The sequence below is a fragment of the Pseudomonas sp. MPC6 genome, assembly GCF_006094435.1.
Taxonomy (GTDB): domain Bacteria; phylum Pseudomonadota; class Gammaproteobacteria; order Pseudomonadales; family Pseudomonadaceae; genus Aquipseudomonas.
Window position 1 is genome coordinate 1701768 of sequence record NZ_CP034783.1, and the last position, 113997, is coordinate 1815764.

Consider the following 113997-nt stretch of genomic DNA (forward strand, 5'->3'; position numbering starts at 1 on the left):
GTTTGCGCTCTGTCCAAGGGCGACATCGAGACACCCAACGACATCAGTGGGGTGGTCTACGTCGACTTTGATGCCTCAGGGGCATGGAAGCGGGAGGTCGTCAAAGAGCTTAGGGAGTGCGGTTACGTAGTGAACTGGTAGCGTCCAGCGAAACAAAGGCCACTCTCGCGGGTGGCCTTGTCGTCTGTGCCGCACATCGTCAATTGTCATGCGGTTGCTTCGGTGCCTTCTTCTGACTGGGCTGCACATCCTTCCCCGGCAGTTCCTGCTTCACCCTAGGGAAGTACGGTTCCTGACTCGGGATCGGCTTCTTGGTTTCGCCTTCGCGCTTGTCGATCATTTCACACCTCACTTTCAGTGCCGGGGTTGGCACACTCTGTCTGTGCTGGAAAACCCAGCTCTTGGCGTAACGCCCGCTCCACGTCTTCCATGGATAGCCTTTCCACCATCGTCTCAAAACCTGCACGGAAGCCACGAAGCATTGCCCGCTGTCGCCGCTTCACGGCCTCACTGGCGCGACGTGACTCGATGTCGCCCTGCACGTCTCGCAGCATCATTCGGATCAACTCACTTCTGCGCAGCATGATCCACCCCCGTCAGAACGCTGGCCCTTGCGAGCCACCGCCCTTCATTTCCTTCCAGAACTTGTCGAACTCGGCATCAGACATTTCACTGATCTGACTAGCGCTGATAGCGCCGCGCTCATCAGGCGCCCGCGCAGATCCGCTGAGGGTGGACAGACTGGTGTTCGGCTGCACACGCGGTGCAGATCGGTGGCCAAGAGCCTGCGCCTTCGCGTAAATCCTTTCGGCTGGGTTGGTCCCGCTCGCCAGACACTGACGAGCGAACTCATTCAGCGCACCGGTGCGGACCATTTGAAGTTGTTCCTCGGTCGCCTGCGGGTAGAGCTGACGTATCTGCGCGTCGGCGTTGCGCTGCACCAGCTCGACCGCTTGTTCGTAGTCCGGCACCGACGCAGCGAACTGCTTCTCCAGACTGTCAACAGCGAGGGCCACCTGCTGGTGCTGCACCGCAGCCTGCTGCTGTTGCGCAGGACCGTTCTGTAACTGCTCGAGCCGCTGCTCAAACTGCTTCTCCTTAGCTTTAAGCCAGCCGACCGGGTCTTCTTCGACATCGGGGATTTCCGCTTCGGCTGCTGCCTGTTGCGCCTGCTGCTGTGCGGCCTGCTGTTGCTGCATAAGCTGCTGGAGTTGAGCCTGTAACTGTGCAGTAGCCTGCTCGGCCTGCTGGCGTTTGGTGCGTTCCTCATGCAGCGCAGCGAGCGGCACCTTGCGCTTGCTTTGCTGGGCTTGCTCCTGCTCGACGTCGCGCTGCTCAGCTGCCTCGCGGGTGTCCTGCACATCGTTGCTTACAGGGATATCACGCTCAGCCAGCATGGTCTCCTGATCATGCAGATCCGCGGCGAGCGAGTCCGACATGTCGCCACTGCCATCGTCGTGCAGGCCGACGCTGTCCGTTAAAACCGCGGCCATACTCTCGCTCAGATCTTCATTAAGGTCGCTCATTTCGATGTTGCTCCTGTACGCGATGGGTTGCGTTCACGTTTGGCGCTGCCTTGTACTGGCACTGCCTTCGTCGGTTTGGTTGGGTTCGTTGCCGGTGCCAGGCCGTATCGAGCCGCAAGGTCAGTCGCACCGGCAGCGGTGGTCGCAGCGACAGCGTTGCTTTCCAGCACAGCGGCCAATTCCTTCTGCAATTTGGCGACCTGTGCCCGATGCGCAACCTCAGCCCGGTACTCATCGACCTCCGCCTCGGTCAGTGGGCGTCTCGAAATCTGGTCGCCACTAAGACCAAAGCACCGACCAATGCGCAGCTTTTGGCGTTCGCCGCGCTGGATCAACAGCAAGCCTGTCAGCAGCTGAAATTCCGCATCGCCCCCGGTGCGCGCATCACGTTCGGTTGGCACATCGTCCGAGGCAAGCAACGGCGCACAGTCGAACAACGGCTTGTCAAAGGTCACGGTGTAGCCGCCATCCCTGGCTTCGCGGATATGACCACGGGTGAAGTCTATGGAATTCAGCTTGGCTTCCAGGCGAAGCTGCTCCAAGTGTTGGGCGTCATACATTTCGGGCCACCTCAAGTTTCTGTTTCAGAATGTCGAGTTCGTGTTTGCGGACAGCACTGCGGGTTGGCCGGGTGACGGCACGTAACTTCTTGTTAGCGGCATGGAACGCAGCCCACGCAGCCGGCAGTTCGGTTTCGAGCATCCGCTCGATCTCCAGCAACTTATCGAGCGCTCCACGCGCTGTCGTGACAGCAGCGGCGGCGTCTACCGCCTGTTGGTTGTGAGTCATTTCTTCACTCCAGGGTGCCCCGTTGCCCGGAGCAGGTTGTCGATAGCGCGCCGGTTGCCGTTAGCCACAAGTGGGATGAGCGCAAGACGCACAGCGGTGCGAGCCTTCTTCAATTCGGCATCGAGAAAGTCGCGCTTTTCATCGTCACCCAACGCAGCCCAGCCCTTGGATTGCATGGCGCGCTGCACAGACTTGTGCATCAGCTTCCCGGTCAGCTCGTTGAACTCGCCCATCTGCTCGTCGGTGAGGTCGTAACGCTTACCTTTGACGGTGAAGTGGGGTTGTGGCTTACCTGGCGCCCAACCAATGCGAGCTGCTTCAATACGGACTGGGTCGGTCGTCTCTTTCGACTGTGCGATCGGCGACGCAATGGAAAGCGGACCGCCTGGGTAAGTGCGGTTTGGGACGGGCTCGCCGAAGTGGTCAAGCTTGGCCGGCAGATCCTGGCGCAGACCTGGCGTCCGGTAACGGATCTGGTCCAGCACAGAGTTGGTTTCCCGGGCGTACGGGTCGTTTTCGCTGGCGATGTTGCTGGCCAGGGTGACGGGCTGCGCGAGTGTCCCGGCCATTTGCCGCACATACCAGCCGGCGTTTCGCTGAGGGTCTTGCAGGAATTCGACCAGATTAGAAACGCCCTGCATGTAGGTCTTGTTGACCGTGTTGTTTACCAGCGAGGACAGCGCGGTAGTCGCAAGGTCGCCGGCATCCTTGTGCTGGTAGTCCATCGTGGCTAAGTCGCTCGCCAGACCCAGCCACTGGCTGAACGGATCGAGGCGTGAATATTCGTGGTAGGTGTCGCCAACCTTGATGCTGTACGGGCGCCAGCCGGTCGCCATGAGCGCGGCTTTTTCTTCCTTGTCTTCTGGTCCGGCACCGGTGATGTAACCCGCTTGGGCTAGCGCACCGGCGCCGATCATGACACTGGTGCCCCACAGCATTCGGGCGATGGCACGTTCCTGCTTGGCGCCACCGGCCATGATGTCGGCGCGCACCGAGGGCATGAGGCCCGCAAGCGGTGTGCGTTTGAAGCCGTACTTGACGATGTTCACGGGCGTGCGAATGAACGGGACGATCAGGTTTAACCAAGGCATCTTGGTCTTGGCACGCATGATCGCCTGAGTGAAGTCACCCGCCTGAGTGTTGAACGTCGCTGTCCGTGCGTGTTCGCCGGCAGCTTCGATCATCTTAGACGTGGGGTTCTGCACAATGGCGTCGATGCGTTGGCTGAGCTTCATGCCTGGCGGCAGTGTGCCAAGTTTCTTTTCAGCGACGGCCTGTTGTCGGGCAATCGTGCGCATTTCCGCGGCATAGTTGAGGCTGGCGAACCAAGCATCTTCGGCGCCGAGTGCGCGATACGGAAGGGAAGCGATTCGATCTGCGGCCCATGCTGCCGTGGGCAGTGCGCCAGGCGGACGCGGGTTGTTCATGTCGGGGGTGCCAGTCTCCTGCTTGCCGCCGCCCAGCATAGGAGAGTCACCCGTCACGAAAGCATCGGTGGCAGCACGACCCGCCTGCATGGTGTTCTTCGCCATACCCACCAGCATGTCCACTGGCTCCGCGAACACCGTCTGGCCAGAGCCTGGCTTGAAGATGTTCTTCACACCTGAAACGCCAGCGGCAACGCCGCGCTCGATGATCTCGTTGCCAAGGGTCATGCTATTTGATAGCACATTGACAGCATGGGTCCGAACGCCACTGAGCAGCGCAGCGCGGTAGTAGTAACCCAGCAGCCGGGACATTTTGCCTTCAGGCTGGCGGATAAGTTTCGCCGCGTTCGACAGGCCACCACTCTGCATGGCCTTGCCCAGCGCTTTGGCGGCATTATCTGCACCACCGGCACCGTTGACCGCTTCAAGCACAGCCTGAGCCTGGGCGTAGTCCATCGCCTGGCGCTTGTAGGCCGACAATGCGCGGCCCGCTTCGGCCCTGGCGCCAGCGAGGTCGGCAAAGGTACTGCGCAACTGGCCCAACGACTGGATAAAACTGGCCCGGTCGATGTCACTGGCTTGGCCGGTGGCAATGCGTTGCTGTAAGGACAGCACGTCTTTCAGGTGGTCTTGTACATTCGTGACGGCAGCCACCGTCTGTTCAGCGTTCAGCGCTTCGCCGATCTTGCGGTTGAAGACCCGCGCATCAGTACCCTGAAGACCTATCAACTGCGCCAGCCGATCACGTTCGGCATTGGATTGCACCCCGCGTCGGGCATCCTGCACATTGAGTTCGACCGGCTCCAACAACTTGAGCGTGGTGTTGCGCTGCTCGCCCTGTACGCCAAGTCGGTCAAGTAATGGGTTGATGTCCTGGCTACCGGCAAACGGTGTTGCCGCAGGTACGGCAGGCGCCTGCTGCGGTTGCGTAGCGGCCATGACCTGCGCGTGTAAGCCCTGTGGTGCGATTGGAGCGGGGATCGCGGCTGGGCCTGGTGTTGGCATGGCCGCAGGGGTGGGTTGCGGCATGCCTTGCTGCTGTTGCGCTGGCATGGCCATCGGCACGACTGGACGACGCAGCGAAGCGCCAGCACCCATTGCACCGCCGACGACGCCACCAAGGACCATCTGCTTGTCCACGCCTTCCAGTGCTGGTCGGTCGGTGGCCAGGTTGGTCAGGACTTGTTGCTGTCCAGACTGGGAAAGTTCTTCAAGGGACTCGATGCCCGTGCCTACCAGTGCGCGGTTAACCATTCCCTTGGCCACGTCAGCACCGTTGGCGCCGGCCATCTGTGCATCGATATCCGCCACACCCAACTTGCGGCCGATACGCGCGCCCGCCACGCCAAGCAGGCCGGTCAGACCGCCTGACAGCAGAGCAAGGCCGGTTTGACTTGGCGTCAATGTACCGGTGGCCTGGCGGGTTTGTTCGGCTTGCTGGCCGGCACCGATAAGACCTTCACCAGCGCCCGCGCCCACTAGACCAGCGCGGCCGGCACCGACGCCTGCGGCTTTTAATCCGGTTGCAATACCGCGTCCTGCCAGCCCGCCACCCACCATGGACGGCACACTTTCAACGGCCATGTGACCGACCAGACTGGGGTTGTCGCGCAAGACTTGAAGAGTGCCACCGACACCTTGCGCCTGATCCATCTGCTGGCGAGCGGCTTGTTGCTCAGGCGAATCCTGCGCGTTGATATGCTGGCGGATACCGCTCGAATCGTAGCCCAGCGCCTGTGGAATCCTGCCGCCCGATAACAGGCCAGCGATCCCCATCAAGGAGTCGCCCGTATTCACGCCGCCACGGGCCAGGTCACGGCCAATCGCGCCGACGAAGCTGTTATCAATGGCGTGCTCAATGCGATCCACAACACCCGGCTGGTGGTCTGCACCGTCGTCCAAGTCATCTCCGAATGCCGACAGCGCTTTTGCTGCAGGCGCGGCGGCTGGCACAGGTTGACTCGGCGGTTCGAGCGCATCACCAAAGGCAGACAGCTCGTCACCGAAAGCGGACAAGGCCATGTCACGCACCCCGCTTCACAGCGACTTTGCCGCTGGCAGGATCGATGTACGCAGCGCCGGCAGGTAATGCGTCATAGTCGGCCTTGGTTTTAGGCGTGGCCGGACTCTTGGCACTGGTTTGTGCTGGCGGACGTGCCATCGGATTGCTGCCGGAACCATGCATCAGGAGTTCGGCACCCTGCACCGGTTGCTTGGTGAAGGTAGCTGCGTTCGCCCCTGGAAGTCCTGGCACAGCAGGGCCGGCACCGGCATTGTCGTCGGGCGTGACCTCGTTCAACAGATCCTGCATCGGATCGGCCTTACCTGGCGCGTACTGGCGGTACGGCTTGCCGTAGGGCTTATAGGCGTTGGTGGCCGGATCGAAGATGTGCTTCTGCAACATGCCGTTTTCGAGCGGTTCCTCAAGCACCTGACGCGGGGTCGGTACTTTCGGTCCGGGTGGTTGACCACCACCGCCGCCACCGGCAGCAAGGCGGGCCTGCTGTTGGGCGAACTGGCTGGATTGCTGTTGCAGCTGAGCAGCACGGTGGGCCTGCAGGGCATCGCCGCTGTTCGCTTTGAGGATCATTTCAGGATCGATGCCCATCGCCGCCAGCTGTTTCGCCATCGGGCCTAACTGTGCCTGCAGGTTTGGGTCGGCGAATGCCTGTTGCTGGCGTTGCTGCTGTTCGGCCTTGGCCCTGGCTTGCTGCATCAGGAATGCGCGCTGTTCCTCGGCCTGCTGGATCTGCGCCTGACGGTACTGCTGCAGCAGCTGCTGATTTTGCTGCTGTTGCATACCGGCAAAGGCCTGGCCCATACGAGCACCGCCGTTGGGATTGCCAGCCTGCGGGCCAGAGTTGGCAAGCAGCTGTGTACCAAGCTGGCCGAGCGGCGTATTCAGCCCACCGATACCTTGGTTGAGCATTTCCATGATGGTCGCCATATAACTATCCCCCAATCGGGCAGCGCCCGAGGTCACTAATGCACAGTTGGTTTACCATCGGCCTTTTCAGCCGTAAGCCCGGCCATGACCTCGTCATAGAGCGACATGCGCGAGGCAATGGCGCGTTCACTGGCGCTGAGTACGGGCCGGATGGTTACGGCGCGTTCACTGGCAGCGATCAACGCGGTGAGGGTTGCGTCGCTCAAGGCCGACAGGCCCGCGTTGTCTGCCAAAGGCGATACGCCGTCCGGGTACTGGGCGAACATTTCAGTCAGGGTCATGGCTGCATACCTTCTGGAGTGGTGTTGCGAGGTTGGCGTTTGGCACTGCGACGAGTGCGCAACGCGGCCTGGTCGGCGGCGAGAGCGGCGCGGACTTTGGCGTCCAGCTCTGGCGACAGCTTCCCGTGGTCGCGGGGCAGCACACGCAGTTCACCGTCAATTTCGAAAAGGGTGTGGTCGTCGTAGAAGCGAGACATCTTCGATCCCCTCTTGCGGTAGACGGCAGGCGCAAGGCTCAACCGAAGCCGCGCCTCTATATCGCTGAGGAATCCGGTGCGGTTCAGGATGAATTCTGCGAGCTGGTCCAGCGGGTAGCACAGCTGCGGGCGACCCTGGTTGCCGTTGTGGATCGGCAGCGTCGGGGGGAGTTCTGAACGGTGCTCACTGAAGAACGTCCGGTCGAGTCCGGCCAGATCGGCCAATTGCGACAGGGTGACGACTTCGGTCTGTGATGGCACTTGCGGCATGTCCATTTCACCTACCCCCCCGGTCGGTGATTTTCTGGTATGCGCCATTATAAGAGTTGTTATTCCATTTGGATATTGGACTAACAGCGTTTTTTGCTGTATTGGCGACGAATCCGACAGACGGCATTGGCGGGACTGTAAGAGCTGTGCTAAGCGCTTAGCGTTTAACTTGGCGAACTTAAATAACGACGTAAGCCTCTGATAAATTTATAAATTTTTAACGGGGGGAATTAGGGGGCTTAAGGTTTGGGGTTAAACGGTTATGGGTTTCGGGCTTGGCACAGCGGGCTGCGCTCTCTGAATTTTTTTAAAAAAAATCCTCGAATTTATACTGCCCTATTACGTGTATACGCGTGATGCAAAGCCCTCATACCCCCACCCCCACGGCGCCTTATAAATCAACGGCTTACGTGTTCTCCTGGCAGCCTGGCGCTTCGAGTCGACACCTTACGAATCAATGACTTACGAGTTGACGAGTTGGTCAGCTTTCTGCCTGAATCGACGAACGAATTGTTTGCAGCGATGCTCAATGATTACCGGGGCATGCCCTGTTTTCCTGGGCGCTGCTCGTATTCAGCAGGGTAAAGCCAGATGACCGCACGTCGGATGAATACAGTTACTTGGGGCGCAGCCTTGCCAGATGACCGAATCGGTGCGACCTTGAATACATCTAGGCCCTGATGAATACAAGGTGAGCACCATGAATGTTGGATATATCCGCGTCAGTACCACTGACCAGAACACCGAGCGCCAGCTGGATGGCATCGCGTTGGACAAGGTGTTCACCGATACCTGTAGCGGCAGCACAATGGACCGCCCACAGCTGCGCGTAGCGCTCGAGGTGCTGCGATCTGGGGATACCCTGTGGGTGCATAGCGTCGACCGCCTGAGTCGCAGCCTGGTGGATCTGCTGGGCCTGATGAAAGACCTGAACAGCCGGGGCATCGCTGTTCGGTTCGTGAAGGACGGCGCCCTGTACTGCGACGGCACAGCGGCAAGCGACCTGCAGCTCGGTATCCTGGCTGTAGTTGCACAGTTCGAACGTGCCCGGTTGCTGGAGCGTCAGGCCGAAGGCATCGCCAAGGCGAAGCTGCGCGGCGCGTACAAGGGCGGGGCTAAGGTGGTGGATGATGCGGCAATACGCACAGCGGTAGAGAGTGGCTTGTCGTACCGCAGGGCTGCTGCGCACTTGGACGTGTCACTCAGCACGGTGCAACGGGCGATGCGGCAATGATGGCGCACGCGGGTAAAAGCAATGGGTAAAATCAATAGGTAGCCATTGCGCCAAGAAGCCCGGTCTAGAGGGCTACAACCCTTGGTGCAATCAGTTCAATGGGTTCAGGCTCTATATAATACTGCCTACTCTACATGTAGTAGTGCACACCTTTCACTACTACATTTTCTACTTCTATCCCCTTTTAATTAATATAAATAAGTAATTGAGTAATTGAATCTGTGCGCGCAGTGCTCTATCTAGAGCGTTCCGGGGCAATCACTTCGCATCGAGCAAGCCATTGTTCAATAGCTTCAGCCCATTGAAAACGCCCTAAAATCTGTGCTTTATACCCCTATAGCTTAATAAATAAGTTTTTATAACAATCTAAGCTATGCCTTTCGTATGGGAGTTAGAGTTACCCCCGGCCAAAAGTGCCATCACTCCACGCCCCGAAGATCCGCGACCGAAGCCCATAGTCCCTCGACATAATCCGCCCATTTCTGCATGGCGAGCCGTCGCTGGTCCAGCAACTGCGCCCTGGCATACGTCGCCCCCAGTGCCCCCGGCATCCGATGCCCGAGGCATAGCTCCAAGACGATAGGGTCGATCCCTAGCATCTCATGACCGATGGACCTCCAGCTCGAGCGAAATCCGTGGCTAGTGATGGTCCCGCGTTCGTAGCCTAAGCCTTTACGTATTCTCACCAGTAGCGTGTCGGCGGATATCGGTACGCCAAACTTCCCCGACGAGGGAAATACCCAGATCGATGGCTCGATGGTTTCGCTGGCAGCGGTCTTCCCGAACGGCGAGGGCACACCTGCACCTTTTCCGGCCAGCCATAGACTGTGCTCCTTGAGTCCACGCAGCATGGCGATGGCTTGGTTTGGCAGGGGTACGATGTGCGGCTGCCCGGTTTTGGGTACCGTATAGCGCCATTCGGCTTTGTCGATGTCTACTTCGTCCCACTTCATCGCAGTGAGTTCAGCGGGGCGCACCGGCAGCATCACCAGCAACCATAACGCACTGATCACGGGGTCGTTGTAGGCGACGAAATTGTTCAAGCGGCGCAGGAACTCGGCCAGGTCTTCCGGGGTTTCCAGCGCGGCGTGGTGCTTCGTCTTGTGCTTCCTCAGCAGTCCTTCGCGCCCTATGGCGACGTTCTGGCTGATCAGATCGTGGTTCATGGCATGACTGAGGATCACGCGCAGCAGGGTCAGCGAACGGCGGGCCATGGTGGGGGAGGTGGCCAGTCGTTCCAGAACATCTCTGACGTGGCGAACGGCGATTTCAGTGACCGGCACATTGTCCACGACGGGGTACAGATGGTTTTTCAATGCGCCGCGGTAACCGGACAGGGTCTTGGGTTTTAGATGCGAGTTTAGTTCTAGCCATTGCTCGGCGACCTTCTTGAAGGTCCAGGCTCCCTTAGCCCGTTCTGCCTCCTGTTGTGCTCGTTCGGCTGCTTCCTTGGCTTTCTTCGCATCTAGCGGGCGAATTCCTTTAGCGACATTGTCCCGCGCTTCCTGTGCCAGTTCACGGGCTTTGTCAGCGGAGATATTTGGGTAAGTACCGATGGCGTGCAACCCCGCTTTGCCATCAAGTCGGTATTTGAATCGCCACCACAGTTGCGAACTATTGTTGACCTGCAAATACAGATTTTTGATAGTTCCCTCGGCGTACTTACCGGGTTGGTGCCGTCCCTCGGCAATATCGTTGAGTATGCCCGCGATGTTCTCGTCGCTATTGGCGTTGCGCCGGGGGTAAATGGGGGTGGTGTCCATGGGGTATCCGTGAAGGCTTCGAGGTGGCAGTTACCCCCAAGCTTATCCCCAAAGCTCGATTGCGTACATCGGAAAAAGGGGGTATGTTAAATACAGGTTGTGAGGAAAACCCAGCAGATAAAGGGGTTTCAGGCCGAACGGCTGAAATCTCAGATGATACCGGGACTCCATAATCAAATCCCATACGAGCGCGAATAAAGCACGCACCTTAGCTCAGATAGTTGAGGTGACGCATGAACTGACGGACCTGCTGCAGCAATATAGGAATATTCCTACAGCGGAAAAAGATTAGGACTACGTATCAACTGGATTTTTTGTGAAGACAGTGTCAGCGTCGGTCGTTTAGATGAGGTGTTTGAACTGCTATTTCGCAAGTATCGAATTGTATTTTGCTCGGGGTTTTAGTGTCTGAATTTCAACGTTGTTTATAGTGAGGTCAAGGTCAACAAGTTTAGAAATTCGGATTGTTTCAATGGCTTGGCCAGACAACCCAATAATGGCAACCGATACGCCTTGGCCACTTGCTTTAATTCGTCCAGTTCAGCGGATGTCAGGCTGCTTAGCAGTATGGCTTGCCTGATCATCCCCCGATGACTGGCGTACTCGATCAACTCGAGGCCGGGAAGATCGGGCAGGCATTGGTCGCACAAAAGAATATCGAAGGGGTGCGCCGCCCTGATCATATGTTGCATCGCGCCTTCGGCACTGTCGGCGGGGGTCAATTGAGTGAAGCCGTAACTCTCGAGCAGGCACTGGGTCGCCCTGAGCTGAAAGGGGTGATCTTCTACCAGCAGGATGCGCAGATTGTCTTCGAACATAGGATTACTCACGCTTCATCTGTCGAGTACAACGGAGTGTGATTATTGAGCGAAAATGCCGGACAGACGATCAGTACATTTACCTCAAGCTGTAGGGGGATTCAGCGAGCGTTGAACGTACTTGGATTTTCCAGCGTCGATCGGCCATTCGGGTGTCGAAATGGCCGATCGACCGGTTCCTGTCAATGGTGGGAGCGACCGGTCATTTCCAATGCCATGTCACTGGCATAGCTGTCGGTCATGCCCGCGATGAAATCGATCATGCGCAGAAACGAAGTGTGCAAGGGACCGTAGGGATCGGGCGCATTGTTGCCCAACAAATCGAGGATGCGCCGGCTCTTGAAGGAGGGCGTACGACCGTCATGCTGCTCCAGTGCCGCGCCGCAGAAGGCATTGAGCAGGATTTCCAGGGTGGTATAGGCGCCGATCTCGTGCAGGGTCTTGCGCTTGTCCTGGAAGATCTTTTTGCGCGCCATGTCCTTCGCATTCAACACGCATCGCTTGGCGGGGCCATGCATGTGCTCCACCAGATCGCCGGGCAGCAGTCCCTCCAGCAATGCGTCCTGTTGCTCGACAAAGGCGCGGGCCGCGGCGTTGGTCAGATGTTCGATGGCTTTGCCGCGCAGGATCGCCAGTTTACGCCGGCGCGAGTCCTGCGGACCGAGCTGGCGATAGGTCTCCGGCAAATCGTCACCCACCAGGTCCAGCAGCAGCGATTCGACTTCGGCATATTCCAGCAGCTCCATCTCCAGGCCATCTTCCAGGTCGATGAGCGCGTAGCAGATGTCGTCGGCGGCTTCCATCAGGTACACCAGCGGGTGACGCGCCCAGCGCTGTTCCTCGAGTTGCGGCAGGCCGAGTTTTTGGGCGATCTGCTCCAGCAGCGGCAACTCACTCTGGTAGCAGCCGAACTTGTGCTTCTTGTAGCCCAGTGAGTCCGCGTGTTTTGCCGTCCATGGATACTTCAGATAAGTCCCCAGGGTGGCGTAGGTCAGCCGGGTGCCGCCGTCGAACTGGTGATATTCCAGCTGCGTGAGTACCCGGAAGCCTTGGGCATTGCCTTCGAAATTGAGGAAGTCATCGCGTTCGACTTCGCTCATGGCATCCAGCCAGCCACGGCCCGCGGCTTGCTGGAACCAGTGCCTGATGGCGTCTTCGCCGGAGTGGCCGAAGGGCGGGTTGCCGATGTCGTGGGCCAGGCAGGCCGATTGCACGACCATCCCCAGGTCACTCGGGTCGCACCAGTCGGGCAGGGCATTGCGGATGGTTTCACCGACGCGCATGCCCAGCGAGCGGCCGACGCAACTGACTTCCAGCGAGTGGGTCAGGCGCGTGTGGATGTGATCGTTACTGGAGACTGGATGAACCTGCGTCTTGCGCCCGAGGCGGCGAAACGCTCCCGAAAAAATGATGCGGTCGTGGTCTTTGTGGAAAGGGCTGCGGCCGAGTTCTTCCGGGCTGTGCAATGGCTTTCCGAGGCGTTCGCGAGTAAGCAAAGTTTGCCAATCCAAGGCTGGAGCTCTCCGTCTGATGACTGAGTCCCTAGCTTCCGGGTTCGCGCCATGGCCTGCAAGGGGCAAAACACGCACGCACCTGTAGACGCACGGCGTGCCGGCGACCGGGTAGGCAAGCCGGGATGAACCCCTCGATAAAGAGGTTCGTCCCGGTGACGTTACCAGCATGCAGCCAGAGCGTGGCCTATTGGTTGCGCGAATTGCCTTGCATGACCAGCTTGATCAACGGACCCAATGTGGTCCCCAATCGAACCAGGCGGGTCAGGCTGCTGGTGCCGCCACTCCTGGCGCCTTTGCCGGTGAGAAAACCCAGCAAGGTCACGGCGGCCATGCCCCAGAGCGGGGCGTGTTTGATGCCGAAGCTCCCCTGCAGGTTTTGCGTCATCCCGCGCACACGCTGCAGGGGTTGCAGCAGTTGCGCGGATTCGTGGCGGATTTCCTGGCGATGCATTTCCATGCGCAGGCGGATCAATGCCTTGCGCATTTCCGTGCGCGAGTTGTTATTAGGCAATGCAGGCAGACTCATGGCAGCAGGCGCTCCCGATCATTGGCCAATTCTTCCAGCGTGCCGTGAAAGGGCGAGGACTCATCGAAAATCGCCGCTCTCAACCGCATCCCGCAGAATATGGCCGCGAGGGTATAGAACACGCATAGCCCGATGATGGCCGGCAGGCGATAGGTGTCCCAGAACAGGATCAACACCAGCGTCGACAAGCCCACCAGCAACAGCAAGGCAAACACCAGCGCGAGGCCGGCGAACAGCAACAGGCTGACGGTGCGGGCCTTCTGTTCCTGCAGTTCGATGCCGAACAGTTCGACATGGCTGTGCAGCAGCCCAAGAAAAGCGGCACCCAGGCGCCGCGGTGAGGAGCTTGGGCCCGTCGCGGACGAGCCGGATTCGCCGATCGCCATAATCAGCGCCGAGTGGCCAGCAGGCCAATCAGGAAGCCTACGCCCGCCGCTATCCCGACCGATTGCCATGGGTTGGCCTGAACATAGTCTTCAGTCGCGGTGACGGCGGCCTTGCCGCGTTCGCGCAGGGAATCTTCGGTCAGTTTCAAGGTTTCCCGGGCACGCAGCAGGCTGTCGTGGATTTGCGAGCGCAATTCATCGGCCTGATCGCCGGCCAGCGTCGCCGTGTGTTCCAGCAACCGCTCGGTGTCGCTGACCAGTGTTTGAAAGTCATTCATCAGAATTTCTTGAGCAGTCTTTGCCTTGATGCTGGCCATGGGTGGATCTCCGTAAGTGGCGTCTGTTGCGTTCGAGTATGAGCCTTGCGTGAAGGTTCAGTACAAATGACTGGTACAACTTTTGCTATGTCGTGGTGCGTCCGCCTGCGTTGTTGCGCTGTTGCCGGGCATGATTCGAGCGAAACCTTATCTCAAATAAAGAAAACTCGCGCAAAGGCTCCAACCTTGTGCGCCAAAGTGGCTCAGCGGATCCCTGTACCGGTCCGGGAGCGTTGCAACTTGGTGCATGAATTGTCTGTGCGAACTGCTTTGGTGCTTTTTTAGCCTTCAGGTCTGCCAATCCATGGAAAATCTGCAAAGCGCTGTGGACAGTCTGATCCATAGCTCCAACACGTTGTTCATTCTCGGCGGCGCGGTCATGGTGCTGGCCATGCACGCCGGTTTTGCCTTCCTGGAAGTCGGCACGGTCCGACAGAAGAATCAGGTCAACGCCCTGGCGAAAATCCTCAGCGACTTCGCGATTTCGACCCTGGCCTATTTCTTTATAGGCTATTGGATTTCCTATGGGGTCAGCTTCATGCAACCGGCGGCGGTGATCAATGCCGATCATGGCTACGGATTGGTGAAGTTTTTCTTTCTGCTGACGTTTGCCGCGGCGATCCCGGCGATCATTTCCGGCGGGATCGCCGAGCGAGCCCGGTTTGTCCCGCAGTTGTGCGCGACGGCCTTGATCGTGGCGTTCATTTATCCGTTTTTCGAAGGCATGATCTGGAACGGCAACTTCGGCTTGCAAGCCTGGTTGCTGGCACGCTTCGGCGCCAGCTTCCATGATTTCGCAGGCTCGGTGGTGGTCCACGCCATGGGCGGCTGGCTGGCACTGGCGGCGGTGTTGTTGCTCGGGCCACGCAACGGTCGTTACCGCGATGGAAAACTGGTCGCGTTCGCCCCCTCCAGCATTCCTTTCCTGGCATTGGGTTCGTGGATCCTGATCGTCGGCTGGTTCGGTTTCAACGTGATGAGTGCGCAAACCCTGCAAGGTCTCAGCGGCCTGGTGGCGGTGAATTCGCTGATGGCCATGGTCGGCGGCACCGTGGCGGCGTTGATCGTCGGGCGCAATGACCCGGGCTTTCTGCATAACGGCCCGCTGGCCGGGCTGGTGGCGATCTGCGCCGGCTCCGATCTGATGCACCCGGTGGGTGCGCTGGTGACCGGTGCCGTTGCCGGTGCGCTGTTTGTCGGGTGCTTTACCGCCGCCCAGGGCAAATGGAAGATCGACGATGTCCTGGGGGTGTGGCCGTTGCATGGCCTGTGCGGCGTCTGGGGCGGAATCGCCTGCGGCATTTTCGGCCAGGTCACGTTGGGCGGTCTGGGCGGGGTCAGCCTGATCAGCCAATTGATCGGAACTGCGCTGGGTGTGATGGTGGCGCTGGTCGGTGGTTTTACCGTGTATGGCGTGATCAAGGCCTTCCATGGTCTGCGCCTGAGTCAGGAAGAAGAGTATTACGGCGCGGACCTGTCGGTGCACAAGATCGGCGCTGTCAGCCAGGACTGAATCAATGCACGTCATCGTCTGCGCCGGGATAAATACCGTGCAACAGGCGATAGCGGTCGTGCCGGATCTGGTCGGCCCGCTCCTGCACCTGATGCGCGGGCAACCCCAGCATGATCAGCGCGTGGGAGGCGAGCATCAGGCTCGATTCCAGCAGTTCCGGCACCACTTCGCTGGCGCCGGATGCTTTCAACTCGGCCAGTTGGCTGTCGTCGCGCGTGCGTACCAGGATCGGCACGGTCGCGTTGAGTCGCCGCGCTTCCTTGAGGATCAGTAAAGCGATGTCGGTCTGATCCACGGCGATCACCAACAGCCTGGCGCGCTCCAGCCCTGTCGCGATCAGCAGTTCACCGCGGCGTGAGTCGCCATAATGCACACAGGATTCACCCACGGCGGCTTCCTGGACACGCACCGGATCTATATCCAGTGCGATATAGGGTTGCTGCACATTGCGCAGTGCGCGTCCGATCGACTGGCCGACACGACCATAGCCACAGATCACTGCATGGCCATGCAAGTCGGCGGTGAGCGCGCTGATTTCCTCGAGTTTCGCTTCTTCATTGGGTTTGCGGTGCAGGCGTGTCGCCAGGTGAGGCGCGGCGCGCAATAGCAGCGGCGTGACGAGCATCGAACAGAAAGTTGCCGCCAGCAGCAGGCCGCCAAAATCGGCGGGCATCAGTGTGTTCTGCTGCATCTGCGCCATCAGCGCAAAGCAGAACTCGCCGCCCTGGGCCAATGCCAGGCCGCTGCGCCAGGCCGTTTCGCCATCGCTGCCGCGCCATTTGACCAGGAGCGCAACGACGCTGCCTTTGATCAGCAACAACCCCAGGGTCAGGCCGAGGATCAGCAGGCCGTGGCTGGCGAACAACTGCAAATCGATCAGCATGCCGATACTGACAAAGAACAGGCCGAGCAGAATGTCGCGGAAGGGGCGGATGTCGGCTTCGATCTGGTGCCGGTAGTGGCTTTCTCCCAACAGCATGCCGGCCAGGAATGCACCCAGGGCCGGGGAGAGGCCGAGCAGGTGAGTCAACCATGCCGTCAGCAGCACGATGACCAGCGCCAGCAGCACGAACAGCTCAGCGGAGCGGGCTGCCGCCACTTCATGGAACAGCCGCGGCAGTACCCAGCGACTGGCCAGCAGCAGACCGACGAACAGCACCACGGTCTTGCCCAGCGTCAGTGGCAGCGCCCAGTACCAGGCCTGATCGCTGTTGCCGGCGAACACGGGCACCATCGTCAGCAGCAACACCGCCACCACATCCTGGAACAGCAGCACGGCGATGGCATTCTGGCCGTGGCTGCTGAAAATCTCGCCGAGACTGCCCAGCTCCTTGCTGACGATGGCGGTGGAGGACAACGACAAGCCGGCACCGAGCAACAGCGCAGGCAGGGTCGAGATGCCGAGCACCATCAGCAACCCACCCAGCAGCATTGCGGTGCCCAGCACCTGCAGGCTGCCGAGGCCAAACACCACTCGGCGCAACGCGAGCATTTTCGTCAGGGAAAACTCCAGCCCCAGGGAGAACAGCAGGAAAACCACCCCCAGTTCGGCGAGGTCCGGCAAATCTTCGCCTTCATTGACCCAATTGAATGCGGACGGCCCGATCATCAGCCCCACGCACAGGTAGCCGAGCACCGGCGGCAAGCGCAGGCGCTGGAACAGTGCAATCACCACCAGGGAGGCGGTGAATATGATCAACAGGTTGGCGAACACAAAACTCTCCGGCAATAGGTCTGGCTACTCAAGCGTAGAAGCAAAAAAGCCGCGAGCATCGCGCAAGTGTCATTCTGCACGAATGATTTGAGTCAGCGTTTGCCGACATTTTCTGTAATTCACCGTTGCTCAGGCGCGCGGTTCATTGGCTCGACGGCTTTTGATCGCCGGCCTAGAATGAACGCCTACTTAGTCGGGTCTTGTCGTCATGCCTCCTGAATGTCAGCTGTTCGGCACCGTTGGGTGCCATCTGTGTGAAGTGGCCGAAGCCATGCTGATGGAATTTGTCGAGCGTGGCCTGCTGGTGGAGCTGGTGGATATCGCTGCGGACGAAACCTGGTTCGAAGCCTACAGTTTGCGTATTCCGGTATTGCGGCGGGTCGATACCGGCGCGGAGCTGGGCTGGCCGTTCAGTGCCGATCAGGTGGTGGCGTTCTTGCGTTGACCGGACGCTATCGGTGCCGACCCACCCGTCGCCGTTCTCGTTTCTTCCATTGGCGAAAAGCAGGTTAATCGGATACTGTATGTTCATACAGCTATTCCGGTTGTCTGCCACGCGCCCTTCTGCGAGATTGGGCAGGCGATCCCAGAAGTGAGAGGGATGAACTTGGTCAAAGTCGAACAATTGAAGAACAGCGTGAACCGGATGTCGGCGGACGTGGTGCGCGAGGCCGTCCTCGAATTGCGTCTGGATGGCCTGGTCACCGAAGGAAAAACCCCCTTCAACAAGCTGCATTTCAACACCTGTTTCGCCGAAATCGAAGCCTTGTTCCAGCGCGCGGGTTATCACAGGCAGCTGGATGTCGTGGGTTATCAGGGCTTGTTGTATGCCCTTTATGATCCAGGGCGCTGGGAGGCGGTCGACGTGCTGCGCTGGCTCAAGGAGTTCACCGACGCGGCGGCGCAGACCCGATCCCTACCGGCTTGAGGATTCTCTTCTAGGTTCGATCCGGCTGCTGTTGGATAATGCCGCCCTGTATCGAGGGTCAGAACGTTCGTATGTCCACTTCATCTTTTTCTGCAGCACACGCCCAGGCCAGTACGCTCTACTTGCCGCCGGGTCCGTGGCAGACCGTGCTCGATTGCCTGTGTGAGCACTTCAGCGCCATAGGCCGTGAACAATGGCTGGACAGGATCGCCCGTGGGCGCGTCCTCGACGGGCATGGCGCACCGATTGCCCTTGATCTGCCTTACAAGGAAGGTCTGCGGATTCACTACTTTCGAGAAGTGCCGGACGAAAAGCCGATCCCGGTGGTCGAGTCGATCCTGTACGCGGACGAACACCTGGTGGTGGCGGACAAACCGCATTTCCTGCCAGTGACGCCGGCCGGGGAATACGTGGAGCAGACCCTGCTGCGACGATTGATCCGCCGCCTGGATAACCCGCACCTGGTGCCATTGCACCGCATTGACCGGCACACGGCGGGGCTGGTGCTGTTTTCCGCCAACCCTCGCAGCCGCTCGGCATATCAGTCGTTGTTTCCTGCGCGGCAGATCGAAAAGCGCTACGAGGCGATTGCCAGGGCACTGCCTGATCTCTCTTTTCCCCTGGTGCACAAGAGTCGGCTTATCGATGGCGAGCCGTTCTTCCGCATGCAGGAAGGTCCGGGCGTCAGCAATACCGAGACGGCCGTCGAGGTCCGGGAGAAGAACGGTGATCTGTGGCGGTATGCCCTTTACCCGGTGACGGGCAAGAAGCATCAATTGCGCGTGCACATGACCGCCCTGGGCGCGAGTATCTGCAACGACCCGTTCTATCCTCAGGTGCTCAAGGACGTCGTGGATGACTATGCCAATCCTTTGAAGCTGCTTGCCCAGGGGCTGCGGTTTGTCGATCCGGTGAATGGCCAGGACAGAAACTTCGAAAGCGCGATCACGCTGCAGTGGTGAGCACCGTTTCCCGGGCACGAAAAATGGCCACGAAAAAGCCCGCATAAAGCGGGCTTTTTGTATCCGGTCGTCAGCGCAAGGATTACAACTCCTTGACGGTACGCACCTGGTCCTTGTTGACGCGGTTATGCTTGCCATCCAGTTGTTCGAATTCGTAGAAACCCGATTCGTCATCGTATGTAGGAGCGTCGACGGCCTGTATTTCGCGACCGTCATTCAAGGTGATCACTGTCGGCGAGGCGCAACCGGCAAGGGTCGCGAGGCCCAGTGCGAGCATGAAAGTGGCGAGGGTCCGTTGAGTCATGAGTGTGTCTCCGATTTGAATTCTTTTGGTTACTGAGCTTGAGACGTATACAACGAGTGCAAGTTCCGCGGGTCGTGTCAGTCTGGCACAGTGTTATGGGTACTTAACAGTTCCGGGGTATTGAGGTTGGCCAGGCGAGGGTCATGTTCGGGGCATTGCAGGGCATGGGCCCCCAGCTTGCGCATGAGGCGACCCGGGCTGCGCTCACCCTCGTGCCAGGCACGTTCAAAAGCGTTGGAAAGTGCCACGGGGATGATGCACAGCAAGGGCTCCCAATGTTCGCCCTGGCGCAGCATCAAGGGTTTGTCCGGATGCTGGCTGGCGGTTTCGCGCATGCCCTGCAGCAACGCGGCATCGATACGGGGCACATCGCAGGGCAATATCATCAGTTGCGCATGCCTGGCGGCCTTCAGGCCTGCCCGGATACCGGCCAAAGGCCCTGGAAAATCCCCTTCGTCGTCATGGACCAGCCGGTCGGCGTAGGGCGCGTACTGCTCCGGGTTCCTGTTGCAGGAGATGATCAGGTCATCGCTCAAGGCGCGGGTCTTGCGGTGCAGGTGAGCAATGAGGGGTTCGCCGTGCCATTGCAGCAACCCTTTATCCTGACCGCCCATGCGTTGGCCTCGCCCACCCGCCAGGAGCAGAATGGAGCAGGGCGGCAAATCCATTGGCGAAGTCACGGCAGGTCTCCATGGGGGCGGCGAAAAAATGAGGGGCTGTGATATAACACCGGGCTGTTTCTCCTACAACTGGATGAGCCTATGAAAGCCAAGGCTGATGTACCTTTTGCGCCGCTCAACATCGCGGTGCTGACGGTCAGCGATACCCGTACCCTCGAAACCGATACGTCAGGCCAGGTCTTCGTCGACCGCTTGAGTGCCGCCGGTCACAACCTGGCGGACCGGGTGTTGCTCAAAGATGATCTCTACAAAATTCGCGCGCAAGTCGCCAACTGGATTGCCGACGATGTCGTGCAGGTCGTGCTGATCACCGGGGGCACCGGTTTTACTGGCCGCGACAGCACTCCTGAAGCCGTGAGCTGCCTGCTGGACAAGCAGGTCGACGGCTTTGGTGAACTGTTCCGTCAGATATCGGTGGCCGATATCGGCACCTCGACCGTGCAGTCCCGGGCCCTGGCCGGCCTGGCCAATGGCACGCTGGTCTGCTGCTTGCCCGGTTCGACCAATGCCGTACGCACCGGTTGGGACGGCATTCTCGCCGAGCAGCTGGATTCGCGGCACCGTCCGTGCAATTTCGTGCCTCATTTGAAACAGGCGGCACCCTGTGAATCCCGTGGGTAAGCCAGGCAAGACCGGCAGTCTGATGGCGGTCGAAGTGGCCCTGGCCCGCTTGCTCGAAATGGCTGAAGCCTCGCCGATTATCGAGCGTGAACGCTTGCCGTTGGCGCAGGTCGAGGGCCGCGTACTGGCCGATGACCTGGTGTCGACGCTTGACCTGCCGCCATGGCCCAACAGTGCCATGGACGGTTATGCCTTGCGCGTGGCTGACTGGACGGGCGAGCCGTTGATGGTCAGTCAGAAGATTTTTGCAGGCAAGGCTCCGGATCCCTTGGAACCAGGCACTTGTGCACGAATCTTCACCGGTGCGCCGGTTCCTGCGGGTGCCGATTGCGTCGAGATGCAGGAAAACGCCGAAGTCCAGGCCGATGAGCGAGTGCGTTTCATCGAACCCATGGTCCCGGGGCAAAACATCCGTCCCCAAGGCCAGGAAACCACCGTCGGTGAACTGATCCTGCCTGCCGGCACGCGCCTGGGACCGATCGAGCAGGGGCTGGCGGCATCGCTGGGTTGCGCAGAGCTGGAAGTGATTCGCAAGGTTCGCGTTGCGGTCCTGTCGACCGGGGATGAGTTGCTTGAACCGGGTCAGGCGCTGGGACCGGGGCAGATTTACAACAGCAATCGCGTGTTGCTCTGCAGTTGGTTGCGGCGCCTGGGCTGTGAAGTGATAGACGCCGGTATTCTTGCGGACGATCTGGCGACTACCCGCATCTGCCTGGGTGAATTGAAGGATGTCGACCTGATCCTCTCGACGGGCGGCGTCTCGGTAGGTGAAGCCGATTTTCTCGGGATCGCGTTGCGGGAAGAGGGCGAGCTGACCTTGTGGAAGCTGGCCATCAAGCCAGGCAAACCCTTGACCTTCGGGCATTTTCGCGGCGTCCCGGTGATCGGCTTGCCCGGCAACCCGGCGTCGACCCTGGTGACCTTTGCCTTGTTGGCAAGGCCCTATCTGATGCGTCGCCTGGGGGTGAAGGAGGTCGAGCCCCTGAAGTTTCAGGTTCCGGCAGGATTTGCCTGGCCCAAAGCCGGCAATCGGCGCGAGTATTTGCGCGGACGGCTGGAGAACGGGCGGGCCATCATCTACAGGAATCAGAGTTCCGGGGTGCTGCGCAGCGCCGCCTGGGCGGATGGTCTGGTTGAAGTGCTGGAAGATCGCACGCTGGTCGAGGGCGACTGGGTCAGCTTTATCCCGTTGAGTGAGGTCCTGGGCTAACCCGCCATCCATGTGGGATAGCCCCCTGCCACGTCCGCCGCATTTTTGCGGGCTGACCTCGACCCCGGCGGCTTTTGCGTTCATGGCGACTCCTTATCGACCCACAAGAAGCGTCACGAGCTGGTCGAAACGGCTATTGCCGATCCACACCAGAAGCCCCAGGACCACGGCTGTTCCGCCAGCTGAATAAACCAGCCGGTGCTTGATGGATTTGACGTGGTCACGCATTTCATCCATGTCTCTGCGCATGTATCTGAGGTGCGTCTCCAGTTCAGTGACCCGAGGATCCATGGCGACTGCGCCGGTGGGTGCTGCGCTGTTTTTCAATTCAGCCTGATGACTGGAGCGTTTTTCTGCCAGTGGTGTGACCGGAATGAGCGGTAGCCTGATGTCATGGTTTTGCATGGCACTTCCCTGTTTGTTTCTGCTGATGACTGTTAAATGCAGTCGCCACGTTGGACCAATCTCGGCAGTCTGGTCAATTGAGCCAATTCCTAACGTTTTGTAAGAAAATTCCTTTTTGCAGGGCTCAGGCGGCTCGATTGGAATTAATTCAATTTCCATCGACTTTTCTGAAGGCCGGTGAGGTCCATATTTCCGGTACGGAATTCAATTCATGGGAGTGAGCACAATGAGCGAACGCAGGGCGCTATTGATTCTGCATGGCAAGCAGGCGCTCAACGAGTCGGTGCGCGCCGCCGTCGAGGGCAAGCGCCAACAGGGTTGGGAACTGGCCGTTCGACTGACCTGGGAAGCCGGGGACGCACAACGGCTGGTAGAGGAGGCATTGACCGCGGGCTATGGGCACATCATCGCTGGCGGCGGTGATGGCACCTTGCGCGATATTGCCGAGGCCATGGCCGCACAACCGACGCAGGCCAGCCTGGTATTGATGCCGCTGGGGACGGCCAATGATTTTGCCCGCGCCGCCGGTGTGCCTCTGGAGCCGGATCAGGCACTGGATCTACTGGACGTCGCGCCGAGCGCCATCGATCTGGGCGAAGTGGGCGGACAGGTATTCCTGAATATGGTCACGGGCGGCTTTGGCAGCCAGGTGACGGCCAACACCTCGGAGGATCTGAAAAAAATCCTTGGCGGCGCGGCGTATCTATTCACCGGGTTATCTCGCTTCAGTGAGTTGCATGCGGCCTACGGCGAGTTGCAGGGCCCCGATTTCCAATGGAGTGGCGAGCTGCTGGCACTGGGGATCGGCAATGGCCGACAGGCCGGCGGCGGGCATGTGTTGTGCCCGGACGCACTGGCGGACGATGGCTTGCTGGATATCAGCATCTTGCCTGCGCCGCAGGAACTGGTGGGCACCTTGAAAACACTGTTGGCTGACGGTTTCGGCATCGACAACATGTTTGTGCGCGCCCGTTTGCCATGGGTCGAGATCAAGGTCGCGGAAGGTCTTTATATCAACCTGGATGGCGAACCTATGGAAGGCGACAGTCTGCGGTTCTCTGCGCGGGCGGCGGCACTGCGCGTGCACCTGCCGGAAAACTCGCCGCTGCTGGGCAGCACTCCAACGATTGAGGGTCAACAGGCTTGATCGTTAAAGGCCGCTATGCCTGGGGGTCAAGGTCCGATAAAAGCAGCCGATACCCCCTTTAGTAAATACATCAGAGCAAGCCCAGGAGTCCTTGATGGCCGGCATTCTCGACACGGTAGACCAACGCACGCAACTGGTGGGTGAGAATCGCCTGGAAATTCTCATGTTTCGACTGGCCGGACGGCAACTGTTCGCGATTAACGTGTTCAAGGTTCAGGAAGTGCTGCAGCTGCCGAAACTGACCCTGATGCCCCAGCGCCATCCGTTTGTCTGCGGCGTGGTCAATCTGCGTGGCAAGACCCTGCCGGTGATCGACCTGTCCCAGGCCATCGGCATGCGTGCACTGGTGCCTGGCCCTGCCAGCACTATCATCGTCACCGAGTACAACCGTTCGGTGCAGGCGTTCCTGGTCGGTGGCGTGGACCGCATCGTCAACATGAACTGGGAAGCCATCCTGCCGCCGCCGACCAGCGCCGGTCGCCAGCACTACCTGACAGCCATCAGCAAGGTCGACGATCAGTTGGTGGAAATCATCGACGTCGAAAAAGTCCTCGCCGAAATCGTGCCGTACAACGCCAAGGTGTCCCGCGAAAAACTCGACGATCCAGTACTGGAACACGCCCGCGGGCGTGAAGTGCTGCTGGTGGATGACTCCAGCGTGGCGATCGCGCAGTTGCGCGAAACCCTGGGGCAACTGGGCGTGAAGATGCACGTGGCCAGCGATGGCCTGAAGGCATTGAACCTGCTCAAGGGCTGGGCCGATACGGGCGTGAACATGACCGACAAACTGCTGATGGTCTTCACCGATGCGGAAATGCCGGAAATGGACGGTTACCGCCTGACCACTGAAATCCGTAACGACCCGCGCCTGCGTGGCCTTTATGTGGTGCTGCACACCTCCTTGTCCGGCAGTTTCAACGACTCGATGGTCAAGAAAGTCGGCTGCGACAATTTCCTCTCCAAATTCCAGCCGGACAAACTGGTCGATGTAGTGCGCCAGCGCCTGATGCTCGTGTAGGAGCGAGCTTGCTCGCGATGGACGTGAACGATAACGCATTCATCCGGGATGAACGTGTTGTTCTTAAGTCCATCGCGAGCAAGCTCGCTCCTACAGGGTTTTTGGCCTTTGATTCAGGGCTGGAGGTCGTATAGGGTGGCGTTTTTACTCTCCATGGAGCTGGCCATGCTGCGTCTGAGCGCGCTTTATCGTTATCCGTTGAAATCCGGCAAGGGCGAGATCCTGCAGCAGGCCAGCCTGGACAAGCTCGGGCTGGCAGGGGATCGACGCTGGATGTTGGTTGACGAGGCCAGCGGGCGGTTCCTGAGCCAGCGCGTAGTGGGGCAGATGAGTCAACTGTCGGCATTATGGAATGCCGAAGGCGGCTTGACCCTCAGTGCGCCAGGCCGCGCGCCGATCGATATCGCCTTGCCAGGCAGCGACGCTGAACTGCGGGGCGTGACTATCTTTCGCGACAGTTTGCGGGTCCCGGATGCCGGCGATGAGGCCGGTGCCTGGGTCAGTGAATTCATTGGCAAGCCGACTCGCCTGGTGCAAATACCGCTTGATCGCGCGCGGATCACTGAGGCGGGCTACGGCAAGGATGACGATCGGGTGGCTTTCGCCGATGGCTTCCCGCTGTTGCTGATCGGGCAGGCGTCCCTGGAGGATCTTTCGCAACACGTCGGGCGCCCGTTGGAGATGCTGCGTTTTCGACCGAATCTGGTGATCGAGGGCACGCCAGCGTACGCCGAGGATGGCTGGAAGCGTATCCGGATCGGCGATGTCGAGTTTCGCGTGGTCAAGCCGTGTTCCCGTTGCATCCTGACCACCGTCGACCCGCAAACCGGGCTACGCAGCGCCGATCGTGAGCCTCTGGCCACCTTGCAGAAATACCGTGCCCAGGAAGAGGGGGCGATGTTCGGCCAGAATCTGGTCAACGATGGCAATGGCCAGCTCGAAGTCGGCATGCCGGTGACGATCCTGGAATAAGCGCATCCATGAAAAATGCCCGTGTCCTGGGACACGGGCATTTTTTTGCGCTGTGAAACCTGGGGTTTAGCCGCGGTATTCGCACAGGTAAGCGGTGTCGACAGCCACTTTCAGCTGGAACTTGCTGTTGGCAGGCACGTTGAACTGGCTGCCCGCGGCGAAGGTTTCCCAGTCGCTGCTGTCGGGCAGCTTGACGGTCAGGGCGCCGGTCACCACGTGCATGATTTCACGCTGGCTGGTGCCGAATTCGTACTCGCCCGGCGCCATGACGCCGATGGTCGCCGGACCTTCTGCGGTGCCAAAGGCGATCGACTTGACGGTGCCGTCGAAGTACTCGTTGACTTTAAACATGGGCGATTCCTCAAAAAGGGCTGAAAAGGGCTTAAAAGCGCCGGCCAGTATGCACAAGGCCCACAGCGCCGTCACGCGCTAGAGAGGGAGCACCAGGGGTAACAGGCGTGCCGTGTTGCGCGCGTCTTCCAGTGCCCGGTGTTGCTGCCCGGTGAACTGCATGCCCGCCAGTTGCAGGGCGCCGTTGAGCCCCAGCGGGCGTTCCAGCCGACGGGCCTTGGCAAAGCGTTGCTTGAGGTTCATGTGCGGCACCCGGCTCAGGGCACTGTCGAGCTGCAGGCGTTGCCATTCCTGGAGCAGTTGCTGGCGGTCGTAGTCGCCCCAACTGGCCCAGCCTTCCAGGCGAGCGTGATGTTGGCCGAGCCAGCGTTCGAACGACGCCCAGACTTCGCTCAGCGGCTCGGCACCGTCGACATTGGCCTGGGTGATGTGCGTCAGCTCCCGGCAAAACGGCGTCAGCAAAGGCCGCCGCAAGGGCCGCACGAAGCGCTGGAATGCATCCAGTTCTCGTCCTTTGCGATCCACCAGCGTGGCGCCGATTTCGATGATTTCCATTTCCGTTACTGGCCAGCCACCCTCATCGGTGGTGGCTTCCAGATCAATGACCAGCCAGTGAGGCATCGCAGGGTTCCTGGTATCCGCGTCCTGATAGCGCTTGAGCGTAGCCAAACCCGGCGGATCCGCCTAGCGACTTATTCGACCTCCAACAATATCTGACGATTTTTCACCTGGTCGCCGACCCTGACCTGCAAGCGCTTGAGCACGCCATCGATGCCTGACTTGAGGGGATGCTCCATTTTCATCGCCTCCAGCACCACCAGCAACTGGCCTTTACTGACCGGGCTGCCCTCGGCGACCAGCACGTCGACGATCGCACCGTCCATCGGTGCCTTGAGCGTGCCGCAGCTGACGCTGGCCTGACTGCTGGCCGGGGCTTGAGTGCGATCCACCAGTTGCAGGCTGCCGGGCCGGGTGAACAGCCAGAGCTGCGCGGATTCGAGACGATAGGCATAACGTCGGCGGATGCCATCGATTTCCAGGGTGGCCCAGCGGCCGTCGCACTGCACGACCTTCAATTCAAGGGTGCGGGTGGCGACTTGAATCCGGTAGGGCGCGTCAGGCACTGCGTGCAATTGCACCGGCCAATGCTGATCTTCCAGGCCGATGCGATAGTGCAACGGCACGCTGGCATTGTTGCGCCAACCGGCCAGGGGCGCTGGGTGAGTCTGCGCCGAGGCCCGATAAAACAGGGCCGTTGCGATCGCCAGTTCTTCGGCGGTGGGGACCGGCGGATGCAGGCAGGCAGGGTCGGCAAAATACCTCGGGATGAACCCGGTGTTGAACTCGCCGCTGACGAACTGCGGGTGTTGCAACAGGCTGGCGAGCAGGCGCTGATTGCTCGGTATGCCCAGCAGCACGCTGTCCTGCACGGCGCGCAACAATTTGCGCCGGGCTTCTTCGCGGGTGGCGCCATGGGCAATGAGCTTGCCCAGCAGCGGGTCGTAAAAGGGGCTGATGCCCTGGCCTTCGATCAGGCCGTGGTCGATCCGCACCCCGTTCTGCAAGGCGGGCTCCCAGGTTGCGATGCGCCCGGTCTGGGGCAGAAACCCCCGGGCCGGGTCTTCGGCATACAAGCGCACTTCCATGGCATGGCCGTTGAGTTGCAGCTGCTCCTGACGCAGCGGCAGTGGCAGCCCTGCGGCGACCTGCAGCTGCCAGGCCACCAGGTCGAGGCCGGTGATGAATTCGGTCACCGGGTGTTCCACTTGCAACCGGGTATTCATCTCCAGAAAGTAAAACTGCCCGCTGGCATCCAGCAGGAACTCCACGGTGCCAGCGCCCACGTAATTCACCGCGCGCCCCGCCTTGAGCGCCGCTTCACCCATGGCCTGGCGCAGTTCGGTGGTCATCACCGGGCAGGGCGCTTCCTCGATGACTTTCTGATGGCGACGCTGGATCGAACAGTCGCGCTCACCGAGGTGGATCAGGTTGCCGTGCCGGTCGCCGAATAGCTGAACCTCGACGTGCCGGGGATCGATCAAGGCTTGTTCGAGGATCAGCTCGTCACTGCCGAACCCGTGCAGCGCTTCGGAGCGGGCGCTGCGGATCTGCTCCAGCAAATCAGCGGCGCCCTGGACCAGGCGCATGCCGCGCCCACCCCCGCCGGCACTGGCCTTGATCATCAGCGGGTAGCCGATGCGCCCGGCTTCGCGACACAGGGTCGCGTCGTCCTGTTCGGCGCCCTGATAACCCGTGATACAGGGCACGCCGGCGGCAAGCATGGCGAGTTTCGACAGGCGTTTGCTGCCCATCAGCTCGATGGCGTCGGGGCTGGGGCCGATAAAGGTGATGCCGGCGTGTTGGCAGGCGAGGGCGAAGCCGGGGTTTTCCGAGTGGAAACCGTAACCGGGGTGGATCGCGTCGGCCCCGGTGCGCCGGGCGGCGTCGATGATTGCCGCAATGTTCAGGTAAGACTGCTGCACCGGGGCCGGGCCGATGTTCACGGCTTCGTCGGCCATCTGCACGTGCAGGGCATCGGCGTCGGCATCGCTGAAAACGGCGACGGTGCGATAGCCCAGGGTTTGGGCGGTGCGCTGGATGCGGCAGGCGATTTCACCGCGGTTGGCGATGAGGATTTTGCTGAATCCGGGCATGGTTTGGTCCCTTGGTTTTGCGGTGAATGTGAGGGCCTCTTCGCTGGCAAGCCAGCTCCTACAGGGGGTTTGTGAACGACACAGAACCGTGTAGGAGCTGGCTTGCCAGCGAAGTTCTTAAAGCGCCCACCCCGGCTTACGCTTCTGCACAAAAGCCATTGTCCCCTCGACCCCCTCAGCCCCGGTCACCGCCTCGCTGAACCATTCGGCCGCCTCATCGAGCAACGTATCCGCCGGCTGCCCCGCACTCGCCAGCAACAGCTGTTTAGTCCGCGCATTGGCCTCCGGTGCACAGCACAACACATGGGCCAACACCTCATCGAGACGCTCGGCCAGGGCTTGCGCGTCATGTTCGACAAAATGCACCAGGCCGATCCGCTTGGCCTGGGTGCCATCGAAACGCGCCGCCGTCAGGGCGAGTCGACGGGCCTGGGTCAGGCCGATGCGCTGGACCACGAACGGCGCGATCTGCGCGGGCAGCACACCGAGACTGGTTTCCGGCAGACCGAATTGCGCCTGATGATCGGCCAGGGCGACGTCACTGACGCATGCCAGGCCCAAGCCACCGCCGAGTACGGCGCCTTGCAGCACGGTGATGACCACTTGCGGCGTGTGTTGCACCGCTTGCAGCAGCGTGCCGAACGCTCGGTTCAACTCGCGGCAGGCCGTCGAGCCTTGAGCGCGGGCGTTGGCCATGTCCTTGATGTCGCCACCGGCACAGAAATGCCCGCCGGCGCCACCGATGACCAAGGCACGCACAGTTCGGTCATCATGTACCGCCGCCAGCACCGCGCTCAGTTCGGCGACCATCTGCAGGCTCATGGCGTTACGGCTGTCGGGGCGGTTGAGGGTGATGTGCAGGACGCCGTTGTGCAGTTCCAGCAGCAGGGTCTGGCAAACCGGCAAGATGCTCATTGTTTTTTCCCCGGCAGGATGCCCATGAGTTTGCAGATGATCCCCAGCATGATCTCGTCGGCCCCGCCGCCGATCGACACCAGCCGCACATCGCGGTAGGCCCGGGCCACCGGGTTGTCCCACATGAAGCCCATGCCGCCCCAGTATTGCAGGCAACTGTCGCTGACTTCGCGGCCCAGGCGACCGGCCTTGAGTTTGGCCATCGACGCCAGGCGGGTGACGTCCTGGCCTTTGATGTATTGCTCGGTGGCCTGATAGACCAACGCGCGCAGGCATTCGATTTCGGTCTGCAGTTCGGCCAGGCGGAAGTGAATCACCTGGTTGTCGATCAGCGCATTGCCGAAGGTCTTGCGGTCCTTGCAGTACTCGATGGTGCTGTCGATGCAGTATTCCAGGCCCTTGATCATGTTGGCCGCGCCGAACAGGCGTTCCTCCTGGAACTGCAGCATTTGCATCATGAAGCCCGCGCCCTCGTGGCCGATGCGGTTGCGTTGCGGCACGCGCACGTTGTCGAAAAACACCTGGGCGGTTTCCGAACTGCGCATGCCGAGCTTGTCCAGATGCGAGCTCAGGCTGATGCCTGGCGTGTTCATCGGCACCATGATCAGCGACTTGTTGACGTGGGGTTTGTCGTCCGAGGTGTTGGCCAGCAGGCACATGAAATCGGCGCTCGGCGAGTTGGTGATCCACATCTTGCTGCCGTTGATCACGTAGTCGTCGCCGTCCTTGCGCGCGCTGGTTTTCAATCCCGCCACATCGGAACCGGCGGCGACTTCGGAAACGCCGATGCAGCCGACCTGCTCGCCGGTGATCGCCGGACGCAGGAACTCTTCGCGCAATTCATCGGAACCGAAGCGGGCGAGTGCCGGGGTGCACATGTCGGTCTGCACGCCGATGGACATTGGAATCCCGCCGCAATGAATGGTGCCGAACTCTTCGGCGGCGACGATCGAATAACTGTAGTCCAGGCCCATGCCGCCGAACTTCTCCGGCTTGGAAATCCCCAGTAAACCGAGGTCGCCGGCCTTGCGGAAAAGCTCATGGATCGGAAAGCGTCCGGCCTTTTCCCATTCATCAACGTGCGGGTTGATCTCGTGGTCGACGAATTGGCGGATGGTGCGGCGCAGTGCTTCGTGTTCCTGGGTGAAGATCATTTTTATTGTTCTCCTCTGATCGCCCTTAGAAGCGGGCTACACCAAAACTGTTGGCTTGCAGTGAGCGCACTTCGGCTTCATGACAAATATCCAGCAGGTACCCGAGCAAGGTCCGGGTATCCCGCGGGTCGATCAGCCCGTCGTCCCACAGACTGGCAGTGCCATACAGCGCGGTCGACTGGTTGTCGAGCTTCTGCGCGGTGACCTGCTCCAGCTTATCGAGCATGGTCGGGTCGGGCACCTGCCCGTCCTTGAGCTGTTTGGCCTCGGTGACGATCCGCAGCACCTTGCCGGCCTGGGCGCCGCCCATCACCGCCGTGCGGCTGTTGGGCCAGGCGAAGATGAAGCGCGGGTCGAGGCCGCGGCCGCACATCGCGTAGTTGCCGGCGCCATAGGAGCCGCCGACAACGATGGTCAGTTTCGGCACCCGGGCATTGGCCACCGCCTGGATCATTTTGGCGCCGTGCTTGATCACGCCTTGCTGTTCCGCCTCGGTGCCGACCATGAACCCGGTGGTGTTGTGGAAAAACAGCAGCGGCGTCTGGCTCTGGTCGCAGAGCTGGATGAACTGCGCCGCCTTGCTCGCCCCCTTGGGCGTGATCGGGCCGTTGTTGCCGATAAAGCCGCAGGCGCGACCCTGAATCTGCAGATGGCCGCAGACGGTTTGCTGATCGAACTCGCCCTTGAATTCGAGGAAGTTCGAACCGTCTGCCACTCGCGCGATGATTTCACGGACGTCGTAAGGTTTTTTCGGATCGTCGGGGATCAGCCCCAACAGTTCGTCGATGGGGTAGAGCGGTTCTTCCCACTGTCGCGCAGGGATTGCAGGCAACCGCGCATTCCACGGCAACAACCTGACAATCTCCCGCACCTGTCGCACGCCATCGGCATCGTTCTCGGCCAGGTATTCGGCAGTGCCAGCGATCTGCGCATGCATCTGGGCGCCACCCAGTTCTTCATCTGTGGCCACTTCGCCGGTGGCCGCCTTGAGCAGCGGCGGGCCGGCCAGAAACAGCTTGGCTTTACCGCGCACCACCACCACGTAGTCCGACAACCCCGGTTGATAAGCCCCGCCAGCGGTGGCCGAACCGTGGACCACGGTGATCTGCGGCAGCCCCATGGCCGACATCCGCGCCTGATTGGCAAAGCTGCGCGCGCCTTCGACGAAAATCTCCGCTGCGTAATTGAGGTTGGCGCCGCCGCTTTCGGCGAGCGTGATTACCGGCAGTTTGTTGTCCATGGCGATCTGTTGCAGGCGCAGGGATTTTTTCAGACCGCTGGGGGAGATGGTCCCGCCCTTGATCGCGCTATTGTTTGCCACCACCAGCACCCGCACGCCGGACACGTACCCGATCCCGGCGATCAGGCCGCCGCCGGCCGAGCTGCCGTCCTTGTCGTCGTGCAACTTGTAACCGGCCAGGCTCGCCAGTTCGAGGAAGGGGGCGCCGGGGTCGAGCAGCAGGTTAAGGCGCTCGCGGGGCAGCAGTTGGCCGCGCTTGTCGAACCGGGCCTTGGCTTCGGCGGCCTTGTCCAACAGGTTCTGTTCGAGCTGGCGGACGTGCTCGATGCCCACCAGCATCGCCGCGCGATTGCGCGCGAACGGGTCGCTGAAGGGGTCCATTTGCGACTGGATCACCGGCATGGCTTATTCCTTGTCCTTGAGCTCCTCGGGCCTGCAAACAGATCGGCGTTGCACATCGGATCGTAGGCCACGGCGCTTGTCCTCTAGTTGACCTGGTCGGCGATGCGCTGCGGCACCGGAATCTGGATTTCCAGCAGTTGTTGAGCAAAGGCCTTGCCTTGCGGATCGATGCGCAGGCTGGCCACACCGCCACCTCCCAGGGCGTTTTCCAACAGAAAATTCAGGCTGTGGCTGGCGGGCAGATACCAACGTTCGACTCGACCAAGAACCGGGTCGAGGACATGGCTCATCCAGTCGACGATCACCTCCGGGGTCAAGGCTTCGGCGATCCATGGCAAGTACTCGGGGTCGCGCGCCATGACCCCGATATTGCTGTGATTGCCCTTGTCGCCGGAGCGCGCCACCGCGAGCTTGATCAGGGCGACGCTGGCGTCGGCCAGGCCCGTGGGTTTGGGTGGGTCCAGGGGGATGGGCAAATCCGCGGTGTCGAGACGGTCGACGGCGGGCAGGGCACACGGATGGCGCTGGCCGGCGAGGTCGATCTGCAGGGTGCAGGCGCTTTTGTCGATGAGGAACGAGAACAGCCGGATCAGCGGATACACCGTCGGCCGCCCGCCGACGATCCCGGTCAGCCCCGGCGCCATGCCGGTAGCGGCCTGGGCGATTTCCCTGGAGAACAGGATCAGCGCCTGTTTGCTCGAATGGCGTACGGCGAGCTTGATCACCACTTCGCGGCTGTCCTGCCGCTGGCCATGGGGGCCATAGGTGGCCTCGCTACCCAGCAGTTCGATGTTCACTTCAGTGTAAGGCGCCCAGCCGCGCTGGCTGAACATCTGCGCGGTCTTGGCGATGATCGCCTGGCCGACCCGGCGTGCCTTGTCGACCGCATCGATCCCGGCGATCAGGCAACTGGCGGTGCAACGAAAGCCGTCCGGGTACGTGGCGCTGACCTTGTATTGATCGGTGGGCGGCAAGCCTTTGGCGCCGTGCACCTGAACCGCGTTCCTGCCTTGTTGCACCAGTTTTACCTGAGTGAAATCACAGACCACGTCGGGCAGCAGATAAGCCTGCGGGTCGCCGATTTCATACAACAGTTGTTCACCGACAGTCAGTGGCGTGACCAGGCCGCCGGAGCCTTCGGGTTTGCTGACGATGAACTGGCCGTCGGCGCTGACTTCCACGATGGGAAAGCCGATGTGTTCGTAGTCGGGAACGTCGCGCCAGTCAGTGAAGTTGCCACCGGTGCACTGCGCGCCGCATTCGATGATGTGGCCAGCCAACGCGGCCTGGGCGAGTTTGTCGTAGTCGTGCCAGGACCAGTCGAATTCGTGCACCAGCGCGGCACTGACCACGGCGCTGTCGACCACCCGGCCGGTAATCACGATGTCCGCGCCCAGTCGCAGGGCCTCGACTATGCCCGGCGCGCCCAGGTAGGCGTTGGTCGAGACGCACATCGGCGGCAGCGGCGCGCCGCTGAACATTTCATGCAGGCCAAGGCCGCTTAGTTGTTGGAATTGTGGTTGCAGGTCGTCACCCAGCAGCACGGCGATTTTCAGCGCCACCCCGGCCTGGTCGCAGGCATCCTGCAGTGCAGCGGCACAAGCGTGTGGGTTGACCCCGCCGGCATTGCTGATCACGCGGATGTGCTGTTCGGCGAGCTGAGTGAGCAAGGGGCCGAGGACTTCGATGAAGTCGCTGGCGTAGCCGGCCCGGGGGTCTTTCATGCGTGCGCCGGCCATGATCGACAGGGTGATTTCGGCCAGGTAGTCGAACACCAGATAGTCCAGGCGCCCGCCCGCCACCAGTTGCGCGGCGGCTGTCGAGGTGTCGCCCCAGAAGGCGCTGGCGCAACCGATGCGAATTGTCTTGGACCCCGTCAACGCCATAGCCACCTCCGCAGCAGAATATCGAGACTACCAAGCAAGCGCTTGGTTTGTAAACGACTAAACTATCTTCTTCCCGAGCGCTTGCTTGGTCGCCGCCTCCAGCTTAAATTGCCCGCGCAACCCCACGAAATTGTGGGAGCGAGCTTGCTCGCAAAGGACGTGAACGATAACGCTGGAAGCCTGATACCCCGTAGCGCTCTCAGGTTTTTCGCGAGCAAGCTCGCTCCTGCATGAGCGGTGTATTGGATTGATCGACTGTAGGAGAGAATGGGTGGACGAGCAAAAAGCCCTGAGGGTGATGCGCGAATTGGTCGACAACGGCCAATTGACCGACCCGGACAGCGCCCGCGGCAAACTGCTGCAAGTGGCGGCCCACCTGTTTCGCAACAAAGGCTACGAGCGCACCACCGTGCGCGATCTGGCCAGTGCCGTCGGGATTCAGTCCGGCAGCATTTTTCATCACTTCAAAAGCAAGGACGAAATCCTGCGGGCGGTGATGGAGGAGACCATTCGCTATAACACGGCGTTGATGCGTGCAGCCCTGGCCGAGGCCGGCAGTGTGCGCGAACGGGTGTTGGCGCTGATTCGTTGCGAGTTGCAATCGATCATGGGCGGCAGCGGCGAGGCCATGGCGGTGCTGGTGTACGAATGGCGTTCGCTGTCCGAAGCAGGGCAGGCGCGGGTACTGGCCCTGCGCGACATCTACGAAGAGCTGTGGCTGCAGGTGCTGGGCGAGGCCAAGGATGCCGGGTTCATTCGCGGCGATGTGTTCATTACCCGACGGTTCCTGACCGGTGCACTGTCCTGGACCACCACCTGGTTTCGCGCCGGCGGCAGCCTGAGCCTCGATCAATTGGCCGATGAAGCGTTGATTCTGGTGCTGGCAGAGAATTAACAGGGGGTGTGCGAAACCCGTCTAGACTGGTGAAGTGGCTGAAAGCACCTGGCTTGGATGCATTTAAGCGTTTTTTTTCGGGAGTGGGTTGTTTGATGTCTTCGCCAATTCGGACGGCCTCGGTGTTTTTACTGGTGGCGTTTTCGTCGATAGGGGCAATACCGGCCCAGGCTGCACAACTGGTGCGGATCAGTGCCGCGCATTTCCCGCCCTACACGGTTCGCCCGGAAACCGGTGCCGACACCGGCCTGTTGCCGCAATTGATCGAGGCGCTGAATGCCTTGCAGAGCGACTATCAATTTGTCCTGGTGCCGACTTCGATTCCCCGGCGCTTCGGTGACTTCAAGCAAGGCCGGGTGGACATGGCGATTTTCGAGAACCCGAACTGGGGCTGGAAGGACATCCCCCACACCACCGTCGACATGGGGCTGGAAGACGCCGAGATTTTTGTCGCGCAACGCGAGCCCGATCGTCAGCAAAGCTATTTTGCCAGCCTCACCGGCAAACGCCTGGCGCTGTTCAGCGGCTATCACTACGAATTTTCCAATTTCAATGCCGACCCGAAGTTTCTCGCGCAGAACTACAACGCCACGCTGACCTATTCCCATGACAGCAACCTGTTGATGGTGCTGCGCGGGCGAGCGGACATTGCCCTGGTAACGCGCTCTTACTTGAGCGACTACTTGCTGCGCAACGAGCAGGTCGGCAATCAGCTGCTGGTGTCCGAGCGGGTCGATCAGATCTATCACCACTACGCCATCCTCCGCCCGACAGCGCCCATCAGTGGCGCTGCATTTGGCAAGTTGCTGCAAGACTTGCGCGAGAACGGCCAGATGCTGAAGATTTTTGATCCGTACAAGATTGCCGTGGTGCCGGTGCCCGGTCACTGAGATCGCGCCACAGGTCGCGTATTGACCGACTTCTGTTAAATTTCTCGGCTTGGCTCACGTCACTTCGTTGAACTGTCGACGATTAATGTGAGCCCGCCCCATGTCCAATCCGAATCACCTGACTGCCCTGGCGTTGCCCACAGGCAGCCGTCTTGTAGCTGATGAAACCGAAAGCCGGCTGAGCCTCGACCTGGATGGGCAGCCGCTGATCAAGTTGCGGCTGACCCGCGAACCTGAACTGCTGGTGCAGCTGGAGCAAGGTTTCGACCGTCCCGAAGGCGATGCACTGCGCACGGCCTGTTATTGGCTGTTTGCCCGCGACCCTGGCTGCCAGCGCCTGACCTGGCAGCTGGATGAGGTCCCGGTTGACGCCTTGCGCAACGGCTTGCTGGTCGCCACCGAAACCTCCGGCCAGTATCGCTGCGAGCGCACCCTGTTCTGGCAGTTGCCGCAGCCCTGGCTCGGTCAATCCCTGGCCAGCAGCTATCCGCAGCACATGGTCATCAGTGGCGGCAAACGTCATCCGTTGCGTGCGATGAAACCGCAGGGTGAAGTGTATCGACGTTTCGATGCCCGGTTGGGCGCGTGGATTTCCCTGCGCACGCTGGACATCGACCATGACCTTGCACGGTTCAATCGTTGGCAGAACAGTGCGCGGGTCGCGAGTTTCTGGCAGGAACAGGGCAGTCTCGAACAGCATCGCGAGTACCTGGGCAAGCTCGAGGCCGACCCCCACACCCTGACGCTGATCGGCTGTTTCGATGATCAGCCGTTTGCCTATTTCGAAGCTTATTGGGCCAAGGAAGATCGCATTGCGCCTTTCTATGAGGCGGACGATTACGACCGGGGTATTCACATGCTGGTCGGTGAAGAGCATCACCGCGGCCCGCACAAGGTAGCGAGCTGGTTATCGGCGCTGGTGCATTACCTGTTTCTCGATGATCCACGGACCCGGCGGGTGGTGGCCGAGCCTCGGGCCGACAACGGCAAGATGATCGGGTATATGCAGGGCCAGCGTTTCCATTGCGAGAAAGAGTTTGATTTTCCGCACAAGCGTGCGGCGTTGATGGTGTTGGGGCGGGAGCGGTTTTTTGAGCGGTGTGTGTTGGCTTGATGCGTAAGGCTCGAGATCTCTTCAGGTCTTGAGGCCGCCTTCGCGAGCAAGCCCACACACAGGTTTTGGGTGTTCTCTGATGTTGTACGCGACACAAACCTGTAGGAGCGAACTTGCTCGCGATGGGGGCGAAGCAGGATTCGGGTCCTAGCGGCGGGCAAAGGTATCCGCCCGACTCCCCGACACCTTCCGGCAGTGCACCAAAGCATCGCGAATCATGAAGTTCACCAGGGTCGGCGAGACCCCGAGTTCCTTGGCGATGTCCTTCTGCGGCACGCCATGCAGGCGGTACATCTCGAACGCGTAGCGGGTGCGGCTGGGCAACTCCGTCAGCGCGTCGGCAATGTGTTCCAGGGTCGAGAAATTGATGTGCGAGGTTTCCGGCGAGGCGCCTTGAATCACCACGTTCAGGCCTTCTTCTTCAGGGCCTGAATACTTCTGTTCCAGTGCCTGTTTACGGTAGTGATCGATCGCCAGGTTGCGCACGATCTGGAACAGGTAGCTGAGTTGAGCCTTGAACGAGGACGTGATTTGCGGCGCCGACTGCAGGCGGAAGAACGCATCCTGTACCACGTCTTCAGCCCGCGAGCGGCAGCCGGTAATACGGGCTGCAATCTTGACCAGAATCAGTCGATTGTCGACGAATGCCTGAAGTAGCGGTGAATCGCACCTGCTTGTGGACACTTGTTCCGTCATGGAAATCACCCTGCTGCAAATAGGTTAGTGGGACGGCTGGAAGACCGGTGCCGTCCTACACATCGAGCGACAAATTATGTTGAATGATAATGATTGTCAATTGAGAAAGAGAATTAATGCTCCCCAAAGGTGCGGAGTGAGAACTGCGACACGCTGACGCACTGCAGCGGGGCTGGCGATCCGGCCCGCCGACTAATTATTTGCAGACGTCATCCGTTCCCATTGGTGAATAGCACAGCGCAATCCTCATACCCCTGTAGGAGCGAGCTCGCTCGCGAAGGTCGTTAACGATGACGATGGGCACCTGACCCCCCGCGGCGTTCTCCGGTTTTTCGCGAGCAAGCTCGCTCCTGCAGCCGAATTCAGGCAGGAAACCCCATGACCGACGCGTTCGAACTCCCCAGCACACTGGTCCAAGCCCTTCAGCGCCGCGCGGCCCTGACGCCGGACCGGGTGGCCTTGCGTTTTCTCGCCGAAACCGAGGATCAGGCTGTGGTGCTCAGTTATCGCGAACTGGACCAGCGGGCACGAGTCATTGCCGGCGCGTTGCAGGCCGAGGCCGATGTTGGCGATCGCGCAGTGCTGCTGTTCCCCAGTGGCCCGGATTACGTCGCGGCGTTCTTCGGTTGTCTGTATGCAGGTGTCATCGCGGTGCCGGCCTATCCACCGGAATCGACCCGTCGTCATCACCAGGAGCGCCTGCTGTCGATCATCAGCGATGCCGAACCGCGTCTGTTGCTGACCAGCGCCGGCCTGCGGGATTCGTTGTTGCACATCGAAGGCGCGCCGCCGTTGTTGTGCGTCGATACCCTCGACAGCGCCCTGGCCGAGCGTTGGGTCGAGCCGGACCTGCAAGACGCTCACATCGCCTTCCTGCAATACACCTCCGGCTCCACCGCCTTGCCTAAAGGTGTGCAGGTCAGCCACGGCAACCTGGTGGCGAACGAATTGCTGATTCGCCACGGCTTCGGCATCGACCTGAACCCTGACGATGTGATCGTCAGCTGGTTACCGCTGTACCACGACATGGGTCTGATCGGCGGTCTGCTGCAGCCGATTTTCAGCGGCGTGCCGTGCATCCTGATGTCGCCGGCCTACTTCCTCGGCCGGCCGTTGCGCTGGCTGGAAGCGATCAGCGAATACGGCGGTACCATCAGCGGCGGGCCGGATTTTGCCTATCGGTTGTGCAGCGAGCGGGTCAGCGAATCGGCCCTGGCGCACCTCGACCTGAGCGGTTGGCGCGTGGCGTATTCCGGCTCCGAACCGATTCGCCTCGACACGCTGGAGCGCTTTGCCGAGAAGTTCGACGTTTGCGGGTTCACTCCAGACAGTTTCATGGCGTCCTATGGCCTGGCCGAAGCCACGCTGTTCGTCGCCGGCAGCCCTCGCAGTCAGGGTATCGGCAACCTGCGGGTAGACGATCGGGCCTTGGCGCAAAACCGAGTCGAGCCGGGCGAGGGCGGCGCAATCATGAGCTGCGGCCTCGGCCAACCGGATCACGCCATACTGATCGTCGATCCCTCGGCGCTCAACGAACTGGCTGACAATACCGTCGGCGAAGTCTGGGCCTGCGGTCCGAGCATCGCCCACGGCTACTGGCGCAACCCCGAGGCCAGCGCCAAGACTTTCGTGCCACACAACGGCCGTACCTGGCTGCGTACCGGCGACCTGGGCTTTATGCGTAACGGGGAACTGTTCATCACCGGGCGCCTGAAAGACCTGCTGATCGTGCGCGGGCACAACCTCTATCCGCAGGACATCGAACAGACTATCGAGCGCGAAGTGGAAGTGGTGCGCAAAGGTCGCGTCGCCGCGTTCGCCGTGAACATCGAAGGGCAGGAAGGCATCGGCATCGCGGCGGAAATCAGCCGCAGCGTGCAAAAAATCCTTGCGCCCGAGGCGTTGATCAAAGCCATTCGCCAAGCGGTGGCCGAGGCGTACCAGGAGGCGCCGGGTGTGGTGGTGCTGCTCAATCCGGGCGCGCTGCCCAAGACCTCCAGCGGCAAATTGCAACGCTCGGCGTGCCGCGATCGTCTGGCGGACGGCAGCCTCGACAGCTATGCGCTATTTCCGGCGGAGGCCAGCGAGCGTGAGGCGCAAACCGAATCGGGCTCTGAGCTGCAAGCCCTGATCGGCCAGATCTGGTGCGAGCAACTGCAGATCAAACAGGTCAACGCCGACGATCACTTTTTCCTGTTGGGCGGCAACTCCATCGCCGCCACGCAAGTGGTCGCGCGTCTGCGCGAAGAACTGGGCCTGGAACTGAACCTGCGCCTGTTGTTCGAAGCGCCAACCCTCGGTGCGTTTACCGCTGCAGTGGTGAAGCAGCAACAGGACGCTGGCCCGGCCCAAGGCTCGATCACCCCTCTGTCGCGCAGCGAAGCCATGGTGCAATCCCTGGCGCAAAACCGTCTGTGGATCACCTGGCAACTGGACCCGCAGAGCAGCGCCTACAACATTCCCGGCGCCTTGCGCCTGCGCGGCGAACTGGATCAAGACGCGTTGCGCGCCAGTTTCCAGCACCTGATCGAGCGTCACGAATCCTTGCGCACACGCTTCTTCGAACGTGACGGCGTGGCACTGCAACAGGTCGATTCCGCCGCCGAATTCAATCTGCAATTGATCGACATCAGCGCCCTGCCAGCCGCCGAGCGTGAAGCCCGCGCGCTGCAAATCCGTGAGCACCAGGCCCGCACCCGGTTCGACCTGGAGAAGGGCCCGCTGCTGTGCGTGACGCTGGTGCGCCTCGATGATGAGGATCACCAGTTGCTGGTGACGCTGCACCACATCATCGCCGATGGCTGGTCGCTGAACGTGCTGATCGACGAGTTCTCGCGCCTGTACGCTGGCGCTTCCCAGGGACAACCAGCGACGCTTGCGGCATTGCCCACGCACTATGCCGACTACGGCAGCTGGCAGCGCCAATGGCTGGCGCAAGGGGAGGGCGAGCGGCAACTGGCCTACTGGAAAACACAGTTGGGTGGTGAGCAACCGACTCTGAGCCTGGCCACCGACCACCCGCGCTCGGCGCAATACCGCTACAGTGCCGCCCGTCATTCCATCAAGCTTGGCGCAACGTTGAGCGATGCCATTCGCCAGACCGCCCAGGCTCACCAATCCACTTCATTCATGCTGTTGCTCGCGGCGTTCCAGAGCCTGCTGCACCGCTACAGCGGCCAGCGCGACATCCGCATCGGCGTGCCCAACGCCAACCGTCCGCGCCTGGAAACCCAAGGCTTGATCGGCTTCTTCATCAACACCCAGGTGCTGCGCGCCGAGGTCGATCCGCGACAGCCATTCGTTGCACTGCTGGCGCAGACCCGTCAGGCCGCGCTGGGCGCACAAGCGCATCAGGACCTGCCGTTCGAACAACTGCTCGAAGCCTTCCCGCAAGCTCGCGAACAAGGCTTGTTCCAGGTCATGTTCAACCACCAGCAACGCGACCTCGGCGCATTGAAACGCCTGCCCGGGCTGCTCGCCGAAGAGCTGCCATGGCACAGCCGCGAAGCCAAGTTCGATCTGCAACTGCACAGTGAAGAAGACCGCAACGGTCGCCTGAGCCTGTCCTTCGACTACGCCAGCGAACTGTTTGATGCCGCCACCATCAAGCGTCTGGCCGAGCATTTCAGCAACCTGCTGCGGGCCGTCTGCGCGCAACCGGACACCGCCATCGCCGACCTGCAACTGCTGGCGCCCAGTGAGCTCCACCAGCAAACGGCCTGGAGCGCGGCACCCTGTACGCCGGCCAGCCAATGGTTGCCGCAGCTGCTCCACGAACAGGCGCGCCTGACTCCCGAGCGCATCGCGTTGATGTGGGATGGCGGCCAACTGGACTTCGCCGAACTGCACGGCCAGGCCAATCGCCTGGCCCATTACCTGCGCGACAAAGGTGTCGGGCCGGATGTGTGCGTAGCGATTGCCGTCGAGCGTTCGCCGCAACTGCTGATCGGCCTGCTGGCGATTATCAAGGCCGGTGGCGCCTATGTGCCGCTGGACCCGGATTACCCGGCCGAACGCCTGGCCTACATGCTCAACGACAGCGGCGCCGAATTGCTGCTGACCCAGACCGGATTGCTCGAGCGTTTGCCGGCTGCCGACGGTGTCAGCGCAATTGCCATGGACGCTTTGCATCTGGATGGCTGGCCGAGCCACCCGCCGGGCCTGCATGTGCACGGCGACAACCTGGCGTACGTGATTTACACCTCAGGTTCTACCGGTCAGCCCAAGGGCGTCGGCAACACCCACGCGGCCCTCGCCGAACGCCTGCAATGGATGCAGGACACCTATCGCCTGAACGACACCGACGTGCTGATGCAAAAAGCGCCGGTCAGCTTCGACGTGTCGGTGTGGGAATGCTTCTGGCCGTTGATCACCGGTAGTCGCTTGCTGCTGGCCGGTCCCGGCGAACACCGTGATCCGCAGCGCATTGCGCAACTCGTTCAAACCTATGGCGTGACCACGCTGCACTTCGTGCCACCGTTGCTGGCGTTGTTCATCGACGAGCCGCTGAGCGCCGGATGCACCAGCCTGCGTCGGGTGTTTTCCGGTGGTGAAGCCTTGCCCGCAGAGCTGCGCAACCGGGTGCTGGCACACCTGCCGGCGGTGCAATTGCACAACCGCTATGGCCCGACGGAAACAGCGATCAACGTCACTCATTGGCCGTGCACAGCCGCCGATGGCGAACGCTCGCCGATCGGGCGCCCGCTGGGCAACGTGGTGTGCCGCGTGCTGGACGCTGATCTCAATCCGGTGCCGGCTGGTGTGCCGGGCGAACTGTGCATCAGCGGCATCGGTTTGGCCCGAGGCTATCTGGGCCGTCCGGGCCTGACCGCCGAACGCTTCGTGGTCGATCCGCTGGGCGAGCCGGGTGCGCGTCTGTATCGCACCGGTGACCGTGCGCGCTGGACCGCCGATGGGGTGATCGACTACCTCGGTCGTCTCGACCAGCAGGTCAAACTGCGTGGCTTCCGGGTTGAACCGGAAGAAATCCAGGCGCGTTTGCTGGCACAGGACGGTGTCGCTCAGGCAGTCGTGGTGGTACGCGAAACGGTGGCAGGCGCACAGTTGATCGGTTACTACACCACCACGGATTGCTCAGAAGACATTGATGCTCAAACCGCACGCCTGAAAACCGCGCTGGCCGCCGAGTTACCTGAGTACATGGTCCCGGCGCAGCTGATGCGCCTGGACGAAATGCCCCTGAGTCCAAGCGGCAAACTCGACCGTCGCGCCTTGCCGGAATCCCAGTGGCAAGCCAGCGAACACGTCGCCCCGGTCACCGCGCTGGAACAGCAAATCGCCGGCATCTGGCGCGAAGTCCTGGGCCTTGCGCAGATCGGTCTGCGCGACGATTTCTTCGCCCTCGGCGGCCACTCGCTGTTGGCCACGCAAATCATTTCCCGTACCCGTCAGGCCTGCGACGTCGAGTTGCCGCTGCGGGCGCTGTTCGAGCACAGTGAACTGGGGGCGTTTGCCGAACAGGTGCAGTTGATTCAAGCCAGCGGCAACACGAACAAGCAGCCACCGATCGAGACAGTCGACCGCAGCCAACCGGTACCGTTGTCTTACTCCCAGCAGCGCATGTGGTTCCTCTGGCAGCTGGAACCGGACAGCCCGGCCTATAACGTCGGGGGCATGGCGCGGCTGCGCGGGGTACTCGACGTCGGACGTTTCGAGGCGGCATTGCAAGCGCTGATCATGCGCCACGAAACCCTGCGCACGACCTTCCCGAGCGTCGATGGCGTGGCCCGGCAACAGGTGCATGCCGACACCGGCCTGCGCATGGACTGCAAAGATTTCTCCGCGCTGGATGCCGACAGCCGTGAGCAACGGGTCCAGCAACTGGCCGACAGCGAAGCCCACACGCCATTCGATCTGGAAACCGGGCCGCTGCTGCGCGCCTGCCTGGTCAAGACCGCCGAGCAGGAACATTACCTGGTGCTGACCCTGCACCACATCGTCACCGAAGGCTGGGCGATGGACATCTTCGCCCGGGAGCTGAGCGCGCTGTACGACGCCTTTGTCGAGGACCGCGAATCGCCGCTGGCACCGCTGCCGGTGCAGTACCTCGATTACAGCGTCTGGCAGCGCCAGTGGCTGGAGTCCGGTGAACGCCAGCGCCAGCTCGACTACTGGACCGCACAATTGGGTCGCGAACATCCGCTGCTGGAATTGCCCGCTGACCGTCCGCGGCCGCCGGTGCAAAGTCATCAGGGCGAACTGTATCGTTTCGACCTCAGCGATGAGCTTGCCGCCCGGGTTCGCGCCTTCAACGCACACCACGGCCTGACCCTGTTCATGACCATGACCGCCGCGCTGGCCGTGCTGCTTTACCGCTACAGCGGCCAGAACGACCTGCGTATCGGCGCCCCTGTCGCCAACCGGATCCGTCCGGAAAGCGAAGGGCTGATCGGTGCGTTCCTCAACACCCAGGTGCTGCGTTGCCAGCTCGACGGCCAGATGTCCGTCGGCGAGTTGTTCGAGCAGGTTCGCCACAGGGTGATCGAGGGCCAGTCCCATCAGGACCTGCCGTTTGACCATCTGGTGGAGGCCTTGCAACCACCGCGCAGCGCCGCGTACAACCCGCTGTTCCAGGTGATGTGCAACGTGCAACGCTGGGAGTTCCAGCAGAGCCGTACCCTGGCCGGCATGACCGTCGAGTACCTGGCCAACGATGCCCGGGCGACCAAGTTCGACCTCAACCTGGAAGTCACCGACCTCGATCACCGCCTGGGTTGCTGCCTGACCTACAGCACCGACCTGTTCGACGAACCGCGCATTGCGCGCATGGCCGGGCATTGGCGCAATCTGCTGGAAGCGCTGCTGGCCGATCCGCAACAGCGCCTCAGTGAGTTGCCGTTGCTGGACGCGAGCGAACAGCAACACCTGCTCGACAGCCTCGGCGTCGAACCGGGCGAGCATCGCCTGGATCAGTGCATCCATCATCTGTTCAGCGAGCAGGCGCTGGTGCGCAAGGATGCGCCGGCACTGACCTTTGCCGGTAAAACCCTGAGCTACGCCGAACTCGACAGCCGCGCCAATCGCCTGGCCTGGATGCTCCGTGAACGCGGGGTGGGCCCGCAGGTCCGGGTGGGCCTGGCACTTGAGCGTTCGCTGGAAATGGTCATCGGCTTGCTGGCGATCCTCAAGGCGGGCGGCGCCTACGTGCCGCTGGACCCGGAATACCCGCTGGATCGCCTGCACTACATGATCGAAGACAGCGGCATCGGTTTGTTGCTCAGCGATGCGGCGATGTTCGATGCGCTCGGTGAGTTGCCGTCCACTGTCGCTCGCTGGTGCCTGGAAGAGGACGCCGCCGAGCTGGCCGATTACCCGGCTACCGAGCTGCCGTTTATCAGCCTGCCGCAACATCAGGCCTACTTGATCTATACCTCCGGCTCCACCGGCAAACCCAAAGGGGTGGTGGTGTCCCACGGCGAAATCGCCATGCACTGTCGCGCCGTGATCGAACGTTTCGGCATGCGCCCCGACGATTGCGAGCTGCATTTCTATTCGATCAACTTTGACGCGGCCACCGAGCGTTTGCTGGTGCCGCTGTTGAGCGGTGCTCAGGTCGTCCTGCGTGCTCAAGGCCAGTGGGATGCGGAAGAAATCTGCGGCCTGATCCGCCGTCACCACATCAACATCCTCGGCTTCACCCCAAGCTACGGCAGCCAGTTGGCCCAATGGCTGGCGACCCGGAACGAGACGCTACCGGTGCGCATGTGCATCACCGGCGGCGAAGCCCTGACCGGCGAACACCTGCAGCGAATCCGCGCGGCGTTCAAGCCGAGCCTGTTCTTCAACGCCTACGGCCCGACCGAAACCGTGGTCATGCCGCTGGCCAGCCTGGCGCCGGAACAGTTGGCAGAGGGCCTGGGCAGCGTACCGATCGGCAGTGTGATCGGCGCTCGCGTGGCCTACATCCTCGACGCCGATCTGGCGTTGGTGCCGCAAGGCGCGACGGGCGAGTTGTATGTCGGCGGCGCCGGTCTGGCGCAGGGTTATCACCAGCGTCCGGGCATGACCGCCGAGCGTTTTGTCGCCGATCCGTTCGCCGCCCATGGTGGGCGTCTGTACCGCACCGGCGACCTGGTGCGTCAGCGCGCCGATGGCCTGGTGGAGTACCTGGGGCGGATTGACCATCAAGTGAAAATTCGCGGCTTCCGCATCGAGCTGGGCGAAATCGAAACCCGACTGCTGGAACACGCAGCGGTCCGTGAAGCGGTGGTGTTGGCGTTCGACGCGCCGAGCGGCAAGCAACTGGTCGGCTACGTTGTCACCGAGTTCGCCGAGCAGCACGAAAGGCAACAAGCCGAACTGCGCGAATCCCTCAAGGCGCACCTCAAAGCGCAACTGCCGGATTACATGGTGCCCGCGCACCTGACCTTGCTGGCTCAATGGCCGCTGACCGCCAACGGCAAACTCGACCGCCGCGCACTGCCGGCACCGGATCCGGAACAGAACCGCCAACAGTACGTGGCACCGGGCAACGCGCTTGAACTGACCCTGGCCGACATCTGGTGCGAAGTGCTGAACGTCGGGCAGGTGGGGCTCAACGACAACTTCTTCGAACTGGGCGGCGACTCGATTCTGTCGATCCAGGTGGTCAGCCGCGCGCGGCAACAGGGCATTCACTTCAGCCCGCGTGACTTGTTCCAGCACCAGACCGTGCAGACCCTGGCGGCCGTGGCGACCCATGCCGAACAGCTCAGCGCCGAACAAGGCCTGATCACCGGTGAGTCGCAGCTGACGCCGATCCAGCACTGGTTCTTCGACACTGAAATCCCCCAGCGTCAGCACTGGAACCAGGCGTTGCTGCTGGAACCCGCTGTGGCGCTGGAACCCCATCGCCTCGAAGCGGCGCTGCTGGCAGTGATCGAACAGCACGACGCCTTGCGTTTACGGTTCTCTGAAAAGGCAGGCCAATGGCAGGCCGGGCACCAGGCGATTTCCGACGCGCCGGTGCTGTGGCAAGTGCGCGTTGCGTCCATGGACAAATGCGCGGCACTCTTCGCCGATGCCCAGCGCAGCCTCGACCTTGCGCAAGGGCCGCTGATGCGCGCGCTGCTGGTCGATGGTCCCGAGGCGCAACAGCGGCTGTTCATCGCCATTCACCACTTGGTGGTGGACGGGGTTTCGTGGCGGGTGTTGCTGGACGATCTGCAAACGGTGTATCGCCAACTGGATGCTCGACAGTCCGTCAAACTGCCGGCAAAAACCAGTGCATTCAAGGATTGGGCGGCACGTTTGCAAGCGTATGCCGGCAGTGAATCCCTGCGCGAGGAATTGAGCTGGTGGCAGTCGCAACTGGCCGGAAACCGTGCTGAATTGCCGTGCGACCGACCGGCGGGTGGCCGGCAGAATCGTCATGCGCAAACCGTCAGCGTACGCCTCGATGTCGAGCGCACTCGGCAACTGCTGCAACAGGCACCGAGCGCCTATCGCACCCAGGTCAACGACTTGCTGCTGACTGCATTGGCCCGCGTGCTGTGCCGCTGGAGTGGTCACGAATCGGCGCTGATTCAACTCGAAGGCCACGGCCGCGAGATCCTGTTCGACGAGATCGACCTGACCCGCACCGTTGGCTGGTTCACCAGCGCTTATCCATTGCGCCTGCTGCCAATGGAAGAGCAGGGCGCCTCGATCAAGGCGATCAAGGAACAACTGCGCGCGGTGCCACACAAAGGCCTGGGTTACGGCGTATTGCGCTACCTGGCCGATGAACCCTGCCGCCAGGCCATGGCTGCACTGCCGGTGGCGCCTGTCACCTTCAACTACCTTGGCCAGTTCGACCAGAGTTTCGGCGACGCTGCACTGTTCCGTCCGCTGGATGAACCGCTCGGTGCCGCGCACGACCCGAAAGCGCCGCTGCCCAACGAGCTGAGCATCGACAGTCAGGTGTACGGCGGTGAGCTGCTGCTGCGCTGGACCTTCAGCGGCGAACGTCATGATCCGCAGACCATCGGTGCGCTGGCGGATGCCTACCTCGGTGAATTGCAGAGCCTGATCGAGCATTGCCTGCAGGACGACGCGGGCGGCCTGACGCCGTCGGATTTCCCGCTGGCCAGGCTGACCCAGCCGCAACTCGATGCGCTGCCGGTGCCGGCTGCGGTCATTGAAGACGTCTACCCGCTGACGCCGATGCAGGAAGGCATGTTGCTGCACACCCTGCTGGAGCCGGGCACCGGCCTCTACTACATGCAGGATCGCTACCGCATCAATAGCGAGCTCGACCCGCAGCGTTTTGCCCAGGCCTGGCAAGCGGTGATCGCCCGTCATGAAGCCTTGCGTGCGTCGTTCTGCTGGAACGTCGGCGAAGACATGCTGCAAGTGATCCACAAGCCGGGCAGCACGCCGATCGAGTACCTGGACTGGAGCGCTATCGCCGAGGCCGAGCAAGAGCCGAGGTTGCAGGCGCTGCTCAAAAGCGAGCGCGAGGCCGGTTTCGATCTGCTCAACCAGGCACCGTTCCACCTGCGTCTGATCCGGGTGGGCGCGGCGCGCTACTGGTTCCTGATGAGCAACCACCACATCCTGATCGATGCCTGGTGCCGTTCGCTGCTGATGAACGACTTCTTCGACATCTACAGCGCCCTTGGCGAAGGCCGGCAAGCGCAGCTGGCGGTGCCGCCGCGTTATCGCGATTACATCGGCTGGCTGCAACGCCAGAGCCTGGCCGAGGCTCGGCAGTGGTGGAAGCACAACCTGCAAGGCTTCGAACGCACCACGCCGATCCCGAGTGACCGGCCGTTCCTGCGCGAACATGCCGGTGACAGCGGCGGCATGCTCGTCGGCGACCGCTACACCCGGCTCGATGCCCGTGACGGTGCGCGACTGCGCGAACTGGCCCAGGCGCATCAACTGACCATCAACACCTTTGCCCAGGCGGCGTGGGCCCTGGTATTGCGGCGCTTGAGCGGTGATCGCGACGTGCTGTTCGGCGTCACGGTGGCCGGGCGTCCGGTGGACATGCCCGAGATGCAGCGCACGGTCGGGCTGTTTATCAACAGCATCGCGCTGCGGGTGCCGATGCCGCAAGACGACCAGCGTTGCAGCGTGCGCCAGTGGCTGAGCGGCTTGCTCGACAGCAACATGCAGTTGCGCGAGTACGAGTACCTGCCGCTGGTGAACATTCAGGAACACAGCGAGCTGCCCAAGGGCCAGCCGTTGTTCGACAGCCTGTTCGTGTTCGAAAACGCCCCGGTGGAAGTCTCGGTGCTGGACCGTGCGCAAAGCCTCAATGCCACGTCGGATTCGGGCCGTACCCACACCAATTTCCCGCTGACCGCGGTGTGCTATCCGGGCGACGACCTGGGCTTGCACCTGTCTTACGACCAGCGTTACTTCGACGAGTCGACCATCGAGCGCATGCTCGGCGAGTTCAAGCGTTTGCTGTTGGCGCTGGTCGAAGGCTTCCATGGCGACATGGCTGATCTGCCGCTGTTGGGTGCCGAGGAACAGGACTTCCTGCTCCATGGCTGCAACCAGAGCGAGCACGATTACCCGCTGGAGCAGAGTTACGTCGAGTTGTTCGAAGCGCAGGTGGCCCGGCATCCACAACGGATTGCCGCCAGTTGCCTGGATCGGCAGCACAGTTACCTTGAACTGAACCACCGCAGCAATCGCCTCGGCCATGCGCTGCTTGCCGCCGGTGTCGGGCCGGATCAGCCGGTGGCGTTGCTGGCCGAACGCAACCTCGAGCTGCTGGGCATGATCATCGGCAGCTTCAAGGCAGGCGCCGGTTACCTGCCGCTGGATCCGGGACTGCCAAGCCAGCGTTTGAGCCGGATCATCGACTTGAGCCGTACCCCGTTGCTGGTCTGCACTGAGGCCTGCCGCGAGCAGGCGCTGGCATTGCTGGATGAGTTCGGTTGTGCCGATCGACCTCGATTGCTGGTCTGGGAAGACGTTCAGGCGAGCGCTGCGTCGATTGCCAATCCGGGCGTCTGCAGCGGGCCGGACAACCTTGCCTACGTGATCTACACCTCCGGCTCCACCGGACTGCCGAAGGGGGTGATGGTCGAGCAGCGCGGCATGCTGAATAACCAATTGAGCAAGGTGCCGTATCTGAACCTGAGCGATGCCGATGTGATCGCACAAACCGCTTCGCAAAGCTTCGACATTTCGGTCTGGCAGTTCCTTGCCGCACCGTTGTTCGGGGCGCGGGTGGACATCGTGCCAAACACCATCGCCCATGACCCGCAAGGTTTGCTGGCCCATGTCCAGAGCCAGGGCATCACCGTGCTGGAAAGCGTGCCGTCGCTGATCCAGGGCATGCTCGCCCAGGAACGCATGAGCCTCGACGGTCTGCGCTGGATGCTGCCGACGGGTGAAGCGATGCCACCGGAACTGGCGCACCAATGGCTGCTGCGCTACCCGGACATCGGATTGGTGAATGCCTATGGCCCGGCGGAGTGCTCGGATGACGTGGCCTTCTTCCGTGTGGACCTGGCGTCGACGCGCGGCAGTTACTTGCCGATCGGTACGCCAACCGACAACAACCGTTTGTACCTGCTCGATGGCGCGCTGGAATTGGTGCCCTTGGGTGCGGTGGGCGAATTGTGCGTAGCGGGCACCGGGGTGGGTCGCGGTTATGTCGGCGACCCGTTGCGCACCGCGCAGGTGTTTGTGCCGAACCCGTTTGGTGCGCCGGGCGATCGCCTGTATCGCACCGGTGACCTGGCCCGGCGTCGCAGTGATGGCGTGCTGGAGTACGTCGGGCGCATCGACCATCAAGTGAAGATTCGCGGTTACCGCATCGAACTGGGTGAAATCGAAGCCCGTCTGCATGAGCAACCGCAAGTCCGTGAAGCGGCGGTCGGCGTGCAGGAAGGGGTGAACGGCAAGCATCTGGTGGGCTACCTGGTAGCGGCTGACTCGGCGCTGGATCCGAGCGAAAACCTGGAGCGCATCAAGCAACGCCTGCGCGCCGAGCTGCCGGAATACATGGTGCCGCTGCACTGGTTGTGGCTCGAGCGGATGCCGCTCAACGCCAACGGCAAACTAGACCGCAAGGCCCTGCCGGCGCTGGAGATCGGTCAGTTGCAGAGCCAGGACTACCAGGCACCGCGTAACGAGTTGGAGCAGACGTTGGCGGGTATCTGGGCCGAAGTCCTGAAAGTCGAGAAGGTCGGCATTCGCGACAACTTCTTCGAACTGGGTGGGCATTCGCTGCTGGCGACGCAGATTGCTTCGCGGGTGCAGAAAACTTTGCAACGCGATGTGCCGCTGCGGGCGATGTTCGAGTGCAGCACGGTGGAGGAATTGGCCGAGCACATCGATGGGTTGGCAGCGAGTGACATCACCGAGGAGAAGGTGGATCGCCTCAATGATCTGATGGCGGAACTGGAAGGGTTGTAGTTCTCCCGCGTCTGTAATGCCCCCTTCGCGGGCAAGCCCGCTCCCACAGGTATCGATAGTCTGCGCAATATATGTGTACGCCATCGCCCCTTGTGGGAGCGGGCTTGCTCGCGAAGGGGCCGGCACATTTTGCGAATATTCGCGCGTTGACTGCTGTTTCCGGCCAGCTCACGCTGCCTCGGCTCTTTCAGTGAACCGCACTTCACCAAGGAATCAGTCAATGCCCTTCGTCACAATAGATGGACAACCGCTTCACTACATCGATCAAGGCACTGGCCCGGCAGTGCTGCTGGCCGGCAGCTATCTGTGGGACCAGGCCATGTGGGCGCCGCAGATTGCCGCCCTGTCGCCACACTACCGGGTGATCGCCCCGGACCTGTGGGGCCATGGCCAGTCCGGGCCGATACCGCAAACAACCACTTCACTGGATGACATCGCTCGTCAGGGCCTGGCCCTGCTCGATCATCTGGACATCGAGCGCGTCACGCTGGTGGGGCTTTCGGTGGGTGGCATGTGGGGCGCGCGCCTGGCCTTGTCGGCGCCCGGGCGAATCAACGGCCTGGTGCTGATGGACAGCTATCTCGGTAACGAGCCGGATCCGACCCGTGAATATTATTTCTCATTGTTGAAGCAGATCGAAGAGACCGGCGTGATCACGCCACAGCTGCTGGATATCATTGTGCCGATCTTCTTCCATCCCGATATCGACCGGGAGTCGACGCTTTATCAGGATTTCCGTGCGTCGTTGGCGGCGCTGCCGTCGGAGCGTCTGCGCCAAAGCATCGTGCCGATGGGGCGGATCACGTTTGGCCGGGATGACCTGCTGCCGCGCCTGGGCGAGCTGGACGCTGAGACCACGCTGCTGATGTGTGGGGACCAGGATCAACCGCGGCCGCCGGCGGAAACCCGGGAAATGGCCGAGTTGATCGGATGCCCTTACGTGCTGGTGCCGGAGGCGGGGCATATCTCCAATCTGGAGAATCCGCAGTTCGTCACAGATGAACTGCTGACGTTTTTGGCCCAGAGCAATTCAGCGGAGCATTGAAAAAAAATCGCAGCCCCCTGTAGGAGCGAGCTTGCTCGCGAAAAACGCAAGGACAACGCATGCATCCTGAAAGAACGCGTTATCGTTGACGACCATCGCGAGCAAGCTCGCTCCTACTTGGGCCCGAGAATCTTCACCAATTTGTCCGGCGACGGCGCACCTTGCTGCTGTTGCAGCTCACCCTTGTCATCCATATAGAAAATCGCCGGGGTCGCAGACAACTCCAGCTCTTCCATCATCTGCATGTTCGCTGCAAGTTTCGCCTGAATCGCCGGCGGCACTTCTTTCAAGGCCTTGAGCGAGCTGCCCTTGCCGGCACCTTCATGATCCTGCAAGGCTTTCTGCGGGTCCTTGGCAGCCAGCAGCGCCGCCGATTTGCCCGGGCTGTCTTCACGGATGATGCCGACCATGATGTGGCGCAGCTGCACCTTGCCGGCCTTCACCCACGGCCGGGCCTGTTCCCAGAACATATTGCAGTAAGGGCAGTTCGGGTCGCTGAACATATAGACGACCCGCGGTGCGTCTTTATTGCCGTCAGCGATCCAGTTGCTGGTTTCCAGTTTGGCCCAGACTTCTTTCGCCATCGGTGCATAAACCAGCTTCTGCAATGGCTCGCTGCTCAGGTCATTGCCCTGGGCGTCATACAGATTGCCCAGCAGAACATGCTTGCCATCCGGCGTCAGGTACAGTGCCATGCCCCGGTTCTGGTACTGCGCCGCATAGCCGCGCAAACCGTCGGGAGCATCGAATTGGCCGACGATTTTCGCACCTTTGGCTTCGATCTTCTTGATCGCTTCGGGCAGTTCTTCGGCAGCCTGCACCGACGGCAGGTGCAGCAGGGTGGCACCCAGGGTCAGCATTAACAGGTGGCGGAGGCGGGGCATGGCAGTTTCCTTGAAGAAGTGGCGGGTGTGGCAGGATTAGAGGTGTCGAAGCTTTCCAGGGCGCGGGCCAGGCTGGCATCCGACAGTTCTCCCAGGTGGCTGCCCAGCAAGCGACCTTCGGGGCTATAGAACAGCGTAGTCGGCAATGCCATGGAGCCGACGGCCTGGCCCAATCGGCCGCCGCCATCGAACAGGACGTTGGACAGGCTCAGGCCCTGGGTTTCCAGATAGGTGCTGACGCTTTGCATGCTTTCGGCCTGGTTGACGAACAGGAAGGTCAGGTCCGGGCGTTGTTGCTGGGCGTTTTCCAGCACCGGCATTTCCCGGCGACAGGGCGGGCACCAGGTGGCCCAGAGATTGATGACCAGCGGGCCGCCCTTGTAGTCGGCCAGTTGCACGGTTTCCCCCGCGGCATTGCGCAGGGTGATGTCCGGCAGGCGTGTGCCTTGCTCGTAAATCGTCAGGGAGTACGTCGCCAGCAGCCAGAACGCCAGACCGCCGGCCACGCCAAATCCCAGGGGGCGGCGCAAGCCGGGGCGACGCCAGCCTCGGTACAAGGCAGCGAGCAGCAGCACGATCACCCCCGGCCAGGCCAGGAAACCGCCGTCACGCAGGTCGATCATCTGCCACGGATCGTCCCGATAATGGGTCCAGTAACGGGCGACAAACCCCACCCGCGCCGCCAGCATGCCCAGCAGGAACAGACTGAACAGCGCCGACTCGGGATTCTCGCCCCCGCGCTTGGCCACCCGCCAGCCGACAAAAGTCGCCAGCGCCAAGGCGCTGATCAACAGCAGGTGGTTCAGCGCAATGGCAAAGGTGCCGAGGGTAAAAGTCAGCATTAATGCGCGTCTCGGGTGGTGGTCCAACGTTGCAGGAAGGTGTCGGCATTGACCTCGCCGGTGATGCGCTGGCTGCGGCGTTCGAGGCCGTCGGCGCCGATCCACAGCAGGCTCGGTGGCCCCGGCACTTTATACCGCGTGAGCAATTCGCGGCTGGCGGCATTGTCGGCGGTGACGTCCAGCCGTAGCAAACGCACGTCGCTCAAGGCTTGCAGCACATGGGCTTTGCCGAACACCTGTTTTTCCATGACCTTGCACGACACACACCAGTCGGCGTAGTAGTCCAGCAGCACCCATTGGCCTTGAGCCTGCGCCGCATCGAGCTCCCGTTGCAGGGCGGCGGGGTCCTTGACTGTGGTGAAGGCGTCGTGACCGACAGGGCTCGCGACGCTGCCCGGGTTGGTCGCGCTATAGACCTGCAACGGCTTGTAAATATCATCACTGCCGCCCGCGGCACCGATCATCAACAGACTGCCCCACAAGCCCAGCAACAGCGAACTGGCGCCGAACAGGTGAGCGACGCGCCCGAACCCATCCGACTGTTTCCAGGCGCTGTAGGCGGCGATCAACAACAAAGCACCCCACAGCCCGACCCACAGGGATTCGGCCAGCACCGGACGCAGCATCAGCAGCGCAGTGGCGAGGAACAGGAAACCGAACACGCCTTTGAGCAGGTTCATCCACGCGCCGGGTTTCGGTAGAAAGCGATTGCCGACCGTCACCAGCAACAGCAGCGGGATGCCGATGCCGATGCCCATGGCGAACAGAATCAGCCCGCCATGCAGCGCATTGCCGCTTTGCGCGATGTAGAGCAGGGCGCCGGCCAGCGGAGCGGTCATGCAGGGGCCCACCAGCAAACCGGAGACGGCCCCCAGGACACCCGCGCCGATGAGGCTGCCGCCGCGCTGGTTGCGAGAGACATTTTCCAGGCGATCGCGCACGGCTACCGGCAATTGCAACTCGAAGAAGCCGAACATCGGCAACGCCAGCAGCACAAACACCGCGGCGAAAGTGCCCAGCAACCAGGGGTTCTGCAGCAATGCCTGCAGATTTGCGCCAAGCAGCGCCGCCAGCACACCCATCGCCGCATACACCAGCGCCATGCAGATCACATAGCTGCTGGCCAAGGCGAATCCGCGTCGGGGCGTGGCACCACTGCCGACAATCAAACCGGCGAGGATCGGCAGCATGGGGAGCGTGCAAGGGGTGAAAGCCAACAGCAGTCCCAGACCGAAGAACACCAGCAGGCTCCAGCCCAGTGCCCGCTGTTGCAGGCCGCTGGCCAAGGCTTGATCGGGTGCTTCGTCAACGGCCGATGTGGCAGCGCTTCCACCCAGATCCACCACCTGGGTTTGCGGCGGATAACACAGGCCGGCATCGGCACAGCCCTGGAAACCCACCTTGATCTGGCCCGTGGCCCCCGCTGGAATCTTCAGCTCCAGGCCCTGGCGATAGACCTGCTGCTCGCCGAAAAACTCATCGCTGTGCGACTCGCCCTCGGGCAACGCAGGTTTGAACTCCGGGGATAATCCGTCGAATTTCAGGCGCTGTTGATAGAGGTAGTAATTGTCGGCGATCTGCCAATAAAGCTGGGTTTCACCGCTTTCGAGACGTTCAGAGGTGAAAACGAACGCTTTGCCGACGGGAAGAAAGTCCGGTTTGGTCGCGAACGGATCAGTCCCTGCCTGGGCCAGGCCCGAGATCAAGAGAGCAAAAAATACAAACAGTCGAAGCATGGGTAGGCCTTGTCCCTGTGCAAGTGATGTGCACAGTGGCGAATGGCGATTAACCGATGATTAACCGCGATGGTCTTGTCGCCGTGGCACTTGCGGCATAATGTCCGCTTAATCGGGCGCCGGCCTAATCACCTTTTATCCACAGGGTTGAGCATGCACGTACTGGTTTGCGAAGACGATGAGCTGATCGCCAGCGGCATTGTCGCCGGCCTCACCGCCCAGGGGCTGACGGTAGAGCACGTCGCCACGGCCTCTGCTGCCCGGGCGATGCTCAAGGTCGCCGAGTTCGACGTGATGGTGCTCGATCTTGGCCTGCCCGATGAGGACGGGCTGAAACTGCTGCAGCAGTTGCGCCATCATGGCCTGGAGATTCCGGTGCTGATCCTCACCGCGCGGGACTCGGTCACCGACCGGGTCGACGGTTTGCAGGCCGGTGCCGACGACTACCTGCTCAAGCCGTTCGACTTGCGTGAGCTCGCGGCGCGCCTGCACACCTTGTTGCGCCGGGTGGCCGGGCGCAGCGTCAACCTGATCGAACACGGTGCGCTGACGTACGATCCGAGCAGTCGCGAAACCATGCTCGGCGGCCAGCCGGTGGACCTGTCGCGTCGTGAGCAGGCACTGTTGCAGGCCTTGTTGCATAACCGTGGCCGGGTGCTGTCCACCGAGCAACTGAAGGACAGTGTCTACGGCTTCAACGACGAACTGGAAAGCAACGCCCTCAACGTGCACATCCATCACCTGCGGCGCAAACTCGGTAACGGCATCGTCGAAACGGTGCGCGGCCTGGGTTATCGCCTGGGGCCGGCGGACGGCGGAGATCAATCGAAGTGATGAGCCTGCGTTTGCGCCTGAGCCTCACGCTGGGCGCCGCTTTTGCGCTGATCTGGGCGCTGGCGGCGGCCTGGATGCTCAGCGACCTGCGTAATCAGATGATGTTTTCCCTCGACCAGCGGCTGGTGGCGTCGGCGCGCATGGTCGCCGGCCTGATGGAGCAATTGCCGGCGTTGCCGAGCAAGGGCGAAGGCACCCATTTCAGCGCCGAGCAACTGACTATCCCCGGCGGCATGGCGTGTCAGGTCAGCTCGTTGCGCGGCGAAATCCTCGCCCGCAGTCACACCGACCCGCAACAAACCCTGGAAGCCGAGAAGATGGGCTTTCACGATCAGATGATCGACGGCACGCCGTGGCGCAGTTTCACCCTGGCCCGCGGCGATCTGCGCATCACCACCGCCGACCGGCAAATCGAGCGCGAAGCCCTGAACATGTCGATCCTGCTGGCCGCCTCGGTGCCGGTAGGCGTGGCGTTGCTTGGCTGCCTGTGCCTGCTCTGGCTGGGCATCGGCCAGGGGCTGGCGCCGCTCAATCGCATGCGCGATGCCTTGAAACGGCGCAATGCCGATTCCCTGGAGCCGTTGCAGATCCAGCCGTTGCCCAGTGAACTGCAACCCTTGCTCGACACCCAGAACCAGCTGTTGCAGCGGATCGGCAAGACCATCGAACGCGAGCGCCGCCTGACCGGTGACGCGGCCCACGAGTTGCGCAGCCCGCTGACAGCGATCAAGACGCACCTGCAAGTGGCGCGCATGACCGAAGGCGCCGCCCGGGATCAGTCCCTGGCCCGGGCCGAAGAAGGCGCCGATCGCCTGCACCGGACCCTTGAACAATTGCTGCTGCTGGCGCGGGTCGAGGGCAGTCTGTCGTTCGACGATGGTGCGCAATGCAGCGCCGAGCAAGTGGCTAAACTGGCGATTCAGGACGCCGCCAGCGGTGACCGCCAGCGCATCAGATTCCAGGTCCCGCCGAAGATTTCCCATGCCCCGGTGCAAATGCCGGCCGTATTGTCCATCGCGGCACTGCGCAACCTGCTGGACAACGCCCTGCGTCACACCCCCGGTGACGGGCCGGTGGAGCTGAGTCTGGAAACCACCGGTAATAGCGTGCAGTTTGTGGTGCGCGACCATGGCCCGGGCATTGCCGAAGAGGATCTGCAACACCTGACCCAGCGTTTCTGGCGCAACGGCCAGAGCACCGGCTGTGGCCTGGGACTGGCGATTGTCCAGGCCATCGTCCAGCGCTGCGGTTGTACCCTGCATTTCGACAGCCGGCCGGACGGGTTGCGGGTCAAGTTGACCATGCCGCTGCAACCGATCTAACCAACACCACACCCCCCTGTAGGAGCTGGCTTGCCAGCGAAGGCGTCCTTTCAGTCACCTTAATGTTGGATGTGCCGCCGCCTTCGCCAGCAAGCCGGCTCCTACAGCTCATCAAATGTAACGCCTCTCCATTGGCATTCGAGCCCCCACCGGCGCTATCGTCTTCGCCAGTTTTGACTCAATGGATTGAGGTGACAACGCCATGGAAGCATCGATACTCATCTGCAAGGCAACCCCCGCCGATGCCGGCATCATCAGCCGCATCGTCGAGCGCTCCATCCGTGTCGGTTGTGCGCTCGATCACCGCAACAATGCGCGAACGGTCGCCAACTGGACCCACAACAAGACCATCGCCCACGTGTTGCCGTGGCTGACCGACCAACGGTTGTATCTGAACATCGCCCTGTTGCAGGACAAGCCGGTCGGCGTCGCCATGGCGGCGATCAGCGGCAGGGTCGCCTTCTGTTACGTGCAACCGGAATGGTTTCGCCGAGGAGCCGGGCGCGCGCTGGTGCGCGACCTCGAGGGCTGGTTGATCGGCCGGGGCTTGCGCCAGGCCCGGCTCAACAGTACTCGAACCAGCGAAGCCTTTTATCGCCACCTGGGTTATCGGCCTTGCGCCAGAACCTTCGCGGTGGCAGGGCTGCGGGCCATTCCCATGCACAAGGGACTGTCGTCACCTTCATGAAAGCGGTTCTGGGGGCTAAATCCCCGAGGCGCCGATGCGTTTCCACAACAGGAAAACCTTTTTAGGGGTCGAGAGATGTCAGTCGCTACCAGCCTTGTGGAAGATCAGCCGGCCCGGATCACTCCGGCGCCGACCGAGGTGCTTTATCACTTCAACGAATCGCCGTTGCTGGCCCGTCAGAGCCAGCAGGAATCGAATGCCCGCAGCTACCCGCGACGCATTCCCCTGGCACTCAAACGCGCCAGAGGCCTCTACGTCGAGGACGTCGAGGGTCGTACGTTCATCGACTGCCTGGCCGGCGCTGGCACGCTGGCGCTGGGGCATAACCACCCGGTAGTGATCGAAGCGATCCAGCAAGTGCTGAGCGATGAACTGCCGTTGCACACCCTTGACCTGACCACCCCGGTCAAGGATCAGTTTGTCCAGGATCTGTTCGGCCTGCTGCCACCTGCCTTGGCCGCTGAAGCGAAAATCCAGTTCTGCGGCCCCACCGGCACCGACGCGGTGGAAGCTGCATTGAAACTGGTGCGCACCGCCACCGGCCGCAGCACGGTGCTGTCGTTCCAGGGCGGTTACCACGGCATGAGCCAGGGCGCGCTGAGCCTGATGGGCAGTCTGGGGCCGAAAAAACCCTTGGGTGCCTTGCTGAGTAACGGCGTGCAGTTCATGCCGTACCCCTACGATTACCGCTGCCCGTTCGGTCTCGGTGGCGCGCAAGGGGTACAGGTCAATCTCAATTACCTGGAGAACCTGCTCAATGACCCGGAAGCCGGCGTGCAGTTGCCGGCGGCGGTAATCGTCGAAGTGGTGCAGGGCGAGGGCGGGGTGATCCCGGCCGATCTCGACTGGCTGCGCGGTCTGCGGCGGATTACCGAACAGGCGGGCGTGGCGCTGATCGTCGATGAGATCCAGAGCGGATTTGCCCGCACCGGCAAGATGTTTGCTTTCGAGCATGCCGGGATCATTCCGGATGTGGTGGTGCTGTCCAAAGCCATCGGTGGCAGCCTGCCGCTGGCGGTGGTGGTCTATCGCGACTGGCTCGACACCTGGCTGCCGGGCGCCCATGCCGGGACGTTCCGCGGCAATCAGCTGGCGATGGCGGCTGGCTCCGCGGTGATGCGTTACCTGACCGAACACCGCATCTGCGAGCACGCTGCCGCCATGGGCGAACGCTTGAGCGAACACCTGCGCATCCTGCAGCGGGACTTCCCGCAACTGGGTGATATTCGCGGGCGCGGCTTGATGCTTGGCGTGGAACTGGTTGATCCGACCGGCGCGCCGGATGTCCAGGGGCACCCGCCGATTTTTGCTCGCCTGGCGCCGCTGGTGCAGCGCGAATGCCTCAAGCGCGGGCTGATCCTCGAACTTGGTGGCCGTCACGGTGGTGTGGTGCGCTTCCTGCCACCACTGGTGATTACCGCCGCGGAAATCGATCGGGTCGCCGAGATTTTCGGCCGGGCCATGGCTGCGGCGACCGCCAGCCTGTAAATTTTCCCGCTCCTCGAACGTTCCTTCTACAGACCGGCTGCGCACGCAGTGCAGCCCACCCCTACAGCGATGGAGACACACCATGACGTCAGTATTCGACCGCGAGGACATCCTCTTTCAGGTCGTGGTCAATCACGAAGAGCAATACTCGATCTGGCCCGATTACAAGGCCGTGCCTGCCGGCTGGCGCACCGTGGGCAAGAGCGGTCTGAAAAAGGAATGCCTGGCCTACATCGAGGAAACCTGGACCGACATGCGTCCGCTGAGCTTGCGGCAGAAGATGGAAGAGCAGGCGGCTGTGGCGCACTGAGTCAGTCATGCAAAAAAAGCCCGCTGAAGATGGCAGTCAGCGGGCTTTTTCAGGTCTGGGATTTGTGTTGCCTATCAAGCCGCCTTCGCGAGCAAGCCCGCTCCCACATTGGATCTCTGGCGAACTCAGAATTTGTGATCGCTAGAGATCCAATGTGGGAGCGGGCTTGCTCGCGAAGAACGATGACGCGAATTAACTGACTATCCCCCGCTCAATCCCTTGATCACCAAATCCACATTCCCCTCCAGCTCCGCCACCGGATCCGCCGCATCCACGCTCAACACCACCCACCGACTCCCGGCCTCGGCAATCACCGCTTTCACCGTGTCCGAAGGCTGCCGATGATGCAACACCACCGCCACGTCATTGTCTTTCAGCGTCGCGCCCAATGCCTTGAGCGCTTCAGGTGTCCACTCGGCATCCGGCCGCGCATCGACGCCGATCAGCTCCAGGTTGAGGCCACCGGTCAGGTAGCCGAAGTGATCACTGAGGCTCATCACACTGAGGTTGTCGGCATTGGCCAACCGCGCTTCACTGTCTGCGCTGAACTTGAGCAGGCGCTGTTTCAGCGCCGCCAGGTTGGCCTCGATCTGCGGCCTGGCCTCCGGCGCCAGGCGCACCAGATCCGCCGCCATCACGTCCGCCATCCGCCCCATGTTATTACTGGAAAACCACGGCTGACTGTTCAACCCGTCGACCTTGTTGTCCGGCTGCACGGCGATGCCGGGCAGGGCGCCGTCCACCGGGCGGGCGGCATCGACTTCGACGATACGGATATTGCTGCGGCGGGAGATCGGGTACAGCGGATCATCCGCCCACAGCGAACGCAGACCAATCACCGCATCGGCATCGCTCGCCAATTTGGCCAGCGCCGGCGCCCCACGTCCGGTGAAGTAGGCAGTCTGACGGCTGCCAGGCAGGTTCGCCGGCGCCGCCCGTTCAAGGCTGATGTCAGTGCCCTTGAGCAAGACTTCGCCCAGACCGTAAGTGATCGGCAAGGACGCCAGCACGCGCAACGGTTTGGCACCATCCGCCGCAAAGGATGTATGGACCAGCCCGCACAGGGCTATGGCCAGGCTCAATTGACGCAGAGAAAAACACATTTATCCAAGGTTCCCTTTCAGACTGGGGACGACACCACGGGCAATGGCGGCCAGGGCGAAGGCGATGCCGGCTACCAGGATGATCGCGGCGCCGGACGGAATAGGCAGGTCGAAGACAATCGGCGCGAGAATCCCGCACAGCGTGCTGACCGTGGCGATCAATACCGAACACCAGAAGAAACCCTTGAGCGACTGGCTCAGCAAGCGTGCCGCCGCCGCTGGAATCACCAGCAGGGCGCCGACCAGAATCGCGCCGATGACTTTAACCGCGGCTACGGTAATCAGGGTCACCAGAATCACGAACAGGTAATCCAGGGTTTTCACCGCCACACCGCGCACCGCCGCCAGTTGCGGGTTGAAACTGGCGAGCATGATGCGGTTGTACAACGGCAAGGCCAGCGCCATGACCAATGAACCGACGATGGCCAGCACCAGCAGGTCATTGCCGTTGACCGTCAACACCGAGCCGAACAATACGTTTTCCAGAATGTGCACGTTGATTTTGCCCGCCAGAATCAGCAGCAGACTCGCCCCCAGCGCCAGGGACACCGAGAGAAACACTCCGATCAAGGTATCCGGCGCCAGGCCGGTACGGTTGCGCAGGTAGTTGAGCAAGATGCCGAACAACAGGCAGTAGCCGAACAGGCTGCCGTAAGGTCCGGTGTAGGGTTCTCCGAGCAGGATGCCGATGGCCACGCCGGTCAATGCCGCGTGACCCACCGCTTCGGAGAAAAACGCGAAGCGCTTGACCACCACCAGCGTGCCCAGGCCGCCCAGTACCGGGCCGATCAGCAAACCGGCGAGCAGCGCGTTGACCACAAACCCATAGGCCAGCGCCTCGGGCAGATAACCCGACGAGGCCCACCCCTGGACCATCAAGCGAAAGGCTTCGTAACTCATCAGACAGCGCTCCGTGGATGGGTGGAGAACAGGGTCAGCAAACGTTCCGGCGTCAGTGCCTGTTTCGGCGTGGCATCGAACAGCACCCGGCGATTGAGCCCGGTGACGCGATCCGCCAGGCGTCCGACCGCTTCCAGGTCATGCTCGATCCACAGCACGGTGATGCCGCTCCGGCGCCAGTCGCCGAGCAACCGTTCGAACACCTGGATGCCCGCCTCATCGAGGGCCGACATCGGTTCATCGAGTACCAGCAATTGCGGTGCCGGAATCAGACCCTGCGCCAGCAACACGCGCTGGCGTTCGCCGCCGGACAAGGCGCCCATGCGTCGTTTGCGCTTGTCCTGCATGCCGACCCGTTCCAGTGCTTCACCGATCGCTGCCGCGTAATGCTTGCTCAAACCGAGGAACGCCGGACGCCGCTGACACATCGCCGCCATGAAGTCGTCAACGGTCATCGGCAGGCCGCGGTCAAATTCCAGTGCTTGCGGCACATAGCCGATGGTTCCGGGCGTGCCCGGCCATTGCAGGCTCAAGCGACCCTGATGCGGCATCTGCCCGAGCAGGGTCTTGATCAGCGAACTCTTGCCGCCCCCGTTGGGGCCGACCAGCGCATGCACGCTGCCGGGCTGGACCTGGAAAGTCACCTGGTCGAGGATCGTCGTGCGGCCCAGCGTCAGACTGACCTCCGCAAAATCCAGGGTCGGACCCAAACCCTGTGGGAGCGGGCTTGCTCGCGATTGCGGTGTGTCATTGGGCAATGATGTTGACTGACCCACCGCCTTCGCGAGCAAGCTCGCTCCCACAGGGGATTCGGTGTCAGTTGGTCCGGAGGGTTGTGTACTGATGGTTTCTTTAGCCGTCATGCGCCGGACTCCTGAATGGCCCGGACCACGGTATCGAGGTTGCCGGTCATTTCCTTTTCATACTTGTCAGCCGTGTATTCGCCATAGGAGATGTGCGACAGCGGGTACAACTTCACCCCGGACTCACGCTGGATGGTCTCGACGTATGTGGATGGGAAATCCATCTCCGAGAAGATCACTTTCACATCCAGCTCGCGCAACTGGTCGATGGTCTTTTTCAGCTGGCTCGGGCTCGGCTCGATGCCATGGGCCGGCTCGACCACAGCGGTCACTTCGAGGCCGAATTCGCGCAGCAGGTAGTCATACGCCGCGTGCACCGTAGCCACCCGCAGTTCGGCGTTTGGCGCCTGGGTCAGTTTGGCCAGGGCGTCGGCGCGCATCTGCCGCAGGCGTTTACCGTAGGCGCGGGCGTTCTGCGTGTAAGTCTTGGCGTTGGCCGGATCGAGCTTGCCCAGTTCCCGGGCGATGTTGTTGACCTGGGCAATCGAGGCGCTGATCGACAGGAAGGTGTGCGGGTTCACGACCTTGCCGGCGCCGCGGGCGGCGACGCCGGTGGCGGCCAGCAAAGGCACGTTTTCATTGGCTTCGATCACCGGGACGTTCGGCGTTTCGCTGGCGGCGATCATGCGGTCGGCGAAGTCGTCATGGCCGACGCCATTGAGCACGACCACGTCCAGGCCGCTGATGCGCTTGATGTCTTCGGCACGGGGCTCGTAGGCATGCGGGTTGAAACCGGCCGGAATCAGCGGCACGACTTCGGCCTTGTCGCCGACGATATTGGCGACGTAGCTGTAATAAGGGTGCAGGGTGATGCCGATGCGCAGGCGCTTGGCCTCGTCGGCACTGGCCAGGGGTGTCAGCAGGCAGGCGAGCAGGCCGACCAGCAGCAGGCGCAGCAATGAGCGTGGAGATGAACTAGGCATGGGAAAGCGGTCTTCTCTCGGGTGAAGGCGAGGGTTCAGTGCCGGTGCTGGCGCGTCACGCCGGCATCGAATTGCGCGACGATCTGCTGCCAGCCGGCGCTTTCGAGTGCGGCGTCGGAGAGGTCAGTCGGGGCCGCCAGGGTTTGGCCGGGGTTGAGCCAGATGTCCGGCGCATCGTCGTCAGCGCTCAGGCGCATCAGAAACGAACCGGCCACCGTGGGCACCTGGCTCTGACCGAAGTAGGCCTTGGCTTCAAGCAATTGCCAGGCATGACCGCCACGGCTGACGGAACTGGCATCCTGCGCAAACGGCGCGAAACCTTCATCGGCGAGGACTTCAGGGGTCGGCAGGGTTTGCTGTTCCTGGCGCAGCAGATGAATTTCGTCCAGCGTCACCCGCAGGTCGGCGTAAATGCCTTGCTCGGACGCGCTCAGGTCGCGACGGGCATCCAGTTGATGGCTGTCGACGTTACTCACTTCCTGGGATTCATGGCGCCAGGCGACCACCGAGCCGGCCACCGCCAGGATCAGCAGGCACAACAGCAATACATAAAGGGTTTCATGACCGGCTCCGGCCGGGCGGACGACGTGGGTGGTTGGCGTGCTCATGGGGCCTCGATGTCCGCTTGGTCGATCTCGACGACGTGACCGGGGCCGGCGTCGAACAGCACGTAGAACTCGGCGCCGGGCTTCTTGAAGGTCAGGGTCGAATCGGCACCGAGTTTGCCCGGCACCAGGATGGTTTCGTCATAGCCGATCACGTCCAGGGTCACGCCCGGCGCGCCGCTGCCATCGGAAAAGCCGCCGGTGCACTGGATCTGCTCGGCGTCGATGGCCTTGCACTCGCACATCGGGTTGTGGGCCAGGGCGCTGGTGCTGAAACCGGCGCAAAGCACCAGCAACGCGGCGCTCAGAGGACGGATAACAGTAATCATGGTTTGCCTCCTTGTTGGTTCAGCCAGGCGAGGGTGGCCGGGGAGGCCTGACTCAGCGGAATGGATGCCTGATGCATGCTGCCGTCCCAGCCTTCCATGGTGATCCACAGCTCGGCGTCGGCCTTGGTCTTCTCGGGGATCGGCAGCATCGCCCCCATGCGGTACGGCGTGCCGAAGAAAATCACCCCGGCGGCGCGCAGGCTGCGTGGCTTGCCGATGCGCAGGTAAGTCGCCTTGACCTGATCGCGGCAGCTGTCGCACAACGCAGCGTTGAAGTTCTTCATGTAGCCGGCCGGGCCATCGAGTCTCGGTGCTTCATTGCGCAGCTCGGCCAGGCGCAGGCTCCAGGGCCCGACCTGAACCTCACCGATTTCCCGCTCACCCAGGCCCGTATCACCGCGAAACAGTGCGGCATCGGCGAAGTACTTGGGCATGAATCCCAGTGGCACCAGCAACAGCAGGACGTTGATGTGAAAACGCCATTTGTGCCAGAAACGGCTCAGTTTCGAGCCTGGTTTTTCTGCGGCGAACAGGCTCATTGGCTGACCTCCGTGGTTTCACGGCTGGCGGCCGCAGCAGTCTGGTTGCGCGGGGTTTTGTTGCTGCGCTTGAGGGCGTTGGCCGTGGCCAGGGCGGTGCGCTTGGTCCAGATCAGCAGGCCGCTGAGGACCATCATGCTCAGGATCAGGCCGAAGAAGAACCAGATCAGTTTGATCCAGAGGCCGCCGAAATCGCCGGTGTGCAGCGGCCGCATGGATTCGGTGACCAGCTCCAGGCCCGAGCGGTCCGACAGCAGGCGGGTCGCGCCGACGTCGCCGGTGTACGGGTTGATTTCGGCGGTCTGGAACATCAGCGGGTACCAACTGCGGCCCCCCACCGACAGGTAGCTGTAGGCATTGGCGGGCAGGCTGACGAAACTGTCTTCCAGTCCGGGAATGCTGGCCTTGGCCTGCGCAATCGCGGCTTCCAGGCTGATCATCGGCGCCGGCGCGCCATCGGCGGTCATCGGCACGCTTTCGCGCGGGACCACCAGCGCTACCGGCGCGGTGGAAATCGAAACCTGGTTATCGAACAGGAAGGCTTCGATCAGGAACCAGGTGCTGGTGACGGAAATCACCGCGATGAACCAGATCGACCAGATGCCGCTGAGGCGGTGAAAGTCGCCCCAGAAGATCCGGGCGCCTTGACGAATGCGCAGGGTCGGTCGGAAAAAGCCTTTCCAGAAACGCTTGTAGACCACCAGCCCGGTGACCAGGGACGCGAGCAACGGCAGGCTGAGGAACGACACCAGGTACCAGCCCCAGCTGTAACCGTTGGTGAACGGCACCAGCCACCAGCCATGCAGGGCGCGGGTAAAGGCCTTGAAATTGAATTGCGGGGCCGTGCCCTGGATCACGCCGCTGTACGGGTTGACGTAGACCGTCACCGAGCGACCGTCGGGATAGCTGACGTCCACGTCGAGGGCGAAGTGCGATTCGTCGGGCCGACTGATGGACTCGACCAGGGTGTTGGGTTCGGCTTTCTTGATGGCGGCGATGATCTGGTCATAGCTGAGCAGCGGCGCATCGTCCGAAGGCTGGCTGGCGCGCATCTGCGGGTTGGCCAGCCAGACGATTTCCTGGCTGACCACCGCCAGGGTGCCGGTCACGCAGACGATCAGCACGAAAAACCAGATCGGCAAGGCCAGCCAGCTATGCACCAGAAACCAGAGTTTTGAGCGGGATTTCTTCGACATGATTAAAGGTCTTGTTTCGATGAGAGGGCCTCTGCTGCGGGCTTCCCAGCGTTGAGGTCGATGAAGGCCCGGCCGTGGCTTTTGTCTGCACGGCCTGACTGCATCTATATAAGACGAATGAGCATCGGAAATCCCGAAGGGGGATATGAAAGAAAATGTTTCGTGTTTCGCGAAAACTGATTTTCTTTGGAAGGGACGCCCCCGCGCCGGTGGATGATCGCCAGTGCGGGGGAGATTCAGGTCAGGGTAGTACCGAGGTCAGAGCAGGAAACCCAGCGCTTCGCTGAGCAGCAATGCAGGGGCTTCTTCAGCGAGGTAATGGCCGGCGGGCAGCGCCTTGCCGCGGACATCGGTGGCCACCTGTTGCCATTCCTTGAGCGGTTCGAAGCAGCGCCCGACCGTGCCTTCGGCGCCCCACAGCACCAGCAATGGCAGGTTCAGGTGATGGCCAGCCGCGATGTCCGCGCGGTCATGCTCGAGGTCGATGCTGGCGCTGGCGCGGTAGTCCTCGCAGATGCCGCGGGCGGCGCCCGGCAATTTCAGGCAGCGCAAATATTCGCCAAAGGCCTCGGCGGTGAAGGGTTTGAGGCCGGCGCTGCGACTGCCTATCACGCTGCGCAGATACGCTTCGGGGTCGGCTTCGATCAAGGTTTCCGGCAATGGCGCGGGGCGGATCAGGAAGAACCAGTGCCAGTAGGCGCGGGCAAAGGCTTCGTTGGTTTGAGTGTACATCGCCAGGGTGGGCGCGATGTCGAGCAGCACCATGCGGTGCACGGCGGCGGGATGATCCAGCGCCAGGCGATGGGCCACCCGGGCGCCACGGTCGTGTGCCAGGACCGAGAACTGCTCGAAGCCCAGGGACTTCATCAGCTCCACATTGTCCTTGGCCATTTCGCGTTTGCAATAGTGGCTGTGTCCGTCAACGGCCGGTGGTTTGCTGCTGTCGCCATAACCGCGCAGGTCGGCGGCGATCACCGTGAAGTGCTCGGCCAGTTGTTCGGCGACCTTGTGCCAGAGGACGTGGGTCTGCGGGTGGCCATGCAACAGCAGCAGGCCCGGCCCGCTGCCGCCGATGCGGTAGGCAATGTCCACACCGTTGACGTGGCGCTGGTCTTTCAGGAATCCGGCAAACATGGGATGGCTCCTTGTTGTAGTGGCCTGCATCCTGAAATTGTTGGTGCGCCAGGACAAGGCGCAAAGTGTGGTGCGATTGTTCATGAAGTGTGTTCAAGGGGATATGCAGTGTTGGTGATGGCCCCATCGCGGGCAAGCCACGCTCCCACAGGTTTTTTGTCGTTCTTGATAATTGCGAACGACACAAAACCTGTGGGAGCGACGGTGCGACGATTCGACTTGCTCGCGAAGAGGCCCGCCAGTCACCGAAGATTTCAGCCCTGCTGGAACATCTCCTTGGCCCGCTGCTCAATCTGCTCCTGAGTCAGGTCCTCCTTGTGCGTAGCCAGGAACCACAAATGCCCATAGGGATCCTTCAAGGTTCCCGAACGGTCGCCGTAAAACTGATCCTTGACCTCGGACACCACCGTGCCGCCTGCCGCAATCGCTTGTTTAAAGGACGCATCCACATCCTTCACGTACAGATGCAGCCCCACGGAAGGCGAGGTGTCCGGATTGCTCAGCGGCCCCTGATCGCAAGGCGTGCCCAGCATGATCGGGCAATCGCCAATACGCAGTTCGGCGTGGCCGATGCCACCATCCGGCATGGACAGGCGCATGACTTCGGTGGCGCCAAAGGCTTTCTTGTAGAACTCGATGGCTTCGGCAGCTTTTTGAATGCCCAGATACGGGGTAATGCTGTGATAGCCCTCTGGAATGGGTTTGACGCTCATGACGGTTCTCCCTTTTTATTGTGAGTTGACGAGGTTTCGTCGGTCTGCAGCCGAACCAGTGTAGGAGATGTCGAAGATTCGGGCCGCGTTCGGACGATCTCTTGATTTTGATCTTCAACCGTCGTCAAGTTCCCAAAAAATCGCAGCTGCGGCGGCGCCCAAGCCCGCGATGGCCGCACCGCTATTTGGAACCTGGCCCCGACTCCAGGAGCTGCGCCCCCGGACCCTGTTCCCCCAACACATCACCGAAATTACGCAACGGACACGCCTCCATCGACAAACACCCACACCCTATGCAGCCGTTCAGCTTGTCCCGCAGCAAGGTCAGTTGATTGATCCGCTCATCCAGATCCCGACTCCATTGTGCCGACAATTGCTTCCAGTCCGCCGCCGTCGGCGCCCGGCTGTCCGGCAGGGACTTCAAGGCCTGGCCGATCTCCGTCAACGGAATCCCCAGCCGCTGCGCCACTTTGATCAACGCCACTCGCCGCAATACTTCCCGTGGAAAACGCCGCTGGTTGCCCTGATTGCGATTGCTTTTGATCAACCCCCTGGATTCATAAAAGTGCAGGGCGGTGACGGCCACGCCGCTGCGCGCCGCCACTTGGCCAACTGTGAGTTCTTTATGCAGGTTTTCCGAGCTGATCATTTAAAAAATGCCCCTTGACCTCTAGTTAACTAGAGGTTTTACCCTGCAGGCCTTCGGATCGCAAGATCCGTCTTACAGGTGAGTGGGGACTATTCATGCAGGCGCCAGAGAAAAATCGCAGCTTTACCCAACTGATCGAATTCGAGATCGAACCCCATCAGCAACCGGCACTGGTCTCGGCGCTGTCGGCCCAAACCGAGCGCCTGGCCCAGTGTTACTCAGGGTTTCTGAGCGCCAGTATCCAGGCCAGCGACGACGGTCGGCGGGTGCTCAATTATCTGCAATGGCAATCCCGCGAGGCCGGGGAAGCCGCGTTTCAGGGGTTTGAAAGCGGCGAACAGGATTTCTGGCAGCTGATACGTGCCCATCAGGCAAAAGCCGTGACGTTCGGCTCGTTCCAGGTTCTGCACAGCCTGGAGCGCAGCCACGACAATGCGCTGCACTGCAATCTGGTGGGTTAGATCGAGCGCAAATTTCCGAATGTCGACGGATATGTCGACGGACTCGTACAGCTGCGTTAGCCAAATTCAATACCCACTATCGAGAGCGTTGATTTCTGTCCATCCAGCGGCGCGAGTAGCCTGGGTTCATTGCCCGAACCCAGTTGTCAGGACGCCAGACCATGAAACACCTACTCGCCACTTTTCTGCTGCTCGCCGCCACCGTTCTCGCCGGATGTGCCAGTCACGGTTCCCCGGAACTGCGGCCCTACACCGCTGAAGAAAGCAAGGAACTGGCGCTGGAAGCATTGAATCGTCGAGGCTTGTCCTTCGATGAATACCACGCAAAAAAAGCCGAACTGCTCGGTGAGCCGCAGAAGTCGTTCAGCTTCGACAAACAAGGCGTAATGAGCGCAGAGCGTACAGTACAACTTCACGGTCGACCAAGTTGAGCGACTGTACTGCTCGAAGTTTCACCCAACTGTCCGTGGGTTTCGCGCAAGGGGTGCGATAGGGTCAATACCTGACTGACCCTGACGGACTGCCACCGATGACGCTCTCGCTCGATCTGCTGCTGGGTTTCGCCCTGTTTGCCTTGGTTACATCGATCACCCCAGGCCCGAACAACACCATGTTGCTGGCATCGGGCGTGAACTTCGGCTTTAACCGGACCATCCCCCATATGCTTGGCATTACCTGCGGTTTCTTCGTATTGGTCGTGGCCGTGGGGTTCGGCCTGGGCGCGGTGTTTCAAACCTATCCATTGCTCTACACCGTGTTGCGCTACATCGGGGCAGCGTATTTGCTGTACCTGGCGTGGAAAATCGCGCATTCCGGACCCGTCTCGGACGCCGGGCAGAGCGACGCCAAGCCGATCAGCTACCTGGGTGCGGCGGCGTTTCAATGGGTCAACCCCAAGGCCTGGATCATGGCGATCGGTGCCATCAGCACTTACACACCCCTGCAGGGTTATTTCACCAATGTGATCGTGATTGCCGCGGTCTTTGCCCTGATCAACTTGCCGAGCGTCGGTGTCTGGGCCGCTTGCGGCACGCTATTGCGCAACGTGCTGAAGGATCGCCGCTGGTTGCGCCTGTTCAATTGGGGCATGGCCGCGCTGCTGGTGGCTTCGCTGTATCCGATATTGCTCGAAAGCTTTCACTGACGCATCGCTTCAACCGGTTGCCCGATGCCTGTTAAGCTCGACTTCAGGAGCGTTCCAACGCACTTTTAAATGAAGTTGTTCTTCTTTAACGGCCTCCGATCAGGTATTTCTAAGGTTCCGGACGATCGGCGCAGCTCACGAGGCTGCGCCTTGACCCTTCGGTAACGAGCTTCCTGATCCCGGAACACGCTCTGCGAGTCTTCTATGAATAAACGTCCACTGTATTTCGACTACGCCGCCACCACGCCGGTGGATGAGCGGGTCATCCAGGTCATGATCGAATGTCTGGGTTTCAACGGCAATTTCGGCAACCCGGCCTCCAGCTCCCATGCGTTCGGCCAGCAGGCCCGGCAATCGGTCGAGCAGGCACGGCATCAGGTGGCGGAGCTGGTCGGTGCCCAAGCGGCGCAGATCGTCTGGACTTCCGGCGCCACCGAATCGAACAATCTTGCCCTCAAGGGCGTGGCCCAGGCGCGCGGCGTTGGCGGTGGCCACATCATTACCAGCCAGATCGAACACAAGGCGATCCTCGATACGGCGAAACAATTGCAGGACGCCGGTGTTGCCGTGACGTATCTGGTGCCTGACGCCGAAGGCCTGATTACCCCGCAAGCCGTCAGCGAAGCGATGCGCGAGGACACCTTCCTGGTCTCGCTGATGCTGGTCAACAATGAACTGGGCACCGTCACTGACATACCGGCCATTGGCCGCGTAGTGCGCGATCGCGATGCGTTGTTCCATGTCGACGCGGCTCAGGGCGCGGGCAAGGTGGCAATCGACCTGGCCGAATGGCCGGTGGACCTGATGTCGTTTTCCGCCCACAAGATTTATGGCCCCAAGGGCATCGGCGCATTGTACGTCGGCCCGCGCGCGCAGCCGCGCTTGCAGGCGCAGATCCACGGCGGCGGTCACGAAGGTGGCTTGCGTTCCGGAACGCTGGCGACTCACCAGATCGCGGCCATGGGCGCAGCCTTCGAGTTGGCGGGGCAATTGTTCGAGGATGAGAAAGCCGTGATCGAGCATCTGCATGAACGCCTGCTCGAGCCGCTGCTGGGCATTCCTGGCGTTCGCCTCAATGGCAGCCCGACCCGGCGCATTCCCCATACCCTGAGCCTGACCTTCAACGAAGGCGAGTTCAGCGCTGCGGCGTTGAGCTCCTCGATCGCCTTTTCCGCGACCTCGGCCTGTAACTCCGCCAGCAACGCGCCCTCCCATGTGCTGCTGGCCCTGGGACACGACGCCCGCTCGGCGAGCCGTACCATTCGCTTGAGCCTGGGACGTTTCACCACCGAGCAGGATGTCGATCAAGCGGTACACCTGATCAAATCGGCCTGCACCAGTGCTCCGGCATTCTGGGCGACAGGGCCATAAAGCGCCGGCTTCGATCGGCACTCAACAATAATGATGCAGTGGTTAGCAGGAGACACGATGAGTACGCAGCCTTCGATCAATGGATCGGTGCCCGAGCGCCTGGCGCACACCCGCGAGCTGATGAGCCGGGAGGGCATTCACGCTCTGCTGGTGCCGTCGGCCGACCCGCACCTGTCGGAATACCTGCCGGGCTATTGGCAAGGGCGGCAATGGCTGTCGGGTTTTCATGGCTCGGTCGGCACGCTGATCGTGACCCGGGACTTTGCCGGCGTCTGGGCTGACAGCCGTTACTGGGAGCAAGCGGGCAAGGAACTCCAGGGCAGCGGGATCGAACTGGTCAAGCTGCAACCGGGGCAACCCGGCCCATTGGACTGGCTGGCCGAGCAAACCCCTGAAGGCGGCGTCGTCGCGGTGGATGGTGCCGTGATGGCCGTGGCTTCGGCGCGTACCCTGGGCGGCAAGCTCGAAGAGCGCGGCGCACGCCTGCGGACCGACATCGACCTGTTGAGCGAAGTCTGGAGCGACCGCCCGAGCCTGCCGAACGAGCCGATCTATCAACACTTGCCGCCGCAGGCGACTGTCAGCCGCGGCGAGAAGCTCGCCAAGCTGCGCGAAGTATTGAAGGCGCGCGGTGCCGACTGGCATTTCATCGCCACCCTCGATGACATCGCCTGGCTGTTCAACCTGCGCGGCGGCGACGTGTCGTTCAACCCGGTGTTCGTCTCCTTCGCCTTGATCAGCCAGCAGCAGGCCACCTTGTTCATTGCCCTGAGCAAGGTCGATAGCGAATTGCGCGCAGTCCTCGAACAGGACGGCGTGACCCTGCGCGATTACAGCGAAGTGGCCGACGCCTTGCGTGCCGTGCCGAGCGGCGCCAGCCTGCAAGTTGATCCGGCGCGGGTGACGGCGGGTCTGCTGGAAAACCTGAACAGCGGCGTGAAGCTGGTCGAGGGCCTGAACCCGACGACATTGGCCAAGTCGCAGAAAAGCCTGGCCGATGCCGGGCACATTCGTCAGGCCATGGAGCAGGACGGCGCGGCATTGTGCGAATTCTTCGCCTGGCTGGAGTCGGCATGGGGCCGTGAGCGCATCACCGAACTGACCATCGACGAACACCTGACGGCCGCGCGTACCCGACGCCCGGGTTATGTGTCCCTGAGCTTCAACACCATTGCCGCGTTCAACGCCAATGGCGCGATGCCGCATTACCACGCCACCGAAGAAGAGCACGCGGTGATCGAGGGCGACGGCCTGTTGCTGATCGACTCCGGCGGCCAATACCTGGGCGGCACCACCGACATCACGCGGATGGTCCCGGTCGGCACGCCGACGGATGAGCAGAAACGCGATTGCACGCGGGTACTCAAAGGCGTGATTGCCTTGTCCCGGGCCCAATTCCCGAAAGGCATCCTGTCGCCCTTGCTGGATGCCATCGCTCGCGCGCCGATCTGGGCCGACAGCGTCGACTACGGTCACGGCACCGGTCATGGCGTCGGCTACTTTCTCAACGTGCACGAAGGACCGCAGGTCATCGCCTATCAAGCGGCAGCCGCGCCGCAAACGGCCATGCAGCCAGGCATGATCACGTCCATCGAGCCGGGCACTTACCGTCCGGGCCGCTGGGGCGTACGGATCGAGAACCTGGTATTGAACCGCGAGGCGGGCAAGAGCGAATTCGGTGAATTCCTCAAATTCGAAACCCTGACCCTGTGCCCGATCGACACTCGCTGCCTGGAGCCGTCGCTGCTGACCGAAGATGAAAAACAGTGGTTCAACGCTTACCACGCCGAGGTGCGCGAACGCCTGAGCCCGCTGCTCGACGGCGCAGCCCTGGCGTGGTTGAACTCCCGAACCGCGGCTATCTGATCGGCATGAGTTCAGGCGCTGTCGCCAGCGCCTGGCTCATTTCGTCGAGATCCGATTCAAGGCTTCAAGCACGAACTCCAGCCGATCCTGGCCAAAGAACAACTCGTCACCGACAAACATGCTTGGTGCGCCGAATACACCCCGTTGCACCGCTTTCTCGGTGTTGGCCTTGAGTGCGGCTTTGACGTGCTCATCGCCGGTCAGGGCCAGCACTTCCTCCGGATCGAAGCCGTGCTGTGTCAGCACCGACGCGACCGTCGCCAGGTCATCGAGGCTGCGGCCTTCGACCCAGAGGGCGTGGAACAGGCAGTCGATGAACGCCTGAAAGCGTTCCGGATGGCGCAACTGCATGCCCGTGACGGCGCGCATGAGCATCAGGGTATTGATGGGAAAGTGCGGGTTGAACTTCAGTGGCACACCGTAGCGCCGGGCATAGCGGTCCAGGTCTTGAAACATGTAGCGGCCCTTGGCCGGGATGGTCGCCGGGGAGGCGTTGCCGGTGGCTTTGAACACGCCACCCAGCAGGATCGGAATGTAGATCAGGCGACTGTCGGTCTGCGCGCAGATCTTTGGCAGTTGGGTATAAGCCAGGTAGGTCGCGGGGCTGCCGAGGTCGAAAAAGAACTCCAGGGTTTTGCTCATGGTCGATGCGCTCTGCTTATTGTTATAGGGGAGGGCTTACCAACGTTCATTCCACGGACGCAGGTCCAGTTCGAAGGTCCAGGCGTCCCGGGGCTGGCTGTGCAGGTACCAATAGTTCTCGGCGATGTGCTCGGGGTTGAGGATGCCATCCTGCGCCTTGGTCGCGTACTTCTCCGGAAAGCTGTCACGGATGAAGTCCGTATCGATGGCGCCGTCGACGACGACATGGGCTACGTGAATATTCATCGGGCCCAGCTCCCGGGCCATGCTTTGGGCCAGCGCGCGAATCCCGTGTTTGGCGCCGGCAAAGGCCGCAAACCCCGCCGCACCGCGCAAGCCGGCGGTGGCGCCGGTGAACAGGATGGTGCCGCGTTGACGCTTGGCCATGCGCTTGGCCACTTCACGGCCATTGAGAAATCCTGAGAAGCAGGCCATTTCCCAGATTTTGAAATACTTGCGGGCGGTTTCTTCGAGAATGCTGCACGGCACATTGGCGCCGATGTTGAAGACGAACGCTTCGATAGGCCCGATCTCGGATTCGATCTGTTCGACCAGCGCAATCACCTCTTCTTCCTTGCGCGCATCGCAGGCGAATCCGTGGGCTTGTGCGCCGCTGGCCTGGATGGCCTCCACCAGTGGCTGGAGTTTGTCCGCGCTGCGCCGAGTAACGCAGGCCACAAAACCTTCCCGGGCAAAACGCTTGGCGATGGCGCCGCCGGTGGCATCCCCTGCGCCGACCACCAGTACGACCTTCTTATTGTTCATGGGCAGATCCCTTTTGGTAAACGATCGTTAACTAAACGAACGTTATGCTACGATTCGGCAGGCGTCAAGGCGATCAACTCTGAGGGCAGGCAATGCGTTACTCGGTCAGTCACAAGCAGGAAACCAAGGAGAAGCTGCTGCAAAGCAGTGCGGAGTCGGCCAAGCAATCCGGTTTTGCAACGGTAGGAGTCGACGGCTTGATGAAAGCGATCGGCTTGAGTGGCGGGGCTTTTTACAGCCACTTTTCGTCCAAGGATGAACTGTTCGCGTCAATCGTCGAGCGCGAGTTGAGCCAAAGTCTGGCTCGGCTGGGGGCTGATCAGGACCTGGCCAAGCTTGAGCGTTGCCTCAAGCTTTACCTGACCATGGCCCATGTCGAGCATCCGGGATCCGGCTGTGCGTTGCCGGCCCTGGGCGCGGAGATTGCCCGTTCGGACATCATGATTCGCCAGCAGGCGGAGCATTGGATTTGTCGGCTGCAGGAGAGTTGGGCGCAGGTCCTGGAGAGTGACAGCCTGGCCTGGGCGATACTGGCGCAATGCATCGGTGCGTTGGTCGTGGCGCGGATGTTGGCCACTCCAGACCTGCAGCGCAAGGTGCTGAAGTCCAGTCATGAAGAGATCTGCCGCCAGATCGCAGGCCCGCGAACCTGACCAGGCGGCCTATTTGCAGATGACGATCATGCTGCGGCTGGTGTAGCCGGCAGGATTGAGACCAAATGGATAGTCGCCAGGTTCTTCCACCGAGTCCCCCGACTTGGCGATAACCTTGTAACCCTTGGGCGCACATGAGTTGGCAGCGCTGGTGTAGCACTTGTCCCAGGAGGACGACAGTCCGGAACAGTTTATATGCAGCCCTTTCTTGCCATGTTTGATCGTGGGTTTCGACGTCGCCGCGCAGCCCGCAACCGCCAGTACGGCGATCAGTATCAAAATTCGTTTCATTACTGTCCTTATAGCGTCCCCGGATCTTGATGCCCGGGTCTTGCCGTATTCGCTTTCGCTGGAAGCGTCTCCGATGTCCCTATCTATGAATATCCATGTCTGGCACCGCGTTGCGGGTCTAAACATGGCCTAATTGCGCGATAAATACCAGACCCTCTTAAAAAAACTGATGTCAATCCGCCACGATGGCGGGCTTGGCGGCGTTGCCCATGGTCATGGTCGCACCGACGGACGCCAGAATGATGCACAGGATAGCCATCCATTGTGACAGCGAGAGGTATTCCTGGAGGAACAACAGGCCGGACAATGCGCCGAACGCAGGTTCAATGCTCATCAGCGTGCCAAAGGTCCGGGCCGGCATGCGGGTGAGGGCGACCATCTCCAATGTGTAGGGCACTGCGGTGGACAGCAGGGCGACACCAATGGCGATGGGGATCAGCGACGGAGTCAGCAGGGCGGCGCCCGCGTGGACGATGCCGATCGGGGCGACGAACAATGCGGCAATCATCACCCCCAGTGCTGCGGTCTGCACGCCATTGTCGTTACCGGCTTTTTGCCCGAACAGGATATACACCGCCCAGCAGACACCCGCCCCCAAGGCATATCCGGCACCTGCCAGGTCGATACTGGCGGAGGCGGCGCCAGTCGGTATCAACAGCATCAGGCCGACGGCAGCCAGGGCGATCCACACGAAATCGATGGCCCGTCGCGAGGCATAGATGGCAACCGCCAGGGGGCCGGTGAACTCCAGTGCCACTGCGATGCCCAGGGGCACGGTACGCAAGGACATATAGAAGAGGAGGTTCATGCCGCCCAGCGCCATCCCGTAGACAATCACTGTGCGCAGGGATTTCGCCGTGAGCGTTGCCCGCCATGGGCGCAGTATCAGCAGCATGATCACGCTGGCAAAAACCAGGCGCAGGGCAGTGGTCCCTTGAGCGCCCACAACGGGAAACATGCTTTTGGCCAGGGAGGCTCCAGACTGGATCGATGCCATGGCTATTAATAGCAGGCCCACCGAGTACAGGGTCGAGGCAAGGCTGCGGGGCTGGTCATTCATGGTGTGGCATCGTCCGAAGTAGGAAACGAGAGTGTAGTGCTGATTGTTGGGCAATATACTGCGCATTCATTGCCGGCGCGTCTATATATAAGCGGTGTTTTTGCAGATCTTGATAGAAAAGCGTAATCAGGGCTTGACGGCAGATTCTGTAAGCCTATAATTCGCCCCACTTCCGGCGCAGTCGAAACGGAAAACTCCTTGGTAAACAAAGAGTTACGCAGTTTTCGACAGTGAGTTGCTTCAGTTCATCGAAGCCCAGAAGGAGTTGATCAGGCAGTGTGTTGTCGCCTTATCAACGGTTCGATCTTCTCGGTCGAAAGCGGAGTAAAAGAGGTGTTGACAGCAGCGAGTAACGCTGTAGAATTCGCCTCCCGCTGACGAGAGATCGGAAGCGCCAAGTGGTTGAAGTTGTTGAGGATTTCCAAGCGAAACTTTGAAAACTTCTGAAAATAACCGCTTGACAGCAGCAGAGGAAAGCGTAGAATGCGCGCCTCGGTTGAGACGAAAGATCTTAACCAACCGCTCTTTAACAACTGAATCAAGCAATTCGTGTGGGTGCTTGTGGAGTCAGACTGATAGTCAACAAGATTATCAGCATCACAAGTTACTCCGCGAGAAATCAAAGATGTAACCAACGATTGCTGAGCCAAGTTTAGGGTTTCTTAAAAACCCAAAGATGTTTGAACTGAAGAGTTTGATCATGGCTCAGATTGAACGCTGGCGGCAGGCCTAACACATGCAAGTCGAGCGGTAGAGAGAAGCTTGCTTCTCTTGAGAGCGGCGGACGGGTGAGTAATGCCTAGGAATCTGCCTGGTAGTGGGGGATAACGCTCGGAAACGGACGCTAATACCGCATACGTCCTACGGGAGAAAGCAGGGGACCTTCGGGCCTTGCGCTATCAGATGAGCCTAGGTCGGATTAGCTAGTTGGTGAGGTAATGGCTCACCAAGGCGACGATCCGTAACTGGTCTGAGAGGATGATCAGTCACACTGGAACTGAGACACGGTCCAGACTCCTACGGGAGGCAGCAGTGGGGAATATTGGACAATGGGCGAAAGCCTGATCCAGCCATGCCGCGTGTGTGAAGAAGGTCTTCGGATTGTAAAGCACTTTAAGTTGGGAGGAAGGGCATTAACCTAATACGTTGGTGTCTTGACGTTACCGACAGAATAAGCACCGGCTAACTCTGTGCCAGCAGCCGCGGTAATACAGAGGGTGCAAGCGTTAATCGGAATTACTGGGCGTAAAGCGCGCGTAGGTGGTTTGTTAAGTTGGATGTGAAATCCCCGGGCTCAACCTGGGAACTGCATTCAAAACTGACAAGCTAGAGTATGGTAGAGGGTGGTGGAATTTCCTGTGTAGCGGTGAAATGCGTAGATATAGGAAGGAACACCAGTGGCGAAGGCGACCACCTGGACTGATACTGACACTGAGGTGCGAAAGCGTGGGGAGCAAACAGGATTAGATACCCTGGTAGTCCACGCCGTAAACGATGTCAACTAGCCGTTGGGAGCCTTGAGCTCTTAGTGGCGCAGCTAACGCATTAAGTTGACCGCCTGGGGAGTACGGCCGCAAGGTTAAAACTCAAATGAATTGACGGGGGCCCGCACAAGCGGTGGAGCATGTGGTTTAATTCGAAGCAACGCGAAGAACCTTACCAGGCCTTGACATCCAATGAACTTTCCAGAGATGGATTGGTGCCTTCGGGAACATTGAGACAGGTGCTGCATGGCTGTCGTCAGCTCGTGTCGTGAGATGTTGGGTTAAGTCCCGTAACGAGCGCAACCCTTGTCCTTAGTTACCAGCACGTAATGGTGGGCACTCTAAGGAGACTGCCGGTGACAAACCGGAGGAAGGTGGGGATGACGTCAAGTCATCATGGCCCTTACGGCCTGGGCTACACACGTGCTACAATGGTCGGTACAGAGGGTTGCCAAGCCGCGAGGTGGAGCTAATCCCAGAAAACCGATCGTAGTCCGGATCGCAGTCTGCAACTCGACTGCGTGAAGTCGGAATCGCTAGTAATCGCGAATCAGAATGTCGCGGTGAATACGTTCCCGGGCCTTGTACACACCGCCCGTCACACCATGGGAGTGGGTTGCACCAGAAGTAGCTAGTCTAACCTTCGGGAGGACGGTTACCACGGTGTGATTCATGACTGGGGTGAAGTCGTAACAAGGTAGCCGTAGGGGAACCTGCGGCTGGATCACCTCCTTAATCGACGACATCAGCTGCTCCATAAGCTCCCACACGAATTGCTTGATTCATTGAAGAAGACGATAGAAGCAGCTTCAAGCTTTAAGCTACACGCTTCAAGTTTGATTGCGCTAAGCATCAAAATTGGGTCTGTAGCTCAGTTGGTTAGAGCGCACCCCTGATAAGGGTGAGGTCGGCAGTTCGAATCTGCCCAGACCCACCAATTTTGCTTGTGTGGGAAACGCCTGTAGAAATACGGGGCCATAGCTCAGCTGGGAGAGCGCCTGCCTTGCACGCAGGAGGTCAACGGTTCGATCCCGTTTGGCTCCACCATTTACTGCTTCTGACGTTAGAGTTTAGAAATGAGTATTCCGTTGTGAATATTGATTTCTAGTCTTTGATTAGATCGTTCTTTAAAAATTTGGGTATGTGATAGAAAGATAGACTGAACAACACTTTCACTGGTGTTGGATCAGGCTAAGGTAAAATTTGTGAGTTGCTCTTAATTGAGTATTATCGAATTTTCGGCGAATGTCGTCTTCACAGTATAACCAGATTGCTTGGGGTTATATGGTCAAGTGAAGAAGCGCATACGGTGGATGCCTTGGCAGTCAGAGGCGATGAAAGACGTGGTAGCCTGCGAAAAGCTTCGGGGAGTCGGCAAACAGACTTTGATCCGGAGATGTCTGAATGGGGGAACCCACCTAACATAAGTTAGGTATCTTAAGCTGAATACATAGGCTTAAGAAGCGAACCAGGGGAACTGAAACATCTAAGTACCCTGAGGAAAAGAAATCAACCGAGATTCCCTTAGTAGTGGCGAGCGAACGGGGACTAGCCCTTAAGTGGCTTTGAGATTAGCGGAACGCTCTGGAAAGTGCGGCCATAGTGGGTGATAGCCCTGTACGCGAAAATCTCTTAGTCATGAAATCGAGTAGGACGGAGCACGAGAAACTTTGTCTGAATATGGGGGGACCATCCTCCAAGGCTAAATACTACTGACTGACCGATAGTGAACTAGTACCGTGAGGGAAAGGCGAAAAGAACCCCGGAGAGGGGAGTGAAATAGATCCTGAAACCGTATGCGTACAAGCAGTGGGAGCCCACTTTGTTGGGTGACTGCGTACCTTTTGTATAATGGGTCAGCGACTTATTTTCAGTGGCGAGCTTAACCGAATAGGGGAGGCGTAGCGAAAGCGAGTCTTAATAGGGCGTCTAGTCGCTGGGAATAGACCCGAAACCGGGCGATCTATCCATGGGCAGGTTGAAGGTTGGGTAACACTAACTGGAGGACCGAACCGACTACCGTTGAAAAGTTAGCGGATGACCTGTGGATCGGAGTGAAAGGCTAATCAAGCTCGGAGATAGCTGGTTCTCCTCGAAAGCTATTTAGGTAGCGCCTCATGTATCACTGTAGGGGGTAGAGCACTGTTTCGGCTAGGGGGTCATCCCGACTTACCAAACCGATGCAAACTCCGAATACCTACAAGTGCCGAGCATGGGAGACACACGGCGGGTGCTAACGTCCGTCGTGAAAAGGGAAACAACCCAGACCGTCAGCTAAGGTCCCAAAGTTATGGTTAAGTGGGAAACGATGTGGGAAGGCTTAGACAGCTAGGAGGTTGGCTTAGAAGCAGCCACCCTTTAAAGAAAGCGTAATAGCTCACTAGTCGAGTCGGCCTGCGCGGAAGATGTAACGGGGCTCAAACCATACACCGAAGCTACGGGTATCACTTAGGTGATGCGGTAGAGGAGCGTTCTGTAAGCCTGTGAAGGTGAGTTGAGAAGCTTGCTGGAGGTATCAGAAGTGCGAATGCTGACATGAGTAACGACAATGGGTGTGAAAAACACCCACGCCGAAAGACCAAGGTTTCCTGCGCAACGTTAATCGACGCAGGGTTAGTCGGTCCCTAAGGCGAGGCTGAAAAGCGTAGTCGATGGAAAACAGGTTAATATTCCTGTACTTCTGGTTATTGCGATGGAGGGACGGAGAAGGCTAGGCCAGCTTGGCGTTGGTTGTCCAAGTTTAAGGTGGTAGGCTGGAATCTTAGGTAAATCCGGGATTCTAAGGCCGAGAGCTGATGACGAGTGTTCTTTTAGAACACGAAGTGGTTGATGCCATGCTTCCAAGAAAAGCTTCTAAGCTTCAGGTAACCAGGAACCGTACCCCAAACCGACACAGGTGGTTGGGTAGAGAATACCAAGGCGCTTGAGAGAACTCGGGTGAAGGAACTAGGCAAAATGGCACCGTAACTTCGGGAGAAGGTGCGCCGGTGAGGGTGAAGCATTTACTGCGTAAGCCCATGCCGGTCGAAGATACCAGGCCGCTGCGACTGTTTATTAAAAACACAGCACTCTGCAAACACGAAAGTGGACGTATAGGGTGTGACGCCTGCCCGGTGCCGGAAGGTTAATTGATGGGGTTAGCTAACGCGAAGCTCTTGATCGAAGCCCCGGTAAACGGCGGCCGTAACTATAACGGTCCTAAGGTAGCGAAATTCCTTGTCGGGTAAGTTCCGACCTGCACGAATGGCGTAACGATGGCGGCGCTGTCTCCACCCGAGACTCAGTGAAATTGAAATCGCTGTGAAGATGCAGTGTATCCGCGGCTAGACGGAAAGACCCCGTGAACCTTTACTATAGCTTTGCACTGGACTTTGAATTTGCTTGTGTAGGATAGGTGGGAGGCTTTGAAGCGTGGACGCCAGTTCGCGTGGAGCCAACCTTGAAATACCACCCTGGCAACTTTGAGGTTCTAACTCAGGTCCGTTATCCGGATCGAGGACAGTGTATGGTGGGTAGTTTGACTGGGGCGGTCTCCTCCTAAAGAGTAACGGAGGAGTACGAAGGTGCGCTCAGACCGGTCGGAAATCGGTCGTAGAGTATAAAGGCAAAAGCGCGCTTGACTGCGAGACAGACACGTCGAGCAGGTACGAAAGTAGGTCTTAGTGATCCGGTGGTTCTGTATGGAAGGGCCATCGCTCAACGGATAAAAGGTACTCCGGGGATAACAGGCTGATACCGCCCAAGAGTTCATATCGACGGCGGTGTTTGGCACCTCGATGTCGGCTCATCACATCCTGGGGCTGAAGCCGGTCCCAAGGGTATGGCTGTTCGCCATTTAAAGTGGTACGCGAGCTGGGTTTAGAACGTCGTGAGACAGTTCGGTCCCTATCTGCCGTGGACGTTTGAGATTTGAGAGGGGCTGCTCCTAGTACGAGAGGACCGGAGTGGACGAACCTCTGGTGTTCCGGTTGTCACGCCAGTGGCATTGCCGGGTAGCTATGTTCGGAATAGATAACCGCTGAAAGCATCTAAGCGGGAAACTAGCCTCAAGATGAGATCTCACTGGGACCTTGAGTCCCCTGAAGGGCCGTCGAAGACTACGACGTTGATAGGTTGGGTGTGTAAGCGCTGTGAGGCGTTGAGCTAACCAATACTAATTGCCCGTGAGGCTTGACCATATAACACCCAAGCAATTTGTGAACTCGAAAGAGGCCAGATTGCGGTGTGTGAAGACGAAATGAACCGAAAGTTCGAATCTCACTAAACACCGAAAGCTATCACATACCCGATTTGCTGAAGCGAAGCCGACTGGCTACGACTCAGTACCCGAATTTCTTGACGACCATAGAGCATTGGAACCACCTGATCCCATCCCGAACTCAGCAGTGAAACGATGCATCGCCGATGGTAGTGTGGGGTTTCCCCATGTGAGAGTAGGTCATCGTCAAGATTAAATTCCGAAACCCCTATCTGCGCATGCAGGTAGGGGTTTTGTTTTTGCCTGGAATAAAGCGAAATCCTGTAGGAGCGAGCTTGCTCGCGAAGGTCGCCAACGATGACGCTGGCCTCCTGACACCCCGCGGTGTCCTGAAGTTTTTCGCGAGCAAGCTCGCTCCTACGCACGTCGCCTTCGCATCAGTGAAACTTCGGCAGCACGTACTCGGCGATCTCCTCGATAACTTCGGCCACCGGTCGTTCGCTGCGACGCACATGCAAGCCAACATGCTGCACCCCCGCCTCACGCAAAGCCTGAAGCTCATCAATCAGGGCCAGCCGCCCACAGCAGCCACCGAAACGCACACGGCGCATCGGGGCATGGGGGGTGGCCGCCAGATCCATGTGCACGAAGCTGATGTAGGGCTTGTCAGCGCCGACTTCCCGCCACAGCCCTACTCGACGACGATGTTCGTCCGGCGTGCCAGGGTAAGCAAGCCAACCATCCATGTGTTGGCCAATCCAGGCCGGGGATTGTTGACCGAGACCGGCTACCAGCAACGGCACCGGCTGGTCCCGTTCGGGAAACAACCGGGCACCTTCAGGCAATCGGCCTTCGCCTTGACTGCGCAACAACTCGACCGTCTCGCGAAAGATCTCCCCCCGCTGTTCATAGTCCACCCCGAACAACGGATATTCCATCGGCCGGTCACCGCTGGCCACTCCCAGCAGCAAGCGCCCGTCACTCAATTCATCGACGCTGTTGGCGGACTTGAGCGTGAGCCAGGGCTGACGCAGTGGCAGCACCACCGCCGCCGTGCCCAGCATGATGTTATCGGTGATTCCCGCCAGGTAGCCCAGGTAGGAAAAGGTTTCGAATACCTGTGCGGCATCGCCGAAGTGGGGGTCGTAAACCGGCACGTCACGTACCCACAGGGCGCGGAAACCCGACTGGTCAGCCAGGCGTGCCATGGCTGCGTGCTGCTTCAGATCGGGAACGCCAAACGGCCTGTCCTCGGCGATCCGCAGTCGCTGCCCATCGCTGGACCAATCATTGTCCAGCGGCAACTCCAGTCCGATGGAAAATCCATTCGAGCCGAGTAATCGTTTAAAACGTGGGTGCATGAAAGACTCCAGATAGCACAAAGGGAATGACATGCACCCAGTATCTACAGGCGCTACAGCAAGAAAAATGCATGAATCGGAATATCAGTCTTGAGTGAAAGGCACGAGTGAACCGCAAATGGCACCTCAAGGACCGCCCTTGGAGCAAATCGCACTAAAGTGACCGCGCGGTTTTTGGTATGGTGCAGCTCGTTTTTTAACGGACTGATTTCTAGCCTGAGGACGGGGCCCCTTTTTAAAGTCAATGAGCTGCTGCACAAATGCCCGGACCGATACCGATCAAAGACCACGAACAAGAGACGCGCCTGGTCAACAAACGACTGATGGCCTGCGCTATGTTCGTCGCCGCCATTTCTTGCGTCTTGGTCGTACGCCTGTACGTCCTGCAGGTACTCGAATTCGACTACCATTCGACGATCTCCGAAAACAACCGCGTGCACGTATTGCCGATCACCCCCACCAGAGGGTTGATTTACGACCGTAACGGCGTGGTCCTGGCAGACAACCGCCCCAGCTTCAACCTGACCATCACTCGCGAACGCGCCGCCGATATCAAGGAAGAGCTGGATCAGGTGGTCAACCTTCTGCATTTGCCCGCCGAAAGCCGCACGCTGTTCGACAAGGCCATGAAGCAGGCGCGCCATCCGTTCGTACCCGTCACGTTGTTCTACGAACTCAATGAAGAACAGATCGCGGTACTGGCCGTGAACGAGTTCCGTCTGCCAGGGATCGACGTCGAGCCGCAGTTCGTTCGCCACTACCCGATGGGCGCGCACTTCGCCCATTCGATCGGCTACGTCGGCCGAATCAACGAGAAAGAATCCAAGGTCCTGGACTCGGTGGAATACCGTGGCACCCAATCCATCGGCAAGACCGGCATCGAGAAATTCTACGAGTCGCAATTGCACGGCCACGTCGGTTACGAAGAAGTCGAAACCAACGCCCAGGGCCGGGTGCTGCGCGTGCTCAAGCACACCGATCCGATCCCCGGCAAAAACATCGTCCTGAGCCTGGATGTAAAACTGCAGGAAGCCGCCGAGGAGGCGTTGGGTGATCGTCGCGGCTCGGTGGTCGCGCTCGACCCGTCGACCGGCGAAGTGTTGGCCATGGTCAGCAAGCCCAGCTTCGACCCGAACCTGTTCGTGACGGGCATCAGCTTCAAGGAATACGCGGCGCTGCACGATTCCATCGACCGGCCGTTGTTCAACCGCGTGCTGCGCGGCCTCTATGCCCCCGGCTCGACCATCAAGCCGGAAGTGGCGATTGCCGGCCTCGACGCCGGCGTGGTCACCCCGCAGACCCGCGTCTACGACCCGGGTTATTACCAGTTGCCGGACTTCGATCACAAATACCGCAACTGGAATCACAGCGGCGATGGCTGGGTGGACATGGACGCGGCGATCATGCGCTCCAACGACACCTACTTCTACGACCTGGCGCACAAGCTGGGCATCGACCGCCTGCACGACTACATGGCCATGTTCGGCCTCGGCGAGAAGGTCTCGCTGGACATGTTCGAAGAGTCTGCCGGGCTGATGCCGTCCCAGGCCTGGAAGCGCGCCACGCGCCGCCAGCCGTGGTTTCCCGGCGAGACGGTGATCCTCGGCATCGGCCAGGGCTACATGCAGGTCACGCCACTGCAACTGGCCCAGGCCACTGCGTTGATCGCCAACAAGGGGGTCTGGAACCGACCGCACCTGGCCATGACGGTGGATGGCACCGCGCCGGTGGATGAGCATCCGATGCCGAACATCCTGCTCAAGGACCCCCGTGACTGGGAGCAGGTCAACCACGGCATGCAGATGGTGATGCACGACGCGCGCGGGATTGCCCGGGCGTCAGCGGCGGGGGCGCAATACCGCATCGCTGGCAAGAGCGGGACCGCGCAGGTGGTGGCGATCAAGCAGGGCGAGCGCTACAACCGCGCGAAAACCCTGGAGCGTAACCGCGATAACGCCTTGTTCGTCGGCTTCGCGCCGGCCGAGCATCCGAAGATCGTCATCTCGGTGATGATCGAAAACGGCGAGGCCGGCGGGCGTGTCGCCGGTCCGGTGGTGCGGCAGATCATGGATGCCTGGCTGCTCGATCAGGACGGTCACCTGAAGCCGCAATACGCCACGCCGAGCAAAAAGCCAGGCGATCCGCACGTGTGAATGATAGAGAGTGTTGTGGTGTCCGGGAGGACGCCTTCGCTGCGGTGCGGCGATCCGACAAGCCAGCTCCCACAAGTGGCGGGGTTGCACCGTAGATTTGTGAGCAACGCCGAACCTGTGGGAGCTTGCTCGCGATGAACGATAACGCGGTCGATCTGATTGAACACAAGCGCCATAAGGCACTTGCCATCGCCCTGACGTTAACGTAAAGATTGCGCCAGGGCGCTGAACTTGAATAAGCGCAAAGCGGACCGATCCGGAGCGCTTGATGACGCTGATAAAAACAACTCCACCCAAGCCGCACCGCGAAGCCCGGCTGGCCCGGGAAAAACTCCATCTCGAGGGCGAAGTCCCGGATGGCGTGTTGCGGGCGGAAATCGATGCCTCGTGGCGACGCAGCCTCAGCCATGGCGTGCATTTCAATGCCAAGCACGAACTGGCGCTGGAATCGAGCGCGAGTCTCGACGTCCTGTTGGCAAGCAACCGCCTGCTGATCGATGCGGCATTGCCGGCGATCGATTACCTGGCCGAACGCCAGGGCAAGGAAGGGCTGATCATCCTCGCCAATTCCGACGCCACCATCCTGGCCGTCGAAGGACGCGCCGATCGCCTCAAGGGCAGCGGCCTGCAAGACATCACCCTCGGCGCCTGCTGGAGCGAAGCCGTTCGCGGCACCAATGCCCTGGGCACCGCGCTGGTGGAAGCCCGGCCGACGTTGATCGATTGCGGCGAACATTACCTCGATCGCCTGAGTGATTTCTCCTGCACCTCGGTGCCGATCCATTGCCCCCGGGGCGACATCCTCGGCGTGCTCGACCTGACCCGCGAAGGCCCGCTGGGCCGGGTCCATGACAGCACCGCGCTGCTGGCCATGGCCGTCAGCCAGATCGAAAGCCGGGTGTTCAACGCCAGCTATCCGGACGAAATCGTCCTGGCGTTCCACAGCCGGCGGCAATACCTCGAATCCCCTTGGCAAGGCCTGCTGGCGGTGAGCCTCGGCGGGCAAATCCTCGCGGTCAGTGCCCAGGCCTGCCAGTTGCTGCATGCCGAACGTTCGGCGCTGGTCGGCCGCCGCTGCGAAGAGTTTCTCGGGGTCGACGGCCTGCAACTGCTCTCGCGCCTGCAACAGGGCGGAGTCGGCAGTCTGCAGACCGCCAAAGGCGAATTCTTCTACAAGACCTTGCGTGCGCCGCAGCGCTCGATCAACGTCAGTACACCACCGCGCACCACCGCCAAGACTGCCAAACCGCAACCGGACCTCGAATCCCTGGCCGGCAGCAACGTCCGTTATGCCCGGGCCTTGCGCATGGCCCGCCAAGGCCTGGCCAATGAATTGCCGGTGTTGCTGCTGGGCGAAACCGGTACCGGCAAGGAAGTCATTGCCCGTGCCTTGCACATGGCCGGCTCCCGCTGCGATAAATCCTTCGTGGCGGTGAACTGCGCGGCGATCCCCGAAGGCCTGATCGAGTCGGAACTGTTCGGCTATCGTGAAGGCGCGTTTACCGGCTCCCGGCGTGGCGGCATGATCGGACGTCTGCAACAGGCCCACGGCGGCACCTTGTTCCTCGACGAAATCGGCGACATGCCCCTGGCGTTGCAAGCACGTCTGTTGCGCGTGCTGCAGGATCGCAAAGTCGCCCCGCTGGGGGCTGGCGAAGAACAAGACATCGACGTCGCACTGATCTGCGCCACCCACCGCGACCTCAAGCGCCTGGTGGAAGAAAAGCACTTTCGCGAAGACCTGTTCTACCGGGTCAACGGCATCAGCGTGATGCTCCCGGCCCTGCGCGAACGCGACGATTTCAGCGCTCTGGTCGCGCGCTTGCTGGCCAGGCTCGACGCGCCGACGATGCTCCTGCATGACGACCTGAACCGCTTGCTCGGCGGCTATCACTGGCCGGGCAATATCCGCCAGCTGGAGATGGTCCTGCGCACCGCGCTGGCCATGCGTGAACCGGGCGATACAGTGCTCACCCTCGATCACTTGCCCGACAGCATGCTCGACGAGTTGAGCGCCACCGAGCGCCCCCAGTCGGGGAGCATTCGCGAAAACGAACTGGAGCTGATTCGCCAATCCCTGGACACTCATCAGGGTAACGTCTCGGCTGCCGCCGACGCCCTGGGCATCAGCCGCGCGACCCTGTATCGCAAGCTCAAACAGTTGCGCTCGTGATGCAGCGCTTGCTCGTTCGGCTGATCCACAGCCAGAATCCCGCAGCCCTGCAAGCGGCGCTGCGCTGGCTCTACAGCTTTGTGCGGCCCCATCGGCTGGCGATTGCCGGGCTGCTCGGCTTGTCGGCCTGTGCCTCGGCGCTGGTGCTGGTGCAACCCTGGCTGACCAAGCTGCTGATCGACGACGGCCTGTTGGCGCGCGACTTTTCCATGCTGGTGCTGATCGCCGGGCTGATGATCGTGGCCGGGTTGCTCGGCACGCTGCTGTCGGGCATCAATCGTTACCTGCACACACGGCTGTCCGGGCGGATTCTGTTTGCCCTGCGCGACGACCTTTATCGGCATTTGCAAACCCTGTCGCCGAACTTCTACGGCCAGCGGCGCATCGGTGACCTGATGTCGCGCCTCGATGGCGACGTCGCGGAGATCCAGCGTTTTGCCGTGGACTCGCTGTTTTCGGCGGTGTCGAGCGTGATCGGCCTGGTGGTCGCGGTGGCGATGCTGGTGACCTTGTCCTGGAAACTCTCGTTGCTGGCACTGGTGCTGATCCCCCTCGACGTGCTCTGGCTGCGCTGGATGCGGCGCAAGGTCGAACGCGATGTGCGGCAGTTGCGCGAGCGCTCGGCGGACATGTCATCGTTCATGGTCGAGACCTTGCCGGTGATGAAATTCATCCAGGCCGCCGGCCAGCAGCAGCGTGAGGCGCGACGCCTGGAAACCTTGGGGCAGGGCTACATGAGCCAGTTGCTGCGCCTGCAAGTGACCGAATTTTTCACTCAGGCGGTGCCGGGCACCCTGACTTCGTTGTCGCGGGCCTGTGCGTTTTTGATTGGCGGCTACTGGGTGGTGCAGGGGACTTGGCAACTGGGTGCGCTGATCGCGTTTTCCACCTACCTGGGCATGGCAGTGGGGCCTGTTCAGAGCCTGCTGGGCCTGTATGTCGCGATTCAACGGATGACCGTCAGCCTGGGGCGGGTCATGGAGCTGCGCGGCGAAGAGCCGACCGTACTCACACCGGTTATGCCGCGGCCGATGCCGAGCTCCGGCGAGCTGCGTTTCGACGACGTGCACTTCAGCCACCCGGGTCGCCCGACAACCTTGCGCGGCATCGAGGCGCGTATCCCCTATGGCTTGAAAGTCGCCCTGAGCGGTGGCTCCGGGGTCGGTAAGTCAACCCTGATCGACCTGCTGCAACGGCATCACGATCCGCAGTCCGGTCGAGTATTGCTGGGCGAGGTCGACTTGCGGGAGCTGGACCTGTTCCAGTTGCGGCGGCGAATTGCCGTGGTCAGTCAGGACATCGTGCTGTTCCGTGGCAGCCTCGCCGACAACCTGGCCTACGCCGTACCGGATGCCAGCCGCGAAGCGATCGCCGAAGTGGCGCGGCTGGCGCAGCTCGACAGCCTGATCGCGTCATTGCCCGAAGGCCTCGACAGTCCATTGGGCGAGCGCGGCCAACAATTGTCCGGCGGGCAAAAACAACGCATCGCCATCGCCCGGGCGTTGTTGCAGGACCCACTGATCCTGGTGCTGGACGAGGCCACCTCGGCGGTGGACGAAGCCACCGAGCGCGAAGTGATCGAGGCTATCGACCGGTTGTTTGCCGGACGTACGCGCATCCTGATCAGCCATCGCCCCTCGACCCTGGCCGATGCCGATCTGCGCTTTGAATTGCTCGACGGCGTGCTGACCTCGAAAACGGTGCCGCATGAAGCCTGAATTGCGCATTGGCGTGGTGGACAGTGGGCACTCGGCGGCGCAGCGGGTGCAGGTGGTCGCCGGGCGACGCTTTTCGTTGCTGGAGGACGGATTGGCGCAAAGCGATCTGCGCGATGATCCGCTCGGCCACGGCAGCGCCGTGATCGAAGCCATCGGTCGCCGGGCGCCGGCGGCGGTATTTTGCGTGGGCCAGGTGTTCGACCAACGGGGTGTCACCAGCGCCTTGCAGATCGCCACGGCCATCGACTGGCTGGTGGCGCAGGACGTGCGCCTGATCAACCTGAGCCTGGGCCTGCGTCAGGATCGCAGCCTGTTGCGCGAAGCCTGCGCCGCGGCAGTGGCGCGGGGCATTCTGCTGTGTGCATCCAGTCCGGCCCAGGGCGAAGGTGTGTTCCCGGCGAATTATCCACAGGTGCTGCGGGTCACCGGCGATGCGCGGTGCGCCGAACAGGAATGGTCGTGGCTCAACAGCGCCCAGGCGGATTTTGCGGCCTGTGTGCATGGGACGTATCCGGGGCAGTCCGGTGCCAGCCTGGGGTGTGCGGCCTTGAGCGGGCATATTGCCGGTTTTCTGGTGGCGCATCCCGAAGCGAGCAACCCACAGGTCATCGAATGGTTGCAAGAACATGCCCGTTATCGCGGCCCTGAACGGCGCTTCGGGCGATGATTTTGATTCTTGGCGCCGGGCCAGCAGGTGCGGCGGTCGCGCTGGGGCTGCGGCGGCTCGGTTATCCGGTAACACTGGTCAGTGAGTGGCGGCGCTTTGCCGCGCTGGAAGGCGTTTCCGTGCGGGTGCTCGAGGCGTTGCGTGGCGCGGGGCTGAACCAGGCGCTGGCGGATGCGACGTTGCCTTCCCAGCGGCAGGTGGCGTGGAACGGCCAGCAGCATGCGCAAAACATCGAATACCTGGTGGATCGCCCGCGCTTTGATCGGGGCCTGCGCGAGGACCTGCGCCTGGCGGGCGTCGAGTTGATCGAAGCGCGGGTGTTGACGGTTCACTCGTCGGCGGCGGGACATCGGATCGAGCTCGAAGGGCGTCCGGCACTGATCGCGGACTTTCTGGTGGAGGCGCGAGGGCGTCAGGCGCCAGCGCTGGGCAAAGGCCTGCGCGGGCCGGAGACGGTCAGCCTGCTCAATCGCTGGCAAGGCACGCCGGGCACCACCGCCAGCGCCGTGGAAAGTCTTGAGGATGGCTGGGCCTGGATGGCGCGGCGGGCGGACGGTCAGTGCTACTGGCAATGGACGGTCGACGTGGCCAGCGCCGAATTGCCCGGCAAGGCGCAATTGCTCGACTACTGTCGTCTGCGGCGCCAGGGTTCGGCATTGGCCCGGGGGGTTTTTGCGGCCGGGCCTGAGGACGATCTGCAGCTGCATGCCCGCAGCAGCACGGCCATTCTCAGTCCACAGGTCTGTGGCGCTCACTGGATTCGGGTCGGCGATGCGGCAATGGCGGTGGATCCGTTGTCGGGCAACGGGATTTTCCAGTCGCTGTCTTCGGCGCTGCAGGCCCCGACGGTGATCAACACATTGTTGCGTAAACCCGAGCGAGCGGCGCTGGCCCAGCGCTTTCATCAGCAGCGGGTGGAGCAGTTGTTTTGGCGATTTGCACGGATCGGCCGCGATTTTTATGCCGATGAGCAGCGTTGGTCCGGGCAACCGTTCTGGCAGGCGCGGCGACAGTGGCCGGATGCCGTGGTCGCGCATGCCGAGGCGGATTTTCAAGCGCTGAGAGTCGAGCGCGCGCCGGTGCTCAGGGAGGGCTTTGTCGACGAGGTCGAGGTGGTGATCACGGCCGATCAGCCATTGGGTATCTGGCATGTGCAAGGGATCGAGTTGGCGCCGTTGGTGCGGCGGTTGCGTACCGAACCGGCGGAGCAGGCGTTGGCGGGGTTGACGGTGGAACAGGGGCGGGTGGTTCGCAGTTGGTTGCTGGCCCAGGGCTTCAAACCCTGACCGAGCCTTGCATGTGCACTGGAATCGCCATGTCGCGGATTGCCTGTCCACGATAAACGATCAACGATGAACACTCCGTATACGGCACAAACATCGAACGCGCCACCGTCACCACGGTCTGCTCCCTATACCACCGAATTCTTCATACAAGGAGACGCTCACATGCCCGAAGCATTGACCCTCAACCAACGTATCGTCCTGGCATCCCGTCCGACAGGCGCGCCGACGCCGGAGAATTTCCGCCTGGAAAGGCAAGCGCTGCCGGAGCTGGCCGACGGTCAGGTGCTGCTCAAGACCCTTTATCTGTCGCTGGACCCCTACATGCGCGGACGCATGAGTGACGCGCCGTCCTACGCCGCACCCGTTGAAATCGGCGAAGTGATGACCGGTGGGGCGGTTAGCCGGGTCGAGCGCTCGCTGAATCCGAAATTCCACGAAGGTGACCTGGTGGTCGGCGCCACCGGCTGGCAGAGCCACAGCCTCAGCGACGGTCGCAACATCATTCCGGTGCCGTCCGGGCTGCCGAGCCCGTCGATGGCGCTGGGCGTCCTCGGTATGCCGGGCATGACCGCCTACATGGGGCTGATGGACATCGGCCAGCCCAAGGCCGGCGAAACCCTGGTGGTCGCGGCCGCGTCCGGTGCGGTGGGGTCGGTGGTCGGCCAGGTGGCGAAGCTCATAGGCCTGCGGGTGGTCGGCGTGGCCGGTGGTGAGAAAAAGTGCCGTTACGTGGTCGAAGAACTGGGCTTCGATGCCTGCATCGATCACAAGAGCGCCCGCTTCGCCGATGAGTTGGCTCAGGCTTGCCCTGACGGCATCGACATCTATTACGAGAACGTCGGCGGCAAGGTGTTCGATGCGGTGTTGCCGCTGCTCAACCCCAAGGCGCGGATTCCGCTCTGTGGCCTGATCGCTTCGTACAACGCTCACGAGGCACCGACCGGGCCGGATCAATTGCCGCAACTGCAGCGCACCGTGCTGACCAAGCGGGTGCGGATCCAGGGCTTCATCGTGTTCGACGACTACGGCGACCGTCAGCCGGAGTTCATCAGCGCCATGGCGCCGTGGGTGCGCGATGGCAAGGTGAAGTTCCGCGAGGATGTGGTCGATGGCCTGGAAAATGCGCCCGAGGCGTTCATCGGCCTGCTGGAAGGACGCAACTTCGGCAAACTGGTGGTTCGGGTCGCGCAGGCCGAGTAATTGGCCCTGCCATTTGACGCTGCTATTTGACGCTCAAGGGGAGGCGCGGGTATAAACCGCGTCTCGTTGTTTTGTCGGACTTTTCCCCATGAGCTTCAGCCCTCTGATTCGCCAACTGATCGATGCCCTGCGGATTTTGCCCGGTGTCGGTCAGAAAACTGCCCAACGCATGGCGTTGCAGCTGCTCGAGCGTGATCGCAGCGGTGGCTCGCGCCTGGCCCTGGCGCTGAACCAGGCCATGGATGGCGTGGGCCACTGCCGGCTGTGCCGCACGCTGACCGAAGACGATCTGTGCCCGCAATGCGCCGATACCCGTCGCGACGACACCTTGCTCTGCGTGGTGGAAGGGCCGATGGATGTCTATGCGGTGGAGCAGGCGGGCTTTCGTGGGCGCTACTTCGTGCTCAAGGGCCACCTGTCGCCGCTCGACGGCTTGGGCCCGGACGCCATCGGCATTCCGCAACTGCTGGCGCGGATTGAAGAGGCGGGCACGTTCACTGAGGTCATCCTCGCCACCAACCCGACGGTGGAAGGTGAAGCCACGGCGCACTACATCGCCCAGTTGCTGAGCAATAAAGGCCTGATCGCCTCGCGCATCGCCCATGGCGTGCCGTTGGGGGGCGAGCTGGAACTGGTCGATGGCGGGACGTTGGCGCATTCGTTTGCGGGGCGCAAGCCGATCGCTTTGTAATCTGTGGTGTCTGGGCTGACGCCTTCGCTGGCAAGCCAGCTCCTACAGGGGCCATTGGTGTACGCAAAATCTGTGAACACCCTCCCACAGGGGCCATTGGTGTACGCAAAATCTGTGAACACCTTTGATCCCTGTAGGAGCTGGCTTGCCAGCGAAGGCGTCCGCGAAGGCAACGCGTTACTTATCGCTCAACGCAAACTGCGTCAGGCAAAACGTCGGAATCCCCATATCTTCCAACCGCTGCGCCCCACCCAGCTCCGGCAAATCAATAATCGCCGCCGCCTCATGCACCCGCGCACCCATGCGCCGAATCAGGTTCGCCGCCGCAATCAGCGTGCCGCCGGTGGCTATCAAGTCATCGAACATCACCACCGAATCGCCTTCACACAGGCTGTCGGCGTGGACTTCGAGGAAGGCTTCGCCGTACTCGGTCGCATACCCCTCGGCCAGCACGTCGGCCGGCAGCTTGCCTTGCTTGCGGAACAACACCAGCGGCTTGTTCAACTGATAGGCCAGTACCGAACCGATCAGAAAACCCCGGGCGTCCATCGCCCCGATATGGGTGAAGTCGGCTTCTACATAACGGTGAGCGAAGCTGTCCATCACCAGGCGCAGGGCCTTGGGCGACTGGAACAACGGGGTGATGTCGCGAAAGATCACGCCCGGCTTGGGGAAGTCGATCACGGGACGGATCAGGGATTTGATGTCGAAGGCGTCGAAGGCCATGGTCGAAGAATCCTGGCAGGCTGCAAACGGTGCAGTATAACGGCGGCTGAGCCCTTTCGCTCAGCCGCAAGGGTTGCCGTCAGCCTTCGAGCGAGCCGCCGGCCAGGGCGCACAGCTGGATCGGGTCGAGGATATGAATTTCCTTGCCTTCGGCGGCGATCAGTTCGTTTTGCTGGAAGCGCGTGAACACCCGGGACACGGTTTCCACCGCCAGCCCCAGATAATTGCCGATCTCGTTGCGCGACATGCTCAGGCGGAACTGGTTGGCGGAGAAACCCCGGGCGCGAAAGCGGGCCGAGAGGTTGACCAGGAACGTCGCAATACGCTCATCGGCGGTTTTCTTCGACAACAGCAACATCATTTGCTGATCGTCGCGAATCTCGCGGCTCATGACGCGCATCAACTGGCGGCGCAGTTGGGGCAGTTGCAGCGCCAGCTCGTCGAGGCGCTCGAAAGGAATTTCACAGACCGAGGTGGTTTCCAGGGCTTGCGCCGAGACCGGGTGTTTTTCGGTGTCCATGCCCGACAAGCCGACCAGCTCACTCGGCAAATGGAAACCGGTGAGCTGCTCTTCACCGCCATCGCTCAGGCTGAAGGTCTTCAACGCGCCAGCGCGAACTGCATAAACGGAATCGAACGTGTCGCCCTGACGGAACAGGAACTCGCCTTTTTTCAGCGGGCGGCCACGTTTGACGATTTCGTCCAGCACATCCATGTCTTCCAGATTCAGAGAAAGTGGCAGGCAGAGGGGGGCCAGGCTGCAATCCTTGCAATGGGCCTGGCTATGAGCGCGCAGTTTTACTGGCTCGGACATTTCTTCAATCCTTGTGGGAAAAAACACACATAAGCCGTAAGGGTAACTCACGGGAGGACATTCAGGCCAGCGCCTGGCGATTTTGCCGCAGGGTCTCGGGGGCGTTCTCAATGCCCCCTAGATCACTCGTGAAAAACGCTGGCGATTTTGCTCGCCCAAGTAGGCGTCGAACACCATGCACACAGAACGCACCAGCAACCGTCCTGCGGGCAGTATGCTGATTTTTACATTATCGAGTTCGATCAGGCCGTCGGCGGCCATGCTCTGCAGTTGCGGCCAAAGTTCGGCGAAATAGCCGCGAAAATCGATGTTGAAGGCGTGTTCGATCTGGGCAAACTCCAGGTTGAAGTGGCAAATCAATTGTTGGATGACGGCGCGACGCAGGCGATCGTCGGCGTTGCACAGCAAGCCCCGACTGGTGGCCGGTTGCGAGGAGGCCAGCGCGTTCTGATACTGAGTCAGGTCGCTGCTGTTCTGGCAGTACAGGTCGCCGATCTGGCTGATGGCCGAAACGCCCAGGCCGATCAGGTCGCAGTGACCGTGGGTGGTGTAGCCCTGGAAGTTGCGTTGCAGGGTCGATTCTTCCTGGGCTATCGCCAGTTCGTCGTCGGGCAGCGCGAAGTGATCCATGCCGATGTAGCGGTAACCGGCCGCGGTCAGTTGTTGGATGGTGCCCTGGAGCATCTCCAGTTTCTGCGCCGGCGTCGGCAGTTCGTCGCTGTTGATGCGCCGCTGGGGCATGAAGCGTTCCGGCAGGTGCGCATAGTTGAACACCGACAGCCGGTCGGGTTGCAGCGCGATGACTTCGTCGACCGTGTGCGCGAATCTGTCGGGCGTCTGTTTCGGCAAGCCGTAGATCAGGTCAATGTTGATCGAGCGAAATTGCAGGGTGCGGGCGGCGTCGATCACCGCGCGGGTCTCTTCCAGGCTTTGCAGGCGATTCACCGCCCGTTGCACCGCCGGATCGAGGTCTTGCAGGCCGATGCTGACCCGATTGAAGCCCAGTTCACGGAGCAGGCCCATGGTCGACCAATCGGCTTCGCGAGGGTCGATCTCGATGCCATAGTCGCCGGAATCATCGTCCAGCAGGTTGAAGCTTTTGCGTAAGCGGGCCATCAACTGGCGCAGTTCGTCGTGGCTGAGGAACGTCGGTGTGCCGCCACCGAAATGCAACTGCTCGACTGTCTGCGCCGGGTCGAGGTGGCAGCCGATCAGCTGGATTTCCTGTTCCAGACGCTGCAAGTAGGGCAAGGCCCGTCCGCGGTCCTTGGTGATGACTTTGTTGCAGGCGCAGTAGTAGCAAACGTTCGCGCAGAAGGGCACATGCACGTAAAGCGACAACGGTCGCTGGGCCTTGCGGCTGTCACGCAGGGCATGGAACAGGTCGAAGCTGCCGACATGCCCGTCGAACTGCAGGGCGGTCGGATACGAGGTGTAGCGCGGTCCCGCCAGGTCATAACGGCGGATCAGATCGGTGTCCCAACGAATGGCGTCGAGCATCATGCGGGCATTCCCCCGGATAGGCTGGCTGTGTTGGCGAGTCTAGGGGGCGGGGCGCAGGGGCATCTTGATTTGCATCAAAGGTCGTCGGTGTGTTGGCAGTGAGGGCCCCATCGCGGGCAAGCCCGCTCCCAAAGGACCTTGGTTTGGAACACAGAATTGAGGCAATGCAAAATCCTGTAGGAGCGAGCTTGCTCGCGATGGGCGCGCCGCCGATCTAATGCCCCATCAGCCAATGCTGATGCGGCCCCGGCAAGGTCCAGATGCCAAACAGCATCACCAGCAACCCCCCCGTCATGCGCACGCTGCGCTTGCGCAGCAGCGCCGTGACCCGCTCGGCCGCCAGCCCCGTGGCCAGCAGCACCGGCCAGGTGCCCAGGCCGAACGCGAGCATCAGCAATGCACTGTCCAGCGCATTGCCCTGGCTCGCCGACCACAGCAGCGTGCTGTAGACCAGACCGCACGGCAGCCAGCCCCAGAGCGCCCCCAGCAGCAACGCGCGGGGCAGGCTCGACACCGGCAGCAGTTTGGTGGCAACCGGCTGGATGTGCCGCCACAGGCCGCGACCGAGGCTTTCGATGCGGGTCAGGCCGCTCCACCAACCGGCCAGGTACAGGCCCATGGCGATCAGCAATAACCCGGCGATGACGCGCATGAACATCGCGGCCGGGCTGTTGGCCACCGCCCACCCGGCCAGTCCGATCAGCAGGCCGGCCGCGGCATAGCTGAGAATTCGTCCCAGGTTATAGGCCAGCAGCAACCGAAAGCGCCGGCTGCGCTGCTCCTGGGGAATCGCCAGGGTCAGCGCGCCCATCAAGCCGCCGCACATCCCCAGGCAATGACCGCCACCAAGCAGGCCGAGAATGACGGCAGACACCAGCAGTGGCGCCAACTCAAGCATGCGGAGGCGCCTGGTCGTCCGGTTTGGCCGGATGGCCGCTGGCCTCGTCGACCGCCGCCTGGTGATTCGGGTCCTGATCGTCGAACAGGATGCTATGGGCCGGGCCGTCCAGGTCGTCGTACTGACCGCTGTCGACTGCCCAGAAGAAAATGTAGATTGCGATGGCCACAATCAGCAGCGCGGCCGGGATCATCACGTAGAGAGCTGGCATGGGTCACTCCATGCCCGCGCGGCTCAGGCCGGCAGCGGGCGGGTTTGTGGCGTGGCGCCGGCGGCAGGCGCGCTCGGCAGGCGAGTCAGGCGCAGGGCGTTCAGCACCACGGTCAACGAACTGATGGACATGCCCACCGCGGCCCATACCGGGGTGATCCAGCCGAGGGCGGCGAAGGGTAACATGAGGCCATTGTACAGCCCCGCCCACAGCAGGTTCTCGATGATGACCCGGCGGGTGCGCCGGGCCAGGCTGAAGGCTTGCACCAGTGCGTCGAGCCGGTTGGACAGCAACACCGCATCGGCACTGGTCTTGGCCAGGTCCGTCGCCGAACCCATCGCCACGCTGATGTCGGCGGCGGCCAGCACCGGCACGTCGTTGACCCCGTCACCGAGCATCAACACCTTGCGACCTTCCTTGTGCAATTGTTGCAAGACCTGCAATTTATCGTCCGGACGCATGCCGCCCCGGGCTTCGTCGATGCCCAGTTCAGCGGCCACGCTGGCCACCATCGGCGAGCTGTCGCCGGACAACAGCAGCGTGCGCCAGCCGCGGGCCTTGCACGCGGCGAGCAGGGCGGGGGCGTCGCTGCGCAGACGATCGTCGAGGACGAACCACGCCAGGGGCCCCAGGCTGTCGCCGAGCAGCAGCCATTGACCGGGTTCATCGGGCATCGATGGCGCGCCGGCACCACTGAGTTCGCAGACAAACCCCGGCTGGCCGATGCGCAGGCGTTGCTCGCCGACCAATCCTTCGAGGCCCAGGCCCGGCGTGCTGTGGACCTCTTCAGCGGCCAGCGGCGCCCGGCCGAATGCCCGGGCGATCGGGTGTTCGGAGCGATTTTCCAGGGCGGCGGCGAGACTCAGGCATTGATCGCTGTCGAGCGCGCCGAGCGGGCGGATCGAGCGCAGCGCCAGGCGGCCTTCGGTGAGGGTGCCGGTCTTGTCGAAAATCACCGTGTCGATCTGGTTCAGGCCCTCCAACACATGACCGCGAGTCAACAACAACCCCAGTTTGTGCAGGGTTCCGGTGGCGGCGGTGAGGGCGGTCGGCGTAGCCAGGGACAAGGCGCACGGGCAGGTCGCAACCAGCATCGCCAGCACGATCCAGAACGCCCGTGACGCATCCAGTTGCCACCAGACCAGGCCGATGACGGCGGCGGCAATCAGCGACAGCAGCAGGAACCACTGCGCGGCGCGGTCGGCAATTTCCGCCAGTCGCGGCTTTTCGGCCTGGGCACGCTCCAGCAGGCGGACGATGGCGGACAATCGGGTGTCCTGGCCGAGCGCCAGCACTTGCACGGTCAACGCGCCCTCGACGTTCAAGGTGCCAGCGGTGACTGCATCGCCCGGCAGCCGAGACTGCGGCAGGTATTCGCCGGTGAGCAGGGATTCGTCGATGCTCGACTGGCCGTCGAGGATCTTGCCATCGGCCGGGAGGATCGCACCGGGATGCACCAGCACATGATCGCCCACGCGCAGTTCGCTGAGCAGGATCCGTTCGCTCTGGCCGTCGGCACTCAGGCGCAGGCAAGAGGCGGGCAATAGATTGACCAGCTGCGCGGTGGCGGCGGCGGTTCGCTCCCGGGCGCGACGTTCCAGGTAGCGCCCGGCCAGCAGGAACAGCGCAAACATGCCGACGGCATCGAAGTACAGTTCGCCGACCCCGGTGATCGAGGTCCAGATCCCGGCGATGTAGGCGCTGCCGATCGCCAGCGACACCGAAACGTCCATGGTCAGGTGCCGGGTGCGCAGGTCGCGCATGGCGCCCTTGAAGAAGGGCGCACAGCTGTAGAACACGATCGGCGTGGTGAGGAACAGCGCGACCCAGCGCAGGATGGTGTGCAGCTCGGGGCTGAGGTCGATATTGAATTCCGGCCAGGTGGCCATGGTCGCCATCATCGCCTGGAACCACAGCAGCCCGGCGACCCCGAGCTGGCGCAGGGCCAGGCGGTTTTCACTGGCCAGTTGTTCGCTGGCGCGGTCGGCTTGATAGGGGTGTGCGACGTAACCGATGTGGCGCAATTCGTGCAGCACCCGGCTCAGGGGCAATTGCGCGTCGGCCCAGCGCACGTGCAGGCGATGGTTGGACAGGTTGAGGCGCGCTTCGGCCACCGCCGGCAAGCCACGCAGGTGTTTCTCGATCAGCCAGCCGCAGGCGGCGCAGCTGATGCCTTCCATCAACAACGTGGTTTCGGCGAGGTCGCCTTCGTGGCGAACGAAGGGTTGTTGCACGTCGGCACGGTCGTACAACGCCAGCTCGTCCACCAGTTGTACGGGCAAGGCTTCGGGGTTGGCCGAGGCTTCGCTGCGATGCTGGTAATAGCTTTCAAGGCCCCCGGCGACAATCGCCTCGGCCACGGCCTGGCAGCCCGGGCAGCAGAACTCGCGGGTTTCACCGAGGACGGCAGCGGTGAAGCGGCTGCCGGCCGGGACGGGCAGGGCGCAGTGGTAGCAGGGGAGTGGCGTGGTGGTCATGGAATTATCACTAGTACCGCAGATCTCTATCGTCGGATAGGGCCTCTTCGCTGGCAAGCCAGCTCCTACAAAGGTTCGCGTGATCCTGTAGGAGCTGGCTTGCCAGCGAAGCGCGAAGCGCGATTTTATTTTTTCAGGTCTTCGGCGCCCTGCAGCGGCTCATCACCCAGCAGCAGGTCCTTGTCATGACTGACCTGTTCTTCCTCGAACATGCGCCAGGTCTTCCCATCCTGCACGCCCAGCAACTCCACGAAGCGACGGCCGTCGACCTTGTCGCTCACCTGGCCGATGTAGCGGCCCTGTTCGGTTTCGCTGCGGGCGAGGGTGATCTTGCGATCCTTCTCCGGCTGCGTCGGCGAGATCAGGTTCAACTCCAGGGTGGCCGGTGCGCTGTTGCCGTTCAGGCGCACATCGACTTCACCGGTCACGCCATCCAGGTGAACGCTGGCGCGCAACAGCAGGGTCTGGGCCAACAGCTCACGGTCCAGCGAACGGTTGATGCCCTTGCCGGCCTCGTAGTAGTTATCGTTGACCAGGTTGTCCGGGTTGTTCACCGCGATCGTCACCATGGACAGGGTCAGGGTGACCGAGCAGGCCAGGATGGCGATGATGATCCACGGCCAAAGGTGCTTGTACCAGGGACTTGTGGCAGTTGCTGCGGGCATGGTCACTTCTCTCAACGAATTTGTGGGCCGATGAATCGGCTCTTGGCTTCAACGTGGATGCTGGCGTCATCGGCGTCCTTGAGGATGAACTTCACCTCGTTGGTACTCGACGGCAGTTGTTCCGGTGCGCTGGACAACTCGACCGGCTGGCTGAAAATCTCCCCGGCGGCGACCTTGATCTCGCGCTTGCCTTGCAGCTTGAGGTCCGGCAAACCAGTGGCTTCCAGCAGGTAGGTGTGGTCGCGCTGGTCCTTGTTCATGATCTTCAGGCTGTAGACGTTCTCGATCCGGCCTTCGGCGTTTTCGCGGTACAGCACGCGGTCCTTGCTGACATCGAAGCCGACCAGCGATCGCATGAAGAACGCGGTCACCAGCAAGGCGATCATCGCCAGCAGCACCGTGGCATAGCCGATCAGGCGGGGCCGCAGTTTATTGGTTTTTTGCCCGGACAGGTTGTGCTCGGTGGTGTAGCTGATCAGGCCGCGCGGGTAGTCCATCTTGTCCATGATGCTGTCGCAGGCATCGATGCAGGCGGCACAGCCGATGCATTCCACCTGCAGGCCGTCGCGGATGTCGATCCCCGTCGGGCAGACCTGGACGCACATGGTGCAGTCGATGCAATCACCCAGGCCCATGGCCTTGTAGTCGACGCCTTTCTTGCGCGGGCCGCGGGATTCGCCACGGCGCGGGTCGTAGGACACGATCAGGGTGTCCTTGTCGAACATCACGCTCTGGAAGCGTGCGTACGGGCACATGTAGATGCACACCTGTTCACGCAACCAGCCGGCGTTGCCATAGGTGGCGAGGGTGAAGAAACCGACCCAGAAGTAGGACCAGCCATCGGCTGCGCCGGTGAAAAAGTCGATGGTCAGTTCGCGGATCGGCGAGAAGTAGCCGACGAAGGTCATGCCGGTGACGAAGCCGATCAACAGCCACATCGCGTGTTTGCTGAACTTGCGCAGGAACTTGTTGGCGCTCATCGGCGCCTTGTCCAGCTTGATGCGCTGGTTGCGGTCGCCTTCGGTGACCTTTTCGCACCACATGAAAATCCAGGTCCAGACACTCTGCGGGCAGGTATAGCCACACCAGACCCGCCCGGCGTACACGGTGATGAAGAACAGGCCGAAGGCGCTGACGATCAGAATCCCTGAAAGCAGGATGAAGTCCTGGGGCCAGAAGGTCGCGCCAAAAATGAAGAACTTGCGCTCCGGCAGGTTCCACCAGACGGCCTGGTGGCCACCCCAGTTCAGCCAGACCGTACCGAAATACAGCAGGAACAGCCCGGCACCCCCCATCATCCGCAGGTTGCGGAACAGGCCGGTGAAGGCGCGGGTGTAGATCTTTTCCCGTGAGGCGTAGAGGTCGACGCTGTTGTTGGTGTTTTTGGCAGGCGGGGTAACGTCGTGTACCGGAATCTGGTTGCTCATCATTGCATCCCACGGCAGTGGAAAAATGCCCCGGTCAGTACATGCCGACCGCGGTCAAAAAGGGTGTAGCAGTGGCGCAATGATACGCCTGTCGCTCTGCCTCAAGGGTGCGACCTTTGGTCGCGTTGGGGAAAAATCATGAATGGTGTAGCAGATGTAACAAAACATGATGCAGGTCAATTGACTATAGCCGAACCCAGCTGCTCGCCGATGACCTCGCTTTTAAGCTTAAGCGCACAGCGGATACCCGCCGGGCCGCAAAAAAAACGGCCCCGCCAATTCTCACTGGCGGGGCCGTTTTTTATTGCATCAAGCCTTACTGGGCGTCTTCCGCCGGAGCCTTCTCGCCGTGAGACAGGCTGTAGACGTAAGCGGCCAGCAAGTGGACCTTGTCGTTGCCTTGCAGCTGTTCCTGCGCAGGCATCTGGCCCTGACGGCCGTAACGGATGGTCTGCTGCAGCTGAGCGAAGCTCGAGCCGTAGATGAACGCACCCGGGTGGGTCAGGTCAGGGGCGCCCATGGCTGGCGTTCCTTTGCCTGCCGGACCGTGGCAGGCCACGCAGTTGGCCGCGAACAGTTTCTGCCCGGCAACCGGGTCGGCCTTGGCGCCTTCCGGCAGCTTGCGGCCATCGAGGTTGGTCAGCACGAATGCGGCAACGTCAGCCACGCCTTGCTCGCCGATCACTTCGGACCAGGCCGGCATCACCGCGTGACGACCGCCCATGATGGTGGTCTTGATGGTTTCCGCTTCGCCGCCCCAGCGCCAGTCGGCGTCGGTCAGGTTAGGGAAGCCATAGGCGCCTTTGGCGTCGGAACCGTGGCAGACCGAGCAGTTGGAGGCGAACAGGCGGCCACCCATCTTCAGGGCTTGCGGATCCTTGGCCACTTCTTCGATGGGCATGGACGAGAACTTGGCGAAGATCGGGCCGAACCTGGCGTCCGACTTGGCCATTTCCTTTTCCCACTCGTGAACGCCGGTCCAGCCGGTCTGGCCGTTGGCGAACGCGGTCTGCTTGTCGTTATCGAGGTAGTTGTAACCCGGCAGCAGGCCTTTCCAGTTGCCCAGGCCCGGGTACAGCACCAGATAGCCCAGGGCGAAGATGATGGTGCCCACGAACAGCATGAACCACCATTTTGGCAGCGGGTTGTCGTACTCCTCGATCCCGTCGAAGGAGTGGCCAACCGTTTCCTCGGTGGCTTCGCTGCGCTGGCCCTTGCGGGTAGACAGCAGCAGCCAGGTCAGGGCGAAGATGGTGCCGAGACTGAGGACTGTGACATACAGACTCCAGAACGTAGTCATTCTTTGTTACTCCTAGAAGCTTGCTCGACGTGCTTGATGGCTTCGGGATCATCCGCGAAAGGCAGCAAGGTCGCGTCTTCAAACTCCGACTTGCGCTTGGGACTGAACACCCATAACGCCAGACCGATGAAGGCCACCATCACAACAACGGTGCCCAGGCCACGAATCATCCCGATATCCATCTAAATCACCGTTTGCTTTTGATGATGGTGCCCAGGCCTTGCAGATAGGCCACCAGCGCGTCCATTTCGGTTTTGCCCTTCACAGCATCCTTGGCGCCGGCGATGTCTTCGTCGGTGTAAGGGACGCCGAGCGTGCGCAACACTTCCATTTTCTTGGCGGTGTCTTTGCCGTCGAGCTTGTTTTCCACGAGGAACGGGTAGGCCGGCATTTTCGATTCAGGCACCACGTTGCGCGGGTTGTACAAATGCGCACGCTGCCAGTCATCGGAGTAACGACCGCCGACACGGGCCAGGTCCGGACCGGTACGCTTGGAACCCCACAGGAACGGGTGGTCCCAGACGCTTTCACCGGCGACCGAGTAGTGGCCGTAACGTTCGGTTTCAGCACGGAACGGGCGGATCATCTGCGAGTGGCAGCCGACACAACCGTTGGCGATGTAGATGTCGCGGCCTTCCAGTTCAAGCGCGGTACGAGGCTTCATGCCTTCGACCGGCTTGTTGGTGACGTCCTGGAAAAACAGCGGAACGATCTGGGTCAGGCCGCCGACGCTGACGGCGATAACCATGAAGAAGGCCAGCAGGCCAATGTTCTTCTCGACTGCTTCATGCTTCATCAGTGAGCTCCAACTACAGCAATCTGTTCAGCAGCTTTGGCTTCAACCGGGTTCGAGGCACGTACGGTACGCCATACGTTGTAGGCCATGAACAGCATGCCGCTGGCAAAGAACGCACCGCCCAGGGCGCGAACGATGAAACCGGGGTGGCTGGCTTGCAGCGCTTCGACGAACGAGTAGGTGAGGGTGCCGTCGTCGTTGATTGCACGCCACATCAGGCCCTGGGTGATACCGTTGACCCACATCGAAGCGATGTACAGCACGGTACCGATGGTCGCGAGCCAGAAGTGCGTGTTGATCAGGCCGATGCTGTGCATCTGCGGGCGACCGAACAGTTTCGGAATCATGTGGTAGATGGCACCGATCGAGATCATCGCTACCCAACCAAGAGCACCGGCGTGTACGTGGCCGATGGTCCAGTCGGTGTAGTGCGACAGCGAGTTGACGGTCTTGATGGCCATCATCGGGCCTTCGAAGGTCGACATGCCGTAGAACGCCAGCGACACCACCAGAAAGCGCAGGATCGGGTCGGTGCGCAGCTTATGCCAGGCGCCCGACAGGGTCATCATGCCGTTGATCATGCCGCCCCAGCTTGGTGCCAGCAGGATGATCGACATCGCCATGCCCAGGGACTGAGCCCAGTCCGGCAGCGCGGTGTAGTGCAGGTGGTGCGGACCGGCCCAGATGTACAGGGTGATCAGCGCCCAGAAGTGCACGATCGACAGGCGATAGGAGTAGATCGGACGCTCGGCCTGCTTCGGTACGAAGTAGTACATCATCCCCAGGAAGCCGGTGGTCAGGAAGAACCCGACCGCGTTGTGGCCATACCACCACTGGATCATCGCGTCAGTCGCACCGGCGTAAGCCGAGTAGGACTTGAAGAAGCTGACCGGCAGGGACGCGTGGTTGACGATGTGCAGCATCGCCGTCACAACGATGAAGGCACCGTAGAACCAGTTGCCCACGTAGATATGCTTGGTGTTGCGCTTGGTGATGGTGCCGAAGAACACCAGACCGTAAGTAACCCAGACGATGGCCAGCAGAATAGCCAGGGGCCATTCCAGTTCCGCGTATTCCTTGGTGGTGGTGTAACCCAGCGGCAAGGTAACGATCGCGCCGACGATCACCGCTTGCCAACCCCAGAAGGTGAAGGCGGCGAGGCTGTCGGAAATCAGTCGCGTTTGGCAGGTTCGCTGCACGACGTAATAAGAAGTGGCAAACAGTGCACAACCACCGAAGGCGAAAATCACCAGGTTGGTGTGCAACGGGCGTAAGCGTCCAAAAGTCGTCCACGGCAGACCGAAGTTCAATTCCGGCCATACAAGCTGTGAGGCGATGAAGACACCAAGCCCCATGCCAAGGATCCCCCAGACCACCGTCATGATGGCGAACTGGCGGACTACCTTATAGTTATAAGCAGTCGGACTGATTGCTGTGCTCATTCTAAGGTTCCACGGTTTGGGTGTTTTATTAGGAGTAAAAATCGGCCGCAAGTATGGAGAAAGCGGGGGGTCATTGCAACGCGCCATGACCTGGGTCAATGCTTTCAAAAGCTGATTCTGCGGCCTTTCCATGCGCCGCGTAAGGTCAAAATTGCCCAAGGGCAAAATGTCGCAGCAGACGAAAATGGTGAGGGGGTCAGGTCGGATGTAACGGGGTGTGTTCAAACACAACGATCGGGTAACAGATGGCAATTGGCACGACAGCCGGTATCTACCAGCCTTTGCGGCTTGTCATCGAGCAGATTCGTCGAACACATCGGGTAGGGTCGACCTGGAACCGGCTCATGCCAGTCCGCATCGGGGAAGCTTAGACCCGAATCCGGGGAACCGAAAGGAGGACCAACGGAGGGGTGCGACACTTGGTCGCAAAGGGGCAGGGAACTGCCGCATCCGGGAGAATGCGGCAGCAGAGCGGTCGAGATTTATTCGTGTTTGCCTTCAGCCTGCAAACGCTCGGTGGTCAATCCATGAGACAAGCTGTAAACATAAGCGGCCAGCAGTTGCACCTTGTCGTTGCCGAGCAGTTCGTTCTGCGCCGGCATATGGCCCTGGCGGCCATGGCGAATGGTCTGTTGCAGCTGCGCCAGGCTTGTACCGTAGATAAAGCCGGCCGGTTGCGTCAGATTCGGCGCGCCCATGGCTTCAGTGCCCTGGCCGTTTGCCCCATGACAGGCTACGCACATGGTGCTGAACGCTTGCTGTCCGGCGTGCAGGTCGGCACCTGTGTCGGCAGGCAACGGCAGGCCGGCCAAGTCATGTCGCACATAAGCCGCGACGTTCTTCACGCCGGCATCACCAAGGATTTCACCCCAGGCCGGCATTGCGGCCACGCGACCACCCATGATTGTGGTCTTGATGGTGTCGGCGTTGCCGCCCCAGCGCCAGCGGGTGTCCGCCAGGTTCGGGAAGCCGAAAGCGCCCTTGGCATCCGAGCCGTGGCAGACCGCGCAATTGGAGGCAAACAGGCGACCGCCCATTTTCAACGCTAGCGGGTCTTTGGCCACTTCTTCCACGGGCATCGCCGCGAATTTGGCGAAGATCGGCCCGAACTTGGCATCGGCCTTGTTCATCTCCTTTTCCCACTCGTGGACGCCGGTCCAACCGTCCTCGTAACCCGGCAGGATGCCTTTGAAGTTGCCCAGGCCCGGGTACAGCACCAGATAGCCCACGGCAAACACCAGCGTGCCGGCGAACAGCATGAACCACCACTGCGGCAGCGGGTTGTCGTACTCCTCGATGCCGTCGAAGCTGTGGCCCATGGTCTGGTCGACGCTGCCCTTGGTTTCGCCCTTGCGGGTGCCGATCAGCAGCCAGGTCAGGCCGATCAGGCTGCCGATGGTCAGTACGCAGATCCACGTACTCCAGAAGGTGGTCATGGCCGGGTACTCCTTGTTGTCGCTGATTCTTGAGTGCTGTCGGATGGCGGCTCGTCGGCGAACGGCAGCAAACGCGCTTCGGCGAACGCCGGATTGCGCTTGCGGTTGAACACCCACAGCGTCAGGCCGACGAAGGCCACGAACACCACGACCGTGCCCAGGCCGCGGATCATTCCACTGCTCATTACACTTACGATTTCAAAGGGCATGGACATGGCTCACCTCTTGCTCTTGATGGATGTGCCGAGCACTTGCAGGTAAGCGACCAGCGCGTCCATTTCGCTCTTGCCCTTGAGCGAAGCCACGCTGCCGGCGATGTCGTCGTCGGTGTACGGCACGCCGAGGGTGCGCATCGCCTTGATCTTGGTTTCGGTGTGGCTGCTGTCGAGCTGATTGGCCACCAGCCATGGGTAGCCAGGCATTTTCGATTCCGGCACCACGTTGCGCGGGTTGTACAAATGCGCGCGGTGCCAGTCTTCGGAATAGCGACCGCCAACCCGGGCGAGGTCCGGACCGGTACGTTTCGAGCCCCAGAGGAACGGGTGGTCCCAGACGCTTTCACCGGCCACCGAGTAGTGGCCGTAGCGTTCGGTCTCGGCGCGGAACGGCCGGATCATCTGCGAATGGCAACCGACGCAGCCTTCGCGGATGTAGATGTCGCGACCTTCCAGTTGCAGTGCGGTGTAGGGCTTCATGCCTTCGACCGGTTTGTTGGTCACGTCCTGGAAGAACAGCGGGACGATCTGGGTCAGGCCGCCAATGCTCACGGCCAGTACCATCAACAGCATCAGCAGGCCGACGTTTTTCTCGATTGTTTCGTGTTTCATGGCGGCCTCCTCAGGCGATCTGCGCGGCAGCGGCGGCTTCGGCAGGCTGCGAGGCCCGCACGGTGCGCCAGGTGTTGTAGGCCATCAGCAGCATGCCGCTGAAGAAAATCGCACCGCCGACCAGGCGCACGACGAAGCCGGGATGGCTGGCCACCAGGGTTTCGACGAAGGAGTAGGTCAGCGTGCCGTCTGCATTGACCGCGCGCCACATCAGGCCCTGGGCGATGCCGTTGACCCACATCGACGCGATGTAGAGCACGGTGCCGATGGTGGCAAGCCAGAAGTGCGCGTTGATCAGGCCGATGCTGTGCATCTGCGTGCGGCCGAAGATTTTCGGGATCATGTGGTACAGCGCGCCGATCGAGATCATCGCTACCCAGCCGAGGGCGCCGGCGTGCACGTGGCCGATGGTCCAGTCGGTGTAGTGGGAGAGGGCGTTCACCGTCTTGATGGCCATCATCGGCCCTTCGAAGGTCGACATGCCGTAGAACGCCAGCGACACCACGAGGAAGCGCAGGATCGGGTCGCTGCGCAACTTATGCCAGCCGCCGGAGAGCGTCATCATGCCGTTGATCATCCCGCCCCAGCTCGGTGCCAGCAGGATCAGCGACATCACCATGCCCAGCGACTGGGCCCAGTCCGGCAGCGCGGTGTAGTGCAAGTGGTGCGGGCCGGCCCAGATGTACAGGGTGATCAGCGCCCAGAAGTGCACGATCGACAGGCGATAGGAATACACCGGGCGTTCGGCCTGCTTCGGCACGAAGTAATACATCATGCCGAGGAAGCCGGCGGTGAGGAAAAAGCCTACGGCGTTGTGCCCGTACCACCACTGCACCATGGCGTCGGTGGCACCGGCGTATACCGAGTAGGACTTGGTGAAACTCACCGGCAGTTCAACGTTGTTGACGATGTGCAGAATCGCCACGGTGATGATGAATGCGCCGAAGAACCAGTTGCCGACGTAGATGTGTTTGGTCTTGCGCTGCATGATCGTGCCGAAGAACACCACGGCGTAGGCGACCCAGACGATGGTGATCAGGATGTCGATCGGCCATTCCAGCTCGGCGTATTCCTTGGAGCTGGTGTAACCCAGCGGCAGGCTGATCGCCGCCAGCAGGATCACCACTTGCCAGCCCCAGAAGCAGAACGCGGCGATTTTCGGCGCAAACAATCGCGTCTGACAGGTGCGTTGCACCGAATAGAACGAACTGGCGAACAGGGCGCAGCCGCCGAAGGCGAAGATCACGGCGTTGGTGTGCAACGGGCGCAGGCGGCCGAAACTGGTCCACGGCAAGTCGAAGTTGAGTTCAGGCCAGACCAACTGGGCTGCGAGAAAAACCCCGAGTCCCATGCCGACGATGCCCCACACCACCGTCATAATGGCGAATTGGCGGACCACCTTGTAGTTGTAGGCGGTACTGATAGAAGTGTTCATGGTTCCCCATCCACGGTTCAGCTGAAGTGAAGGCGGATGCGCAAGGCAACGCTCACTTCGCCTGGAGTTATAGGCAGACTAAAAGCGAGGCAAGCATGGGCAAAGAGCACAAGGCCAGTATTGACGGGGATCAATGGGCGCAGTGTGTGCGCGAACACGGATGGTTGTGGAATGAGGCTGCCGCAAAGGGATCGGCCGCGCCTGTGACGCTGATTCTCGCCCACGGCGCCGGTGCGCCGATGGACAGTGCCTGGATGGACGACATGGCTGCACGCCTTGCGGCTCAAGGCGTCAACGTGTTGCGGTTCGAGTTTCCATACATGGCGCAGCGGCGCCTTGATGGCGGCAAACGTCCACCAAACCCGGCCCCCAAATTGCTGGAATGCTGGCGTGAGGTCCATGCCGTGGTGCGACGTCATGTCGCTGGGCGCCTGGCTATTGGCGGCAAGTCCATGGGCGGGCGCATGGCCAGCCTATTGGCGGATGAACTGGGGGTGGATGCGCTGGTGTGCCTGGGGTATCCGTTTTATGCGGTCGGCAAGCCGCAGAAGCCGCGGGTCGAGCATCTGGCCGGATTGCAGACGCCCACGTTGATCGTGCAGGGGGAGCGGGATGCGCTGGGTAATCGCGAGGCGGTCGAGGCTTACACATTGGCACCGGGTATCGAGGTGTTCTGGCTGGTGGCGGGGGATCATGACCTGAAGCCGTTGAAGGCTTCGGGGTTTACCCATGAACAGCATCTGGCGACAGCGGCGAACAAGGTTGCCGCGTTTGTTCTGTGAGCTTTCGCTGCCGCCCCATCGCCGGAACGCCGCCCTCGCCATGCCCCTGTCCCTGTCCCTGTAGGAGCGAGCTTGCTCGCGATGGACGTCAACGATAACGCGTGCTCGCTGAATAAATGCGTCGCCCTTGGGACCATCGCGAGCAAGCTCGCTCCTACAGGGGCTTCTTTTCATGGGCCGTCACCTGCTGGCACAGCTCGATCATCTGCTCGCGCATCCAGCGGTTGGCCGGGTCCTGGTCGGTGCTTTCGTGCCAGTAGAGGTGGGTTTCCACCGGCGGTACGTCGTTGACCGGCAAGTTCACCGAGTACAAGTCATGGCGGCGGGCGAAGCGCTCCGGCACGGTCATGACCATGTCAGTCTGCTGCAACACTTGCGAGGCCATCAGGTAATGCTGGGAGCGCAGGGCGATCTTGCGCTGGATGCCCATCTTGCCCAGCGCCAGATCGACATGGCCCAGACCGCTGCGACGGCTGGAGATATGGATGTGGGTCAGGGAGAGGTAGTCGTCGAGGCTGAATTTTTCCTTGCCTGCCAGCGGATGCCCCTTGCGCATGGCGCACACGTAGCGATCTTCCATCAGCTTGACGTGGCGCACCTGGGGGTCGGTGTTGAGCGGCGCATCGACGGCGAAGTCGAGGCGCCCGGCCGCCAGATCCTTGGTGGTTTCGCGGCGCTTGGACAAAAAGCTCTCGATGATCACCGAGGGGGCCAGGCGACGCAGGCGCTGGAACAGGGGCGGCAGAATCACCGCTTCGGTGAGGTCGGTCATGCTGATGCGGTAGGTCTTGACCGCCTGCAATGGATTGAAGATGCGGCTTTCCTGGACCGAGACCCGTAGCAGGGAGAGGGCGTTGCGTACCGGGCCGATGATGTTCTGGGCCATCGGTGTCGGGACCATGCCCTGGGCGGTGCGCACGAACAGCGGATCGTTGAAGGTCTCACGCAGGCGAGCCAGGGCGTTGGACACCGCCGGTTGAGTGATTCCGACGATCTGCCCGGCCCGGGTCAGGTTGGCTTCGGTGTAGATCGCATCGAAGACGATGAAAAGATTGAGGTCGACCTTGCTCAGATTCATTGCGTGCACTCTTGTTATAGGGGCGGTGTTATTGGCGCGTGTCATACGGACGTTTATGGGGGCTGGGTGGCCTTGACGATCAGTCGATCATATATCGGTGATGAATGTTAATACACGCCGAGAATAGGCTAGGTAAATTTTCGTAGCTGTTCTAGCATCGATTGCATGACCTGAACAACTCATCAAAACCCCCCGTCGAAAGGTAGAGCTGCCCATGGATTTCGCTTATTCGCCCAAGGTGCAAGAACTGCGTGAGCGCGTGACCGCGTTCATGGACTCCTACGTTTATCCGGCCGAAGCTGTGTTCGAGCGCCAGGTCGCCGAGGGCGATCGCTGGCAGCCGACGGCAATCATGGAGGAGCTCAAACTCAAGGCCAAGGCTGAAGGGCTGTGGAATTTGTTTCTTCCCGAGTCTGAACTCGGTGCCGGCCTGAGCAACCTGGAATACGCGCCGCTGGCGGAAATCATGGGCCGTTCGCTGCTGGGGCCGGAACCGTTCAACTGCTCCGCGCCGGACACCGGCAACATGGAAGTGCTGGTGCGTTACGCCAACGAAGAACAGAAGCAACGCTGGCTCGAACCCTTGCTGCGCGGCGATATTCGCTCGGCGTTTGCCATGACCGAGCCGGACGTGGCGTCCTCCGACGCCACCAACATGGCCGCACGCGCCGTGCGCGATGGCGACGAGTGGGTGATCAACGGCAAGAAATGGTGGACCTCGGGCGCCTGTGATCCGCGCTGCAAGATCCTGATCTTCATGGGCCTGAGCAATCCGGACGCACCGCGTCATGCCCAGCACTCGATGATTCTGGTGCCGGTGGATACCCCGGGGGTAAAAATCGTGCGCCCGTTGCCGGTGTTCGGTTACGACGATGCCCCTCACGGTCACGCCGAAGTGCTGTTCGACAATGTCCGGGTGCCGTACGAAAACGTCCTGCTGGGTGAAGGCCGCGGCTTTGAAATCGCCCAGGGTCGCCTCGGCCCTGGCCGGATTCACCACTGCATGCGTTCGATCGGCATGGCTGAGCGCGCGCTGGAACTGATGTGCAAGCGCGCGGTGAACCGTACAGCGTTTGGCAAGCCCCTGGCACGTCTGGGAGGTAACATCGACAAGATCGCCGATTCGCGGATGGAGATCGACATGGCGCGCCTGCTGACATTGAAGGCCGCGTACATGATGGACACGGTCGGCAATAAAATTGCGAAGAGCGAAATCGCGCAAATCAAGGTGGTGGCGCCGAACGTCGCCTTGCGGGTGATCGACCGGGCGATCCAGATCCATGGCGGGGCAGGGGTGTCCAACGATTTCCCGCTGGCCTACATGTATGCGATGCAGCGCACCCTGCGCCTGGCCGACGGCCCGGACGAAGTGCACCGCGCGGCGATCGGCAAGTTCGAGATCGGCAAGTACATCCGGTAGGAGCAAGCTTGCTCGCGATGGACGTAAACGATAACGCGTATTTGCTGGATAAACGCGGTGCTTATGTAGGAGCAAGCTTGCTCGCGATGGTCGTAAACGATAACGCGTGTTTACAGGTTAAACGCGGCGCTCTTGAATCCATCGCGAGCAAGCTCGCTCCTACAAAGGTCGGTTTTGAGTCAAAGGTCGATGGTTTGTCAGTCGACCATCGGCAGCCCATAGAACGCCCGCGCACACGCAGTGCTGTGAGCCGCCAGCTCTTCCTCGCTTTCCCCACGATGCAGCGCCACTTCGCGCAACACTTCAGTGAGATACGCAGGCTCGTTGCGCCCGTTTTTCGGCTTGGGCCGCAAACTGCGTGGTAACAGGTACGGCGCATCGCTCTCCAGCATCAACCGCCCGCGCTTGATTTCCTTCACCAACGGATGCAGGTGCGTGCCCCGGC

At 61.1% G+C, this 113997-nt stretch carries 100 protein-coding genes, 2 tRNA genes, 3 rRNA genes and 1 pseudogene (2 of these 106 running past the window's edge); 42 read left to right on the forward strand and 64 right to left on the reverse strand.

The features are described from left to right. On the forward strand, positions 1 to 141 hold the 3' end of the coding sequence (locus ELQ88_RS10000) for a nucleotide-binding protein (RefSeq protein ID WP_138964838.1). It extends 687 nt beyond the left edge of the window; 141 of the gene's 828 nt are visible here — the last part of the coding sequence; the start codon falls outside the window, past its left edge; the stop codon is at positions 139 to 141. Between the two features lie 58 nt (positions 142 to 199). On the opposite strand, the gene ELQ88_RS34085 is transcribed toward ELQ88_RS10000, so the two are convergent. Genes ELQ88_RS34085 through ELQ88_RS10040 form a run of 9 tightly spaced genes read right to left on the reverse strand, consistent with a single transcriptional unit; the run spans position 200 to position 7443 of the window. Continuing rightward, complete coding sequence (locus ELQ88_RS34085) at positions 200 to 340, reverse strand: hypothetical protein (RefSeq protein ID WP_161599953.1); 141 nt, start codon at positions 338 to 340, stop codon at positions 200 to 202. Position 341: 1 nt separating this feature from the next. After that, positions 342 to 584 (reverse strand): hypothetical protein, encoded by a 243-nt coding sequence (locus tag ELQ88_RS10005; protein WP_138964840.1) that lies wholly within the window; start codon positions 582 to 584, stop codon positions 342 to 344. A gap of 12 nt (positions 585 to 596) precedes the next feature. Next, positions 597 to 1526 carry a hypothetical protein gene (locus tag ELQ88_RS10010; protein WP_138964842.1) on the reverse strand — a complete coding sequence of 310 codons (930 nt, stop codon included), beginning with the start codon at positions 1524 to 1526 and terminating at the stop codon, positions 597 to 599. Then, positions 1523 to 2086: a hypothetical protein gene (locus ELQ88_RS10015; RefSeq protein ID WP_138964845.1), complete on the reverse strand. Its 564-nt coding sequence runs from the start codon at positions 2084 to 2086 to the stop codon at positions 1523 to 1525. The genes ELQ88_RS10010 and ELQ88_RS10015 overlap by 4 nt, the downstream gene beginning before the upstream one ends. After that, the gene (locus ELQ88_RS10020; RefSeq protein WP_138964847.1) at positions 2079 to 2315 is read right to left on the reverse strand and encodes a hypothetical protein; all 237 of its coding nucleotides are present in this window, start codon (positions 2313 to 2315) and stop codon (positions 2079 to 2081) included. The genes ELQ88_RS10015 and ELQ88_RS10020 overlap by 8 nt, the downstream gene beginning before the upstream one ends. Then, positions 2312 to 5764, reverse strand: a complete 3453-nt coding sequence (locus ELQ88_RS10025; RefSeq protein WP_138964849.1) for a hypothetical protein — start codon at positions 5762 to 5764, stop codon at positions 2312 to 2314. Before ELQ88_RS10025 ends, ELQ88_RS10020 begins: the two co-directional genes overlap by 4 nt. A gap of 1 nt (position 5765) precedes the next feature. Next, complete coding sequence (locus tag ELQ88_RS10030; protein WP_138964851.1) at positions 5766 to 6689, reverse strand: hypothetical protein; 924 nt, start codon at positions 6687 to 6689, stop codon at positions 5766 to 5768. A 35-nt stretch (positions 6690 to 6724) separates the two neighbouring features. Next, positions 6725 to 6970: a hypothetical protein gene (locus ELQ88_RS10035; RefSeq protein WP_138964853.1), complete on the reverse strand. Its 246-nt coding sequence runs from the start codon at positions 6968 to 6970 to the stop codon at positions 6725 to 6727. Next, the gene (locus tag ELQ88_RS10040) at positions 6967 to 7443 is read right to left on the reverse strand and encodes a hypothetical protein (RefSeq protein WP_138964855.1); all 477 of its coding nucleotides are present in this window, start codon (positions 7441 to 7443) and stop codon (positions 6967 to 6969) included. Before ELQ88_RS10040 ends, ELQ88_RS10035 begins: the two co-directional genes overlap by 4 nt. A 694-nt stretch (positions 7444 to 8137) precedes the next feature. Between ELQ88_RS10040 and ELQ88_RS10045 the strand changes: the two genes are divergently transcribed. Beyond that, on the forward strand, positions 8138 to 8671 hold the full coding sequence (locus tag ELQ88_RS10045; protein WP_138964857.1) for a recombinase family protein: 534 nt from the start codon (positions 8138 to 8140) through the stop codon (positions 8669 to 8671). Between the two features lie 419 nt (positions 8672 to 9090). Here the strand turns inward: ELQ88_RS10045 and ELQ88_RS10050 are convergent, their stop codons facing one another. The 6 genes from ELQ88_RS10050 to ELQ88_RS10075 all read right to left on the reverse strand — a co-directional run bounded on the left by ELQ88_RS10050 (position 9091) and on the right by ELQ88_RS10075 (position 13995). Then, the gene (locus tag ELQ88_RS10050) at positions 9091 to 10434 is read right to left on the reverse strand and encodes an integrase arm-type DNA-binding domain-containing protein (protein WP_138964859.1); all 1344 of its coding nucleotides are present in this window, start codon (positions 10432 to 10434) and stop codon (positions 9091 to 9093) included. Positions 10435 to 10859: 425 nt separating this feature from the next. After that, positions 10860 to 11252 (reverse strand): response regulator, encoded by a 393-nt coding sequence (locus ELQ88_RS10055; protein WP_138964861.1) that lies wholly within the window; start codon positions 11250 to 11252, stop codon positions 10860 to 10862. A gap of 182 nt (positions 11253 to 11434) precedes the next feature. Then, complete coding sequence (locus tag ELQ88_RS10060; protein WP_138964863.1) at positions 11435 to 12763, reverse strand: deoxyguanosinetriphosphate triphosphohydrolase; 1329 nt, start codon at positions 12761 to 12763, stop codon at positions 11435 to 11437. A 187-nt stretch (positions 12764 to 12950) separates the two neighbouring features. Then, positions 12951 to 13292, reverse strand: coding sequence for a hypothetical protein (locus ELQ88_RS10065; RefSeq protein ID WP_128871572.1), 342 nt, complete (start codon positions 13290 to 13292; stop codon positions 12951 to 12953). Next, entirely contained in the window at positions 13289 to 13678 is a 390-nt protein-coding gene (locus ELQ88_RS10070; protein WP_064676499.1) for a phage holin family protein, read from the reverse strand. Before ELQ88_RS10070 ends, ELQ88_RS10065 begins: the two co-directional genes overlap by 4 nt. Before the next feature lie 2 nt (positions 13679 to 13680). Further along, entirely contained in the window at positions 13681 to 13995 is a 315-nt protein-coding gene (locus ELQ88_RS10075; protein WP_128871571.1) for a YqjD family protein, read from the reverse strand. 304 nt (positions 13996 to 14299) lie between these two features. Here ELQ88_RS10075 and ELQ88_RS10080 point away from each other — a divergent pair, with 304 nt between their 5' ends. Then, positions 14300 to 15508, forward strand: coding sequence for an ammonium transporter (locus tag ELQ88_RS10080; RefSeq protein ID WP_138964865.1), 1209 nt, complete (start codon positions 14300 to 14302; stop codon positions 15506 to 15508). Position 15509: 1 nt separating this feature from the next. Here the strand turns inward: ELQ88_RS10080 and ELQ88_RS10085 are convergent, their stop codons facing one another. Continuing rightward, positions 15510 to 17222, reverse strand: coding sequence for a monovalent cation:proton antiporter-2 (CPA2) family protein (locus ELQ88_RS10085; RefSeq protein WP_128871569.1), 1713 nt, complete (start codon positions 17220 to 17222; stop codon positions 15510 to 15512). A 208-nt stretch (positions 17223 to 17430) separates the two neighbouring features. Between ELQ88_RS10085 and ELQ88_RS10090 the strand changes: the two genes are divergently transcribed. The 3 genes from ELQ88_RS10090 (at position 17431) to ELQ88_RS10100 (ending at position 19112) form a co-directional block, all read left to right on the forward strand. Further along, a complete protein-coding gene (locus tag ELQ88_RS10090) occupies positions 17431 to 17667 on the forward strand; it encodes a glutaredoxin family protein (RefSeq protein WP_128871568.1) in 237 nt (78 codons plus the stop codon). Positions 17668 to 17829: 162 nt separating this feature from the next. Further along, positions 17830 to 18150 carry a transcriptional regulator gene (locus ELQ88_RS10095; RefSeq protein WP_128871617.1) on the forward strand — a complete coding sequence of 107 codons (321 nt, stop codon included), beginning with the start codon at positions 17830 to 17832 and terminating at the stop codon, positions 18148 to 18150. A gap of 71 nt (positions 18151 to 18221) precedes the next feature. Then, complete coding sequence (locus ELQ88_RS10100; RefSeq protein ID WP_138964866.1) at positions 18222 to 19112, forward strand: pseudouridine synthase; 891 nt, start codon at positions 18222 to 18224, stop codon at positions 19110 to 19112. An 82-nt stretch (positions 19113 to 19194) separates the two neighbouring features. On the opposite strand, the gene ELQ88_RS10105 is transcribed toward ELQ88_RS10100, so the two are convergent. Both ELQ88_RS10105 and mobA read right to left on the reverse strand, forming a co-directional pair. Next, on the reverse strand, positions 19195 to 19416 hold the full coding sequence (locus ELQ88_RS10105; RefSeq protein WP_138964868.1) for a YgdI/YgdR family lipoprotein: 222 nt from the start codon (positions 19414 to 19416) through the stop codon (positions 19195 to 19197). Between the two features lie 77 nt (positions 19417 to 19493). Continuing rightward, positions 19494 to 20096 carry a molybdenum cofactor guanylyltransferase MobA gene (gene mobA / locus ELQ88_RS10110; RefSeq protein WP_138964870.1) on the reverse strand — a complete coding sequence of 201 codons (603 nt, stop codon included), beginning with the start codon at positions 20094 to 20096 and terminating at the stop codon, positions 19494 to 19496. An 81-nt stretch (positions 20097 to 20177) separates the two neighbouring features. Here mobA and moaB point away from each other — a divergent pair, with 81 nt between their 5' ends. Together moaB and glp are read left to right on the forward strand one after the other, a co-directional pair. Next, positions 20178 to 20717 (forward strand): molybdenum cofactor biosynthesis protein B, encoded by a 540-nt coding sequence (gene moaB, locus ELQ88_RS10115; protein ID WP_128871564.1) that lies wholly within the window; start codon positions 20178 to 20180, stop codon positions 20715 to 20717. Beyond that, a complete protein-coding gene (glp, locus tag ELQ88_RS10120) occupies positions 20701 to 21927 on the forward strand; it encodes a gephyrin-like molybdotransferase Glp (RefSeq protein ID WP_128871563.1) in 1227 nt (408 codons plus the stop codon). The genes moaB and glp overlap by 17 nt, the downstream gene beginning before the upstream one ends. 93 nt (positions 21928 to 22020) lie before the next feature. Here the strand turns inward: glp and ELQ88_RS10125 are convergent, their stop codons facing one another. Next, positions 22021 to 22332, reverse strand: coding sequence for a hypothetical protein (locus ELQ88_RS10125; protein WP_128871616.1), 312 nt, complete (start codon positions 22330 to 22332; stop codon positions 22021 to 22023). Between the two features lie 226 nt (positions 22333 to 22558). Between ELQ88_RS10125 and yegS the strand changes: the two genes are divergently transcribed. The 3 genes from yegS (at position 22559) to ELQ88_RS10140 (ending at position 25469) form a co-directional block, all read left to right on the forward strand. After that, entirely contained in the window at positions 22559 to 23479 is a 921-nt protein-coding gene (yegS, locus tag ELQ88_RS10130; protein WP_138964872.1) for a lipid kinase YegS, read from the forward strand. A 94-nt stretch (positions 23480 to 23573) separates the two neighbouring features. Next, entirely contained in the window at positions 23574 to 24497 is a 924-nt protein-coding gene (locus ELQ88_RS10135) for a chemotaxis protein CheV (RefSeq protein WP_128871561.1), read from the forward strand. Between the two features lie 165 nt (positions 24498 to 24662). Then, a complete protein-coding gene (locus ELQ88_RS10140) occupies positions 24663 to 25469 on the forward strand; it encodes an MOSC domain-containing protein (RefSeq protein WP_138964874.1) in 807 nt (268 codons plus the stop codon). Between the two features lie 66 nt (positions 25470 to 25535). Here the strand turns inward: ELQ88_RS10140 and ELQ88_RS10145 are convergent, their stop codons facing one another. The 7 genes from ELQ88_RS10145 to ELQ88_RS10175 all read right to left on the reverse strand — a co-directional run bounded on the left by ELQ88_RS10145 (position 25536) and on the right by ELQ88_RS10175 (position 34071). Further along, a complete protein-coding gene (locus ELQ88_RS10145; protein WP_054614024.1) occupies positions 25536 to 25820 on the reverse strand; it encodes a pyrimidine/purine nucleoside phosphorylase in 285 nt (94 codons plus the stop codon). A gap of 78 nt (positions 25821 to 25898) precedes the next feature. Beyond that, on the reverse strand, positions 25899 to 26441 hold the full coding sequence (locus tag ELQ88_RS10150; RefSeq protein ID WP_128869357.1) for an exonuclease domain-containing protein: 543 nt from the start codon (positions 26439 to 26441) through the stop codon (positions 25899 to 25901). Positions 26442 to 26512: 71 nt separating this feature from the next. Further along, positions 26513 to 28474 (reverse strand): acetyl/propionyl/methylcrotonyl-CoA carboxylase subunit alpha, encoded by a 1962-nt coding sequence (locus tag ELQ88_RS10155; RefSeq protein ID WP_138964876.1) that lies wholly within the window; start codon positions 28472 to 28474, stop codon positions 26513 to 26515. A gap of 117 nt (positions 28475 to 28591) precedes the next feature. Next, a complete protein-coding gene (locus ELQ88_RS10160; RefSeq protein WP_138964879.1) occupies positions 28592 to 29389 on the reverse strand; it encodes an enoyl-CoA hydratase-related protein in 798 nt (265 codons plus the stop codon). Beyond that, a complete protein-coding gene (gene atuD, locus ELQ88_RS10165) occupies positions 29386 to 30543 on the reverse strand; it encodes a citronellyl-CoA dehydrogenase (RefSeq protein WP_128870995.1) in 1158 nt (385 codons plus the stop codon). Before atuD ends, ELQ88_RS10160 begins: the two co-directional genes overlap by 4 nt. Before the next feature lie 25 nt (positions 30544 to 30568). After that, complete coding sequence (gene atuC, locus ELQ88_RS10170) at positions 30569 to 32185, reverse strand: geranyl-CoA carboxylase subunit beta (protein WP_138964880.1); 1617 nt, start codon at positions 32183 to 32185, stop codon at positions 30569 to 30571. An 83-nt stretch (positions 32186 to 32268) separates the two neighbouring features. Next, positions 32269 to 34071, reverse strand: coding sequence for an acyclic terpene utilization AtuA family protein (locus ELQ88_RS10175; RefSeq protein ID WP_138964882.1), 1803 nt, complete (start codon positions 34069 to 34071; stop codon positions 32269 to 32271). Between the two features lie 108 nt (positions 34072 to 34179). On the opposite strand from ELQ88_RS10175, the pseudogene ELQ88_RS34580 reads away from it, so the two are divergent. The 4 genes and pseudogenes from ELQ88_RS34580 to ELQ88_RS10190 all read left to right on the forward strand — a co-directional run. Further along, positions 34180 to 34299 (forward strand): annotated as a pseudogene (locus ELQ88_RS34580) (outer membrane lipoprotein carrier protein LolA); the annotation flags it as partial. Between the two features lie 43 nt (positions 34300 to 34342). Continuing rightward, positions 34343 to 34966: a TetR/AcrR family transcriptional regulator gene (locus ELQ88_RS10180; RefSeq protein WP_128870992.1), complete on the forward strand. Its 624-nt coding sequence runs from the start codon at positions 34343 to 34345 to the stop codon at positions 34964 to 34966. A gap of 95 nt (positions 34967 to 35061) precedes the next feature. Next, on the forward strand, positions 35062 to 35856 hold the full coding sequence (locus tag ELQ88_RS10185) for a transporter substrate-binding domain-containing protein (protein ID WP_178084679.1): 795 nt from the start codon (positions 35062 to 35064) through the stop codon (positions 35854 to 35856). A gap of 100 nt (positions 35857 to 35956) precedes the next feature. After that, positions 35957 to 36970: a GNAT family N-acetyltransferase gene (locus tag ELQ88_RS10190; protein ID WP_138964884.1), complete on the forward strand. Its 1014-nt coding sequence runs from the start codon at positions 35957 to 35959 to the stop codon at positions 36968 to 36970. Positions 36971 to 37117: 147 nt separating this feature from the next. Here the strand turns inward: ELQ88_RS10190 and ELQ88_RS10195 are convergent, their stop codons facing one another. Beyond that, a complete protein-coding gene (locus ELQ88_RS10195) occupies positions 37118 to 37666 on the reverse strand; it encodes an RNA polymerase factor sigma-70 (protein ID WP_054614033.1) in 549 nt (182 codons plus the stop codon). Positions 37667 to 38044: 378 nt separating this feature from the next. Between ELQ88_RS10195 and ELQ88_RS10200 the strand changes: the two genes are divergently transcribed. Continuing rightward, complete coding sequence (locus ELQ88_RS10200; protein WP_138964886.1) at positions 38045 to 51028, forward strand: non-ribosomal peptide synthetase; 12984 nt, start codon at positions 38045 to 38047, stop codon at positions 51026 to 51028. Positions 51029 to 51248: 220 nt separating this feature from the next. Then, a complete protein-coding gene (locus ELQ88_RS10205; protein ID WP_138964888.1) occupies positions 51249 to 52073 on the forward strand; it encodes an alpha/beta fold hydrolase in 825 nt (274 codons plus the stop codon). Between the two features lie 113 nt (positions 52074 to 52186). On the opposite strand, the gene dsbG is transcribed toward ELQ88_RS10205, so the two are convergent. Genes dsbG through dsbD form a run of 3 tightly spaced genes read right to left on the reverse strand, consistent with a single transcriptional unit; the run spans position 52187 to position 55535 of the window. Next, the gene (gene dsbG / locus ELQ88_RS10210; RefSeq protein WP_138964890.1) at positions 52187 to 52957 is read right to left on the reverse strand and encodes a thiol:disulfide interchange protein DsbG; all 771 of its coding nucleotides are present in this window, start codon (positions 52955 to 52957) and stop codon (positions 52187 to 52189) included. Next, positions 52933 to 53799 (reverse strand): TlpA disulfide reductase family protein, encoded by an 867-nt coding sequence (locus ELQ88_RS10215; protein ID WP_128870986.1) that lies wholly within the window; start codon positions 53797 to 53799, stop codon positions 52933 to 52935. Before ELQ88_RS10215 ends, dsbG begins: the two co-directional genes overlap by 25 nt. Then, a complete protein-coding gene (gene dsbD / locus ELQ88_RS10220; RefSeq protein ID WP_138964892.1) occupies positions 53799 to 55535 on the reverse strand; it encodes a protein-disulfide reductase DsbD in 1737 nt (578 codons plus the stop codon). The genes ELQ88_RS10215 and dsbD overlap by 1 nt, the downstream gene beginning before the upstream one ends. 153 nt (positions 55536 to 55688) lie before the next feature. Here dsbD and ELQ88_RS10225 point away from each other — a divergent pair, with 153 nt between their 5' ends. The 5 genes from ELQ88_RS10225 (at position 55689) to ELQ88_RS10245 (ending at position 60177) form a co-directional block, all read left to right on the forward strand. After that, on the forward strand, positions 55689 to 56369 hold the full coding sequence (locus ELQ88_RS10225) for a response regulator (RefSeq protein ID WP_128870984.1): 681 nt from the start codon (positions 55689 to 55691) through the stop codon (positions 56367 to 56369). Further along, positions 56366 to 57691, forward strand: a complete 1326-nt coding sequence (locus ELQ88_RS10230) for an ATP-binding protein (RefSeq protein ID WP_138964894.1) — start codon at positions 56366 to 56368, stop codon at positions 57689 to 57691. Before ELQ88_RS10225 ends, ELQ88_RS10230 begins: the two co-directional genes overlap by 4 nt. 202 nt (positions 57692 to 57893) lie before the next feature. Beyond that, a complete protein-coding gene (locus ELQ88_RS10235; RefSeq protein WP_138964896.1) occupies positions 57894 to 58379 on the forward strand; it encodes a GNAT family N-acetyltransferase in 486 nt (161 codons plus the stop codon). A 75-nt stretch (positions 58380 to 58454) separates the two neighbouring features. Next, entirely contained in the window at positions 58455 to 59867 is a 1413-nt protein-coding gene (locus tag ELQ88_RS10240; RefSeq protein ID WP_128870982.1) for an aspartate aminotransferase family protein, read from the forward strand. Positions 59868 to 59949: 82 nt separating this feature from the next. Continuing rightward, positions 59950 to 60177: an MbtH family protein gene (locus tag ELQ88_RS10245; RefSeq protein WP_008152757.1), complete on the forward strand. Its 228-nt coding sequence runs from the start codon at positions 59950 to 59952 to the stop codon at positions 60175 to 60177. Between the two features lie 200 nt (positions 60178 to 60377). On the opposite strand, the gene ELQ88_RS10250 is transcribed toward ELQ88_RS10245, so the two are convergent. From ELQ88_RS10250 to soxR, 11 genes are all read right to left on the reverse strand, one after another. Continuing rightward, a complete protein-coding gene (locus tag ELQ88_RS10250) occupies positions 60378 to 61280 on the reverse strand; it encodes a zinc ABC transporter substrate-binding protein (RefSeq protein ID WP_138964898.1) in 903 nt (300 codons plus the stop codon). Further along, positions 61281 to 62180, reverse strand: a complete 900-nt coding sequence (locus ELQ88_RS10255; RefSeq protein ID WP_003226663.1) for a metal ABC transporter permease — start codon at positions 62178 to 62180, stop codon at positions 61281 to 61283. It abuts the gene before it with no gap. After that, on the reverse strand, positions 62180 to 63043 hold the full coding sequence (locus tag ELQ88_RS10260; protein WP_138964900.1) for a metal ABC transporter ATP-binding protein: 864 nt from the start codon (positions 63041 to 63043) through the stop codon (positions 62180 to 62182). Before ELQ88_RS10260 ends, ELQ88_RS10255 begins: the two co-directional genes overlap by 1 nt. Next, positions 63040 to 63966 carry a metal ABC transporter substrate-binding protein gene (locus ELQ88_RS10265; protein ID WP_128870978.1) on the reverse strand — a complete coding sequence of 309 codons (927 nt, stop codon included), beginning with the start codon at positions 63964 to 63966 and terminating at the stop codon, positions 63040 to 63042. Before ELQ88_RS10265 ends, ELQ88_RS10260 begins: the two co-directional genes overlap by 4 nt. A 35-nt stretch (positions 63967 to 64001) precedes the next feature. Further along, positions 64002 to 64574 carry a DUF6162 family protein gene (locus ELQ88_RS10270; RefSeq protein ID WP_128870977.1) on the reverse strand — a complete coding sequence of 191 codons (573 nt, stop codon included), beginning with the start codon at positions 64572 to 64574 and terminating at the stop codon, positions 64002 to 64004. Next, complete coding sequence (locus tag ELQ88_RS10275; protein ID WP_138964902.1) at positions 64571 to 64900, reverse strand: hypothetical protein; 330 nt, start codon at positions 64898 to 64900, stop codon at positions 64571 to 64573. Before ELQ88_RS10275 ends, ELQ88_RS10270 begins: the two co-directional genes overlap by 4 nt. Continuing rightward, a complete protein-coding gene (locus tag ELQ88_RS10280) occupies positions 64897 to 65439 on the reverse strand; it encodes a thiamine pyrophosphate-binding protein (protein WP_128870975.1) in 543 nt (180 codons plus the stop codon). The genes ELQ88_RS10275 and ELQ88_RS10280 overlap by 4 nt, the downstream gene beginning before the upstream one ends. Next, entirely contained in the window at positions 65436 to 66635 is a 1200-nt protein-coding gene (locus ELQ88_RS10285) for a PepSY domain-containing protein (RefSeq protein ID WP_128870974.1), read from the reverse strand. The genes ELQ88_RS10280 and ELQ88_RS10285 overlap by 4 nt, the downstream gene beginning before the upstream one ends. A 258-nt stretch (positions 66636 to 66893) precedes the next feature. Beyond that, on the reverse strand, positions 66894 to 67769 hold the full coding sequence (locus ELQ88_RS10290) for an alpha/beta fold hydrolase (RefSeq protein ID WP_138964904.1): 876 nt from the start codon (positions 67767 to 67769) through the stop codon (positions 66894 to 66896). Positions 67770 to 68023: 254 nt separating this feature from the next. Beyond that, complete coding sequence (locus ELQ88_RS10295) at positions 68024 to 68482, reverse strand: VOC family protein (RefSeq protein WP_138964906.1); 459 nt, start codon at positions 68480 to 68482, stop codon at positions 68024 to 68026. A 181-nt stretch (positions 68483 to 68663) separates the two neighbouring features. Next, positions 68664 to 69131 (reverse strand): redox-sensitive transcriptional activator SoxR, encoded by a 468-nt coding sequence (gene soxR / locus ELQ88_RS10300; protein WP_128870971.1) that lies wholly within the window; start codon positions 69129 to 69131, stop codon positions 68664 to 68666. A gap of 95 nt (positions 69132 to 69226) precedes the next feature. Here soxR and ELQ88_RS10305 point away from each other — a divergent pair, with 95 nt between their 5' ends. The 5 genes from ELQ88_RS10305 (at position 69227) to ELQ88_RS10325 (ending at position 73973) form a co-directional block, all read left to right on the forward strand. Then, positions 69227 to 69592, forward strand: coding sequence for an antibiotic biosynthesis monooxygenase (locus ELQ88_RS10305; protein ID WP_128870970.1), 366 nt, complete (start codon positions 69227 to 69229; stop codon positions 69590 to 69592). A 161-nt stretch (positions 69593 to 69753) separates the two neighbouring features. Beyond that, a complete protein-coding gene (locus ELQ88_RS10310; RefSeq protein WP_138964908.1) occupies positions 69754 to 70023 on the forward strand; it encodes a DUF547 domain-containing protein in 270 nt (89 codons plus the stop codon). 98 nt (positions 70024 to 70121) lie between these two features. Beyond that, entirely contained in the window at positions 70122 to 70736 is a 615-nt protein-coding gene (locus ELQ88_RS10315; protein WP_128870968.1) for a LysE family translocator, read from the forward strand. A gap of 204 nt (positions 70737 to 70940) precedes the next feature. Next, positions 70941 to 72107, forward strand: a complete 1167-nt coding sequence (locus ELQ88_RS10320) for an aminotransferase class V-fold PLP-dependent enzyme (protein ID WP_138964910.1) — start codon at positions 70941 to 70943, stop codon at positions 72105 to 72107. 57 nt (positions 72108 to 72164) lie between these two features. Next, entirely contained in the window at positions 72165 to 73973 is a 1809-nt protein-coding gene (locus ELQ88_RS10325; RefSeq protein WP_138964912.1) for an aminopeptidase P family protein, read from the forward strand. A 36-nt stretch (positions 73974 to 74009) separates the two neighbouring features. Here ELQ88_RS10325 and ELQ88_RS10330 read toward each other — a convergent pair whose 3' ends face one another. After that, positions 74010 to 74615, reverse strand: a complete 606-nt coding sequence (locus tag ELQ88_RS10330; RefSeq protein ID WP_138964914.1) for a 2-hydroxychromene-2-carboxylate isomerase — start codon at positions 74613 to 74615, stop codon at positions 74010 to 74012. A gap of 36 nt (positions 74616 to 74651) precedes the next feature. Continuing rightward, a complete protein-coding gene (locus ELQ88_RS10335) occupies positions 74652 to 75380 on the reverse strand; it encodes an SDR family oxidoreductase (protein ID WP_138964916.1) in 729 nt (242 codons plus the stop codon). A 92-nt stretch (positions 75381 to 75472) separates the two neighbouring features. On the opposite strand from ELQ88_RS10335, the gene ELQ88_RS10340 reads away from it, so the two are divergent. Next, the gene (locus ELQ88_RS10340) at positions 75473 to 76033 is read left to right on the forward strand and encodes a TetR/AcrR family transcriptional regulator (protein WP_128870962.1); all 561 of its coding nucleotides are present in this window, start codon (positions 75473 to 75475) and stop codon (positions 76031 to 76033) included. A 9-nt stretch (positions 76034 to 76042) separates the two neighbouring features. Here ELQ88_RS10340 and ELQ88_RS10345 read toward each other — a convergent pair whose 3' ends face one another. Both ELQ88_RS10345 and rhtA read right to left on the reverse strand, forming a co-directional pair. Beyond that, entirely contained in the window at positions 76043 to 76324 is a 282-nt protein-coding gene (locus tag ELQ88_RS10345; protein WP_128870961.1) for a hypothetical protein, read from the reverse strand. A gap of 172 nt (positions 76325 to 76496) precedes the next feature. Beyond that, a complete protein-coding gene (gene rhtA / locus ELQ88_RS10350; protein ID WP_128870960.1) occupies positions 76497 to 77384 on the reverse strand; it encodes a threonine/homoserine exporter RhtA in 888 nt (295 codons plus the stop codon). A gap of 682 nt (positions 77385 to 78066) precedes the next feature. Here rhtA and ELQ88_RS10360 point away from each other — a divergent pair. The 5 genes from ELQ88_RS10360 to rrf all read left to right on the forward strand — a co-directional run bounded on the left by ELQ88_RS10360 (position 78067) and on the right by rrf (position 83318). Next, positions 78067 to 79603, forward strand: a 16S ribosomal RNA gene (locus ELQ88_RS10360). 125 nt (positions 79604 to 79728) lie between these two features. Continuing rightward, a tRNA-Ile gene (locus ELQ88_RS10365) sits at positions 79729 to 79805 on the forward strand. A 34-nt stretch (positions 79806 to 79839) separates the two neighbouring features. Continuing rightward, positions 79840 to 79915: transfer RNA gene (locus ELQ88_RS10370), tRNA-Ala, on the forward strand. A 239-nt stretch (positions 79916 to 80154) separates the two neighbouring features. Further along, a 23S ribosomal RNA gene (locus tag ELQ88_RS10375) occupies positions 80155 to 83046 on the forward strand. A gap of 156 nt (positions 83047 to 83202) precedes the next feature. Beyond that, positions 83203 to 83318: ribosomal RNA gene (gene rrf / locus ELQ88_RS10380) — 5S ribosomal RNA — on the forward strand. The 16S, 23S and 5S rRNA genes sit together here with 2 tRNA genes alongside, the layout of an rRNA operon. Positions 83319 to 83503: 185 nt before the next feature. Here rrf and ELQ88_RS10385 read toward each other — a convergent pair. Continuing rightward, positions 83504 to 84427 carry a TIGR03571 family LLM class oxidoreductase gene (locus ELQ88_RS10385; protein WP_138964919.1) on the reverse strand — a complete coding sequence of 308 codons (924 nt, stop codon included), beginning with the start codon at positions 84425 to 84427 and terminating at the stop codon, positions 83504 to 83506. 260 nt (positions 84428 to 84687) lie between these two features. Between ELQ88_RS10385 and mrdA the strand changes: the two genes are divergently transcribed. From mrdA to recR, 7 genes are all read left to right on the forward strand, one after another. Further along, a complete protein-coding gene (gene mrdA, locus ELQ88_RS10390) occupies positions 84688 to 86580 on the forward strand; it encodes a penicillin-binding protein 2 (RefSeq protein WP_128869900.1) in 1893 nt (630 codons plus the stop codon). Between the two features lie 268 nt (positions 86581 to 86848). Continuing rightward, entirely contained in the window at positions 86849 to 88753 is a 1905-nt protein-coding gene (locus ELQ88_RS10395) for a sigma-54-dependent Fis family transcriptional regulator (RefSeq protein ID WP_138964921.1), read from the forward strand. Continuing rightward, entirely contained in the window at positions 88753 to 90471 is a 1719-nt protein-coding gene (locus tag ELQ88_RS10400) for an ABC transporter ATP-binding protein (protein ID WP_138964923.1), read from the forward strand. The genes ELQ88_RS10395 and ELQ88_RS10400 overlap by 1 nt, the downstream gene beginning before the upstream one ends. Beyond that, complete coding sequence (locus tag ELQ88_RS10405; protein ID WP_128869912.1) at positions 90461 to 91138, forward strand: S8 family serine peptidase; 678 nt, start codon at positions 90461 to 90463, stop codon at positions 91136 to 91138. The genes ELQ88_RS10400 and ELQ88_RS10405 overlap by 11 nt, the downstream gene beginning before the upstream one ends. Next, a complete protein-coding gene (locus tag ELQ88_RS10410) occupies positions 91135 to 92424 on the forward strand; it encodes an FAD-dependent monooxygenase (protein WP_138964925.1) in 1290 nt (429 codons plus the stop codon). The genes ELQ88_RS10405 and ELQ88_RS10410 overlap by 4 nt, the downstream gene beginning before the upstream one ends. 162 nt (positions 92425 to 92586) lie before the next feature. Continuing rightward, positions 92587 to 93624, forward strand: a complete 1038-nt coding sequence (locus ELQ88_RS10415) for an NADP-dependent oxidoreductase (RefSeq protein ID WP_138964927.1) — start codon at positions 92587 to 92589, stop codon at positions 93622 to 93624. An 88-nt stretch (positions 93625 to 93712) separates the two neighbouring features. Next, positions 93713 to 94315 carry a recombination mediator RecR gene (recR, locus tag ELQ88_RS10420; protein ID WP_128869915.1) on the forward strand — a complete coding sequence of 201 codons (603 nt, stop codon included), beginning with the start codon at positions 93713 to 93715 and terminating at the stop codon, positions 94313 to 94315. A gap of 177 nt (positions 94316 to 94492) precedes the next feature. Here recR and ELQ88_RS10425 read toward each other — a convergent pair whose 3' ends face one another. The 16 genes from ELQ88_RS10425 to ccoN (ELQ88_RS10500) all read right to left on the reverse strand — a co-directional run bounded on the left by ELQ88_RS10425 (position 94493) and on the right by ccoN (ELQ88_RS10500) (position 110272). Then, complete coding sequence (locus tag ELQ88_RS10425; RefSeq protein WP_128869389.1) at positions 94493 to 95041, reverse strand: adenine phosphoribosyltransferase; 549 nt, start codon at positions 95039 to 95041, stop codon at positions 94493 to 94495. A 79-nt stretch (positions 95042 to 95120) separates the two neighbouring features. Beyond that, a complete protein-coding gene (gene fnr / locus ELQ88_RS10430) occupies positions 95121 to 95855 on the reverse strand; it encodes a fumarate/nitrate reduction transcriptional regulator Fnr (RefSeq protein WP_138964929.1) in 735 nt (244 codons plus the stop codon). A 117-nt stretch (positions 95856 to 95972) separates the two neighbouring features. Next, positions 95973 to 97355 (reverse strand): oxygen-independent coproporphyrinogen III oxidase, encoded by a 1383-nt coding sequence (gene hemN, locus ELQ88_RS10435; protein ID WP_138969491.1) that lies wholly within the window; start codon positions 97353 to 97355, stop codon positions 95973 to 95975. A 217-nt stretch (positions 97356 to 97572) separates the two neighbouring features. Next, positions 97573 to 98256 carry a sulfite exporter TauE/SafE family protein gene (locus ELQ88_RS10440; protein WP_138964931.1) on the reverse strand — a complete coding sequence of 228 codons (684 nt, stop codon included), beginning with the start codon at positions 98254 to 98256 and terminating at the stop codon, positions 97573 to 97575. Beyond that, positions 98249 to 98467, reverse strand: a complete 219-nt coding sequence (ccoS, locus tag ELQ88_RS10445) for a cbb3-type cytochrome oxidase assembly protein CcoS (protein ID WP_128869391.1) — start codon at positions 98465 to 98467, stop codon at positions 98249 to 98251. Before ccoS ends, ELQ88_RS10440 begins: the two co-directional genes overlap by 8 nt. Positions 98468 to 98490: 23 nt before the next feature. Continuing rightward, entirely contained in the window at positions 98491 to 100944 is a 2454-nt protein-coding gene (locus tag ELQ88_RS10450; RefSeq protein ID WP_138964933.1) for a heavy metal translocating P-type ATPase, read from the reverse strand. Between the two features lie 125 nt (positions 100945 to 101069). Continuing rightward, the gene (locus ELQ88_RS10455) at positions 101070 to 101609 is read right to left on the reverse strand and encodes a FixH family protein (protein WP_128871784.1); all 540 of its coding nucleotides are present in this window, start codon (positions 101607 to 101609) and stop codon (positions 101070 to 101072) included. Between the two features lie 11 nt (positions 101610 to 101620). After that, a complete protein-coding gene (gene ccoG / locus ELQ88_RS10460) occupies positions 101621 to 103036 on the reverse strand; it encodes a cytochrome c oxidase accessory protein CcoG (protein ID WP_128871785.1) in 1416 nt (471 codons plus the stop codon). A gap of 316 nt (positions 103037 to 103352) precedes the next feature. Next, entirely contained in the window at positions 103353 to 104336 is a 984-nt protein-coding gene (gene ccoP, locus ELQ88_RS10465; protein WP_128871786.1) for a cytochrome-c oxidase, cbb3-type subunit III, read from the reverse strand. After that, on the reverse strand, positions 104333 to 104518 hold the full coding sequence (locus ELQ88_RS10470) for a CcoQ/FixQ family Cbb3-type cytochrome c oxidase assembly chaperone (RefSeq protein ID WP_003175465.1): 186 nt from the start codon (positions 104516 to 104518) through the stop codon (positions 104333 to 104335). Before ELQ88_RS10470 ends, ccoP (ELQ88_RS10465) begins: the two co-directional genes overlap by 4 nt. A gap of 5 nt (positions 104519 to 104523) precedes the next feature. Beyond that, positions 104524 to 105132: a cytochrome-c oxidase, cbb3-type subunit II gene (ccoO, locus tag ELQ88_RS10475; RefSeq protein WP_010456412.1), complete on the reverse strand. Its 609-nt coding sequence runs from the start codon at positions 105130 to 105132 to the stop codon at positions 104524 to 104526. Next, positions 105132 to 106574: a cytochrome-c oxidase, cbb3-type subunit I gene (gene ccoN, locus ELQ88_RS10480; RefSeq protein ID WP_128871787.1), complete on the reverse strand. Its 1443-nt coding sequence runs from the start codon at positions 106572 to 106574 to the stop codon at positions 105132 to 105134. The genes ccoO (ELQ88_RS10475) and ccoN (ELQ88_RS10480) overlap by 1 nt, the downstream gene beginning before the upstream one ends. Before the next feature lie 482 nt (positions 106575 to 107056). Further along, positions 107057 to 108010 (reverse strand): cytochrome-c oxidase, cbb3-type subunit III, encoded by a 954-nt coding sequence (gene ccoP / locus ELQ88_RS10485; protein ID WP_138964935.1) that lies wholly within the window; start codon positions 108008 to 108010, stop codon positions 107057 to 107059. Further along, positions 108007 to 108207: a cbb3-type cytochrome c oxidase subunit 3 gene (locus ELQ88_RS10490; RefSeq protein WP_138969492.1), complete on the reverse strand. Its 201-nt coding sequence runs from the start codon at positions 108205 to 108207 to the stop codon at positions 108007 to 108009. Before ELQ88_RS10490 ends, ccoP (ELQ88_RS10485) begins: the two co-directional genes overlap by 4 nt. A gap of 21 nt (positions 108208 to 108228) precedes the next feature. Then, a complete protein-coding gene (ccoO, locus tag ELQ88_RS10495) occupies positions 108229 to 108837 on the reverse strand; it encodes a cytochrome-c oxidase, cbb3-type subunit II (protein ID WP_138964937.1) in 609 nt (202 codons plus the stop codon). A gap of 10 nt (positions 108838 to 108847) precedes the next feature. Next, entirely contained in the window at positions 108848 to 110272 is a 1425-nt protein-coding gene (gene ccoN / locus ELQ88_RS10500) for a cytochrome-c oxidase, cbb3-type subunit I (protein ID WP_138964939.1), read from the reverse strand. A 95-nt stretch (positions 110273 to 110367) separates the two neighbouring features. On the opposite strand from ccoN (ELQ88_RS10500), the gene ELQ88_RS10505 reads away from it, so the two are divergent. Next, a complete protein-coding gene (locus ELQ88_RS10505) occupies positions 110368 to 111054 on the forward strand; it encodes an alpha/beta family hydrolase (RefSeq protein ID WP_128871792.1) in 687 nt (228 codons plus the stop codon). Positions 111055 to 111208: 154 nt separating this feature from the next. On the opposite strand, the gene ELQ88_RS10510 is transcribed toward ELQ88_RS10505, so the two are convergent. Then, positions 111209 to 112132, reverse strand: a complete 924-nt coding sequence (locus ELQ88_RS10510; RefSeq protein WP_128871793.1) for a LysR family transcriptional regulator — start codon at positions 112130 to 112132, stop codon at positions 111209 to 111211. Between the two features lie 214 nt (positions 112133 to 112346). Here ELQ88_RS10510 and ELQ88_RS10515 point away from each other — a divergent pair, with 214 nt between their 5' ends. Then, complete coding sequence (locus ELQ88_RS10515) at positions 112347 to 113552, forward strand: acyl-CoA dehydrogenase (protein ID WP_128871794.1); 1206 nt, start codon at positions 112347 to 112349, stop codon at positions 113550 to 113552. Between the two features lie 197 nt (positions 113553 to 113749). On the opposite strand, the gene ELQ88_RS10520 is transcribed toward ELQ88_RS10515, so the two are convergent. Beyond that, on the reverse strand, positions 113750 to 113997 hold the 3' end of the coding sequence (locus ELQ88_RS10520; protein WP_138964941.1) for a TatD family hydrolase. 559 nt of this gene lie beyond the right edge of the window; the window shows 248 of its 807 coding nt (coding positions 560-807); its start codon lies off the right edge, out of view — the gene reads right to left on this strand; the stop codon is at positions 113750 to 113752.

What these genes read in the sequence shown, in the direction of transcription:
- ELQ88_RS10250 (WP_138964898.1), bottom strand. Translation starts at nt 61,280, where the DNA reads ATGTGTTTTTCTCTGCGTCAATTGAGCCTGGCCATAGCCCTGTGCGGG.
- ccoS (WP_128869391.1), bottom strand. Translation starts at nt 98,467, where the DNA reads ATGCCAGCTCTCTACGTGATGATCCCGGCCGCGCTGCTGATTGTGGCC.
- ELQ88_RS10415 (WP_138964927.1), top strand. Translation starts at nt 92,587, where the DNA reads ATGCCCGAAGCATTGACCCTCAACCAACGTATCGTCCTGGCATCCCGT.
- ELQ88_RS10125 (WP_128871616.1), bottom strand. Translation starts at nt 22,332, where the DNA reads ATGCAAAACCATGACATCAGGCTACCGCTCATTCCGGTCACACCACTG.
- mrdA (WP_128869900.1), top strand. Translation starts at nt 84,688, where the DNA reads ATGCCCGGACCGATACCGATCAAAGACCACGAACAAGAGACGCGCCTG.
- ELQ88_RS10175 (WP_138964882.1), bottom strand. Translation starts at nt 34,071, where the DNA reads ATGGCGTTGACGGGGTCCAAGACAATTCGCATCGGTTGCGCCAGCGCC.
- ccoO (WP_010456412.1), bottom strand. Translation starts at nt 105,132, where the DNA reads ATGAAGCATGAAGCAGTCGAGAAGAACATTGGCCTGCTGGCCTTCTTC.
- ELQ88_RS10015 (WP_138964845.1), bottom strand. Translation starts at nt 2,086, where the DNA reads ATGTATGACGCCCAACACTTGGAGCAGCTTCGCCTGGAAGCCAAGCTG.
- ELQ88_RS10050 (WP_138964859.1), bottom strand. Translation starts at nt 10,434, where the DNA reads ATGGACACCACCCCCATTTACCCCCGGCGCAACGCCAATAGCGACGAG.
- ELQ88_RS10155 (WP_138964876.1), bottom strand. Translation starts at nt 28,474, where the DNA reads ATGCCCGGATTCAGCAAAATCCTCATCGCCAACCGCGGTGAAATCGCC.
- ELQ88_RS10055 (WP_138964861.1), bottom strand. Translation starts at nt 11,252, where the DNA reads ATGTTCGAAGACAATCTGCGCATCCTGCTGGTAGAAGATCACCCCTTT.
- ELQ88_RS10450 (WP_138964933.1), bottom strand. Translation starts at nt 100,944, where the DNA reads ATGACCACCACGCCACTCCCCTGCTACCACTGCGCCCTGCCCGTCCCG.
- ELQ88_RS10140 (WP_138964874.1), top strand. Translation starts at nt 24,663, where the DNA reads ATGCTGCGTCTGAGCGCGCTTTATCGTTATCCGTTGAAATCCGGCAAG.
- yegS (WP_138964872.1), top strand. Translation starts at nt 22,559, where the DNA reads ATGAGCGAACGCAGGGCGCTATTGATTCTGCATGGCAAGCAGGCGCTC.
- ELQ88_RS10255 (WP_003226663.1), bottom strand. Translation starts at nt 62,180, where the DNA reads ATGAGTTACGAAGCCTTTCGCTTGATGGTCCAGGGGTGGGCCTCGTCG.
- ELQ88_RS10225 (WP_128870984.1), top strand. Translation starts at nt 55,689, where the DNA reads ATGCACGTACTGGTTTGCGAAGACGATGAGCTGATCGCCAGCGGCATT.
- ELQ88_RS10290 (WP_138964904.1), bottom strand. Translation starts at nt 67,769, where the DNA reads ATGTTTGCCGGATTCCTGAAAGACCAGCGCCACGTCAACGGTGTGGAC.
- ELQ88_RS10105 (WP_138964868.1), bottom strand. Translation starts at nt 19,416, where the DNA reads ATGACTCAACGGACCCTCGCCACTTTCATGCTCGCACTGGGCCTCGCG.
- ELQ88_RS10340 (WP_128870962.1), top strand. Translation starts at nt 75,473, where the DNA reads ATGCGTTACTCGGTCAGTCACAAGCAGGAAACCAAGGAGAAGCTGCTG.
- ELQ88_RS10005 (WP_138964840.1), bottom strand. Translation starts at nt 584, where the DNA reads ATGCTGCGCAGAAGTGAGTTGATCCGAATGATGCTGCGAGACGTGCAG.
- ELQ88_RS10470 (WP_003175465.1), bottom strand. Translation starts at nt 104,518, where the DNA reads ATGGATATCGGGATGATTCGTGGCCTGGGCACCGTTGTTGTGATGGTG.
- ELQ88_RS10280 (WP_128870975.1), bottom strand. Translation starts at nt 65,439, where the DNA reads ATGAGCCTGTTCGCCGCAGAAAAACCAGGCTCGAAACTGAGCCGTTTC.
- recR (WP_128869915.1), top strand. Translation starts at nt 93,713, where the DNA reads ATGAGCTTCAGCCCTCTGATTCGCCAACTGATCGATGCCCTGCGGATT.
- ELQ88_RS10270 (WP_128870977.1), bottom strand. Translation starts at nt 64,574, where the DNA reads ATGAGCACGCCAACCACCCACGTCGTCCGCCCGGCCGGAGCCGGTCAT.
- ELQ88_RS10310 (WP_138964908.1), top strand. Translation starts at nt 69,754, where the DNA reads ATGAAACACCTACTCGCCACTTTTCTGCTGCTCGCCGCCACCGTTCTC.
- ELQ88_RS10345 (WP_128870961.1), bottom strand. Translation starts at nt 76,324, where the DNA reads ATGAAACGAATTTTGATACTGATCGCCGTACTGGCGGTTGCGGGCTGC.
- ccoN (WP_128871787.1), bottom strand. Translation starts at nt 106,574, where the DNA reads ATGAGCACAGCAATCAGTCCGACTGCTTATAACTATAAGGTAGTCCGC.
- ELQ88_RS10075 (WP_128871571.1), bottom strand. Translation starts at nt 13,995, where the DNA reads ATGGCCAGCATCAAGGCAAAGACTGCTCAAGAAATTCTGATGAATGAC.
- ccoP (WP_138964935.1), bottom strand. Translation starts at nt 108,010, where the DNA reads ATGACCACCTTCTGGAGTACGTGGATCTGCGTACTGACCATCGGCAGC.
- ELQ88_RS10510 (WP_128871793.1), bottom strand. Translation starts at nt 112,132, where the DNA reads ATGAATCTGAGCAAGGTCGACCTCAATCTTTTCATCGTCTTCGATGCG.
- ELQ88_RS10200 (WP_138964886.1), top strand. Translation starts at nt 38,045, where the DNA reads ATGACCGACGCGTTCGAACTCCCCAGCACACTGGTCCAAGCCCTTCAG.
- ELQ88_RS10035 (WP_138964853.1), bottom strand. Translation starts at nt 6,970, where the DNA reads ATGACCCTGACTGAAATGTTCGCCCAGTACCCGGACGGCGTATCGCCT.
- ELQ88_RS10145 (WP_054614024.1), bottom strand. Translation starts at nt 25,820, where the DNA reads ATGTTTAAAGTCAACGAGTACTTCGACGGCACCGTCAAGTCGATCGCC.
- ccoP (WP_128871786.1), bottom strand. Translation starts at nt 104,336, where the DNA reads ATGACTACGTTCTGGAGTCTGTATGTCACAGTCCTCAGTCTCGGCACC.
- ELQ88_RS10030 (WP_138964851.1), bottom strand. Translation starts at nt 6,689, where the DNA reads ATGGCGACCATCATGGAAATGCTCAACCAAGGTATCGGTGGGCTGAAT.
- ccoN (WP_138964939.1), bottom strand. Translation starts at nt 110,272, where the DNA reads ATGAACACTTCTATCAGTACCGCCTACAACTACAAGGTGGTCCGCCAA.
- ELQ88_RS10405 (WP_128869912.1), top strand. Translation starts at nt 90,461, where the DNA reads ATGAAGCCTGAATTGCGCATTGGCGTGGTGGACAGTGGGCACTCGGCG.
- ELQ88_RS10315 (WP_128870968.1), top strand. Translation starts at nt 70,122, where the DNA reads ATGACGCTCTCGCTCGATCTGCTGCTGGGTTTCGCCCTGTTTGCCTTG.
- ELQ88_RS10275 (WP_138964902.1), bottom strand. Translation starts at nt 64,900, where the DNA reads ATGATTACTGTTATCCGTCCTCTGAGCGCCGCGTTGCTGGTGCTTTGC.
- dsbD (WP_138964892.1), bottom strand. Translation starts at nt 55,535, where the DNA reads ATGCTTCGACTGTTTGTATTTTTTGCTCTCTTGATCTCGGGCCTGGCC.
- ELQ88_RS10260 (WP_138964900.1), bottom strand. Translation starts at nt 63,043, where the DNA reads ATGACGGCTAAAGAAACCATCAGTACACAACCCTCCGGACCAACTGAC.
- ELQ88_RS10040 (WP_138964855.1), bottom strand. Translation starts at nt 7,443, where the DNA reads ATGGACATGCCGCAAGTGCCATCACAGACCGAAGTCGTCACCCTGTCG.
- ELQ88_RS10455 (WP_128871784.1), bottom strand. Translation starts at nt 101,609, where the DNA reads ATGCCCGCAGCAACTGCCACAAGTCCCTGGTACAAGCACCTTTGGCCG.
- ELQ88_RS10425 (WP_128869389.1), bottom strand. Translation starts at nt 95,041, where the DNA reads ATGGCCTTCGACGCCTTCGACATCAAATCCCTGATCCGTCCCGTGATC.
- ELQ88_RS10335 (WP_138964916.1), bottom strand. Translation starts at nt 75,380, where the DNA reads ATGAACAATAAGAAGGTCGTACTGGTGGTCGGCGCAGGGGATGCCACC.
- atuC (WP_138964880.1), bottom strand. Translation starts at nt 32,185, where the DNA reads ATGCCGGTGATCCAGTCGCAAATGGACCCCTTCAGCGACCCGTTCGCG.
- ELQ88_RS10245 (WP_008152757.1), top strand. Translation starts at nt 59,950, where the DNA reads ATGACGTCAGTATTCGACCGCGAGGACATCCTCTTTCAGGTCGTGGTC.
- ELQ88_RS10440 (WP_138964931.1), bottom strand. Translation starts at nt 98,256, where the DNA reads ATGCTTGAGTTGGCGCCACTGCTGGTGTCTGCCGTCATTCTCGGCCTG.
- ELQ88_RS10080 (WP_138964865.1), top strand. Translation starts at nt 14,300, where the DNA reads ATGGAAAATCTGCAAAGCGCTGTGGACAGTCTGATCCATAGCTCCAAC.
- ELQ88_RS10515 (WP_128871794.1), top strand. Translation starts at nt 112,347, where the DNA reads ATGGATTTCGCTTATTCGCCCAAGGTGCAAGAACTGCGTGAGCGCGTG.
- ELQ88_RS10410 (WP_138964925.1), top strand. Translation starts at nt 91,135, where the DNA reads ATGATTTTGATTCTTGGCGCCGGGCCAGCAGGTGCGGCGGTCGCGCTG.
- ELQ88_RS10045 (WP_138964857.1), top strand. Translation starts at nt 8,138, where the DNA reads ATGAATGTTGGATATATCCGCGTCAGTACCACTGACCAGAACACCGAG.
- rhtA (WP_128870960.1), bottom strand. Translation starts at nt 77,384, where the DNA reads ATGAATGACCAGCCCCGCAGCCTTGCCTCGACCCTGTACTCGGTGGGC.
- ELQ88_RS10195 (WP_054614033.1), bottom strand. Translation starts at nt 37,666, where the DNA reads ATGACGGAACAAGTGTCCACAAGCAGGTGCGATTCACCGCTACTTCAG.
- ELQ88_RS10330 (WP_138964914.1), bottom strand. Translation starts at nt 74,615, where the DNA reads ATGAGCAAAACCCTGGAGTTCTTTTTCGACCTCGGCAGCCCCGCGACC.
- ELQ88_RS10285 (WP_128870974.1), bottom strand. Translation starts at nt 66,635, where the DNA reads ATGTCGAAGAAATCCCGCTCAAAACTCTGGTTTCTGGTGCATAGCTGG.
- ELQ88_RS10020 (WP_138964847.1), bottom strand. Translation starts at nt 2,315, where the DNA reads ATGACTCACAACCAACAGGCGGTAGACGCCGCCGCTGCTGTCACGACA.
- ELQ88_RS10190 (WP_138964884.1), top strand. Translation starts at nt 35,957, where the DNA reads ATGTCCAATCCGAATCACCTGACTGCCCTGGCGTTGCCCACAGGCAGC.
- ELQ88_RS10160 (WP_138964879.1), bottom strand. Translation starts at nt 29,389, where the DNA reads ATGAGCATCTTGCCGGTTTGCCAGACCCTGCTGCTGGAACTGCACAAC.
- ELQ88_RS10265 (WP_128870978.1), bottom strand. Translation starts at nt 63,966, where the DNA reads ATGCCTAGTTCATCTCCACGCTCATTGCTGCGCCTGCTGCTGGTCGGC.
- ELQ88_RS10320 (WP_138964910.1), top strand. Translation starts at nt 70,941, where the DNA reads ATGAATAAACGTCCACTGTATTTCGACTACGCCGCCACCACGCCGGTG.
- dsbG (WP_138964890.1), bottom strand. Translation starts at nt 52,957, where the DNA reads ATGCCCCGCCTCCGCCACCTGTTAATGCTGACCCTGGGTGCCACCCTG.
- ELQ88_RS10505 (WP_128871792.1), top strand. Translation starts at nt 110,368, where the DNA reads ATGGGCAAAGAGCACAAGGCCAGTATTGACGGGGATCAATGGGCGCAG.
- ccoG (WP_128871785.1), bottom strand. Translation starts at nt 103,036, where the DNA reads ATGAGCAACCAGATTCCGGTACACGACGTTACCCCGCCTGCCAAAAAC.
- ELQ88_RS10215 (WP_128870986.1), bottom strand. Translation starts at nt 53,799, where the DNA reads ATGCTGACTTTTACCCTCGGCACCTTTGCCATTGCGCTGAACCACCTG.
- ELQ88_RS10150 (WP_128869357.1), bottom strand. Translation starts at nt 26,441, where the DNA reads ATGCCTCACTGGCTGGTCATTGATCTGGAAGCCACCACCGATGAGGGT.
- ELQ88_RS34085 (WP_161599953.1), bottom strand. Translation starts at nt 340, where the DNA reads ATGATCGACAAGCGCGAAGGCGAAACCAAGAAGCCGATCCCGAGTCAG.
- ccoO (WP_138964937.1), bottom strand. Translation starts at nt 108,837, where the DNA reads ATGAAACACGAAACAATCGAGAAAAACGTCGGCCTGCTGATGCTGTTG.
- ELQ88_RS10090 (WP_128871568.1), top strand. Translation starts at nt 17,431, where the DNA reads ATGCCTCCTGAATGTCAGCTGTTCGGCACCGTTGGGTGCCATCTGTGT.
- ELQ88_RS10235 (WP_138964896.1), top strand. Translation starts at nt 57,894, where the DNA reads ATGGAAGCATCGATACTCATCTGCAAGGCAACCCCCGCCGATGCCGGC.
- atuD (WP_128870995.1), bottom strand. Translation starts at nt 30,543, where the DNA reads ATGATCTTCACCCAGGAACACGAAGCACTGCGCCGCACCATCCGCCAA.
- ELQ88_RS10185 (WP_178084679.1), top strand. Translation starts at nt 35,062, where the DNA reads ATGTCTTCGCCAATTCGGACGGCCTCGGTGTTTTTACTGGTGGCGTTT.
- ELQ88_RS10385 (WP_138964919.1), bottom strand. Translation starts at nt 84,427, where the DNA reads ATGCACCCACGTTTTAAACGATTACTCGGCTCGAATGGATTTTCCATC.
- ELQ88_RS10025 (WP_138964849.1), bottom strand. Translation starts at nt 5,764, where the DNA reads ATGGCCTTGTCCGCTTTCGGTGACGAGCTGTCTGCCTTTGGTGATGCG.
- ELQ88_RS10395 (WP_138964921.1), top strand. Translation starts at nt 86,849, where the DNA reads ATGACGCTGATAAAAACAACTCCACCCAAGCCGCACCGCGAAGCCCGG.
- ELQ88_RS10295 (WP_138964906.1), bottom strand. Translation starts at nt 68,482, where the DNA reads ATGAGCGTCAAACCCATTCCAGAGGGCTATCACAGCATTACCCCGTAT.
- ELQ88_RS10240 (WP_128870982.1), top strand. Translation starts at nt 58,455, where the DNA reads ATGTCAGTCGCTACCAGCCTTGTGGAAGATCAGCCGGCCCGGATCACT.
- ELQ88_RS10135 (WP_128871561.1), top strand. Translation starts at nt 23,574, where the DNA reads ATGGCCGGCATTCTCGACACGGTAGACCAACGCACGCAACTGGTGGGT.
- moaB (WP_128871564.1), top strand. Translation starts at nt 20,178, where the DNA reads ATGAAAGCCAAGGCTGATGTACCTTTTGCGCCGCTCAACATCGCGGTG.
- ELQ88_RS10325 (WP_138964912.1), top strand. Translation starts at nt 72,165, where the DNA reads ATGAGTACGCAGCCTTCGATCAATGGATCGGTGCCCGAGCGCCTGGCG.
- ELQ88_RS10070 (WP_064676499.1), bottom strand. Translation starts at nt 13,678, where the DNA reads ATGGCGATCGGCGAATCCGGCTCGTCCGCGACGGGCCCAAGCTCCTCA.
- hemN (WP_138969491.1), bottom strand. Translation starts at nt 97,355, where the DNA reads ATGCTCGACGCCATTCGTTGGGACACCGATCTGATCCGCCGTTATGAC.
- soxR (WP_128870971.1), bottom strand. Translation starts at nt 69,131, where the DNA reads ATGATCAGCTCGGAAAACCTGCATAAAGAACTCACAGTTGGCCAAGTG.
- ELQ88_RS10400 (WP_138964923.1), top strand. Translation starts at nt 88,753, where the DNA reads ATGCAGCGCTTGCTCGTTCGGCTGATCCACAGCCAGAATCCCGCAGCC.
- ELQ88_RS10010 (WP_138964842.1), bottom strand. Translation starts at nt 1,526, where the DNA reads ATGAGCGACCTTAATGAAGATCTGAGCGAGAGTATGGCCGCGGTTTTA.
- ELQ88_RS10205 (WP_138964888.1), top strand. Translation starts at nt 51,249, where the DNA reads ATGCCCTTCGTCACAATAGATGGACAACCGCTTCACTACATCGATCAA.
- ELQ88_RS10305 (WP_128870970.1), top strand. Translation starts at nt 69,227, where the DNA reads ATGCAGGCGCCAGAGAAAAATCGCAGCTTTACCCAACTGATCGAATTC.
- fnr (WP_138964929.1), bottom strand. Translation starts at nt 95,855, where the DNA reads ATGTCCGAGCCAGTAAAACTGCGCGCTCATAGCCAGGCCCATTGCAAG.
- ELQ88_RS10065 (WP_128871572.1), bottom strand. Translation starts at nt 13,292, where the DNA reads ATGAGTCTGCCTGCATTGCCTAATAACAACTCGCGCACGGAAATGCGC.
- ELQ88_RS10100 (WP_138964866.1), top strand. Translation starts at nt 18,222, where the DNA reads ATGTCCACTTCATCTTTTTCTGCAGCACACGCCCAGGCCAGTACGCTC.